Source organism: Sphingomonas jinjuensis (genome assembly GCF_014197105.1).
In the GTDB taxonomy this organism is placed as follows: Bacteria; Pseudomonadota; Alphaproteobacteria; order Sphingomonadales; family Sphingomonadaceae; genus Sphingomonas; species Sphingomonas jinjuensis.
On the sequence record NZ_JACIEV010000008.1, the window covers coordinates 110,181 to 221,431 of the forward strand.

The 111,251-nt window shown below is 68.5% G+C and carries 111 protein-coding genes (1 of these 111 only partly in view); 50 read left to right on the plus strand and 61 right to left on the minus strand.

The window, feature by feature from the left end; genetic code table 11:
• Window positions 1-1,449, minus strand: the 5' portion of a protein-coding gene (locus GGQ80_RS13800; protein ID WP_183985811.1) for a glycoside hydrolase family 15 protein. 378 nt of this gene lie to the left of the window's left edge; only the first 1,449 of its 1,827 coding nucleotides appear in the window; its start codon is at window positions 1,447-1,449; its stop codon lies beyond the left edge, outside the window.
• A 222-nt stretch (window positions 1,450-1,671) separates the two neighbouring features.
• Here GGQ80_RS13800 and GGQ80_RS13805 point away from each other — a divergent pair, with 222 nt between their 5' ends.
• Complete coding sequence (locus tag GGQ80_RS13805; RefSeq protein ID WP_183985813.1) at window positions 1,672-3,180, plus strand: FAD-dependent oxidoreductase; 1,509 nt, start codon at window positions 1,672-1,674, stop codon at window positions 3,178-3,180.
• Between the two features lie 7 nt (window positions 3,181-3,187).
• On the opposite strand, the gene GGQ80_RS13810 is transcribed toward GGQ80_RS13805, so the two are convergent.
• The 9 genes from GGQ80_RS13810 to GGQ80_RS13850 all read right to left on the minus strand — a co-directional run bounded on the left by GGQ80_RS13810 (window position 3,188) and on the right by GGQ80_RS13850 (window position 15,430).
• Window positions 3,188-4,093 (minus strand): glycosyltransferase, encoded by a 906-nt coding sequence (locus tag GGQ80_RS13810; protein WP_183985815.1) that lies wholly within the window; start codon window positions 4,091-4,093, stop codon window positions 3,188-3,190.
• Window positions 4,090-4,974, minus strand: coding sequence for a polysaccharide pyruvyl transferase family protein (locus tag GGQ80_RS13815; RefSeq protein WP_183985817.1), 885 nt, complete (start codon window positions 4,972-4,974; stop codon window positions 4,090-4,092). The genes GGQ80_RS13810 and GGQ80_RS13815 overlap by 4 nt, the downstream gene beginning before the upstream one ends.
• Window positions 4,971-6,044: a glycosyltransferase gene (locus GGQ80_RS13820; protein ID WP_183985819.1), complete on the minus strand. Its 1,074-nt coding sequence runs from the start codon at window positions 6,042-6,044 to the stop codon at window positions 4,971-4,973. The genes GGQ80_RS13815 and GGQ80_RS13820 overlap by 4 nt, the downstream gene beginning before the upstream one ends.
• Complete coding sequence (locus GGQ80_RS13825; protein WP_183985822.1) at window positions 6,041-6,970, minus strand: galactosyltransferase-related protein; 930 nt, start codon at window positions 6,968-6,970, stop codon at window positions 6,041-6,043. Before GGQ80_RS13825 ends, GGQ80_RS13820 begins: the two co-directional genes overlap by 4 nt.
• Window positions 6,967-8,112: a glycosyltransferase gene (locus tag GGQ80_RS13830; RefSeq protein ID WP_183985824.1), complete on the minus strand. Its 1,146-nt coding sequence runs from the start codon at window positions 8,110-8,112 to the stop codon at window positions 6,967-6,969. The genes GGQ80_RS13825 and GGQ80_RS13830 overlap by 4 nt, the downstream gene beginning before the upstream one ends.
• Complete coding sequence (locus tag GGQ80_RS13835) at window positions 8,109-10,124, minus strand: HAD family hydrolase (RefSeq protein ID WP_246347110.1); 2,016 nt, start codon at window positions 10,122-10,124, stop codon at window positions 8,109-8,111. The genes GGQ80_RS13830 and GGQ80_RS13835 overlap by 4 nt, the downstream gene beginning before the upstream one ends.
• Before the next feature lie 187 nt (window positions 10,125-10,311).
• Window positions 10,312-11,010 carry a VIT1/CCC1 transporter family protein gene (locus tag GGQ80_RS13840; protein ID WP_183985828.1) on the minus strand — a complete coding sequence of 233 codons (699 nt, stop codon included), beginning with the start codon at window positions 11,008-11,010 and terminating at the stop codon, window positions 10,312-10,314.
• Entirely contained in the window at window positions 11,007-14,180 is a 3,174-nt protein-coding gene (locus GGQ80_RS13845; RefSeq protein WP_183985830.1) for an efflux RND transporter permease subunit, read from the minus strand. The genes GGQ80_RS13840 and GGQ80_RS13845 overlap by 4 nt, the downstream gene beginning before the upstream one ends.
• Window positions 14,177-15,430 (minus strand): TolC family protein, encoded by a 1,254-nt coding sequence (locus GGQ80_RS13850; RefSeq protein WP_183985832.1) that lies wholly within the window; start codon window positions 15,428-15,430, stop codon window positions 14,177-14,179. The genes GGQ80_RS13845 and GGQ80_RS13850 overlap by 4 nt, the downstream gene beginning before the upstream one ends.
• A gap of 126 nt (window positions 15,431-15,556) precedes the next feature.
• Between GGQ80_RS13850 and GGQ80_RS13855 the strand changes: the two genes are divergently transcribed.
• The 3 genes from GGQ80_RS13855 (at window position 15,557) to GGQ80_RS13865 (ending at window position 18,488) form a co-directional block, all read left to right on the plus strand.
• A complete protein-coding gene (locus GGQ80_RS13855) occupies window positions 15,557-16,234 on the plus strand; it encodes a winged helix-turn-helix domain-containing protein (protein WP_183986029.1) in 678 nt (225 codons plus the stop codon).
• Window positions 16,212-17,588 (plus strand): sensor histidine kinase, encoded by a 1,377-nt coding sequence (locus GGQ80_RS13860; protein ID WP_183985834.1) that lies wholly within the window; start codon window positions 16,212-16,214, stop codon window positions 17,586-17,588. Before GGQ80_RS13855 ends, GGQ80_RS13860 begins: the two co-directional genes overlap by 23 nt.
• Window positions 17,589-17,717: 129 nt before the next feature.
• Complete coding sequence (locus tag GGQ80_RS13865) at window positions 17,718-18,488, plus strand: PEPxxWA-CTERM sorting domain-containing protein (protein WP_246347091.1); 771 nt, start codon at window positions 17,718-17,720, stop codon at window positions 18,486-18,488.
• A gap of 20 nt (window positions 18,489-18,508) precedes the next feature.
• Here GGQ80_RS13865 and queA read toward each other — a convergent pair whose 3' ends face one another.
• The 4 genes from queA to GGQ80_RS13885 form a co-directional block, all read right to left on the minus strand.
• Complete coding sequence (queA, locus tag GGQ80_RS13870; RefSeq protein ID WP_183985836.1) at window positions 18,509-19,537, minus strand: tRNA preQ1(34) S-adenosylmethionine ribosyltransferase-isomerase QueA; 1,029 nt, start codon at window positions 19,535-19,537, stop codon at window positions 18,509-18,511.
• Window positions 19,534-20,232: a peptidylprolyl isomerase gene (locus tag GGQ80_RS13875; RefSeq protein WP_183985838.1), complete on the minus strand. Its 699-nt coding sequence runs from the start codon at window positions 20,230-20,232 to the stop codon at window positions 19,534-19,536. Before GGQ80_RS13875 ends, queA begins: the two co-directional genes overlap by 4 nt.
• A 282-nt stretch (window positions 20,233-20,514) precedes the next feature.
• Window positions 20,515-21,258: a glutaminyl-peptide cyclotransferase gene (locus tag GGQ80_RS13880; protein WP_425506059.1), complete on the minus strand. Its 744-nt coding sequence runs from the start codon at window positions 21,256-21,258 to the stop codon at window positions 20,515-20,517.
• Complete coding sequence (locus tag GGQ80_RS13885) at window positions 21,255-21,818, minus strand: helix-turn-helix domain-containing protein (RefSeq protein ID WP_183985840.1); 564 nt, start codon at window positions 21,816-21,818, stop codon at window positions 21,255-21,257. Before GGQ80_RS13885 ends, GGQ80_RS13880 begins: the two co-directional genes overlap by 4 nt.
• Window positions 21,819-21,910: 92 nt before the next feature.
• Between GGQ80_RS13885 and GGQ80_RS13890 the strand changes: the two genes are divergently transcribed.
• The 3 genes from GGQ80_RS13890 (at window position 21,911) to GGQ80_RS13900 (ending at window position 23,741) form a co-directional block, all read left to right on the plus strand.
• Window positions 21,911-22,345, plus strand: a complete 435-nt coding sequence (locus GGQ80_RS13890; RefSeq protein ID WP_183985842.1) for a DUF6456 domain-containing protein — start codon at window positions 21,911-21,913, stop codon at window positions 22,343-22,345.
• A 72-nt stretch (window positions 22,346-22,417) separates the two neighbouring features.
• On the plus strand, window positions 22,418-23,365 hold the full coding sequence (gene dapF, locus GGQ80_RS13895) for a diaminopimelate epimerase (RefSeq protein ID WP_183985844.1): 948 nt from the start codon (window positions 22,418-22,420) through the stop codon (window positions 23,363-23,365).
• 94 nt (window positions 23,366-23,459) lie between these two features.
• The gene (locus GGQ80_RS13900; RefSeq protein WP_183985846.1) at window positions 23,460-23,741 is read left to right on the plus strand and encodes a hypothetical protein; all 282 of its coding nucleotides are present in this window, start codon (window positions 23,460-23,462) and stop codon (window positions 23,739-23,741) included.
• Between the two features lie 45 nt (window positions 23,742-23,786).
• Here the strand turns inward: GGQ80_RS13900 and GGQ80_RS13905 are convergent, their stop codons facing one another.
• Window positions 23,787-24,971 (minus strand): hypothetical protein, encoded by a 1,185-nt coding sequence (locus tag GGQ80_RS13905; RefSeq protein ID WP_183985848.1) that lies wholly within the window; start codon window positions 24,969-24,971, stop codon window positions 23,787-23,789.
• Between the two features lie 355 nt (window positions 24,972-25,326).
• Here GGQ80_RS13905 and GGQ80_RS13910 point away from each other — a divergent pair, with 355 nt between their 5' ends.
• From GGQ80_RS13910 to GGQ80_RS13935, 6 genes are all read left to right on the plus strand, one after another.
• A complete protein-coding gene (locus GGQ80_RS13910) occupies window positions 25,327-25,737 on the plus strand; it encodes a hypothetical protein (protein WP_183985850.1) in 411 nt (136 codons plus the stop codon).
• Window positions 25,734-27,074, plus strand: a complete 1,341-nt coding sequence (locus GGQ80_RS13915) for a terminase large subunit domain-containing protein (RefSeq protein ID WP_183985852.1) — start codon at window positions 25,734-25,736, stop codon at window positions 27,072-27,074. The genes GGQ80_RS13910 and GGQ80_RS13915 overlap by 4 nt, the downstream gene beginning before the upstream one ends.
• 153 nt (window positions 27,075-27,227) lie before the next feature.
• The gene (locus GGQ80_RS13920; protein ID WP_183985854.1) at window positions 27,228-27,524 is read left to right on the plus strand and encodes a hypothetical protein; all 297 of its coding nucleotides are present in this window, start codon (window positions 27,228-27,230) and stop codon (window positions 27,522-27,524) included.
• A gap of 20 nt (window positions 27,525-27,544) precedes the next feature.
• The gene (locus tag GGQ80_RS13925) at window positions 27,545-27,877 is read left to right on the plus strand and encodes a DUF2793 domain-containing protein (protein WP_343051060.1); all 333 of its coding nucleotides are present in this window, start codon (window positions 27,545-27,547) and stop codon (window positions 27,875-27,877) included.
• 120 nt (window positions 27,878-27,997) lie between these two features.
• Window positions 27,998-29,122 (plus strand): OmpA family protein, encoded by a 1,125-nt coding sequence (locus tag GGQ80_RS13930; RefSeq protein WP_183985856.1) that lies wholly within the window; start codon window positions 27,998-28,000, stop codon window positions 29,120-29,122.
• 505 nt (window positions 29,123-29,627) lie between these two features.
• Complete coding sequence (locus GGQ80_RS13935) at window positions 29,628-30,929, plus strand: UDP-glucose dehydrogenase family protein (protein WP_183985858.1); 1,302 nt, start codon at window positions 29,628-29,630, stop codon at window positions 30,927-30,929.
• Window positions 30,930-30,933: 4 nt separating this feature from the next.
• Here the strand turns inward: GGQ80_RS13935 and ygfZ are convergent, their stop codons facing one another.
• Complete coding sequence (ygfZ, locus tag GGQ80_RS13940) at window positions 30,934-31,653, minus strand: CAF17-like 4Fe-4S cluster assembly/insertion protein YgfZ (protein WP_183985860.1); 720 nt, start codon at window positions 31,651-31,653, stop codon at window positions 30,934-30,936.
• A 45-nt stretch (window positions 31,654-31,698) separates the two neighbouring features.
• On the opposite strand from ygfZ, the gene GGQ80_RS13945 reads away from it, so the two are divergent.
• Both GGQ80_RS13945 and GGQ80_RS13950 read left to right on the plus strand, forming a co-directional pair.
• The gene (locus tag GGQ80_RS13945; protein ID WP_183985861.1) at window positions 31,699-33,021 is read left to right on the plus strand and encodes a dihydroorotase; all 1,323 of its coding nucleotides are present in this window, start codon (window positions 31,699-31,701) and stop codon (window positions 33,019-33,021) included.
• Between the two features lie 32 nt (window positions 33,022-33,053).
• A complete protein-coding gene (locus GGQ80_RS13950; protein WP_183985863.1) occupies window positions 33,054-34,151 on the plus strand; it encodes an ATP phosphoribosyltransferase regulatory subunit in 1,098 nt (365 codons plus the stop codon).
• 62 nt (window positions 34,152-34,213) lie between these two features.
• Here the strand turns inward: GGQ80_RS13950 and GGQ80_RS13955 are convergent, their stop codons facing one another.
• Window positions 34,214-34,564, minus strand: a complete 351-nt coding sequence (locus tag GGQ80_RS13955; protein WP_183985865.1) for a hypothetical protein — start codon at window positions 34,562-34,564, stop codon at window positions 34,214-34,216.
• Between the two features lie 185 nt (window positions 34,565-34,749).
• Here GGQ80_RS13955 and GGQ80_RS13960 point away from each other — a divergent pair, with 185 nt between their 5' ends.
• Window positions 34,750-36,039 carry an adenylosuccinate synthase gene (locus tag GGQ80_RS13960; RefSeq protein ID WP_183985867.1) on the plus strand — a complete coding sequence of 430 codons (1,290 nt, stop codon included), beginning with the start codon at window positions 34,750-34,752 and terminating at the stop codon, window positions 36,037-36,039.
• A gap of 41 nt (window positions 36,040-36,080) precedes the next feature.
• Here GGQ80_RS13960 and GGQ80_RS13965 read toward each other — a convergent pair whose 3' ends face one another.
• From GGQ80_RS13965 to GGQ80_RS14005, 9 genes are all read right to left on the minus strand, one after another.
• Window positions 36,081-36,389 (minus strand): hypothetical protein, encoded by a 309-nt coding sequence (locus GGQ80_RS13965; protein ID WP_183985869.1) that lies wholly within the window; start codon window positions 36,387-36,389, stop codon window positions 36,081-36,083.
• 229 nt (window positions 36,390-36,618) lie between these two features.
• Window positions 36,619-37,098, minus strand: coding sequence for a hypothetical protein (locus GGQ80_RS13970; RefSeq protein ID WP_183985871.1), 480 nt, complete (start codon window positions 37,096-37,098; stop codon window positions 36,619-36,621).
• A 76-nt stretch (window positions 37,099-37,174) separates the two neighbouring features.
• A complete protein-coding gene (gene aroC, locus GGQ80_RS13975; RefSeq protein ID WP_183985873.1) occupies window positions 37,175-38,242 on the minus strand; it encodes a chorismate synthase in 1,068 nt (355 codons plus the stop codon).
• Entirely contained in the window at window positions 38,239-38,667 is a 429-nt protein-coding gene (locus GGQ80_RS13980) for an endonuclease domain-containing protein (protein WP_183985875.1), read from the minus strand. The genes aroC and GGQ80_RS13980 overlap by 4 nt, the downstream gene beginning before the upstream one ends.
• 66 nt (window positions 38,668-38,733) lie before the next feature.
• Complete coding sequence (fabI, locus tag GGQ80_RS13985) at window positions 38,734-39,525, minus strand: enoyl-ACP reductase FabI (protein ID WP_183986037.1); 792 nt, start codon at window positions 39,523-39,525, stop codon at window positions 38,734-38,736.
• A gap of 25 nt (window positions 39,526-39,550) precedes the next feature.
• Window positions 39,551-40,423, minus strand: coding sequence for a YihY/virulence factor BrkB family protein (locus GGQ80_RS13990; RefSeq protein WP_183986039.1), 873 nt, complete (start codon window positions 40,421-40,423; stop codon window positions 39,551-39,553).
• Between the two features lie 88 nt (window positions 40,424-40,511).
• Window positions 40,512-41,444 (minus strand): DnaJ C-terminal domain-containing protein, encoded by a 933-nt coding sequence (locus GGQ80_RS13995; protein WP_183985877.1) that lies wholly within the window; start codon window positions 41,442-41,444, stop codon window positions 40,512-40,514.
• Between the two features lie 66 nt (window positions 41,445-41,510).
• Entirely contained in the window at window positions 41,511-41,882 is a 372-nt protein-coding gene (locus tag GGQ80_RS14000; RefSeq protein WP_183985879.1) for a hypothetical protein, read from the minus strand.
• Entirely contained in the window at window positions 41,879-42,550 is a 672-nt protein-coding gene (locus GGQ80_RS14005; protein WP_183985881.1) for a GAF domain-containing protein, read from the minus strand. The genes GGQ80_RS14000 and GGQ80_RS14005 overlap by 4 nt, the downstream gene beginning before the upstream one ends.
• 176 nt (window positions 42,551-42,726) lie before the next feature.
• Here GGQ80_RS14005 and GGQ80_RS14010 point away from each other — a divergent pair, with 176 nt between their 5' ends.
• Entirely contained in the window at window positions 42,727-44,331 is a 1,605-nt protein-coding gene (locus GGQ80_RS14010) for an MFS transporter (protein WP_183985883.1), read from the plus strand.
• 90 nt (window positions 44,332-44,421) lie between these two features.
• Here GGQ80_RS14010 and ubiG read toward each other — a convergent pair whose 3' ends face one another.
• Window positions 44,422-45,186: a bifunctional 2-polyprenyl-6-hydroxyphenol methylase/3-demethylubiquinol 3-O-methyltransferase UbiG gene (ubiG, locus tag GGQ80_RS14015; RefSeq protein ID WP_183985885.1), complete on the minus strand. Its 765-nt coding sequence runs from the start codon at window positions 45,184-45,186 to the stop codon at window positions 44,422-44,424.
• Between the two features lie 58 nt (window positions 45,187-45,244).
• On the opposite strand from ubiG, the gene GGQ80_RS14020 reads away from it, so the two are divergent.
• The 4 genes from GGQ80_RS14020 to GGQ80_RS18520 all read left to right on the plus strand — a co-directional run bounded on the left by GGQ80_RS14020 (window position 45,245) and on the right by GGQ80_RS18520 (window position 51,864).
• Window positions 45,245-46,504, plus strand: coding sequence for an aspartate kinase (locus GGQ80_RS14020; RefSeq protein ID WP_183985887.1), 1,260 nt, complete (start codon window positions 45,245-45,247; stop codon window positions 46,502-46,504).
• Between the two features lie 299 nt (window positions 46,505-46,803).
• Window positions 46,804-49,881 (plus strand): TonB-dependent receptor domain-containing protein, encoded by a 3,078-nt coding sequence (locus tag GGQ80_RS14025; protein WP_183985889.1) that lies wholly within the window; start codon window positions 46,804-46,806, stop codon window positions 49,879-49,881.
• Between the two features lie 127 nt (window positions 49,882-50,008).
• The gene (locus GGQ80_RS14030) at window positions 50,009-50,995 is read left to right on the plus strand and encodes an NAD(P)H-dependent flavin oxidoreductase (RefSeq protein WP_183986041.1); all 987 of its coding nucleotides are present in this window, start codon (window positions 50,009-50,011) and stop codon (window positions 50,993-50,995) included.
• Window positions 50,996-51,165: 170 nt separating this feature from the next.
• Complete coding sequence (locus GGQ80_RS18520) at window positions 51,166-51,864, plus strand: PEPxxWA-CTERM sorting domain-containing protein (RefSeq protein ID WP_246347095.1); 699 nt, start codon at window positions 51,166-51,168, stop codon at window positions 51,862-51,864.
• A gap of 34 nt (window positions 51,865-51,898) precedes the next feature.
• Here the strand turns inward: GGQ80_RS18520 and GGQ80_RS14040 are convergent, their stop codons facing one another.
• Both GGQ80_RS14040 and GGQ80_RS14045 read right to left on the minus strand, forming a co-directional pair.
• Window positions 51,899-52,108, minus strand: a complete 210-nt coding sequence (locus tag GGQ80_RS14040) for a helix-turn-helix transcriptional regulator (protein ID WP_183985891.1) — start codon at window positions 52,106-52,108, stop codon at window positions 51,899-51,901.
• Window positions 52,105-52,524, minus strand: coding sequence for a hypothetical protein (locus GGQ80_RS14045; RefSeq protein WP_183985893.1), 420 nt, complete (start codon window positions 52,522-52,524; stop codon window positions 52,105-52,107). The genes GGQ80_RS14040 and GGQ80_RS14045 overlap by 4 nt, the downstream gene beginning before the upstream one ends.
• A 97-nt stretch (window positions 52,525-52,621) precedes the next feature.
• Between GGQ80_RS14045 and GGQ80_RS14050 the strand changes: the two genes are divergently transcribed.
• The 8 genes from GGQ80_RS14050 to GGQ80_RS14085 all read left to right on the plus strand — a co-directional run bounded on the left by GGQ80_RS14050 (window position 52,622) and on the right by GGQ80_RS14085 (window position 58,482).
• Window positions 52,622-53,083 carry a YbgC/FadM family acyl-CoA thioesterase gene (locus tag GGQ80_RS14050; RefSeq protein ID WP_183985895.1) on the plus strand — a complete coding sequence of 154 codons (462 nt, stop codon included), beginning with the start codon at window positions 52,622-52,624 and terminating at the stop codon, window positions 53,081-53,083.
• Window positions 53,080-53,772 (plus strand): protein TolQ, encoded by a 693-nt coding sequence (tolQ, locus tag GGQ80_RS14055; RefSeq protein ID WP_183985897.1) that lies wholly within the window; start codon window positions 53,080-53,082, stop codon window positions 53,770-53,772. Before GGQ80_RS14050 ends, tolQ begins: the two co-directional genes overlap by 4 nt.
• A gap of 151 nt (window positions 53,773-53,923) precedes the next feature.
• Window positions 53,924-54,361, plus strand: a complete 438-nt coding sequence (tolR, locus tag GGQ80_RS14060; RefSeq protein WP_183985899.1) for a protein TolR — start codon at window positions 53,924-53,926, stop codon at window positions 54,359-54,361.
• Window positions 54,361-55,302: a cell envelope biogenesis protein TolA gene (locus GGQ80_RS14065; protein WP_183985901.1), complete on the plus strand. Its 942-nt coding sequence runs from the start codon at window positions 54,361-54,363 to the stop codon at window positions 55,300-55,302. The genes tolR and GGQ80_RS14065 overlap by 1 nt, the downstream gene beginning before the upstream one ends.
• A gap of 23 nt (window positions 55,303-55,325) precedes the next feature.
• Window positions 55,326-56,711 (plus strand): Tol-Pal system beta propeller repeat protein TolB, encoded by a 1,386-nt coding sequence (tolB, locus tag GGQ80_RS14070; protein WP_183986046.1) that lies wholly within the window; start codon window positions 55,326-55,328, stop codon window positions 56,709-56,711.
• A 41-nt stretch (window positions 56,712-56,752) separates the two neighbouring features.
• Complete coding sequence (pal, locus tag GGQ80_RS14075; RefSeq protein ID WP_183985903.1) at window positions 56,753-57,268, plus strand: peptidoglycan-associated lipoprotein Pal; 516 nt, start codon at window positions 56,753-56,755, stop codon at window positions 57,266-57,268.
• Window positions 57,269-57,380: 112 nt separating this feature from the next.
• Entirely contained in the window at window positions 57,381-58,274 is an 894-nt protein-coding gene (locus GGQ80_RS14080; RefSeq protein WP_183985905.1) for an SPFH domain-containing protein, read from the plus strand.
• A 4-nt stretch (window positions 58,275-58,278) separates the two neighbouring features.
• On the plus strand, window positions 58,279-58,482 hold the full coding sequence (locus tag GGQ80_RS14085) for a type II toxin-antitoxin system antitoxin (RefSeq protein WP_183985907.1): 204 nt from the start codon (window positions 58,279-58,281) through the stop codon (window positions 58,480-58,482).
• A 22-nt stretch (window positions 58,483-58,504) separates the two neighbouring features.
• On the opposite strand, the gene GGQ80_RS14090 is transcribed toward GGQ80_RS14085, so the two are convergent.
• Genes GGQ80_RS14090 through GGQ80_RS14100 form a run of 3 tightly spaced genes read right to left on the minus strand, consistent with a single transcriptional unit; the run spans window position 58,505 to window position 61,450 of the window.
• A complete protein-coding gene (locus GGQ80_RS14090; protein WP_183985909.1) occupies window positions 58,505-59,362 on the minus strand; it encodes a S1/P1 nuclease in 858 nt (285 codons plus the stop codon).
• Window positions 59,363-59,402: 40 nt separating this feature from the next.
• Window positions 59,403-60,320 (minus strand): isoaspartyl peptidase/L-asparaginase family protein, encoded by a 918-nt coding sequence (locus GGQ80_RS14095; RefSeq protein WP_183985911.1) that lies wholly within the window; start codon window positions 60,318-60,320, stop codon window positions 59,403-59,405.
• Window positions 60,317-61,450 (minus strand): acyltransferase family protein, encoded by a 1,134-nt coding sequence (locus tag GGQ80_RS14100; RefSeq protein WP_183985913.1) that lies wholly within the window; start codon window positions 61,448-61,450, stop codon window positions 60,317-60,319. The genes GGQ80_RS14095 and GGQ80_RS14100 overlap by 4 nt, the downstream gene beginning before the upstream one ends.
• Window positions 61,451-61,510: 60 nt before the next feature.
• On the opposite strand from GGQ80_RS14100, the gene ispG reads away from it, so the two are divergent.
• The 8 genes from ispG (at window position 61,511) to GGQ80_RS14140 (ending at window position 68,462) form a co-directional block, all read left to right on the plus strand.
• Entirely contained in the window at window positions 61,511-62,635 is a 1,125-nt protein-coding gene (gene ispG, locus GGQ80_RS14105) for a flavodoxin-dependent (E)-4-hydroxy-3-methylbut-2-enyl-diphosphate synthase (protein ID WP_183985915.1), read from the plus strand.
• Window positions 62,636-62,829: 194 nt separating this feature from the next.
• Entirely contained in the window at window positions 62,830-63,060 is a 231-nt protein-coding gene (locus GGQ80_RS14110) for an AbrB/MazE/SpoVT family DNA-binding domain-containing protein (protein WP_183985917.1), read from the plus strand.
• A complete protein-coding gene (locus GGQ80_RS14115; protein ID WP_183985919.1) occupies window positions 63,057-63,437 on the plus strand; it encodes a type II toxin-antitoxin system VapC family toxin in 381 nt (126 codons plus the stop codon). The genes GGQ80_RS14110 and GGQ80_RS14115 overlap by 4 nt, the downstream gene beginning before the upstream one ends.
• Window positions 63,434-64,336: a DMT family transporter gene (locus tag GGQ80_RS14120; RefSeq protein ID WP_281375453.1), complete on the plus strand. Its 903-nt coding sequence runs from the start codon at window positions 63,434-63,436 to the stop codon at window positions 64,334-64,336. Before GGQ80_RS14115 ends, GGQ80_RS14120 begins: the two co-directional genes overlap by 4 nt.
• Window positions 64,333-64,806, plus strand: a complete 474-nt coding sequence (locus GGQ80_RS14125; protein ID WP_183985921.1) for a GNAT family N-acetyltransferase — start codon at window positions 64,333-64,335, stop codon at window positions 64,804-64,806. The genes GGQ80_RS14120 and GGQ80_RS14125 overlap by 4 nt, the downstream gene beginning before the upstream one ends.
• Window positions 64,807-64,865: 59 nt before the next feature.
• A complete protein-coding gene (locus GGQ80_RS14130) occupies window positions 64,866-65,279 on the plus strand; it encodes a glycine zipper 2TM domain-containing protein (protein ID WP_183985923.1) in 414 nt (137 codons plus the stop codon).
• Window positions 65,280-65,340: 61 nt separating this feature from the next.
• Entirely contained in the window at window positions 65,341-67,251 is a 1,911-nt protein-coding gene (locus tag GGQ80_RS14135) for a S9 family peptidase (protein ID WP_183985925.1), read from the plus strand.
• 158 nt (window positions 67,252-67,409) lie between these two features.
• Window positions 67,410-68,462 carry an MBL fold metallo-hydrolase gene (locus GGQ80_RS14140; protein ID WP_183985927.1) on the plus strand — a complete coding sequence of 351 codons (1,053 nt, stop codon included), beginning with the start codon at window positions 67,410-67,412 and terminating at the stop codon, window positions 68,460-68,462.
• Here the strand turns inward: GGQ80_RS14140 and GGQ80_RS14145 are convergent.
• The 8 genes from GGQ80_RS14145 to GGQ80_RS14180 all read right to left on the minus strand — a co-directional run bounded on the left by GGQ80_RS14145 (window position 68,448) and on the right by GGQ80_RS14180 (window position 75,387).
• A complete protein-coding gene (locus GGQ80_RS14145; RefSeq protein WP_183985929.1) occupies window positions 68,448-69,797 on the minus strand; it encodes a PepSY-associated TM helix domain-containing protein in 1,350 nt (449 codons plus the stop codon). The genes GGQ80_RS14140 and GGQ80_RS14145 overlap by 15 nt on opposite strands.
• A gap of 2 nt (window positions 69,798-69,799) precedes the next feature.
• Entirely contained in the window at window positions 69,800-72,109 is a 2,310-nt protein-coding gene (locus tag GGQ80_RS14150; RefSeq protein WP_183985932.1) for a TonB-dependent receptor family protein, read from the minus strand.
• A 60-nt stretch (window positions 72,110-72,169) separates the two neighbouring features.
• On the minus strand, window positions 72,170-72,559 hold the full coding sequence (locus GGQ80_RS14155) for a hypothetical protein (RefSeq protein ID WP_183985934.1): 390 nt from the start codon (window positions 72,557-72,559) through the stop codon (window positions 72,170-72,172).
• Window positions 72,560-72,590: 31 nt separating this feature from the next.
• The gene (locus tag GGQ80_RS14160) at window positions 72,591-73,073 is read right to left on the minus strand and encodes a hypothetical protein (protein ID WP_183985936.1); all 483 of its coding nucleotides are present in this window, start codon (window positions 73,071-73,073) and stop codon (window positions 72,591-72,593) included.
• Window positions 73,074-73,082: 9 nt separating this feature from the next.
• On the minus strand, window positions 73,083-73,280 hold the full coding sequence (locus GGQ80_RS14165) for a hypothetical protein (protein ID WP_183985938.1): 198 nt from the start codon (window positions 73,278-73,280) through the stop codon (window positions 73,083-73,085).
• A 1-nt stretch (window position 73,281) separates the two neighbouring features.
• Window positions 73,282-73,485 carry a helix-turn-helix transcriptional regulator gene (locus GGQ80_RS14170; protein ID WP_183985940.1) on the minus strand — a complete coding sequence of 68 codons (204 nt, stop codon included), beginning with the start codon at window positions 73,483-73,485 and terminating at the stop codon, window positions 73,282-73,284.
• A complete protein-coding gene (locus tag GGQ80_RS14175) occupies window positions 73,482-73,913 on the minus strand; it encodes a hypothetical protein (protein WP_183985942.1) in 432 nt (143 codons plus the stop codon). Before GGQ80_RS14175 ends, GGQ80_RS14170 begins: the two co-directional genes overlap by 4 nt.
• 67 nt (window positions 73,914-73,980) lie before the next feature.
• Entirely contained in the window at window positions 73,981-75,387 is a 1,407-nt protein-coding gene (locus GGQ80_RS14180) for a glutamate ligase domain-containing protein (protein ID WP_183985944.1), read from the minus strand.
• Window positions 75,388-75,441: 54 nt separating this feature from the next.
• Here GGQ80_RS14180 and GGQ80_RS14185 point away from each other — a divergent pair, with 54 nt between their 5' ends.
• Window positions 75,442-76,257 (plus strand): LD-carboxypeptidase, encoded by an 816-nt coding sequence (locus tag GGQ80_RS14185; protein WP_183985946.1) that lies wholly within the window; start codon window positions 75,442-75,444, stop codon window positions 76,255-76,257.
• A gap of 127 nt (window positions 76,258-76,384) precedes the next feature.
• Here the strand turns inward: GGQ80_RS14185 and GGQ80_RS14190 are convergent, their stop codons facing one another.
• Window positions 76,385-77,014 (minus strand): opacity protein, encoded by a 630-nt coding sequence (locus GGQ80_RS14190; RefSeq protein ID WP_183985949.1) that lies wholly within the window; start codon window positions 77,012-77,014, stop codon window positions 76,385-76,387.
• Window positions 77,015-77,269: 255 nt separating this feature from the next.
• On the opposite strand from GGQ80_RS14190, the gene thrS reads away from it, so the two are divergent.
• Both thrS and infC read left to right on the plus strand, forming a co-directional pair.
• Window positions 77,270-79,279, plus strand: coding sequence for a threonine--tRNA ligase (gene thrS / locus GGQ80_RS14195; protein WP_183985951.1), 2,010 nt, complete (start codon window positions 77,270-77,272; stop codon window positions 79,277-79,279).
• 54 nt (window positions 79,280-79,333) lie between these two features.
• Complete coding sequence (gene infC / locus GGQ80_RS14200) at window positions 79,334-79,867, plus strand: translation initiation factor IF-3 (protein WP_183985953.1); 534 nt, start codon at window positions 79,334-79,336, stop codon at window positions 79,865-79,867.
• A gap of 526 nt (window positions 79,868-80,393) precedes the next feature.
• On the opposite strand, the gene GGQ80_RS14205 is transcribed toward infC, so the two are convergent.
• From GGQ80_RS14205 to GGQ80_RS14220, 4 genes are all read right to left on the minus strand, one after another.
• Complete coding sequence (locus GGQ80_RS14205; protein WP_183985955.1) at window positions 80,394-83,138, minus strand: [protein-PII] uridylyltransferase; 2,745 nt, start codon at window positions 83,136-83,138, stop codon at window positions 80,394-80,396.
• A gap of 171 nt (window positions 83,139-83,309) precedes the next feature.
• Window positions 83,310-85,889 carry a DNA mismatch repair protein MutS gene (mutS, locus tag GGQ80_RS14210; RefSeq protein ID WP_183986050.1) on the minus strand — a complete coding sequence of 860 codons (2,580 nt, stop codon included), beginning with the start codon at window positions 85,887-85,889 and terminating at the stop codon, window positions 83,310-83,312.
• A gap of 17 nt (window positions 85,890-85,906) precedes the next feature.
• Window positions 85,907-86,191, minus strand: a complete 285-nt coding sequence (locus GGQ80_RS14215; protein WP_183985957.1) for a type II toxin-antitoxin system RelE/ParE family toxin — start codon at window positions 86,189-86,191, stop codon at window positions 85,907-85,909.
• Window positions 86,184-86,447 (minus strand): hypothetical protein, encoded by a 264-nt coding sequence (locus tag GGQ80_RS14220; RefSeq protein ID WP_246347096.1) that lies wholly within the window; start codon window positions 86,445-86,447, stop codon window positions 86,184-86,186. The genes GGQ80_RS14215 and GGQ80_RS14220 overlap by 8 nt, the downstream gene beginning before the upstream one ends.
• 93 nt (window positions 86,448-86,540) lie before the next feature.
• On the opposite strand from GGQ80_RS14220, the gene GGQ80_RS14225 reads away from it, so the two are divergent.
• Window positions 86,541-87,029, plus strand: coding sequence for a methylated-DNA--[protein]-cysteine S-methyltransferase (locus GGQ80_RS14225; protein ID WP_183985959.1), 489 nt, complete (start codon window positions 86,541-86,543; stop codon window positions 87,027-87,029).
• Between the two features lie 71 nt (window positions 87,030-87,100).
• Window positions 87,101-89,374 carry an NADP-dependent malic enzyme gene (locus tag GGQ80_RS14230; RefSeq protein ID WP_221364396.1) on the plus strand — a complete coding sequence of 758 codons (2,274 nt, stop codon included), beginning with the start codon at window positions 87,101-87,103 and terminating at the stop codon, window positions 89,372-89,374.
• A gap of 44 nt (window positions 89,375-89,418) precedes the next feature.
• Here GGQ80_RS14230 and GGQ80_RS14235 read toward each other — a convergent pair whose 3' ends face one another.
• Entirely contained in the window at window positions 89,419-89,988 is a 570-nt protein-coding gene (locus GGQ80_RS14235) for a L,D-transpeptidase family protein (protein WP_183985962.1), read from the minus strand.
• Between the two features lie 218 nt (window positions 89,989-90,206).
• Between GGQ80_RS14235 and GGQ80_RS14240 the strand changes: the two genes are divergently transcribed.
• From GGQ80_RS14240 to GGQ80_RS14260, 5 genes are all read left to right on the plus strand, one after another.
• Window positions 90,207-90,917, plus strand: a complete 711-nt coding sequence (locus tag GGQ80_RS14240) for a murein L,D-transpeptidase catalytic domain family protein (protein ID WP_183985964.1) — start codon at window positions 90,207-90,209, stop codon at window positions 90,915-90,917.
• A 209-nt stretch (window positions 90,918-91,126) separates the two neighbouring features.
• Window positions 91,127-91,597 (plus strand): MarR family winged helix-turn-helix transcriptional regulator, encoded by a 471-nt coding sequence (locus GGQ80_RS14245; RefSeq protein WP_183985966.1) that lies wholly within the window; start codon window positions 91,127-91,129, stop codon window positions 91,595-91,597.
• Window positions 91,594-92,997, plus strand: a complete 1,404-nt coding sequence (locus tag GGQ80_RS14250; RefSeq protein WP_183985968.1) for an efflux transporter outer membrane subunit — start codon at window positions 91,594-91,596, stop codon at window positions 92,995-92,997. The genes GGQ80_RS14245 and GGQ80_RS14250 overlap by 4 nt, the downstream gene beginning before the upstream one ends.
• Window positions 92,994-94,157, plus strand: a complete 1,164-nt coding sequence (locus GGQ80_RS14255) for an HlyD/EmrA/EmrK family protein (RefSeq protein WP_183985970.1) — start codon at window positions 92,994-92,996, stop codon at window positions 94,155-94,157. The genes GGQ80_RS14250 and GGQ80_RS14255 overlap by 4 nt, the downstream gene beginning before the upstream one ends.
• A 173-nt stretch (window positions 94,158-94,330) precedes the next feature.
• A complete protein-coding gene (locus GGQ80_RS14260; RefSeq protein WP_183985972.1) occupies window positions 94,331-95,875 on the plus strand; it encodes a DHA2 family efflux MFS transporter permease subunit in 1,545 nt (514 codons plus the stop codon).
• A gap of 153 nt (window positions 95,876-96,028) precedes the next feature.
• On the opposite strand, the gene GGQ80_RS14265 is transcribed toward GGQ80_RS14260, so the two are convergent.
• Genes GGQ80_RS14265 through GGQ80_RS14275 form a run of 3 tightly spaced genes read right to left on the minus strand, consistent with a single transcriptional unit; the run spans window position 96,029 to window position 99,454 of the window.
• A complete protein-coding gene (locus GGQ80_RS14265; protein WP_183985974.1) occupies window positions 96,029-97,267 on the minus strand; it encodes a cytochrome P450 in 1,239 nt (412 codons plus the stop codon).
• A 49-nt stretch (window positions 97,268-97,316) separates the two neighbouring features.
• On the minus strand, window positions 97,317-98,540 hold the full coding sequence (locus GGQ80_RS14270) for an ABC transporter permease (protein ID WP_183985976.1): 1,224 nt from the start codon (window positions 98,538-98,540) through the stop codon (window positions 97,317-97,319).
• A complete protein-coding gene (locus tag GGQ80_RS14275; RefSeq protein ID WP_425506062.1) occupies window positions 98,537-99,454 on the minus strand; it encodes an ABC transporter ATP-binding protein in 918 nt (305 codons plus the stop codon). The genes GGQ80_RS14270 and GGQ80_RS14275 overlap by 4 nt, the downstream gene beginning before the upstream one ends.
• Window positions 99,455-99,522: 68 nt before the next feature.
• On the opposite strand from GGQ80_RS14275, the gene queG reads away from it, so the two are divergent.
• Window positions 99,523-100,566, plus strand: coding sequence for a tRNA epoxyqueuosine(34) reductase QueG (gene queG, locus GGQ80_RS14280; protein WP_183985978.1), 1,044 nt, complete (start codon window positions 99,523-99,525; stop codon window positions 100,564-100,566).
• Between the two features lie 4 nt (window positions 100,567-100,570).
• On the opposite strand, the gene GGQ80_RS14285 is transcribed toward queG, so the two are convergent.
• Both GGQ80_RS14285 and GGQ80_RS14290 read right to left on the minus strand, forming a co-directional pair.
• Window positions 100,571-100,945 (minus strand): hypothetical protein, encoded by a 375-nt coding sequence (locus GGQ80_RS14285; protein WP_183985980.1) that lies wholly within the window; start codon window positions 100,943-100,945, stop codon window positions 100,571-100,573.
• Complete coding sequence (locus GGQ80_RS14290) at window positions 100,942-101,595, minus strand: EI24 domain-containing protein (RefSeq protein ID WP_183985982.1); 654 nt, start codon at window positions 101,593-101,595, stop codon at window positions 100,942-100,944. The genes GGQ80_RS14285 and GGQ80_RS14290 overlap by 4 nt, the downstream gene beginning before the upstream one ends.
• A 130-nt stretch (window positions 101,596-101,725) precedes the next feature.
• On the opposite strand from GGQ80_RS14290, the gene GGQ80_RS14295 reads away from it, so the two are divergent.
• Window positions 101,726-102,724 carry an adenosine kinase gene (locus GGQ80_RS14295; protein WP_183985984.1) on the plus strand — a complete coding sequence of 333 codons (999 nt, stop codon included), beginning with the start codon at window positions 101,726-101,728 and terminating at the stop codon, window positions 102,722-102,724.
• Between the two features lie 94 nt (window positions 102,725-102,818).
• Here GGQ80_RS14295 and GGQ80_RS14300 read toward each other — a convergent pair whose 3' ends face one another.
• The 8 genes from GGQ80_RS14300 to hisB all read right to left on the minus strand — a co-directional run bounded on the left by GGQ80_RS14300 (window position 102,819) and on the right by hisB (window position 108,467).
• A complete protein-coding gene (locus GGQ80_RS14300) occupies window positions 102,819-104,387 on the minus strand; it encodes an amino acid permease (RefSeq protein ID WP_183985986.1) in 1,569 nt (522 codons plus the stop codon).
• Window positions 104,388-104,475: 88 nt separating this feature from the next.
• Window positions 104,476-104,853 (minus strand): histidine triad nucleotide-binding protein, encoded by a 378-nt coding sequence (locus tag GGQ80_RS14305; RefSeq protein ID WP_183985988.1) that lies wholly within the window; start codon window positions 104,851-104,853, stop codon window positions 104,476-104,478.
• On the minus strand, window positions 104,853-105,167 hold the full coding sequence (locus GGQ80_RS14310; protein ID WP_183985990.1) for a phosphoribosyl-ATP diphosphatase: 315 nt from the start codon (window positions 105,165-105,167) through the stop codon (window positions 104,853-104,855). The genes GGQ80_RS14305 and GGQ80_RS14310 overlap by 1 nt, the downstream gene beginning before the upstream one ends.
• A gap of 167 nt (window positions 105,168-105,334) precedes the next feature.
• Window positions 105,335-106,099 (minus strand): imidazole glycerol phosphate synthase subunit HisF, encoded by a 765-nt coding sequence (gene hisF / locus GGQ80_RS14315; RefSeq protein ID WP_183985992.1) that lies wholly within the window; start codon window positions 106,097-106,099, stop codon window positions 105,335-105,337.
• Window positions 106,096-106,830, minus strand: coding sequence for a 1-(5-phosphoribosyl)-5-[(5-phosphoribosylamino)methylideneamino]imidazole-4-carboxamide isomerase (gene hisA, locus GGQ80_RS14320; RefSeq protein WP_183985994.1), 735 nt, complete (start codon window positions 106,828-106,830; stop codon window positions 106,096-106,098). Before hisA ends, hisF begins: the two co-directional genes overlap by 4 nt.
• A 148-nt stretch (window positions 106,831-106,978) precedes the next feature.
• A complete protein-coding gene (gene hisH, locus GGQ80_RS14325; RefSeq protein WP_183985996.1) occupies window positions 106,979-107,578 on the minus strand; it encodes an imidazole glycerol phosphate synthase subunit HisH in 600 nt (199 codons plus the stop codon).
• Window positions 107,575-107,880 carry a YciI family protein gene (locus GGQ80_RS14330; protein ID WP_183985998.1) on the minus strand — a complete coding sequence of 102 codons (306 nt, stop codon included), beginning with the start codon at window positions 107,878-107,880 and terminating at the stop codon, window positions 107,575-107,577. The genes hisH and GGQ80_RS14330 overlap by 4 nt, the downstream gene beginning before the upstream one ends.
• The gene (gene hisB, locus GGQ80_RS14335) at window positions 107,880-108,467 is read right to left on the minus strand and encodes an imidazoleglycerol-phosphate dehydratase HisB (protein WP_183986000.1); all 588 of its coding nucleotides are present in this window, start codon (window positions 108,465-108,467) and stop codon (window positions 107,880-107,882) included. Before hisB ends, GGQ80_RS14330 begins: the two co-directional genes overlap by 1 nt.
• Before the next feature lie 71 nt (window positions 108,468-108,538).
• Between hisB and GGQ80_RS14340 the strand changes: the two genes are divergently transcribed.
• On the plus strand, window positions 108,539-109,030 hold the full coding sequence (locus tag GGQ80_RS14340) for an SspB family protein (RefSeq protein ID WP_183986002.1): 492 nt from the start codon (window positions 108,539-108,541) through the stop codon (window positions 109,028-109,030).
• A 431-nt stretch (window positions 109,031-109,461) separates the two neighbouring features.
• On the opposite strand, the gene GGQ80_RS14345 is transcribed toward GGQ80_RS14340, so the two are convergent.
• Both GGQ80_RS14345 and GGQ80_RS14350 read right to left on the minus strand, forming a co-directional pair.
• Window positions 109,462-110,307: a DUF4394 domain-containing protein gene (locus tag GGQ80_RS14345; protein ID WP_183986004.1), complete on the minus strand. Its 846-nt coding sequence runs from the start codon at window positions 110,305-110,307 to the stop codon at window positions 109,462-109,464.
• A gap of 301 nt (window positions 110,308-110,608) precedes the next feature.
• Window positions 110,609-111,007 carry a VOC family protein gene (locus tag GGQ80_RS14350; protein WP_183986005.1) on the minus strand — a complete coding sequence of 133 codons (399 nt, stop codon included), beginning with the start codon at window positions 111,005-111,007 and terminating at the stop codon, window positions 110,609-110,611.
• Window positions 111,008-111,251 lie beyond the last annotated feature (244 nt).

Consider the following 111,251-nt stretch of genomic DNA (forward strand, 5'->3'; position numbering starts at 1 on the left):
CTTGTCGCTGCCGGGGTACATGACGAACGACTGCTGGCTGTTCGACCAGCATTCGCGTTCGATCCACGCCTTGATCCGGTCGCGCTCGCGCTGCCAGCGTTCGCGGCAGGTGGTCGGCAACTGGCCCCCGTCGGCCAGTTCGACGGCACGGGCCAGCGCCTGCCAGCAGCTGACCTTCGACATGGTATAGTGTTGCTGTTCCTGAAGCTCCCACATGCCGGCGTCGGGCAGGCGCCAGCGGTCGGCGCATTGATCGGCCAGATGCGACAGCAGTTCGGCGCTGGCGCTGTCGAGGATGTTGCCGCTGGCGACGAAGCAGGATGCGGTTTCGAAGATATCGCCATAGACGCCGTGCTGGCTCTGGTCGGTGGCGAGGTTGCCGGTCACGACGGGGCGGCTGCCGCGATAGCCAGGCATCGCCCATTCGGCGACGTCAGGCACCACGCCGCCGTCAAGCGTGTAGCAGACGCGCGTGCCGGTCTCCCGCAACTGGTTGAGCAGCCACGTGAATGCGGCCTTCGCCTCGGCCTGGGCGCCGGCGGTCAGGAACGCCTTGATCGTGTAGCCCGCGTCGCGGATCCAGGCGTAGCGATAGTCGAAGTTCTTGGCTCCGCCGATCCCTTCGGGCAGCGAGGTGGTCGCCGCCGCGGCGATCGCGCCCGACGGCGAGTACAGCAGCAGCTTCAGCGCGAGGGCGCTGCGGACGAAGGCGGGGCGATCGTCACCGTCATAGGTGAGGCGGGCGGCCCAGTCGCGCCATTCGGTGTCGGACAGGTCGATGCGCGCGTCGATCTCCTCGATTCCCGGTGCGACCAGCGGCTCGTCGCGCCCCGCCACGATCGCGACGGTGCGACGCTCGCCGGCGTTCACGATCACCTCGCCGGTGATGCCCTCGTCCGACCAGCGACAGGTGATCGCCGGATGATGGACGAAGAGGCCAAGCACGCGCTCGACATGGAAGACGGTGTGCTTGCCGATCGTCGAATGATAGGGATTGACGGTGTCGCCGCGGCGCCCCGGGCGCATCGTCAGCGCGAAACGGACGCTGCCCTCCAGCCCCTCGATCCGGCGGGCGAGCTCGGCCCAGGGCAGGCGGCCGGCGGTGCCGCTGTTGAGCGATTCGGTCAGCCGTGCGCGCCCGGTGTCGGTGGTGAAGACCGTCTCGAGCACATTGCTGTCGTCGCGATAGCGGCGCTCGATCGTGAAGGGTGCGTCGGGCGTCAGGCTGAACCGGCCGCCTTCCTCCGCGTCGAGCAGGCGATCGAACAGCGGCGGCGAATCGAGATTGGGGACGCACCACCAGTCGATCGAACCGTCGGTGCCCGACAGCACCACCGACCGGCCGTCGCCGAGTGCGCCATAGCGGGCGAGCGGCAGATAGCCGTCGATCCGAGCATCGGGACGGGCTGCTGCGTCGCCGAAGAGGCGGTCGACCAGCGCGGTCAGCATCGGCGTCGGTCGTTGTGATCCAGCGCCATGCGGTGCGGCCTTGAGTGGTTGGAGAGCCTTACAATGTTTCTGGTGGCCGTTGGTTCGCCGACCCGGTGACGAAATGTGCGAGAGCGGACGGGCTGGACTGTCGCAGGGAACCGCGCCCCACCGGGTGCGCTTCGCTCACTGAACCGGATCTGTCGCGCCCGCGACGGTCGATCCCCACGAGGACAGGCACCGATGACGGAACGTGATTTGGCAGCAGGCATCGACGCGAGCGAGATCGGCGAAGACTGCGTCGTGGCGGGCGAAGTCGACGGCGAGCCCGTCGTCCTGCTGCGCAGCGGTGGCAAGCTGTGCGCGCTGGCGGGCCTCTGCACCCATGCCAAGGCGCCGTTGGCGGACGGCATCGTTGCGGACGGGACGCTGCGCTGTCCCTGGCATCACGCTCGCTTCGACGTCGCTACCGGCGAGGCGGTCGACGCGCCCGCCTTCGCGCCGCTGCAACGGTTCGAGGTGGTAGAAGAGAATGGAACGGTCCGCGTCGGCGAGCCCGTCGCCGCTGCCGAGGCAACCGCCGCGCCGGCGCGCGATATCGGGCGCGTGGTCATCGTCGGCGGCGGCGCCGCGGGCCATGCCTGCGCCGAGATGCTCGCACGGCACGGCGCAGGGTCGGCGGTGACGATGCTGAGCGACGAGGCGGAGGCGCCCTATGACCGCACCGCCTGTTCCAAGGCCTATCTGGCGGGCGAGGCCGAGCGTGGCGACTTGCCGCTGCCCGCCCCGGATGGGGCGGAGATCCGCCTCGGCATATCGGTCGAGCGGATCGATCGGGAGGCGCGGCTGGTGCATCCGGCGGTGGGCGAGGCGGTTCCCTACGACACGCTGATCCTTGCTACCGGTGCGGAACCGATCGTCCCCGAGTTTGAAGGGGCGGATCGCGACGACGTCCACGTCGTCCGCACGCTGGCCGACGCCGATGCGCTGATCGCGGCGGCGCAGGAGGGACGGCGCGCGATCGTCATCGGGTCGAGCTATATCGGGCTGGAGGTCGCCGCCTCGCTGATCGCGCGCGGGATGGCGGTGACGATCGTGTCCGACGCTGCGATCCCGCTGGAGAAGACGGCAGGCGCAGAGGTCGGCGCGATGATCCGCCGGTTGCACGAGGAGAAGGGCGTCACCTTCCTGGCCGAGCGGTCGGTCACGGCCTGGGACGGGACGGCCGCCACGCTCGATGACGGCAGCCGGGTCGAGGGCGATCTGCTGGTCGCCGGAACGGGCGTGAAGCCGCGCGTGGCGCTGGCCGAGGCGGCGGGGCTGACGCTGGCTGACGAGGACGAGGGCGGTGGCGTCAGCGTCGATGCGATGCTGCGGACGTCGGATCCCGCCATCCATGCGATCGGCGACATCGCCAACGCACCCGACCCGCGGCTAGGCCATCCGATCCGCGTCGAGCATTGGGCGGTCGCGCAGCATATGGGCCAGTGGCTGGCGCGGCACCTGCTGGGCCTGGTCGACGGCGGCTACGACAAGGTGCCGTTCTTCTGGTCGGGGCATTACGACGTCAATCTTCGCTATGTTGGCCATGTCGAGACGCCGGACGATGCCTGCGTCGACGGCGATATCGATGCGCGCGACTTTGCGCTGCATCTGAAAGAGGACGGCCGCGAGCAAGCGCTGCTGACCTGCAACCGCGACCGCGCGGCGCTGGAATTCGAGCGCGACCTGGAGCGGGGCAGCGCCGGTTGATAGCGGGTCACCGCCGTTGGCGTGCCGCGGCATAGGCGACCATGCCGCGCCAGGTGTGGCGGAGGCGGAAGCGGTAGAAATGGCGGATGCCGCGGTGGATCGTCACGGGCGCGCGGCGATCCTTGGCAAGGCTGGCGAGGTCGCGCAGCAGGATCGGCAGTACGCGGCGGTCGCGGAACAGGTGCTTGGCGTAGAGCGCGCCGTCGCCGAAGCCATAGCCTGCGAGCAGCGCGGTCTCCTCGGTCACGGCGCGGCGGCCGTGATGATGCGCGACGGTAAAGCGCGGGTCGTAGAGGACGGGAATGCCGGCGCCGAGCGCGCGGAAGAGGAAGTCGGTATCCTCGGCAGCGACGAAGGGGGCGCCGGCGCCGAACCGCTCGTCGAAGTCGCCGACCCGCGTGAGCACATCCGCGGTAAAGGCGAGGTTGGCGCCCATCACGAAACCGCCCGGGAAGCCGCGCGCCGGCGCGACCATCGGATGGTCTTCGGTCTTTACCGTGATCGGAAGGTCGGCGGGGTCGCCCGGCAGGATGCGGCCACCGATGACGACGGGCTCACGAAGGCCTGCGAAACAGGCGGCGAGCGCGGTGAAATAGTCGCGATGGAGGCGGCAGTCGTCGTCGGTCATCGCGATGATCGCGCCGCCGGCCGCCGCCAGCGCCCGGTTGCGCGCACGGGCGAGGCCGGCGCGAGGCTCGTGGAGGAGGGTGACGTTCGTTGCCTGCTTCGCGCGCCATTGCTCGACGATGCTCGCGGTGTCGTCGGTCGAGCCGTTGTCGACGATGACGATGTCGATGGTCAGGCTTGGGGCCGCGCTCAACGCGTCGGTGATCGATGCCAGCAGCAGCGAAAGCGACGCACTGCGGTTGCGGGTGCAGACGAGGAGGCTGATGTCGATCGCGGATTGGGTCACGCTGGCAACGGCTCGCGAAGCAAGAGCGGCGAGCCGCTGGTCCAGGCGTCGATATAGGCGCCGACCTTGCCGTAGCGATTGTCGAGCACCCGGTGCGGGATATCGAGCAGCAGCGCCAGGATATGGCCGTGGAGCCGGTCGGTGACGATCATGCGCCCGCGCGACAGCAGGGCGAGGCCGCGTTGCAGCCTCGCGTCCGCCTGACGCTGGCGCGAGGCGAAATCGGTGCCGCCGATCGCAGCGTCGTCGTGAAGCCAATCGACGACCTCGGCATCCGCCGGCACGATCGACACATGATCGCGACGCTCGCTGTCGCTGCGCATCAACGCCAGAGTCTCGACGGTCGGCGCTCGGCGAGGCTGCGTGCCGAGCGCGAAAGCGGAGTCGGGGGCGAGCAGCGTGCGGTCGCCGAGCCAGGTGGTGGCGATGGCGAGGCTGGGGCGGTCGCGGACGTAGAGCGTCAGGTCCGGGTGAACGTCGGCGAGATCGGCGAAGCGGTAGGCCGCGACGGGATCGTCGAAGTGGATCGATTGCGGCAGCTGGACGAGGCGATAGTCATGCAGCGCGCGGACGACGCCTTCGCGGAAACGCTGGTGATGCGGCCAGATGTCGCCGAGGTTGCCGCCGCCGTGGAGGAAGACGATGCCGTCGGGACAGGCGGCGCGGAAGGCGGCTTCGTCGAAGTCGTGCCAGCACGAGATATAGCAGGGATCGCGCCCGGTGATCCGCCGCAGCATCGCCATTTCGCCAAGCCAGATCGCGCTGTCGCCGACATTCGCATGGTCGGGAAAATCAAGCAGCGCATAACGGTCGCCGGCGCCGACATGCGTCCGGTACAGCCGATCGAGCGCGGCCTGCTGGACGGCGACGACGTCGGTCATGCCGCGAGCGTTGCGGTGGCGGCGGCGACGCTGCGATACAGCGCCTCGCAGCGATCGAGCCAGCGGTCGTGGGTGAACAGGCGAAGCACGCGGTTGCGCGCGATACGGCGGGGGATGGCGAGCGCCTCGACCATCGCGTCGGCGAGCGCGGCGACGTCGCAGGGCGGCGCGAACACGCCGGCCTCGCCGATCACCTCGCGCGCGGCGCCCATGTCGAAGGCGGCGACTGGCAGGCCGCAGGCCATCGCCTCCGCCGCGACGAGCCCGAACGGCTCGTCCCAGCACGGCGTGAAAACGAACAGCGAGGCGCGGCCCAGTTCCCCGGCCAGCGCGTCGCCAGCGAGATGACCGCCATAGGCGACGCCGTCGCCGAGCAGCGGCGCGACCTCTGCCTGCCAGTAATCGGGATCCTCGATCGCGCCGAACAAGGTCAGCGGGATGCCGGCGCGCCGTGCCGCCGCCGCCGCCAGATGCGGGCCCTTGTTGGGGGTGATGCGACCGCACCACGCGGCGGTGCCGTCGCCATGTTCGCCGAACGGCCAGCGTGCGGGATCGATGCCGTTGTGGAGCACCGAGGCTTCGGCGGGCGCGCCCTTGGGCCACCAGGCGGCGAGCTGGCGCGTCGAGGTGACGGTGAGGTGGTGGCGCGGCGACGGGCTGGCGGCGACGAACCAGTGGAGCGCGTCATAGGGCGGGACGTGGAGCGAGGTGACCGTCGGCGTCACCGCCGTCCGGCACTGTTCGAGCGGGAAGCGATGGAGGCTGTTGTTGTGGACGACATCGAAGCCGCCCGCCGCGATCCGGTCGCAGGCGGCGGCATAGCCCGCGTCGAGGTGCGCGATCAGCGGCTGGGTGCCGCGATGCTCGGCCCAGGGGAAGGTCCGCTCATAATGTTCGGCGACGACGGGATCGATAGCGAAGCGCGGGTCGCTGTCGCCCGAGGCGAACAGGACGACGTCGTGGCCGCGCCGCTGCAGCCCGTCGGCGAGATGCCAGCAGTGCGACTCCATCCCGCCGGCGAACGGCTGGGCGATCCGCTGGCGGACATGGGCGAGGATCGCGATCCTCATGCGGCGGCGACGACATCCCGGTGACCCTGCGCCACCATCGCCTCCAGCTGGCGGATGACGCTGGCGGTGTTGGCATAGGGCTGGTGGCTCTGCTGCCCGGTCAGCGCGAGATCGTCGGCATCGGGGCGGCGCAGGATGCGGATCGACTGGCCGGCGGTGTCGTCGATCAGCCCCATCAGGCGGAAGGCGTGCAGCCAATGGCCCATGGTGCGATACCCCCATTTCGCCTCGAACAGCTCGGCGTTGCGCACCACGCTGTCGAGATGGTGGACCGGCGGCATGTGGTGGGGATGATATTGGTGATAGGCGAGGCCGCCCTTGATCCAGGCGATCGCTATGCCGTGCTGGTCGAGCGTCTTCCCGAAGTCGGTATCCTCGCCGCCATAGCCGCTGTAGCGCTCGTCGAACCCGCCGACCGCCAGGAAGGTCGCGCGACGCATCGCGAAGTTGAGCGACCAGAAGCAGCGATAGTCGGCGCAGATCTCGATGCCGCGCGGCGGCGGGCCGCGGCGGTCGGAATGGCGGACGGCGACGCTGGCGAAGCGGTCATAGTCCCAGGCGTTGGTCGCGCCGCCGGGGAGGTACATGACCTCGCCCATCAGCAGCCCGTCGAAATCGGCGATGAAGCCCGCATAGTCGGCGACGAGGCTTGGGGTCGGGATACAGTCCATGTCGAGGAACACGAGCACCTCGCCCGTCGCCAGTCGCGCCGCGGCGTTGCGCGCCGCCGCCAGCGGCAGGGCGTCGTCGGTGATACGGATCTGGCGGATCGGGAACGACGCCTCGGGCAGGACATAATCCTCGTCCTGCATCACCGCGACGATCAGCTCGGTAGGCATGAGGGTCTGGCGGGTGAGGCCGTGGACGACGTTGACGAGGTGATCGGGGCGTCCCTTGGCCAGGGTGACGACGGAAACGGCGGTCATAGGGGACGAGGCTCCAGCGAGGCGGGAAGGTCGGGCGCGGCGAGAGGGGCGCCGAGGCGGGTGGCGAGCGTTTCCAGCCACAGCGCGACGCGATCGGCGGGGGCGTCGTCGATCATCGCGCGCTGGGCATCGGGGCGATGGCCGGCGAGGGCTTCGTCGAGCGCTGCGCTCCACCCTTGCGCTGACGAGGGCAGGTGGGGGCGGACGCAGGCGACGCCGGCGGCGGCGAGCGCCTCCGCCTTGCGATGCTGTTCGTCGAAATAGCGCCATTCGGGCACCGCGAGCCACGGGCGGCCGGCGGCGAGAATTTGCTGGCAGGTGGTATTGCCGGTCGAGGTGATGACGAGATCGGCGGCGGCGATATAGTCGGCGGCATCGTCGACCCAGCCGCGATACTCGATATTGGCGGGCTCGGTCGCGTGCCAATCATGCTGGACCTTGCCGATCGTGATCCAGCGCGCCGACGGGCGGGTGCGCGCGCCGACGCCGAGCGGGGCCTGGGCGAAGCCTTCGCCGCCGCCGCCCGACAGGACGAGGATCAGCTCCTCCTCGACCGCGACGCCGATCCGCTGGCGCGCGACCTCGCGCTCGGGAAGGCGGACGTCGACGCCGAGGCCGCCCGCGAAGCAGGTCTTGGCGAGGAAGGCGTCGCTCCATTCGGGCTGGGCGAGATCGGCGTGAAAGGGCGCGAGCAGCCCCGCGGCGCCGTCATAGGCGGCCTGATGGCCCGCATCGCCCCGGTCGCCGTGCTGGACGACCTTGACGTGGGGCACCGAGCAGATGCGCGCGAGCTGGGCGATTTCCGCCGAGACGTCGCAGATCAGCAGCGCCGGGTCCGCGGCGTCGAACCAGGCCGTCAGCGTCGCCATCGCGCGGCGGATGCCGGGCCAGCCGAGCGGGGCGCAGTGGAGCGTCACCGGGGTCGGCACCCAGTCGAGCGATGGCGCTTCGTCGCCGGTCGGCTCGAACAGCGAGGGCAGGCGGACGATCTCGACGTGCGGGGGCAGAGCCGGGAAGATATCGTCGCGCGCGCAGAAGATGGTCAGCGGACGCGATGGCGGCAGCGCGTTGGCGATCGCTGCGCAGCGCTCGGCATGACCGCGGCCCTGGTGATGGACGAAATAGCCGAACGGACGTGTCATGCGGCGGCTGCCACGCTTCGCGCCCCGGCGGCCGCCTTTGGAAGGTCGAGACCAAGTGCGGCCAGCCCCTCGACGACGCCGCCTGCGTGGTGGCGCCTTGCCCGGTACAGGCCGGCGCGGGACGGCAGCGAGGCCAGTTCGTCGGACGCATTGCCGACCAGGATTGCGTGGCCGCAGGCGGCGAGCATGTCATGATCGTTGCCGCTGTCGCCGGCGGCGACGGCGTCGGCCAGCGTCCAGCCGTGGCGGGCGGCGAAGGCGGCAATCGCGGATGCCTTGCCGCCGCTGGGCGCGAGGACGTCGATCAGGCGGCCATGCGAGAAGACGACGCGGGCCTGAAGCCCGGCATGGGTCAGCGCGCTGCGGATGCGGGCGGCATGGGCGGCGTCGCCGAAGAAGCTGATCTTGTGCGGACCCTCCGTCACGGGCGGTTGGGAGGCAAGGTCGAGCGTGTCGAGCACGGCGGCGACGCCATCGCGGTCCCACCCCGTGTCGAGCGAGCGGGCATAGGCTTCGTCGATGCTCCAGCCGCCCTTGCCATCGGGCAGGCTCAGGGTGGTGCCGACGTCGGTGACGAAGGCATCGGGCATCGGCAGCCGCCAGCGGTTGAGAATCAGCCGTGCCGCATCGATCCCGCGGCCGGTGGCGACGATGAAGGGTTGCGACGATCGACGGCGCCACTCGGCGAAGGCGGCCGCGCCTTCGCGACAGCCGGTGAGCGTGTTGTCGATATCGCTGGCGAGGAAGCGGGGCGTGGCCGCCGCGCCGTATAGCGCGACCGACGATCGGGCGTAGCGATCCCAGCAATACAGGCGGGCACCGCGACGCGCCGCCCGCTGGAGGCGATCATGGTGGGATGGATCGTTCAGGATGGCGAAGACCGCTGCGCCGATCGCGGGCTCGTCGCGCGGATCGACCAGCGTGCCGTGGCCGATCGTCCCGACGATGTCGGCCGCGCCGCCGTGGCGTGTGGCGACGACGGGGACGCCGGCCGCCGCGGCTTCGATCAGCGTCAGGCCGAAGGGTTCGTGGAGCGCCGGATTGACGAAGACGCCGCCTCGCGCCGCCAGCGCATAGAGCGCGGCGACGTCGCCGACGTCGTGGCTAGGCGGCAGGGCGACGCGGCCCTGCAACGCCGGTGTGGCGGCGAGGGCGGACAGTTCGGCGAGGATGGCGGCTTCGTCGGGGCTGGCATGCGCGTGCTGGCCGGCGAGGATGACGAGGTTGGCGGCGCGGCGCAGCCCGTCGTGCGCGGCGTAGCTGCGGACGAGAGCGGCCAGGTTCTTTTTCGCGACCGGCCGCGCGACCGCCAGGATGATGGGACGCTCGGGATGGTCGAGCCAGGTCGCGAGCTCGTCCACGAGCGTCGGCGCGGTCGGGACCAGATCGCGGCGCGGGACGCCGGGCGAGACGACATGGACGCGGGTGCCGAGCGGGACGGCATAGCCGCCGACCTGACGCTGCGCCTCGTCATCGGTCGACACCAGCACCGCCGCCGCGCCGACGATCGCCGCGCGTTCGGCCACGATCCGCGCGTCGAGGCTATCGCCGGCGAGCTGCTGGCTGCGTTTATCGATGCCGAGCGCGTGGGGGGTGAAGACGAAGGGAATGCCGAAGCGGCGCTGCACGGCCGCGGCGACGGCGGCGGCATCGGCGAAATGGGCGTGGACGACGTCGGGGCGCCGGGGCAGCCTCGCCAGATAGTCGCACAGGGCGTCGGTGAAGGCCGGCAGCTCGGCGGCGAGCGCTTCCTTTTCGCAATAGTCCGGGCGGGCGGTCGCGAGCCGGCGGATGTCGAGCTTTGCCGTGATCGGTTCGTGGGCGACGGCATAGGCGTCACCCAGATGCGGGGCATGGAACAGGCGGGTGACGATCGTCACCTGATCGACGTCGGGCAATGCGGCCTGATGCGCCGCGGCTTCGAGAACGTAGGAAATGTGGCCGCCGGTGTCGGCGGTAAGGCCGAACGAGATCGGCGGGCTCTTCAGACAGCCGCCCAACGCCACATGCATGATGAACAAGCGATTCCCCCTCTGTTACCAGGAGGAACGTCGATGCTGTCGTATCGCTCCCGGCGATCATCGGGCGCGGCCGGCGCAAAACCACGCGAAACCGGCATTTCGGTCAGCCATGCTAGGATTATTTCAGCTTGAGCGAGATCAACTCCCCCCAAACCGCCGCTTTTCGATGCAACCAAGGTCAAAGACCGAGTGGCATGACCCTTCCGAGCAGAGCGGTCGCAGCCATCGCCACGGCCCCCAACAGGGTGACGCGCAGCACCGCCTTGGCCATCGGGGCGCCGCCCGCTCTGGCGCCGATCGCGCCGAGGATGGCGAGCAGCAGCAGCGCGGCGACCGGGACGGCGACCACCGCCAGATCGCGCGCGGTCAGGGCGGCGACAAGGACGGGGATGATCGCCCCCGCGGTAAAGGCAGCGGCGGAGAAGACCGCGGCCTGGACCGGGCGCGAACCGCCATCGTCGGCAAGCCCCAATTCGTCGCGACGATGGGCGCTGAGCGCATCCTTGGCCATCATCTGCTCGGCGACGACGCGCGCTATCGCCGGCTCGACGCCGCGATCCACGTAGATTGCGGCGAGCTCGGCGGTTTCATTTTCCGGGTTTCGGTGCAGCTCGGCGGCCTCGCGGGCGAGGTCGGCGGCTTCGGTATCCGCCTGCGAACTGACCGAGACATATTCGCCCGCCGCCATCGACAGCGCGCCGCCGACCAGCGCGGCGCTGCCGGTGAGCAGGATGGTCGAGGTGCCGACACCCGGTGCCGCGGCAACGCCGACGACGAGGCTGGACACCGAGATGATGCCGTCGTTGGCGCCGAGCACCGCAGCACGCAGCCAGCCGGTCCGGTGAACGAGGTGGTGTTCGGTGTTGGCGGCGCTCATGCGGTCTCTCCGCGCGGCGGAACGCTCGACCAGCGGCGTTCGACCCACGCGTAGAGGCTCGGCAGCAAGAGCAGCGTCAGGATGGTCGAGGTGATGATCCCGCCAATGACGACGGTAGCGAGCGGCCGCTGCACCTCCGCCCCCGCGCCGGTCGCGATCGCCATCGGCACGAAGCCGACCGAGGCGACGAGCGCGGTCGAGAGGACGGGGCGCAGGCGATCATGGGCGCCCTGCCGCACTGCCTGGTCGACGGGCAGTGGTTCGCCCTCCCGCCCGTCGCGCAGGCTGTTGATGTGGTCGATCAGGACGAGGCCGTTGAGCATCGCGATGCCCGACAGCGCGATGAAGCCGATCGCGGCGGTGATCGAGAAGGGCATGCCGCGCAGCCACAGCGCCAAGACGCCGCCGGTGACCGCGAAGGGAATGCCGGTGTAGACGATCGCCGCCTCGCGCACGCTGCCGAGCGCGGCATAGACCAGCGCGAAGATCAGGATCAGCGCGGCCGGGACGACGATCGAGAGCCGCTTCTGCGCCGCTTCGAGCTGGTGATACTGCCCGCCGAATTCGATGCGATAGCCGGGCGGCAGTTTCACCTGACCGTCGATCGCGGCCTTCGCCTTCTGCACATAGCCTTCGAGGTCGCTGGTCGACAGGTTGACCATCAGCGCGGCGCGGCGGTTGGTGTCGTCGTGAAGGATCGGCTCGACGATCCGCGTTTCTTGTAACCGGGCGACGCGCGACAGCGGTACCATGCCATAGTCGCCGACGCGAAGCGGCAGCGCGAGGATCGCCGAGGGATCGGCGCGCAGCGATTCGGGCATGCGGATAACGATGGCGTGGCGCGCGGGGCCATGGGGGATGAAGCCGACCTCCGCCCCCGCCAGCGCGTCGCGGATCGCGTCGTTGACCGCCTGCGTGCCGAGGCCGAGCCGGAGCAGCGCGGCATGGTCGAGCTGGATGACGATGCTCTTGGGGCGGCCGGCGGTTTCGAACTCGACGCCCTCGGTGCCGGGCAGCTTTTCCAGGATCGCCTTGGCCTTCGCTGCGGCGCGTTCGAGCGTGTCGTAATCGTCGCCGAACACCTTGACCGACACGTCGGCGCGGACGCCCTCGAGCATCTCGTTGAAGCGCATCTCGATCGGCTGGGCGAATTCGAAGTTCTGGCTCCTGTAGACGCGCTGCGCCACCTTCTCGATGCCGGCGATCAGTTCCTGCTTGGTCCGCGGCATGCCGTCGCCGGTGGGCCAGTCCTTCATCGGGCCATAGAAGATATAGAGGTCGTTCTGCTCGGGCGGCATCGGATCGGTCGCGACCTCGCTGGTGCCGATGCGCGAGAAGGTGTGGGTGATTTGCGGATAGGCGCGGCGGATCGCGATCTCGGTCTGCCTCTCGATCGACAGGCTCTGTTCGAGCGACATGCCGACCGGGCGATAGACCATCGCGGTGATGGCGCCTTCGTCGAGTTGCGGCGTGAATTGCGAGCCGAGCGTCTTGAACGCGAGGAAGGTCGCGGCGAGCAGCGCCAGTGCGCCGATCACGAGCAGCGCGGGATGCGCTAGCGCGCGCTCCAATGCCGGGGTGTAGACGCGCTCGGCGACGCCGACGAAGCCCTTCGCGCGGCCCTCGTCATCGCCGTGCGTCGCGGGTGCGTGCAGCAGCCAGGCCGACAGCGCGGGGACGATGGTGAAGGTCCAGAACAGCCCGGCGACGATCGCCAGCATCACCGCCTGCGCCATCGGCTGGAACAGCTTGCCCTCGACCCCGCCGAGGCTGAGCACGGGGACGTAGACGAGCGCGATGATCGCGATGCCGAAGAAGGTCGGCCGCGCCACCATCCGGGCGGCATGGGCGACGGTGTCGCGGCGCTCCTCGGCCGTCAGGTCCTCGCCCTTCTCGCGGCGGCGGACGGCCATCAGGCGAAGGCTGTTCTCGACCACGACGATGGCGCCGTCGACGATCAGGCCGAAGTCGAGCGCGCCGAGGCTCATCAGGTTACCTGACACCCCGATCGCATGCATGCCGGTGACGGTGACGAGGAAGGCGAGCGGGATGACGAGCGCGACGATGAGCGCCGCGCGCCAATTGCCCATGACGAGCAGCAGCACCAGCGCGACGAGCAGCGCGCCTTCGCCCAGGTTCCGCTCGACGGTGGAGATGGTGCGGTCGACCAGATCGGCGCGGCTGTACTGGCGATCGATCACCATGCCCTTGGGAACCGCGGCCTGAATGCCCGGCAGCGCCTGTTCGACGGCGAGCGCCGTCTCGCGGCTGTTCTGGCCGACCAGCATCATCACGGTGCCCAGCACGGTTTCGCGCCCGTTCTGGGTCGCGGCACCCTGGCGCGGCGCCGAGCCGATGACGACATCGGCGAGATCACGGACCTGGAGCGGCAGGACGCCACCGGCGAACTTGACCGGAATGGCGCCGATCTGCGTCGCGTTCATCACCCGCGCGTCGGTGCGGACGGTGAAGCGCTCAGCGCCGCGACGGACGATGCCGCCGCCGGCATTCTCGACGTTCTTCGCGACCGCGGCGGCGAGCTCTCCGGCGGTGACGCCGTGCATCGTCAGCCGGACGGGATCGGGCTCGACGACGAACTGTTGCTCCAGCCCGCCGTTCGAATTGACGTCGGCGACGCCGGGCACGCCGCGCAGCATCGGGCGAACGGTATATTCCTGCGCCTCGTACAGCTCCATGAGCTGGCGCTGGCGATCCATGCCGGGCGGCGGGCGGCGCCATTCGAGCGTGTAGTAATAGATTTCGCCGAGCCCGGTCGTGATCGGGGCGAGTTGCGGCGTGCTGCCGGGCGGCAGCTGGTTCTGGACGGCGGTGATCCGTTCGGTGACGAGCTGGCGCGCCTTCAGCTGGTCGGTGCCGTCCTTGTAGAGCAGCGTGACCTGGCTGAGTCCGGTCTTGGTCAGCGAGCGAGTCTGGTCGAGGCCCGGCTGGCCGCCCATCGCGCGCTCGATCGGCTGGGTGACGAGGCGCTCGATCTCTTCGGGCGCGAGGGCGGGAACCTGGGTATTGATCTGCACCTGCACCCCGGTGATGTCGGGGATGGCGTCGATCTGGAGATTGGCGAACGACCACAGGCCGACCGCGGCGACCAGCGCGGTCACCAGCGCCACCGCCAGGCGATGGTGAGTGACGTAATCGAGCCAGCGGTTCATCGTGCGAGCGGCGTCCCGCCGTTGAGCGCGCGCAGCTGGAGCAGCGCCTCAAGCGCTTCGCGGCGGGTGTCGAGGACGGCGTTGACCGCGTCGATGTAGCTCTGCTGCATCTGGGTATAAGTGGTCAGCGGGATCGCGCCGAGGCGATAGTTGCGATCGGCGTCGGCGGCGGCTTCGGCGAAGCGCTTCGGGCTTTCGCCGTCCCATTTGGTCAGGGCGTCGCGCTTCGCCTCATATTGCGCGGCCTGATCGAACACGTCGCGGATGATGCGCCGCTCGGCGTTGATGAGGGTTGCGTTGGCCTGCGCCTGCTTGCCCTGCTCGATCGCGACGTCGCCCGCCTGGCGGTTCCAGAGCGGAATGCTGGTCGACAGGCGGACGCCGTAGTTGGTTTCGCGAATGTCGGAGCGGGCGCGGTCGTAATAGGGGCCGACGCTGACCGTGGGTATCCGCGCCTTCTTCGCCAGGTCGACGCGAAGCCCCTGCTGCTCGAATTGCGCGCGCAGGGCCTTCAGCTCGAAGTTGTTCTGCGCGGCATTGGCGGCGAGCGCCTGGCCGGAGGGCAGTGCGGGGAGCGACATGTCCGGGCGGATGATGCGCACCCTTGCGGCGAGGGGCGCACCGCGTAGCTGGTTCAGTTCGTAGAGGATCGAATTGGCTTCGGCGTCGGCGCTGGCAGCGGAGCGTTCGGCGCTGATCGCACCCGCAACCAGCGAGGCGGCTTCGAGCTGCGGCGCCGGGCCGGCGGGGTCGCGGCTGACGAGGACGCGGGCGAGCGTGCGCATGCGGGCCGCGACCTCTCGCGCTGCCGCCGCCTTCTCGTCGGCAGCGAACAGGCCATAGCCGAGCGACCGGGCGCGCGCGGCGAGCGTCGCGTCGAACTGCTGCAGCCCGATACGGGCGAGCGCGACCTGGCGCTCGGCGATTGCCCGACGCAGCGCAATGCGGCCGCCGAACTCGATCGGCTGGACGACGGAGACGGCATAGGTCAGCCCCTCGCCGGTCACCGCACCGCTCGTCAGGTCCTGCGCGCGGCGCTGGCCGAATTCGACCACCGCTTCGGGATCGGCCCAGCGACCCGCCGCGTCGCGCTCGACGCCCGCGGTTTCGATCTGGCGCTGATAGAATTGGCGTTCGGGATTGTGCGTGACGACGTCCTGCGCCAGCGCGTCGAGCGAGATCGCCGCCGTCTGTGCAGTGGCCGGGGCCGCCGCGATCGTTATCAGGCCGGCAACAACTGCGAACCGCATCCCAAACTCCTCGCCCGCCCACCGCCTGCTAACCGAGGGTCGGGTTGGACGTCGACTAAATCCCGGTTCAGAAACTGAAACGCTATTCAGTTGACGGTGGCGTACCAAGGCGGCGAACAGGTGGCCGTGACGCATATCCTGCTCATCGAGGACGACGACGGGACGGCGGACGAGATCCTGCTGGAACTCGCCACTGCCGGCCATGCCGCGACGCGGACGGCGACGTTGCGCGACGGTGACCCGTTGGCGCGCGGCGGCGATATCGACCTGATGATCCTCGATCGGCAACTGCCCGACGGCGAGGGGCTGGCGCTGCTCGCCGACCTGCGGCGCGACGGTGTACGGACGCCGGCGCTGGTGCTGAGCGCGCTCGGTAGCCTGGACGATCGGGTTCGCGGACTGAAGGCGGGCGGCGACGACTATCTGGCCAAGCCCTTCGCGCTGGTCGAGCTGGTGGCGCGGGTCGAGGCGCTGTTGCGGCGACCCAACGATACCCGCGACACGCGGCTGATCGCCGGGCCGATCGACCTCGACCTGCTGGCGGGGCGGGGGATGCGCGCCGGCCGGCCGCTCGAGCTGTTGCCGCGCGAGCTGAAATTGCTGGAATATCTGGTGCGGCGGCAGGGGCGGATCGTCACCCGTTCGATGCTGCTCCAGGATGTGTGGGGGTATAGCTTCGAGCCCAACAGCAACGTCGTCGATGTCCACATGGGCCGGTTGCGGCGCAAGGTCGATATCGATGGCGAGGCGCAGCTGATCCGCAACGTGCGCGGCCAGGGTTATGTCTTCGATCTTCCGGCCTGATCCTCGGCGGCGCGCGACGTTGCGCTGGGGCGGCGCGCTGGCGGCGATGCTCGTGCTCCAGTCGATCGCGCTGGCGGCGGTGTTCTGGGTGCTCGCCAACGGCAGCCATCGGCGCTCGATCGAACATGCGCTGGCCGACGACTGCACCTTCTTCGCGCTGACGCCTGGTGAGGAGCGGCCCGAGGAACTGCGCGAGAAGCTGACCCGCGACATCCACCGCGACCGGTTCCTGGGGCTGTTCGACGCGCAAGGGCGTCTGATCGCGGGCAACGTCGGGCGATTGCCGCCGAGCGTGCCGCCAGGCGCCTCGTTCGTCGCCGATGTCGCGCCGACCGAACTGCCGGGCAAGCGCAGCGACCAGGCGCGGATCACCGTTTGTGCGATGCCCGACGGCACCCGGCTACTCGCCGGTGTCGACCTCGACGATACCGAGGAGGCGTTGCGGCTGGTGTGGCGGTCGCTGCTGCTCGGTCTTGCGCCGGGGCTGGCGATGGCGCTGATCTTCGGGCTGGTCGCTGGGCGGCGGGCGGCGCGACAGGTCGATACGGTGCGGCAGCTGACCGAGCGGATCATCGCCGGCGATCTCGGCGAGCGGCTGCCGGTCGCGGCGCGGCCGGACAGTTTCGGGCTGCTCTGCGCCGATATCAACGCGATGCTCGACCGGCTGCAGCAACTGGTCGGCGAGGTGCGCGGCGTCGGCGACGATATCGCCCACCAGATCCGCACGCCGCTGACCCGGCTGCGGGCGCGGCTCGACCGCGGCTTGCGCGATGCGCGGACGCCCGGCGATTTCGCGGCGGTGTCGGACAGCGCGCTCGCCGACGTCGACGTCCTGCTCGGCATCGTCGGCGCGTTGCTGCGGCTGCGCGAACTGGGCGATCATGCCCGCCGCAGCCGGTTCGCGCCGGTCGAGCTGGCGCAGCTGATCGACGACGCCTGCGACCTGTATCGCCCGATCGCGGAGGATCGCGGGCTGACGCTGACCTGCGCGATCGCGCCGGTGCCCGTGATCGAGGGCGACGCCAGCCTGCTGATGGAGGCGGTGACCAACATGATCGACAATGCGATAAAATACGGGCCGCCGCGGGGCGTGATCCGCGTGTCGCTGGGCATGGCGGGCGAGGCGATCGGGGTCAGCGTCGCCGATGAGGGAGAGGGCGTGCCGCCCGCCGAACGGCCGCTGGTGACGCAGCGCTTCTATCGCGCGCGGTCGGACGTGGCGGGGGTGGGGCTTGGGCTCAGCCTGGTGAAGGCGGTGGCCGACCTGCACGGCGCCCAGCTTCGCTTCGCCGACCAGGGGAGTGCGGTGTCGCTGATCTGGCCGTTGCGTACCGAGGCACCGCGATCGGCTTGAAAGAGATCACAGTTTGTGGCTTTTTCAACAAGTTTCCCCGCGACATGCCCCACTACGTGGGTTAACCGCGGTTAACGGACGTGCCGCCACACCTAAAGGCGGTCGCCGATCGACGGGGAAAAGCAGATTATGCGGGGTCTTGCGCTGGCCATCATCGGCCTGATGGGTTTTCTGTGTCCGACGAGTGTATTCGCGGCCACGACGATCAATTTTACCGGCGTTTCCAGTCGCGGTGCTGCCAGTCTCGTTCGAAGCGGTGTCGATACCGTCACCTACTCCTTGGAAGATCGTTCCGTCGATCGCGTTTCCGGATCGGTCACGATCGACTTCGCATCCGTCACGCCTACGGTCATTAGCGGCATACGGCCGTTTTACTTTTACACGAGCGACAGCCCCAGCTTCATCTCCTTCAACTTTGACGGCGGCCGGGTGCAACCTATCACCAGCGGAGCAGCGATAGGTGGCGTCGTCACGATTGCCATCGAGCCGGATCTAAGGACCGTAGAGATAGTCATTAGTGCGCGCAATTTTCAGCGAGCTACAGGCGCACCTCTTGTCGAGACCACGCGGGTGATAGATAGACAGCTTTATCTCGAGTTGACGGGCACGCTGGCCGATCCGTTCGATGCCCAGCGCGGCTTCACCTTGTCCCGCGTCGATACGGCAACGTACGACGCCATCAACAGCGATCAGACCGTCGTCTATGATAATGGCGCCGTGTTGGGGCGTAGTGGTTTCGACATCTACTCGAAAGGCAACATTACGACGGTCAATGGCCTGACCGTCGGCGCCCTACCCGAGCCCGTTGCTTGGGCCATGCTCCTAATCGGCTTTGGCATGACCGGTGCGGCGCTGCGTCATCGCGGCCGGAAGGTCGCCGCGACCGTGGGGTCGCGCTGATCGTCGTCGCTCCTCCCGGCTTACGGCAGGAGCAGCGACGAGTCGCCGTAGGAGTAGAAGCGGTAGCCGTTCTTTATCGCATGGGCATAGGCGGCCTGCATGCGCTCGGTGCCCATCAGCGCCGAGACCAGCATGAACAGTGTCGAGCGGGGCAGGTGGAAGTTGGTCATCAGGCCGTCGATGCCGCGAAAGCGGTAACCCGGGGTGATGAAGATCGACGTGTCGCCGTCGAACGGGCGGACGACGCCGTCCTCGCCGGTGGCGCTTTCGATCAGGCGGAGCGAGGTCGTGCCGACGGCGATGATCCGGCCGCCGGCTGCGCGGACGGCGTTGAGACGGTCGGCGGTGGCGGCGTCGATGCGGCCCCATTCGGCGTGCATGCGATGATCGTCGGTGTCGTCGGCCTTGACCGGCAGGAAGGTGCCGGCCCCGACGTGGAGCGTCAGCGTGGTGTGCGCGATGCCCGCCTGCGCCAGCGCGGCGATCAGCGACGGGGTGAAGTGGAGCGCGGCGGTGGGCGCGGCGACGGCGCCGGGCTCGGCGGCGAACATCGTCTGGTAATCTTCGGCGTCCTGCGCGTCGGTGGGGCGCTTGCCGGCGATATAGGGGGGCAGCGGCATGTGACCGGCGCGGTCGAGGAGCAGCTCGACGGGCTCGTCGCCGGCGAAGTCGAGCGCCCAGCTGCCGTCGTCGCCGCGGGTCGACGCGGTGGCGGTGACGCCGGGGCCGAAATCGATGACGTCGCCGTCGTGCACGCGCTTGGCGTTGCGGACGAAGGCGCGCCAACGGCGCGGCCCTTCGCGCTTGTGCAGCGTCGCCCCGATCGAGGCGTCACCGCGGCGGCCCTCGAGCTGGGCAGGGATGACGCGGGTGTCGTTGAAGACGAGGATGTCGCCTTGGCGAAGCTCCCCCGGCAGCTCGCGGACGTGCGCGTCGCGCAGGTCGCCGTCACCGGGGACGACGAGCATCCGCGCCGCATCGCGCGGCACCGCGGGGCGCAGCGCGATACGGTCGGTCGGCAGGTCGAAGTCGAAGAGGTCGACCTTCACTTCGCGGGTGCGTTCGCCCGCTTCGGCACCGCCTTGCCCGCAGGCTTGCCGGTGCCGGGCAGCGTCACCGGCGCGCCGAGCGATACCGGCGCAGGCGCGGGCAGGTTGGCGTAGGCCGGGGGATTGTCGGCCGCGATATAGGCGTGGACGATCCGGGTCGGGTTCGACGGCGGCTCGCCGCGCTCGATCGCGTCGACATATTGCATGCCGTCGATGACGCGGCCGAAGACGGTGTATTTCTTGTCGAGCTGGAGACGCGGCTGGAAGACGATGAAAAATTGCGAATTGGCGCTGTCCTCGGCATCGGCGCGGGCGGCCGAGACGGCGCCGCGGACGTGGGGCAGATAGCCGAATTCGGCCTTCACATTGGGCAAGGTCGAGCCGCCGGTGCCATCGCCCTTGGGATCGCCGCCCTGCGCCATGAAGCCGTCGATCACGCGGTGGAAGGAAAGGCCGTCGTAGAAATGCTGGCGGGTCAGCGTCTTGACGCGCTCCACCATCAGCGGGGCGACATCGGGGCGAAGCCAGATCGTCACCCGGCCACCGGTCGACAGGTCGAGCAGCCAGAGATTCTCCTTGTCGGTAACCGACGGCACCGGCTTGCGGCCGGCGACATTGGCCTCGATCACCTGGGCGGTCGCCGGCAGCGCGAGGAAGCACGCGGCAAGCGCGACAAAACGGGCAAGAAAACGCATCGGAACCCCAAGCTAGACCGGAACGGCGCCGCTTAGAGCAATTCGCCGCTTGCGCCAAACTGAATGGAGGGGGGGCATCGGTTTGGCATCGCGGGCGGCGGGCACCGTGGCGAGAGATGCTGGAAACGAGTTCAGCATGACGACGAGGGTCAGGCGATCGCTGCCCAACACCCGTCATCCCGGGCTTGACCCGGGATCCAACGTGCGGCGGGCGGCTCGATCCGCGATCGGCTGAGCCGTTTGCGGCGCCGTGGATCCCGGCTCGAGGCCGGGATGACGGGGTCAGTGAGGCAAAGCGATCTGGTAGAGCGTCGGCCAGTCCTTGCCGGTGACGTAGAGCCGCTTGAGCCGGCGGTCGTAGGCGATGCCGTTGGGGACCGAGTCGCGATCGGTGGCACCGACCTCGGCGACGAGCGCCGACAGGTCGATCCAGCCCTTCACCTTGCCCGTCGCGGGATCGATGCGCGCGATGCGTGGGGTCATCCAGACATTGGCGAGGATCTCGCCGTTCACATATTCGAGTTCGTTGAGCATCGGCAGCGGCTGGCCGTCGGCGGTAACGGTGAGGCGATGCGTGACCGTCAGCTTTACCGGATCGAGGAAGCGAAGCGTCGGGGTGCCGTCGGACAGGATGATCGAGCGACCGTCCTCGGTCATCGCCCAGCCTTCGCCGGCGTAGCGCCAGCCGCCGACGCGCTTCAGATCGGGCATCGTCCAGCGGAAGCCCTGGCCGCCGTGCCAGGTGACGCTGAGCAGCTGGCCCTTCCAGGCGACGATGCCTTCGCCAAACAGATTGTTCGGTATGGGGGCGCTGGCGAGGACGCGGCCGGTCTTGAGGTCGACGCGGCGGACCGAGGAATCGCGACCGGTGCTTTCGTAGAGCGTGCCGTTGTCGATCAGCAGCCCTTCGGTGAAGGCGCTGCGATCATGCGGCAGGCGGGCGAGGACGCGACCGCGATCGGCCGGGATCTGGGCGGTTGCCGGACCGGCGAGGAGCAGCGCGGCGAGGAGGAGGCGGGCGATCACAGCGCGCGGACCAGGCGGGCGGCGCGGGCGATCCAGGCGGGATCGGCGACGACCTGCTGGCGGGCGCCGGCACCGAGCGGCAACAGCTGGAGCTTGCCGTCCTCTCGCCCGATCAGGCGCGCGAAGAGGAAACGGCCGCCGGGGCGGGGGACGAGGACGTCGCGGTTCATGGCGCGAGCATAGTCCGGCGGCGCGAGCCTGTCGCACCAGATTTCGTCACCGGCGCGGTAGTCGCCGACGCCGCCGGTGACGGTGATCGCGACCTGATCGGGATTGGGGGTCGGCGGCGTTACGGTGGCGGTGCGCGACAGGGCGTGGGCGCCCGCTGCGTCGAGGGTCGCCGCGACGGGCAGGGTGTCGCGATCGGGCAGCGTCACGAGATCGCTGGCGGTGACGCCGAGCGCGGCGGCGATTCGGTTGAGCCAGGCGACCGAGACGGTGCGGGTGCCCATCTCGAGGCGGCCGATCGTCTGCGCGGTGGTCGGCGGGACGCAGGCGCGGGCGACGTCGTCGAGCGTCATGCCCTTCGCGCGGCGCACTTCGCGGATCGCGGTAATCATTTCAACCCTCCACCAACCAGATCGGTTTTTTCGCTTTCCTACAACTATGACGCTGAGGCAAATGATTTCGCGAATCGGGGATGGGAGCGGCGATGCAGGAGTTGGTGGAGCGGACGATCGGCCAGGCGCGGCGGGTGACGGTGAACCTGCGCGAATCGCCGCTGGGCTGGCTGCGCGCGCGCGGCATGGTCGACGCGCGCCAGTTCGAGGCGGGCGAGCGGCTGCGCGGCGATTACGAGACGGCGTCGCTGGGGCCGAGCGTGACGATGCGCTGGGACCGGATGCGCGTCGACGGCGGTGGCGGTGACGGGCTGGACCCGACGACGGCGCAGATCGCGGCGAAGCGCCGGTTCGACGAGGCGGTGGGCGCGGTAGGCCGCGGGCTGAACGACGTGTTGTGGCGGGTGGTGTGCGCGAACGAGGCGCTGCCGTCGGCGGAGAAGGCGATGGGCTGGCCCGCGCGCAGCGGGCGGCTGGTGCTGACGCTGGCGCTCGATCGGTTGGGGGACCATTATCGGTTGGCCTGAGACGCGGGCGATCCTGAAACGAGTTCAGGATGACGGTGGGGTGCGATAGGGCGATCGCCCGAGGAGACGGTGATGCGGTTCGGAATCGTGAAGTGCCATGGGTCGGGAAACGATTTTCCGATGATCGACGCGCGCGAGATCGAGCTGTCGGCGGTGGAATGGGCGACGGTGGCGCGGGCGCTGGCGGATCGTCGGGGTGCGGTGGGCGGCGACGGGCTGCTGCTACTGGGTAAGTCATTGAGATCGTGCGACTTTTCGATGGCGATGTTTAATTCGGACGGGTCGGAGGCCGAGACGTGCCTGAACGGCCTGCGCTGCGTGGCGCGGATGGGGTTCGAGGCGCTGGGGATCGACCAGGCGCGGGTGGCGCTGAAGACGTCGGAGGCGCTGGTCGAACGCGTGCCCGAGCTGGCGCCGGGCGTGTACAGCGTGCTGGAGACGGCGGGGCCGGCGAGCCTGGACGTCGCCGCCTGGCCGATGGTGGGCGAGGCGGCGCCGCTGGTCGAGCGGGCGATCCCGCGACTGCCGGGCGAGCGGCGCTTTACCGCGGTGGCGATGCCCAATCCGCATCTGGTGGCGTTCGTCGAGGCGGTCGACGAGGACGAGCTGGTGCGCGTCGGCGAGGTATGCGAGGCGGCGCCCGACTGGCTGCCCAACCGCGCCAACGTGAGCTTCGTTGAGGTGCGCGGGAACGCGCTGTTCGTGCGGACGTTCGAGCGCGGCGTCGGGCTGACCGACAGCTGCGGCAGCGCGATGGCGGCGTCGACCTATGCGGCGTGCCTGACCGGCCGGATCGGCTGGGATCGCGAAACGGTGGTGCTGAACCGCGGCGGCATGGTGCGGGCGCGCGCCGGCGAGGATGCGATGGTCAGCATTGCGGGCAACGCGACCTATGAATGGACGGGCAGCGTCACGGTCGACCTGGGCAGCGGCACCGCGGGCGACCTGGTGATCGAGGCATGGCGCAACGACGAGATCGCGGCCTGGGGCGCGGTGGCGGACGAGGCGGCGTGGGGCTGAACGGCCCAAGGTTGCCTCCTGGTCGGTTCGCCGATCGATCGGGAGCCAAAGCGAGGGTCCGCCCGTTGAGTGCGCAATCCCAGAAGGTTGCGCGATGGACGAGCAGTCGAGACGCGAGGAAGACGAGTTGGCGGCACGGCAGGACGGCCGGCTGTATCCGCTCGGCCGCGCGTTGCGGGCGACCTATGACGCGGAAAACCACAACACGCTGGGGATGGACGTCACCGGATTGATGCTGGACCTGGCGCGGGTGCCGTACGAGCGAGACGAGGGGCGGCGCGGGGACGCCGTGGAGCCGACTGTCGCGCCGCAGCAAATGGCGCGTGGATCGTCGCCGGGCTGGTTCGAGCGGTTTCGGGGGTTGCTGGGGCGGTAGCTTTCAGGCGGGCGCGAGATCAGGGTTGCCCGATCGTCATGGCGGTCAGGGGGCGTCCTGGGTCGCGAAGCGGCTTTTGGTTTTTGGGACCATCAGCATCGGGGCCCACTTGCCTCCGGTGAGGAGAACCTGATCGAGCGGCACGGCATCGGCGGGCGCGTCGGCAGCGAAGGCCTGGACGAGGCGGCGGCCGGCGGTGGGGATCAGCCTGGCAGGAACGGGTGTGGGCTTGCCGCCGAGCGTGGCGAGCCAGGTGGGGCGGCCGTAGCGATAGGCGCGGCGGGGATGGATGACCTGGAGGTCGACGTCGCCGGGCTTGTAGCCGAGGACGAGCGGCTGGTTGCCGGTGAAGAAGACGGTTGGTTCGCGAATGCGGGCGGCGGCGGCGTCGTAGGCTGGGCGATTATGAGGGTAGCGATCGGTGACGGTGGTCTGCTCGATTGTCAGCGGGTCGACGCCGGTGAGGCGCTTGATCCGCGCCGCCACGGCGTCACCTCGTCCCGGCCTCGCCGATTCCTGGATGTGCCCGTGGCCGACATACAGCAGCAGCTTGGCGCCGGGATCGGTGGCGAAGATCTGGCGCATTAGATTGTCGGCGGCCGCGCGTTCGCGCTGGTCCCAGGTCGGCAGCGGCGGGTCATAGCCGACGGGGCGATAGCCCATCGCCATCGCTTCACGCAGAAATCCGGCGAACACCGGATCACGCGTGTAATAGCCGGTGCCGAGCCGCGCGAAGCCGTCGTGCCCGAGCGCTGCCGCCTGATCCATCGTGATCGCTTCGGCGGCGAGGGTAGTATAGCCGAGCGGGCGGAGGGCGCGGGCGATTTGCAGCGCGAAGGCGCGGTCGCGAGGGCTGACATGCGCCTCGTTGAGGATGACGATGCGCGTGGCGCGCGCGCGGCGGACGATTTCCGCGAGGGCGGGTCGCGGCGTGGCGCTGGCTATGGCGGTCCGCCAGCTCGTATCGGGCGCAGAATCGTCGTTGCGGTCGTAAAAGTCGAGCGGCAGCTCATTGATCATGAACGGCGTGATCTGCGCCCAATATTGGAAGGCGATGTCGTCGGTCATCTTGCCGGCCGAGTCGATGGCGGCGGCACGGAATGTGTCGGCGGCGGCGAGATACTGGCCGGCAGCAGCAAGCTTCATGCCCGTGGCTTCCCAGCCGGCGGGGGCGGTTTGTGCCGACAGCGCGCCGGCGGCGACCAGGGCGGCGGTGAGTTTTCGGTACATGCGGGGTCCCCTTGCAACATGGGTTGCATGTCGGGGGGTGGGGTTCAAGGCGGCTGTGTCGCCTGGAGACAGCCCCTCCACCAGCCTTCGGCTGGCGCCCCCCACGACGTGGGGAGGACTAATAGGAACCAAATTGGTACAAAGCCCTTGACATCGTCACGCTGTTTCGGTACATAACAGGAACGCTGAAGAATTGCGAGTCGGGCCGGGCGGTTCGGGGCCTTGAGGCTCCGGTCGCGCCGGCCCGTCGTCATGTGGGGGAGACGCGATGACGACGAGCAGGAACGGCACGATCATCGATGCGGATCGACGGTCTGCCAAAACGAGGAAGGGTTGGGTCCGTTGGACGGGACGGATGAAGAAGGAATTTCTCGATCACTTGGCGGCCACCTGCAACGTGAGGGGGGCTGCGGCGGCGATCGGGGTCGACCCGGTTTCGGTGTACGCGCTGCGCCGCCGCGACGAGGCCTTCTACCTGGCATGGGAAGATGCCGTGGTCGCCGGTTACCAGATGCTGGAAACGCAGTTGATCGGCCATTGCCTGGCCGGCGGTGGCACGACGATCGAGAATGGCGCGGACTGTTACGGCCCGATCGACAAGGACACGGCGCTGCGGCTGCTGACTTCGCATCGCGCCGGACGTGACAAGGTAATCCGAGGTGGTCCGCGCCCGCAGGTCGCGCGGCCCGACGATACCGATGCGGCGATCCTGAAGAAGCTCAAGGCGCTGGCGGCCAAGAGTGCCGCCGACGAGACCGGCTCGTGAGCGGCGCCGACGAGCGCAGCGGCGCAGAGGACCTGATCGGCGCCCTGGCCCGGCTGAGCGAGGCCGATCGTATCGACGTCATCAAAAGCCTGTCGCGCGACCAGCGGTGTGAGTTGAACGAGCGCTGGCGTGGTGGCTGGGCGCATCGCGGTCAATGGCTCGACCACGACGACTGGCGGGTGTGGGTGATCATGGCGGGGCGCGGTTTCGGCAAGACCCGAGCCGGGGCCGAATGGGTCAGCGAGCTGGCGCGTTCGAGCCCCGACGCGCAGATCGCGCTGGTCGGGGCGACCCAAGCGGATGTGCGGCAGGTGATGATCGAGGGGCCGAGTGGGCTGATCGCCGTCGCGCGGGTGGGCGAACAGGTCCGCTATTGCGCCAACACGCGAACGGTTCGCTTTTCGTCGGGAGCCAGGGCCTACGCCTACGCCGCGGAAACGCCCGAACAGTTGCGGGGGCCCGAGCATCACGCCGCCTGGTGCGATGAGCTGGCCAAATGGCGGCGGCCGGCGACGTGGGACAATCTGTTGATGGGGCTCCGCGCCGGCGATCGCCCGCGCGTCGTGGTCACGACGACACCGCGCCCGACCGCGTTGATGCGACGCGTGTTGAAGGAACCGGGCCTCGTCGTGACGCATGGGCGCACCGACGAGAACGGGCATCTGCCTGCGGCCTTCATCGATGCGATGACGGCGACCTACGGCGACACGCGGCTCGGCCGGCAGGAACTGGCGGGCGAGATGATCGAGGATGTCGAGGGTGCACTGTGGACGCGCGACATGATCGAGTCGTGCCGGGTCGCCGAGGCGCCGGTGCTGGTGCGGGTGGTGGTGGGTGTCGATCCGGCGGTCGGCGGCGGCGGAGAGGGGGGCGGCGGCGACCTGTGCGGGATCGTCGCGGTGGGGATCGACGACGAGGGCGTCGGCCATGTGCTGGAGGATGCGAGCGTCGGCGGGTCGCCCGATACGTGGGTCGGCGCGGTGACGCGCTGCGCGGCGCGGCATCGCGCGGACCGGGTGGTGGCGGAGGGCAACAACGGCGGCGCGCTGGTGACGTCGGCGCTGCTGGCGGGGGATGCGGAATTGCCGCTGACATTGGTCCACGCCTCGCGAGGGAAGGTGGCGCGGGCGGAGCCGGTGGCGCTGCTCTACGAACGTGGCCGGGTGAAGCATGTCGGCGCGTTCGCCGCGCTGGAGGACGAGCTGTGCGGGCTGGTGTCGGGCGGGCGCTATGCCGGGCCGGGGCGGTCGCCCGATCGGGCGGACGCGCTGGTGTGGGCGGTGACCGCGCTGATGCTGGGGAAGTCGATGGGGGCTTCGGTGCGGGTTTTGGGCTGAGCTTCAATCTTCCCTTGAGAGAGGGAGGGAGGCGCGTAGCGCCGGAAGGGTGAGGGCAGGTTGGGGCGGTTGCCGTCCTCACCCTTCCCACGATGCTGCGCATCGCGGGCCCCTTCCCTCTCCCAAGGGGAGAGGGAGATAAGGAGATTTATCATGAAGCTGTTTCGACGGGCTGCGCGCGAGGGCGTGCGGCCGGCTTTGGCGCGGGTGGCGGGGTCGGTCGCGCTGGGCGGATGGGCGACGAGTTACGAGGCGCAGCTGCGCGAGGCGTATCTGGGCAATGCGGTGGCGCAGCGGGCGGTGAAGCTGGTCGCGGAGAGCGTCGCGGGGGCGCCGATCGCGGCGTCGGATCCGGCGCTGCTGGCGCTGGTGACGGCGCGGAGCGGCGGGCAGGCGCTGGTCGAGACGGTGGCGGCACAGCTGCTGCTCCACGGCAGGCGCTGGCGCTGATCGACCTGGCGATCCAGCCGGTGGTCGAGGCGCTGGGCGTCGACGATCCGCCGGTCGCGCCGGTGATCGGGCAATGCTGGATCGTGGGAACGGCCCCGGTCGGTGCCTGGCTGGGACGGGCAAAGGCGATCGCCGGATGGACGGCGGGCGGCTGGCGTTTCCAGGGGCCGCGCGGTGGGATGACGGCGCTGCGGGCCGTCGACGGCGCGCTGCTCCGCTACGACGGGGCGGCATGGCGCGTTCCGCCGGTCGTGACGCCGCCGAGCGGTGGTGCCATGATCGATCTAGAAGCGCGCAACCTGTTGCAATCGCTCATAGAAATATTGCGTGGCGCTGGCCTGGCACGGAGCTGACTCTGGCTGTGCATGTGGCAGATGGGCAACACCGACCGGTTTTTGTCAGCTTGCACGGAAACCAAGCCCACTATAGTGAGTTTGCGCTGTCCGTAGTGACAACCAAGAAAGGGGATTTCTATGCGGAAGATTGCCATCATGATGGCACTCGCGTCCACCGCCCTTGCTTCGCCGGCTCTCGCCCGCGACAAGTCGTGGTACGTCGGTGTCGAAGGCGGCGCGATGATCGTCGAGGATATCGACTATGACATCGGTGCCATTGCCAACGCCGGCAGTGTCGATCACGACTATGGCTATGACGTCGACGGCGTTATCGGCTACGATTTCGGCGGTTTCCGCGTCGAGACTGAAGTTGGCTATCGCACGGCCACGATCGACGGCTATTCGTCGACCACCACCACGCCGCGCTACAACTCGGCTGGCACGCTGATCACCGGTACCCCGGCCGGCGTGTACAACAACGCTGGCGGCCGTAGCTCGGCGCTCAGCTTCATGCTGAACGGCCTGCTGGACTTCGGTCCGGACGACGGCATTCAGGGCTTCGTCGGCGGCGGTGTCGGCGTTGCACGCGTCAAGACGCGCATCGGCCTGAACGTCAACGGCAACTTCCTCGACGACTCGGACACTGTGTTCGCGTGGCAGGGCCTTGCCGGTGTTCGTGCGCCGTTGAGCGATCGCATCGACGTGTCGGTCAAGTACCGCTTCTTCAACGCCGACAAGCTGAAGTTCGTCGACGTGACGAACCGCACCTTCGACGGCCGTTTCCGTTCGCACAGCATCCTGGGCGGCATCACCTACAACTTCGCGGAGCCGGCCCCGCCGCCCCCGCCGCCGCCGCCGCCCCCGCCGCCCCCGCCGCCTCCGCCGCCGCCTCCGGTTGCCGAGCCTGCGGTCTGCTCGCCGGGTCCGTTCATCGTGTTCTTCGAGTGGGACAAGTCGGACATCACCCCGGAGGCCGCGTCGATCCTCGACAACGCCGTCACTCAGTACCAGAGCTGCGGCAACGCGCAGGTCATGGTCGCTGGCTTCACCGACACCTCGGGTACGGCGAAGTACAACGTTGGCCTGTCGCAGCGTCGCGCCGACGCCGCCAAGGCTTACCTGACGTCGAAGGCGATCCCGGACGGGTCGATTTCGACCGAAGCGTTCGGCGAAACCCGCCTGCGCGTCCAGACTGCGGACGGCGTGCGCGAGGTCCAGAACCGTCGCGTCGAGATCACCTACGGGCCGGGCTCGGGTCAGTAAGACCCAAGCTCACTCTAGGGTGGACGAAAGATCGGGAGGTCGGCGAAAGCCGGCCTCCCTTTCTTTTTGTGGCTCGCGCTTGGATGCTGGGCGGTGGCGGTTCGCGCTAAGGCGCGGAAGAGTATGGTTCACGCGAAGGCGCGAAGACGCGAAGAAGAAGGAAAAGAAGGTTGGTTCGCGCGGAGGCGCGGAGGAGAGAGGGCGCCCTTGCTCGAGCGATTTACGCGCTCACCATGTTCCCCGTTCGGTACGTTCGGTGCGTCCGGTACCTCTGGGGCGTCGCTCGGGATCGCACCGTCGCCCCAGAGCCGACGAAATCTCCGCGCCTCCGCGTGAACCAACCCTCTTCGCGCCTTCGCGTCTTCGCGCGAACCGCCCTCCTTTGCGCCATCCTGGGCGTCGCACGAGCAGCCCGAACCCGGCGATAACCGAGGCTGGCATCGTCGCGCTGATCGGCTAATGACCCTCGCAACACGGGAGCGATCCCACCGCTATTGAGGCAGCCATGCGCATTACGATGATCGGCTCGGGCTATGTCGGGCTCGTATCGGGGGCCTGTTTCTCCGACTTCGGCCACGATGTGATCTGTGTCGACAAGGATGCCGGCAAGATCGAGGCGCTCGAGGCGGGGCGGATGCCCATTTACGAGCCGGGGCTCGAGCAGCTGGTGGCGGCCAATGTCGCGGCCGGGCGACTGACCTTCTCGACCGACCTCGCCGCCTCGGTGGCGGGCACCGATGCGGTGTTCATCGCAGTCGGCACCCCGTCGCGCCGCGGCGACGGGCATGCGGACCTGAGCTATGTCTTCGCGGCGACCGAGGAGATCGCGGCGGCGGCGACCGGGCCGACCGTGGTCGTTACCAAGTCGACGGTGCCGGTGGGGACGGGCGACCGGGTCGAGGCGATCCTGCGCGAAAAGCGCCCCGACCTCGACATGCCGGTGGTCAGCAATCCCGAGTTCCTGCGCGAGGGCGCGGCGATCGGCGATTTCAAGCGGCCCGACCGGATCGTCATCGGCACCGACGACGAGCGCGCGCGCGGGGTGATGCGCGCGGTGTACCGACCCCTGTATCTCGGCGAGAGCCCGATCGTCTTCACCGGCCGGCGGACGTCGGAGCTGATCAAATATGCGGCGAACGCCTTCCTGGCGACCAAGATCACCTTCATCAACGAGATCGCCGACCTGTGCGAGGCGGTGGGCGCCGACGTGAAGGACGTCAGCCGAGGAATTGGGCTCGACAATCGCATCGGCAAGAAGTTTCTCCACGCCGGGCCCGGCTATGGTGGATCTTGCTTCCCCAAGGATACGCTGGCGCTGCTGAAGACGGCGGAAGATTTTGAGACGCCGATGCAGATCGTCGAGGCGGTCGTGAAGGTGAACGACAGCCGCAAGCGCGCGATGGGGCGCAAGGTGCTCCACGCCCTGGGCGACGACGCGAAGGGCAAGACAGTGGCGCTGCTGGGGCTGACGTTCAAGCCCAACACCGACGACATGCGCGATGCGCCCTCGATCGCGATCGCACAGGCACTGGACGATGCCGGCGTGGCGGTGCGTGCCTATGACCCCGAGGGGATGGCGGCGGCAAAGGCGCTGATGCCGGCGCTGACCTATTGCCGTGACGCCTATGAGGCGGCGACGGGGGCGGATGCGGTGGTGATCGTGACCGAGTGGGACGCGTTCCGCGCGCTCGACTTCGCCCGGCTGAAGGGCGTGATGGCAGCGCCGGTGATGGTCGACCTGCGCAATGTCTATGCGCGTGATGGGGTCGAGGGAGCGGGTTTCTCCTATACCGCGGTGGGGCGGTAACGCGCTAGAGAGCCTCCGCCAGCCAGGCGGGAATGATTGCGTCGCCTAGCGCCTCGACCCGGCGGTGTTCGACCATCAGGCCGAGATCGGGATAGGTCGCTCGGGTTCGATCGCCCGGGTCGGCGAGCGGGGCGACGACGAGGCGGCGATTGACCTTGCTGCGGTGATGCATGCGGGCGGTGTTCTCCTGGCCGACGTAGCAGCCCTTGCTGAAGTCGACGCCGCCTAGTTCGCGCGCGTTGCATTCGAGCCACAGGGTCTCGCCATTGCCGAGTTCGCCGATGCCCTCGGTCACCCCGAGCGACAGGCGATGCGCCAGCCAGCAGGTCGCGGGGGCAGCGGCGTCGGCAAGCCAGCGATGGCCCAGGCCAGGTAGGCGCGGATCGGGAACGCCGCGATCGGATGTGCGCGACCAATGGACTGCGACGTCGACCGGCTCGATCGTGATCGCCCGGCGTAGGCGGTACATGGCGAGGCGGCGGGCGAGCGCCTCGGCCTGTGACGCCTCGGCATCGATCAGAACGGCATCGTCGTCGGCCCACAGGATGAAATCGAACAGCGCCTTGCCCTGCGGGGTGAGCAGGCCGGTCCAGACCGGCGCCTCGGGCGTCAGGCGTACCGTGTCGCTGGTGACGAGGCCCTGAAGGAAGCCGCGCACGTCGTCGCCCGTCAGGCGCAGGACGGCGCGATCGGCGAGCATCGTTCCCGGGGTGGTATCGGTCATGCCGGGGAGATAGGAGGCGACAGCGCAGCGCGAAAGGACAGATGCATGGCGATCGACCTCAAGCTCACCGGCGGGACGGTGCATTTGCCGAGCGGTCCGGTCGCGACCGACGTCGGGATCAGCGGCGGCAGGATCGTCGCGATCGGCGATGTCGGCGATGCGGGGCGGACGATCGACTGTACCGGTCTCGACGTGCTGCCCGGCGTGATCGACACCCAGGTCCACTTCCGCGAGCCCGGCATGGTCCACAAGGAGGACCTGGAGAGCGGCAGCCGCGCGGCGGTGATGGGCGGCGTCACCGCGGTGTTCGAGATGCCGAACACCAAGCCCAATACCGACAGCGCCGAAGCGATAGAGGACAAGCTGACCCGCGCGCGTCACCGGATGTGGTGCGACCACGCCTTCTACGTCGGCGCGACGACGCACAATGCGGCAAGCCTCGCCGAGCTGGAGAAGTTGCCGGGTACGGCTGGCGTCAAGATCTTCATGGGCGCGTCGACGGGCGACCTGCTGGTGAGCGACGACGCGGTGCTGGCGCAGGTGCTGGCATCGGGGCATCGCCGTGTCGCCATCCATGCCGAGGACGAGCCGCGGATGCAGGCGCGCCAGGGCGAGCGAGTCCCCGGCGATGCGTCGTCGCATCCGGTGTGGCGCGACGATGAGAGCGCGATCCTGGCGACGCGGCGCATCCTGGCGCTGGCGCGCGCGGCGCGGCGGCGGATCCATGTGCTCCACGTCACGACGCCGGCGGAGCTGGAACTGCTCGGCCAGAACAAGGACATCGCGACGTGCGAGGTGACACCGCAGCATCTGACGCTGGCGGGTGAGGAGGCCTATCCGCGGCTGGGCACGCTAGCGCAGATGAACCCGCCGATCCGGTCGGGCGCGCATCGCGATGGGCTGTGGCACTGGCTGCGGCAGGGCGTGCCTGACGTGATCGGGTCGGATCACGCGCCGCACACGCTGGAGGAAAAGGCCAAGCCCTATCCCGACAGCCCGAGCGGGATGCCGGGCGTGCAGACGCTGCTGCCGCTGTTGCTCGACCATGTCGCGAACGGACGGCTGACGATGCCGCGGCTGATCGACCTGACGAGTGCGGGGGCGCAGCGCATCTTCGGCATCGTCGGCAAGGGGCGGATCGCGGTCGGCTATGATGCCGATTTCAGCATCGTCGACCTGAAGGCGCGGTGGACGGTGGATGACAGCTGGATGCAGTCGCGGTCGAACTGGTCGCCCTTCACGGGCATGACGCTGACCGGCCAGCCGGTGGGCACGATCGTGCGCGGATCGGTGGCGATGTGGGACGGCGAGCTGGGCGAGGCGGCGACGGGCGAGCCGGTACGGTTCGAGAGCGTGCTGTACGGGTGACGACGGGGGCGGCACGCGCTAACGACGCCGCCATGACCGCTCTGCTGCCCGAAGGCTTTCACGATCGCCTGCCGCCGTTCGCCGATGCCGCCGCCGCCGTCGAGGCGCGCGTGCTCGAGGCGGCGCGGCGGCACGGCTATGAACGGGCGGACCCGCCGCTGGTCGAGTTCGCCGCGGCGCTGGGATCGCGGCTGAAAGACGGCGCGCTGACCGATGCGGTGCGCTTCATCGATCCGATCAGCCAGGCGACGCTGGCGATCCGGCCCGACCTGACCGCGCAGATCGCGCGGATCGCGGCGACACGGATGGGGCACCATCCCCGCCCGGTGCGCCTGTCGTATGCCGGATCGGTGCTTCGGCTGCGCGGGTCGCAACTGGCGCCGGCGCGCGAGTGGCGGCAGATCGGCTGCGAGTTGATCGGGCTCGATACCGTGGCAGCGGCACGTGAGCTGGTCGGGGTCGCGGTCGAGGCAATCGGCGCGGCGGGCGCGAGCGGCGTGTCGGTCGACTTCACACTGCCCGACGTCGTCGACCAGCTGTCGACGGTGCTGCCGGTCGAGCCGGAGCGGGTGGAGACGTTGCGCGACCGGCTCGACGCCAAGGATGCGAGCGCGGTGGCGGAGATCGCGCCGGCCTATCTGCCGCTGATCGAGGCGGCGGGGCCGTTCGTGCCGGCGCTGGCGCGGCTGCGGGCGTTCGACACGCGAGGCGCGCTGACCGGCCGGCTCGATGGGCTGGCGGCGATCGCCGAGACGCTGGACGGCGTGACGCTGACGCTCGATCCGACCGAGCGGCATGGCTTCGAATATCAGTCGTGGCTGGGCTTCTCGCTGTTCGTCGCGGGCGCGCCGCGCGAAGCCGGGCGGGGCGGCACCTATACCGTCGTTCATGAGGATGGTCGCGAAGAGGCGGCGGTCGGCTTCTCACTGTTCGCCGACGCGCTGATCGCGGGTGCGCCGCGGCCCGAGCGGACGCGGCTGTTCCTGCCGATCGGAACGCCGGCCGCAGACGGGCTACGGCTACGCGCCGAGGGCTGGGTGACGGTCGCGGCGCTAGAGGCGGACGATACGCCCGAAGCGCAGCTGTGTACGCACCGCTGGACGGGGCAGGCGGTGGAGGCGGTCGCCTGAACGATAGCCGGCACCGCCGTTGGACGCGGCGCCGGCTATCGGTCGCTCAAGCTGCGGAGCAGTTAGCGCTGCGCTTCGCGTTCGCGGATCAGTTCCCACCGAACCTTGCGCTCGAGCGAGGCGATCGTCGCGGCGGCCGCGCCATCGGGCATCTGCGCCAGCTGGGCGCGTAATTCCGGATAGCGGTTCAGCACCATCTCGGCGCGTTGCGCGCGCTGGCGGATCGTCGTTGGCGTGTCGTCGGACCGAAGCAAAGGAAAGGCGAACGGCGAGATCGCAGGCTCATTGCGATACTGGCCCCCATTGAACGGCGCGGCGAGGCCGAACGCCGTTTCGACCGAGCGAGGCGTTACCTGGGTCTGCGCCGATGCGCCTGTCGCCAGCGCCGCCAGTCCGAGCACCATCCATTTCATCGCCAGTCTCCTTTCCATCGTAAACTGCGCGCAATGGCGTCTGGTTGCAACCTGCATCAAAGGACGCGGTTGACCCAGCCGCCGCCCGCCGCTACCCGCGCCACCGCATCTAGGGCACCGCCTGCGCACCGAGTCCCGTCGAAGGGCGCGTGGGTCGATTTCGGCGGGGGAAGGTGCATATCCAAATGGCCAATGTCGCAGTGATCGGCGCTCAATGGGGCGACGAGGGCAAGGGCAAGATCGTCGACTGGCTGGCCGAGCGCGCCGATATGGTCGTGCGGTTCCAGGGCGGTCACAACGCCGGCCATACGCTGGTGGTCGGCGACCAGACCTACAAGCTGTCGCTGCTGCCGTCGGGTATCGTACGGGGCACGCCATCGGTGATCGGCAATGGCGTCGTCCTCGATCCTTGGGCGCTGAAGGCGGAGATCGAACGGCTGGCGGCGCAAGGCGTGGTGGCGACCCCCGACACGTTGCGGATCGCCGACACCTGCCCGCTGATACTGCCGTTCCACCGCGATCTCGACGGCCTGCGCGAAGATGCCTCGGGCGCGGGCAAGATCGGAACGACGCGGCGCGGCATTGGCCCCGCCTATGAGGACAAGGTCGGTCGGCGGGCGATCCGCGTCTGCGACCTGGCGCACCTCGGCGATCTGGAGCCGCAGCTCGACCGGCTCCTGGCGCACCATGACGCGCTGCGGGCGGGCTTCGGCCAGCCGCCGGTGGATCGCGCGGCGCTGGTCGCCGAGCTGGAAGAGATCGCGGGTTTCGTCCTGCCGTTCGCCAAGCCGGTGTGGCGCGACCTGGCGGAGGCACGGTCACACGGACGGCGCATCCTGTTCGAAGGCGCGCAGGGCGTGCTGCTCGATATCGATCATGGCACCTATCCGTTCGTGACCTCGTCGAACACCGTCGCTGGTCAGGCGGCGGCGGGATCGGGGATCGGGCCGGCCGGCGTCGGCTTCGTGCTGGGTATCGCGAAGGCCTATACGACACGGGTCGGGTCGGGACCGTTTCCGACCGAGCTGCACGACGAGGTCGGCGAGCGGCTGGGCCAGCGGGGGCATGAGTTCGGCACGGTGACCGGGCGCAAGCGGCGCTGCGGCTGGTTCGATTCGGTACTGGTGCGCCAGTCGGCGGCGGTGGGTGGCATCACCGGCATCGCGCTAACCAAGATCGACGTGCTCGACGGCTTCGACGAGGTTGCGATCTGTACCGGATATCGGTTGCGCGGCGAGGAGATCGATTATTTCCCGGCCCATGCGGCGGACCAGGCGGCGGTCGAGCCGATCTACGAGACGATGCCGGGTTGGGACCAGTCGACCGCGGGCGCGCGCAGCTGGGCCGACCTGCCGGCGCAGGCGATCAAATATATCCGCCGGATCGAGGAGCTGATCCACTGTCCGGTGGCGCTGGTGTCGACCAGCCCCGAGCGCGCGGACACGATCCTGGTGCGCGACCCCTTCGCCGACTGAGCCGCAACGAAAAGGGGCGGCCGCAGGCCGCCCCTTTTCGTTCAGCGCTTCTTCTTGCGCTTGCCCTGTTCGGGCGGTGTCGCCTGATCGGCGCTCGTGTCGGTCGGCGTCGCCGTCGTGGCGTCGGGTGACGTCATCGGCGTGGTCGCCGTACCGGCCGGGGGTGCCGACATCGGATCGGCGGTCGTCGAAGACGGCGGCGTCGGTGCGGTCGTCGTCGAATCAGGATAGGCGGGCTGAGTGGTCGACCCCGGCGGCGTGGTCTGTTGGGTGGACTGCGGCGCGGTCTGTGCGGATGCCGCGCCGGACAGGCCGATGATGGCCGCACTAGCGAGAATGATCGTCTTCATTGTATTTCTCCCAAAGGAACAGGGAGGCAATGCTCGGGTCCACTAAAGTGATCCAATGATGAACTTCGTCGTATCGGCTCTCTCGACCGTATCACCGGCAAATGAGCCAAAATGTCGATGAGCCGATCCGCCCGTCATGATGGCGGAATTCTATGCCGGTCGGGCGTGGTCATGAAAAGGCCCGACGCTGGTGAGGCGCCGGGCCATTTCGTCAGGCTGATCTATGCGTTCAGCGCGGCGACATCGAGCCGGTCGACGTCGTGCTGCCGGTCATGCCGCTGGTCGTCGTCGTGCTGGTCGTCGGCGGCAGCGTGCTGGTGGTGCCGGCACCCATCGTGCCGGTTCCCATCGTACCGGCACCCATCGTACCGGCGCCGATCGTGCCCGCGCTGCCGTTCATGCCGCTGCCCATCGTACCCATGCTGCCCGAGCCCATCGTGCTCGTGCTGCCTGTGCCCGTCACCGTGCCGCGGCGACGCTGTGCCTCACGCGTGGAGGCGTTGCCCCGGCGCGTCGAGCTGCTCGCGCCGCTCAGCGTCGACGAGCGGGTCTGGGTGCTCAGCGTCGAGTCCATCGTCGACGAACCGGTGCCCATCGTGCCGGTGGTACCCATCGTTCCCATCGAACCGGCGGTGCCGCCGGTCGTCTGGGCGAAGGCGGCTGCGGGCAACAGCAGGGCGCCCGCGGCGATCATCATGATTCCACGCATCTATTCTCTCCTATCGCAGTATCGACAGGACGCTTCGCGCGTGGGGAAGGTTCCTTTTGGCGTCAGCCCCGTACGGTCAGCCGCATTGCGCGCGGTGGAGCATCATCTGGTCGGCGAGGACCAGCGCCATCATCGCTTCGACGACGGGGACACCGCGGATGCCGACGCAGGGATCGTGACGCCCCTTCGTCGCGATGTCGGTGGCGGCGCCATCGCGATCGATCGTTGCGACCGGCGTCAGGATCGAGCTGGTCGGCTTGAAGGCGACGCGCAGGCGGATCGGCTGGCCGGTCGATATGCCACCGGCGATGCCGCCGGCATGGTTGGCGAGGAAGGTCGGGCCGCCATCACCCGGGCGCATCGGATCGGCATTCGCCTCGCCGCTCAACGCCGCCGCCGCAAAGCCGTCGCCGATCTCGATGCCCTTCACCGCGTTGATCGACATCATCGCCGCGGCCAGATCGCTGTCGAGCTTGGCATAGAGCGGCGCACCCCAGCCGGCCGGCACGCCCGTCGCCTCGCACGCGACGACGGCGCCCAGCGACGAGCCTGCCTTGCGCGCGGCATCGACCGCGCCTTCCCATCGCCGGGCGGCCTCAGCGTCCGGGCAGAAGAACGCGTTGTCGTCGATCGCGGCATCGTCGAAGCGGGCTGCATCGATCGCATCGCCGCCGATCGCCTCGACCCAGCCGCGGATGCGTACCCCCGGTATCACGAGCCGTGCCACGGCACCGGCGGCGACCCGCGACGCCGTCTCGCGCGCGGATGAACGCCCGCCGCCGCGATAGTCGCGAAAGCCGTATTTGGCGTCATAGGCATAGTCGGCATGGCCGGGGCGATAGGCCTTGGCGACCTCGGAATAATCCTTCGACCGCTGGTCGACGTTCTCGATCATCAGGCTGATCGGCGTGCCCGTGGTCCGACCGTCGAACACGCCGGACAGGATGCGCACCGCATCGGGTTCGCGCCGCTGCGTCGTGAAGCGCGAGGTGCCGGGCCGGCGCTTGTCGAGCCAGGGCTGGATATCCTCCTCGGCCAGAGCGATCCCCGGTGGGCACCCGTCGACGACCGCGCCGATCGCCGGCCCATGGCTCTCACCCCAGGTGGAAAAGCGCAGCACGCGCCCGAAACTATTGTAGCTCATGCTTCCTCTCCCCGGCGGGGGAGAGGAAGGGGCCCGCTCGGCGCAGTCGAGTGGGAAGGTGAGGGGGCTAGTGCTGCTGCCAATGCTGACGCAACGCCATCCAAATTCCCAATAACCTCGGCGTTGGTGAAGCGCATGACTCGGTAGCCTTCCTGAATGATGTAAGCGGTTCGCCTGGCATCATGCGCCTCGCCATCGGGCAGACTGTGCGTGTCGCCGTCTATCTCGACGATCAGTTTGGCATGATGGCAGGCGAAATCGGCGACATAGGGACCGAAGCGTTGCTGGCGTCGGAACTTACAGCCGGCTATTCCCCGGTTGCGGACGATGGACCAGAAATGCGCTTCCGCGGGCGTCGACTCTCGACGCAATCGCCGGGCTCTCTCGATCGATCCGTCGTCTTGCCGGAACCTTTTTTCCGTCATCGCCCCTCACCTTCCCACCGCCTGCGGCGGCGGGCCCCTTCCCCTCCCCCAAGGGGAGAGGAGCCATCACGCCAGCGCGATGTCGGGGGCGTCCTCTCCCTTCATGCCGATGACGTTGTAGCCGGCGTCGACATGGTGGATCTCGCCGGTCACGCCCGATGCCAGGTTGCTGAGCAGGTAGAGCCCGGCGCCGCCGACCTCGTCGATCGTCACGGTGCGGCGGAGCGGGCTGTTCAGCTCGTTCCACTTCAGGATGTAGTTGAAGTCGCCGATCCCGCGCGCCGCCAGCGTCTGGATGGGGCCGGCGGAGATCGCGTTGACGCGGATATTCTCGGGACCCAGGTCGACCGCGAGATACTTCACGCTCGTCTCCAACGCCGCCTTGGCGACGCCCATGACGTTGTAATGCGGGATGACCTTTTCCGCGCCGTAATAGGTCAGCGTCAGGATCGAGCCGCCGTCGGGCATCATCCTGCGCGCGCGCTGCGTCACCGCGACCAGGCTGTAGGCCGAGATGTTCATCGTCATCAGGAAATTGTCGAGCGTCGTGTCGTAATAGCGACCGCGCAACTGCGACTTGTCGGAAAAGCCGATCGCGTGGACGACGAAGTCGATCGTCGGCCATTCTTCGGCTAGGGCGGCGAACGTCGCATCGAGTGCGTCCATGTCGCCGACGTCGCAGTCGAACAGCCGCGCCACGCCAAGCTGTTCGGCAAGCGGGCGTACCCGCTTCTCCATCGCCGCACCCTGGTACGAGAAGGCGAGTTCGGCCCCGGCCTCGCTCAGCTGCTTCGCAATCCCCCAGGCAAGCGACTTGTCATTGGCGAGCCCCATGATCAGCCCGCGTTTTCCCGCCATCAACCCGTTCACGCCGCCTTACCCTTTACGCGGTTGCCGTATCGGCTGCGTGTAGCTCGTGTTCGGGCGGTTCCGCCAGCCCCGCGTTGAGATGAGCGCCGAAGACCAGGCCGAGACCGATCAGATAGAAGAACAACAGCATGACGACGACACCGGCCAGGCTGCCATACGTCATGTCATAGCCGCCGAGCTGGCCAAGCACCCAGGGTAGGCCGGCGGTCATGCTGATCCACCACAGCGCGGTGAACAGCGCGCCTGGCCAGATCCGCGATGCGCTACGGCGGTACTTCAGCGGCGTGACGGTGTAGAAGAGGGCGTATAGCGCGCCGAACATCACGACGCCGGGGATCAACCGTGACAGCCCGATCCAGCCGGCAACGTTCTGCGCGAACGGCAGTAGCCGATACACGAATTCCTGGGCGGCCACGAGCAGGCCCTGGACCAGGAACGACACCAGCGCGAGCACGACCGACGCGACGATGGCGAGGCTGAGGCCCAGCCGCGCGCGCCAGATCGGTGCCGTCGCGCGGGTGCCATAGGCGCGGCGGAAGATCTCGCGGATCGTCTCTACGAAGCTGCCGACGGTCCACAGCCCGACGAGCGCGCCAAGCCACAGCAGCGCCCCCGTCCGCGCCGCTAGCACGTCGCTGATCGGCTTGCGCAGCAGCGATCCGACGTCCGGCGGCAGGACGTGGAGGAAGCTTTCCACGGTGCGCTGCATTTCGTCGCTTTGGCCCAGGATCGACAGCACCGCCGCGGCGACGATGAAGAAGGGGAACACCGTCATCAGCGCGAGATAAGCGAGGTTTCCCGCGTAGATGAAGCCTTCGTTGTAGACGCCGATACTTGCCCGCTTCAGCACCTCGAAGGCATAGGAGCCGGGGCGCACCTTCGCCATCTGGCGGTCGAGACGCGCACGCGCGGCACCATGATGCTTTCCCCGGTCCTCGGGGGTCAGGCTGATGATTCCCTCGCTCACTGAGGCTTCAGACGCCCAGCGCGGCGCGCGGGTTCCCCGGTTGCTGCCAATCCTCGACGAAGCGGCGCAGCGCCTCGTCGTCCTTGGGCAGTTCGATCATCACCGTGACGAGCTGGTCGCCGCGACCGCCGCCCTTCTTGTGAAAGCCCTTGCCCTTCAGCCGCAACGTCTTGCCCGAACTGGTGCCGGGCGAAATCGTCAGCATGACGGGGTTCTCGACGGTCGGCGTGCGCACCTTGCCGCCCAGCACCGCCTCGTTCAGCGTGATCGGCAGGTCAAGGCGGACGTCGTCGCCGTCGCGGGTGAAGAAGCGGTGCGGCTCGACCTCGATCTCGACGGTGGCGTCGCCGGGGCCGCCGGGGCCCTGTTCGCCCTTGCCGGCGAGGCGCATCTGCGTTCCCGTCTCGACGCCCGCGGGCAGCTTCAGGTCGACCGCCTTGCCCTCGGGCAGGGTGATGCGCTGGGGCGCCAGCGTCGCCGCATCGACGAAGGGCACGCGGAGCCGATAGTTGACGTTGGCGCCGCGCGGCGGCGGCGAACGCCGGCCAAAACCGCTGGAAAAGCCGCCGCCGCCGCGCGCGCCGCCGAACAGGCCTTCGAAGATATCGGACATGTCGGCGCCTTCGCCGCCGAACTCGAACCCCTGCGAGCGGAAGCCGCCGCCCGGCGCGCCGCCGCCGCGAGGACCGCCCCCACCATAGCCGAACGGCGAGGCCGGGTTGCCGTCGCCATCGATCTCGCCGCGGTCGAACCGCGCGCGCTTGTCCTTGTCGGTCAGCAGGTCATAGGCGGACGTCACCTGGCTGAACCGTTCGGCAGCCTTGGGATTGTCCTTGTTGCGGTCGGGATGCAGCTCCTTGGCGAGCTTGCGATACGCCTTCTTGATGTCGGCCTCGGACGCGCCGCGCGCGACGCCCAGAGTCTGATATGGATCGGCCATCGATTCCCCGTCGGTGCATTATCGCGCTATGTGGGGCGGATCGGCGCGACGTGCAATCGGTTGGGTTCAGCCGAACGTCGCGACCGTATCGATGGCGTTGCGAATACGCTCCAAACCGCGGTCGGTTATATCGAGCGTGCCGCTGCGCCCGTCCTTGCCGAGCATCACCAGCCCGTCGTCCTCCAGCGCCATGATCCACCGCCAGGTGACGTTGGGCGACGGCCCCAGCCGGGCGATCGCATCGCCGGCGCCCAGCGCGGTGCCGGTTTCGTGGGCGATGAAAAGTTCCAGCAGCAGCTCGAGCGACGTGTTGGCCATGAAATGATTGCCGAGCGCTCGCGCCAGGCTTTGCTGTGCGGCAAGCAGGCCGCGCGCGACCGCCAGCCGGTCGGTCGACGGTAGCGAGGACGAGGTGCTGGTAAAGAGGTGGGGGGTCATTTCTCGTGCTCCCGATCACGCAGGTCGGCAACGAGGGCGACCACCGTTTCGAGCTGCGCGAGCGCGGATGAGGCGCCGACCTGGGTCAGGGCAGCAGCCGCCTGGTCGAGCAGCATCGCCGATCGATCGATCCATTGCTGGTTCGTGGGGGCGGCGTCGGCACCATGCTCCTCCATCAGGTCGCGCCGCATTTCGAGTGCCGCGACCGCGCGTCGGGCAAGCGCGTCGAGCGCCTCGATCTCTTCGCTGCTCATCTGCTCGCGCGCCTCGATGTCGAGGACGCACAAGGTGCCGAGGCGTGAGCCGTCGCGCACTGTTAAGGGAACACCGGCATAGAAACGGATGCCGCCTTCGCACTTGACGTTGGTGAAGTCGGCGAAGCGTTCATCGCGGCTCGCATCGGGCAAGACGAGAGGATCGTCGTCGCGGATCGCGACCGCGCAAATCGATCGCTCGATCGGATCGCCGTCGTGATCGATACCGATCCGCGCCTTGAACCATTGTCGATCGCCCGCGACCATGGTCAGCGTTGACATTGGGGAGCCGGTCAACAGTGCGGCTTCGCGCACCAATTGATCGAATACGGTCTCCGGCGGCGTGTCGAGCACCCGATATTCGTCGAGCGCCTTCAGTCGCGTGGTCTCGTCATCGCCAATGCGATCGCTCATCCCCGACCGTCCTTCATGTCCGCTCCTGATTCAGCGTCGATAATCTACGCAATAAATCATAGACTTGTCCGATAATTGCAACCGCTAACCATCAAAATTCGCGACAAGCCTTTCAGTCCGCCCGCTATGCCTTGGATCGGCTTTGTCCTACATCGGCGAAAATCGGGGAGGGATGGATGACTGACGGCACGGCAGCGATCGAGCAGCATCAGCCGACGCGTGGCGAAATCCGCCTCGTGATCGGGGCGTCGGCGCTTGGCACCGTGTTCGAATGGTATGATTTCTTTATCTACGGCACCCTGGCGGCGAGCGGAATCATCGGCCGCACCTTCTTCCCCGCGGGCAACGAGGTCGTCCAGACGCTGCTCGCCTGGGCCGGTTTCGCGGTCGGGTTCGGCTTCCGCCCGCTTGGTGCGGTGCTGTTCGGCTATCTCGGCGATCGGCTGGGGCGCAAATACACCTTCCTCGTCACCATCACGCTGATGGGCATCGCGACCGCCGGCGTCGGTCTGATCCCGTCGGCGGCAACGATCGGCTGGCTGGCGCCCATGCTCGTCCTGCTGCTGCGGATCGCGCAGGGGCTGGCGCTGGGCGGCGAATATGGCGGTGCGGCGGTCTATGTCGCCGAGCATTCGCCGCCGGGGAAGGCGGGCTTCTACACCAGCTTCATCCAGGCGGGCGTCGTCGGCGGCTTCATCCTCAGCCTGGCGGTGGTGCTCGCGACGAAGGGCGTGCTGTCGGCGGAGACATGGACCGCCGGCGGCTGGCGCTTCCCCTTCCTGTTCTCGGTCGCGCTGCTCGCGGTGTCGCTGTGGATGCGGCTGAAGCTGTCGGAAAGCCCCGTCTTCATTCGCATGCGCGAAGAAGGCGAGCGCGCGCGCAACCCGCTGGTGGAAAGCTTCACTTATCCCGGCAACATCCGGCGCATGCTGGTCGCGCTGTTCGGCATCGCCGCGGGGCTGACGGTGATCTGGTACACCGCGATGTTCACGGTGCTGTCGTTCCTCCAGACGACGATGCGTGTCGAGGAGACAGCTGCGCAGCTGCTGACCGGGGCGGGGGCGCTGATGGGTGTCTTCTGGTTCGTGTTCTTCGGCAAACTGTCCGACCGGGTCGGCCGCAAGAAGCCGATCGTGATCGGCTATATCCTGACGCTGATCTTCCTGTTCCCGATCTTCTGGCTGATGGGTGCCGCCGCCAATCCGGAGCTGAGCCGCGCCGCGCGGGCAGCGCCCGTCGTCGTCTCGGGACCCGACTGTCGCTACGACCCGTTCGCGGCGAAGCAGGGCGAGCGTTGCGGCCAGCTGCTCGACTATTTCTCGAAGAAGGGCGTCGCCTACACCAAGCACAAGACCCCGGCCGTCGCGGTATCGATCGCCGGCGATCCGGTGACGGACGTGTCGCCGGCCGGGCTCGACGCCGCCCTGACGAAGGCTGGCTACAACCTCGACAAGGTGCGGCCGAGCTTGGGCAACGTGCTGCTGATTCTGTTCGCGATCCTGTGCATCGGCGCGTTGTCGGGCATTACCTACGGCCCCGTCGCGGCGTTGCTGAGCGAGCTGTTCCCGCCCGCGATCCGCTATTCGTCGCTGTCGATCCCCTATCATCTGGGTACCGGCTATTTCGGCGGCTTCCTGCCGTTCATCAGCCAGTATATCGTCGCGAAGACGGGCGATCCCTATTCGGGGCTGTGGTACACGATGGCGGTGACGCTGCTGGCGCTGGTCGTGACCGTGGTCGGCCTCAACGAGCGCGAGCTTAACCGGGCGGATCGGGCGTAGTCTTCGACGCCCCGCCCCACGTCCGTCATGCTGAACTCGTTTCAGCATCTCGGGCCGAGGGCGCATGCGGCGCGAGATCCTGAAACAAGTTCAGGATGACGGTTGGCCCCGAACCGCCGTCACGAAATAATCCAGCGCCGTCGACTGGCTCAGCGCGAACCCACGCGCCGGCGAAAAGCCCAGCCCCGACACGTCGGTCACCGTCAGCCCCGCCTCCTTCAGCAATGCGGTCAGCTCGTCGGGGGTCAGGAACCTGTGCCAGTCGTGCGTGCCGCGCGGAATCAGGCCGAAGCCTTCCGCGACGCCGATCATCGCCAGCCGCGACAGCGGCGTGCGGTTGGGGGTCGACATCACCAGTAGCCCGCCCGGCGCCAGCCGCGCCGCCAGCCCGGCGACGAAGCGCGTCGGGGCTGCGACATGCTCGATCACCTCCAGGCAGGTGACGAGGTCGAATTCCCCGTCGACCGCCTCGGCGCTGCCGGCGCGATAGTCGATATCCAGGCTCGCCTGCGCGGCATGGGCGGCGGCGACCGCGACATTCTCGGCCGCGGCGTCGACGCCGGTCACGTTCGCTCCCAGCCGCGCCAGCGGTTCCGCCAGCAGCCCGGCGCCGCAGCCGACATCGAGCGCGCGCTTGCCGGCGAGCGGCGTGAAGCTGGTGTCGTCGCCGTCCCAATGCCGGTCGATCGCCGCGCGGATATAGGCGAGCCGCGGCGGATTGAGCTTGTGCAGCATCGCCGACGATCCTTTCGGATCCCACCATTCCGCGGCCATCTTACCGAAATGATTGGCTTCCTTGGCGTCGATGCTGGCGTCGGGCGAATGGGGGGCGGGCAGGGTGCTTGTCAGGACCATGACCGCTTTCTATCAGGGCCGCCCTTTTCCCCCAAGCGAGGTCGACGCGGAAAAACGCATGGCGCGCATCGTGATGAAGTTCGGCGGCACGTCGATGGCCGGGATCGAGCGCATTCGCGCCGTCGCCGCTCGCGTGAAGCGCGAAGCGGATGCCGGCAACGAGGTGGCGGTCGTCGTCTCGGCGATGGCGGGCGAGACCGACCGGCTGGTCGGCTTCTGCCGCGAAGCGTCGGCGCTGTACGATCCGCGCGAATATGACGTGGTCGTCTCCGCCGGCGAGCAGATCACCAGCGGGCTGCTCGCGATCGCGCTCCAGGCGATCGGCGTGAACGCCCGCTCGTGGATGGGATGGCAGCTGCCGATCCACACCGACACCGCCTATGCCAAGGCGCGGATCGGCACGATCGATACCGTCGCGCTCGACCGCAGCCTGGCGGCGGGCGAGGTGGCGGTGATCCCCGGCTTCCAGGGGCTGTCGGGCGACGGCCGGGTGACGACGCTGGGCCGTGGCGGCTCGGACACCTCGGCGGTGGCGGTGGCGGCGGCGATGAAGGCCGATCGCTGCGACATCTACACCGACGTCGACGGCGTCTACACCACCGACCCGCGCATCGTGCCCAGGGCGCGGAAGCTCGCCAAGGTGACCTATGAAGAGATGCTGGAACTCGCCAGCGTCGGCGCCAAGGTGCTCCAGACCCGATCGGTCGGGCTGGCGATGAAGGAAAAGGTCCGCGTCCAGGTGCTGTCGTCCTTCACGGGCGAGGACGCGCCGATGGCGGACACGCTGCCCGGTACGATGATCGTGGGCGAAGAGGAGATCGACGACGTGGAACGCCAGCTCATCACCGGCATCGCGCACGACAAGAACGAAGCGAAGATCACGCTGACCGGGGTGTCGGACCGGCCGGGTTCGGTCGCCGCGATCTTCGAGCCGCTGGCGACCGCGAACATCAACGTCGACATGATCATCCAGAACATCGCGCATGGTTCGGGATCGACCGACGTCACCTTCACCGTGCCCGCCGCGGATCTGGCGCGGTCGATCGAGACGCTCAACCAGGCGCGTGACGCGATCGGTTTCGGCGAGCTGATCCACGATACCCGCGTCGCCAAGGTCAGCGTCGTCGGCGTCGGCATGCGCAGCCACGCGGGCGTGGCCTCGGCGATGTTCACGACGCTCGGCCAGCGCGGGATCAATATCCAGGCCATCTCGACCAGCGAGATCAAGGTCAGCGTCCTCATTCACGAGGACGAGACCGAACTGGCGGTTCGCGTGCTCCACACCGCCTACGGCCTGGACGCCTCGGAAGCGGCTTAAGCTATCAATCCTCCCCGTTCGCGGGGAGGGGACCGCCAGTCGTAGGCTGGTGGTGGAGGGGGCTCTCCTCCCGCCCCACCGCCTGCCGCAACCCCCCTCCACCACCCGGCTTTGCCGGGCGGTCCCTCTCCCCGTGCCGGGGAGGACTTGCAGTCGCCTGCCAAACTTCCTCACCGTGTCGTTTCTGCAACACGACCGGAAAATGCGTCACTATTCGGTCAGCCATGTTGACCATGAACGCCACCCATCCCTAACCGCCGCGTTCTTGATTTCGGACTTTTCGGTTCAGGGACAATAACATGATCTACATCAGCCGTCGCCCGCGGGCGCTGACGAGCGTCAGCGCCCTTGCCCTTTCGTTGGTCGCGATCCCCGCCGCCGCGCAGACCGCCGAACAGGCTGCCAATCCGCCCGGCCAGACCGTTCAGACCAGCGGCGAACCGCAGACCTCGTCGGCCGAGGCGCAGGGCCCCGACCAGGCGACCGGCACCGACATCGTCGTCACCGGTTCGCGCATCGCGCGTCCCGAATTCGAGACGCTGCAGCCCACCCAGGTGATCGGCGCGACCCAGATCGCGAACCGCGGCTACACCAACGTCGGCCAGGCGCTGCAGGAAATCCCCGCCTTCGGTCCTCCGGGCAACAGCGGCGTCGGCGGCCAGTCGTCGTTCGGCCCGTCGCAGACGTTCGTCGACTTCTTCGGCCTGGGCAGCCAGCGCACGCTGGTGCTGGTCAACGGTCGCCGCTTCGTGTCGTCGAACACCGCGAGCATCTTCGGCCCCGTCGCCGCCGGTACGCAGGTCGACCTCAACAACATCCCGACCACGCTGATCGACCGGGTCGAAACCGTCGCGATCGGCGGCGCGCCGATCTATGGTTCGGATGCGATCGCGGGCACCGTCAACATCATCCTGAAGCGCAACTACGAAGGGCTTCAGATCCAGGGCCAGACCGGCGTTTCGGAGCAGGGTGATGCGCCCGACTATCGGATCAGCATCCTTGCCGGCAAGAACTTCGCTGGCGGCCGCGGCAACATCACCATCTCGGGCGAATACAACAAGGTCACCGGCCTGACCGCCGGCGACCGCGAGATCACGCGCCAAGGCAACTTCTTCGGCACCCCGCCGGCGGCGGCCAATTCGCAGTTCCAGCGCCTGCTCTACCCGGCGCAGCGCTACAGCGCGTTCACGATCGGCGGCGTGCCGTTCAACGACGACGACTTCTCGGTCCAGCGCGCCGGCATCAAGAACCCGAACGCGCCTGGCCAGTATCTCCAGTTCGGCCCGAACGGCACGCTCGTGCCGCTCGACCTCGGCACCGTGCTGCGCCAGGGCTATATCTCGAGCGGCGGCAATGGCTTCGATCTGCCGGCGCAGTCGAACTTGCTGACCAATTCCGAGCGCTATCTCGCGAGCGTCCAGGCAAGCTTCCAGCTGACCGACAACATCCGCGTGTTCGGTGAGGGCTGGTACGTCCACAGCAAGGGCGTCAACCTGATCGACCAGCCCAACTACAACACCGGGCTGTTCGATGCGGCGGGCACCGCCGACGGCAACATCATCGTCAGCCTGAACAACCCGTATCTGTCGGCCGCCGACCGGGCGACGATCGCGGCGCAGCTGCCGGCCGGGCAGAACCAGTTCTACCTGGGTCGTGCGCTCGCCGATCTGACGACGGGCCGCGCCGAGGCGACGGTCGAGACGTATCGCTTCGTCGGCGGTTTCGACGGCTCGTTCGGCGCGCTGGGTCGTGAGTTCAAGTGGGAGGCGACCGCCGTCTACGGTCGTTCGCAGACCGATGGCCGCAACTTCGAGCTGGTCCAGCAGAACTTCCAGAATGCGATCAACCCGGTCCGCGACGCGTCGGGCAACATCACCTGCGCGCCGGGCGCCGTCAGCGCGTCGATCCCGACGATCAACCCGACCTGCGCCCCGCTCAACATCCTGGGCAGCAACCAGGCGAGCCAGGCCGCGCGCGATTATATCTTTGCGATCGCGACCCCGCGCTCGGTCAACGAGCAGCTCGTGTTCAACGCCAACGTCAACGGACCGGTCTTCACGCTGTTCGGCAACGACGTCAGCGTCTCGGCGGGCTATGAGCATCGCGAAGAGAAGACGCGCTTCGATCCGGGCGCCTATTACTTTGGCGAGCCGCAGGCGGATGGCACGCGCCAGCAGTATGGCCGCTCGATCCCGATCGATCCGGTCCGCGGCAAGTTCCACACCAACGAGGTGTTCGGCGAGCTCGTCATCCCGTTCGTGTCGGACAAGAACGGCCTCAGCTGGCTGCACACGGTCGAGTTCGACGGCGCCGCGCGCTACGTCGACAACTCGCTGTCGGGCGGCGCGCTGACGTGGACCGCGGGCGGTCGCATCGGCTTCATCCCCGACATCACCTTCCGCGGCAACTTCACCCGCTCGATCCGCTCGCCTGCGATCACCGAGGTGTTCAACCCGACCTCGCGTGCGTTCGACGTCGGCAGCGATCCCTGCGACACCCGCTATGTCGGCAACGGCCCGAATCCAGCCACCCGCGCGGCGAACTGCCGTGCCGCCGGCATCAACACCGCCGACTTCACGTCGAACTTCAGCGACTTCACCATCCCCGTCACGATCGCCGGCAACTCGGCGCTGCGTAACGAGGTGGCGGACAGCTGGACGGTCGGTGCGATCATCCAGCCGCGCTTCGCGCGCAGCTTCTCGCTGGCGGTGGACTGGGTGAACATCAAGCTGAAGGACGCGATCACCTCGCTCGACGGCACCTCGATCCTCAACGCCTGCTATGACTCGCCGGGTTATCCGAACCAGTTCTGCAGCTCGTTCGATCGCGGCGCCGATGGCCAGATCACGACCATCCGCGAAGGCTATTTCAACGCGGCGAGCTATGAGGTTCGCGGCCTGACCGTCACCGCCGCCTATCGCCTGCCGCTGTCGCGGATCGGCCTCGGCGACAATGCCGGCGCGCTCGGCCTGTCGGGTAACTATTTCTACCGCGATCGCCTGCAGACCCAGGTCGGCACCGGCGACATCAACTATGATGCGGGCGAAATCGGCTATCCGCGCCATTCGGGCACCGCAAACCTGACCTACGACAGCCAGGTCTTCAACCTGCTGTTCCAGGGCCGCTACATCGGCAAGAGCCGCTACGACCTGAACGAAGCGCCCAACGCGCGCAACATTCCGGGCGTCGGCGACTGGTGGGTGTTCAACACGACGCTGGGGATCAAGGCGGCCGACAACTTCGACCTGCGCTTCATCGTCGACAACGTGTTCAATGCCAAGCCGCCGTACCCGGTCCCCGCCGGCGGCGGCACGACGACCTACTTCTCGGGTATCCTGGGTCGTTACTTCCGCGTGTCGGCGACGGCCCGCTTCTGATGAACGCTTCGGGGACCAGCGCTTGCGCGGCGCTGGTTCCTCGCGATAGGCGGTGGGGATGACAGACAGCATCGCCACCGCCACGCCGCCCTCCACCGACATCGGCCATGACCGCCTTCGCCGCGCGATGGCCCGCGGCGCCGCGTTCCTGGGCAGCGACCATGCGATCATGGCCGGCGCGATGTCGTGGGTGTCGGAACGCAACCTCGTCGCCGCCATGTCGAATGCGGGCGGCTTCGGCGTCATCGCCTGCGGGGCGATGACCCCCGAGCTGCTCGATAGCGAGATCGCCGCGACCAAGGCGCTCACCGACAAGCCGTTCGGCGTCAACCTCATCACCATGCACCCCGCGCTCGACGCGCTGATCGAGGTATGCGGCCGCCACGGCGTCGGCCATGTCGTGCTCGCCGGCGGCCTGCCGCCCAAGGGCTCGCTCGAGGCGATCAAGGCGGGCGGGGCGAAGGTCATCTGCTTTGCGCCGACGCTCGCGCTCGCCAAGAAGCTGATCCGCTCGGGCGTCGACGCGCTCGTCATCGAGGGCATGGAGGCGGGCGGCCACATCGGTCCGGTGTCGACGAGCGTGCTGGCGCAGGAAATGCTGCCGACGATCGCGGCCGACGTGCCGGTGTTCGTCGCCGGCGGCATCGGCCGCGGCGAGGCGGTCGCGGGCTATCTCGAAATGGGCGCGGCCGGCGTCCAGCTCGGCACCCGCTTCGTCTGTGCGACCGAATCGATCGCGCATCCCAACTTCAAGAAGGCGTTCATCCGCGCGTCGGCGCGCGACGCCGTCGCCTCGGTTCAGATCGATCCGCGACTGCCGGTCATCCCCGTCCGCGCGCTTAAGAACGCCGGTCAGGACGCTTTCGCCACCAAGCAGCGCGAGGTGGCGCAGAAGCTCGACGACACCGCGCTGGCGCTGGCCGAGGCGCAGTTGGAGATCGAGCACTACTGGGCCGGCGCGCTGCGCCGCGCGGTGATCGACGGCGACGTCGAGCATGGCAGCGTCATGGCCGGCCAGTCGGTCGGCATGGTCACGCGCGAGGAGCCGGTGGCGACGATCATCGAGTCGCTGATGGACGAGGCGGCGTCGGCACTGGAGCGCCGGGCAGGCTGATCGTCTCGCTTTCGGACGACCTTGAACATGGATTAACGGGCTGGTGCAACGGTGTTTCGTGAAGGGACACCGACACCGAACCCGGCCGTACGCCGGCGATGCCCCATCGGCTACTAACTCCCTCAGCAGACGGCGAAAACACAGGCGCCGTCAATCAAAGGGGGAACCTAATGAAGACCTTCACGACGGCAGTCGCCGCCGCCGCCATGTTCGCCGCCGTCGCGCCGGCATCGGCCGCGACGATCAACTTCACCACCGGCAGCCTGCCGACCTGGACCGGAGGCGGCGTGACCGTGACGGTTGCGGGTCGCACGATCCTGAGCACCGGCACCACCACCGTGACGGCGGCTAATTCGACCGTCTACGATTCGACGGTCCAGAAGTGGGATCAGGGCCTCGGCGTCAGCAATGGTTGGTTCGATGCCGCCGGCACGACCGAGCACACCACCGACAATCGTTCGGGCTACGACTATATCCGCCTCGACTTCGACAAGGCGGTGTCGCTGACCGGCATGACGCTCAATGCGTTCGCGCTGCCTGGCAATAACGGCGCACTCGACAAGGATGCCTGGGTGAGCTTCAGCAACACCGGCAGCTTCGCCGACGCGCTGGCCAACCAAAAGGCCTACACGTCGAATGCCGGCGCCGACGGGGTGTTTCCGTCGTTCGCCAACACCTTCTCGAAGACCTGGGTGATCGGCGCGGCGCTGACCCCGCAGGAGCGCAACGACGCGTTCAAGCTGGCGGGCATCAGCTTCAACGTCGCCGCCGTGCCAGAGCCCGCGACGTGGGCGATGATGCTGGTTGGCTTCGGCCTGGTCGGCGGCGCGCTGCGTCGTCGCGGCATCGGCAAGCTCGCTTCGGCGTAACCACCTGGATCCTCCCCCTGTCGTGGGGGGAGGATCAGTTCGTTTCGATCGCGAACAGCGCCTCGACCGGGCGCTCCAGCGCCGCCGCCAGTTTCAGCGCGAGCAGCGTCGATGGCACGAATACGCCGTTCTCGACGGTATTGATCGTCTTGCGGCTGACGCCGACCCGCTCCGCCAACGCCGCCTGGGTCAGCCCCAGCCGCTCGCGTTCCTCCTTCAGCCTGTTGGTCAACGTCTCGCTCATCGCGCGGCGCGCAGCTCGAGCGTGGCGAAGGTGACCATCGCGGAAAACAGCGCTGCCGTCGCGACCAGCCGGGCGATGTCGTAGGCGCTCAGGCCGCCGTCATGTGCCAGCGGTGCCAGCGCCAGGGCGACGACCAGGCTGCACCAGAAGCCCGCGACGCAGCTCGTCCGGCGATGGTCGCGCACCACTTCGTCGTCGAGCAGCCGGTGCAGCGGCCCCTTCAACCGCAACAGTCGCCGCCACGGCACCAGCGTGCAGGCGCACACCAGTGCGACCCCCAGCCAGAATCCGTCGACGAAGTCGGTGCGCAAGGCCACGCCTGCGAGTTCCGCCGCCAGCACCGCTCCCGCCAGCACGAACAGCATCATCGCCCACTTCCGGCTGAACGCTTCGGCTTGGTCTATCGTGTTCTGCATCATGCCCTCCATGTAACCCTTAGGTGACATGTAACCCATAGGTGACGTGTGTCAACGGGTTCCGTAACGGCGCGGATTGGGTTAACGGCCCCCCGTGATGACCGACGCCGGCATCGATGAGCCCACCGCAGGCCGGATCGAGGGACGCGAGCACCTGTTGCCGGTGCGCGTGTATTTCGAGGACACCGACCTGTCGGGTATCGTCTACCACGCCAATTATCTGCGCTTCATGGAGCGTGGGCGCTCGGCGATGCTTCGCCTGGCGGGTGTTGACCAGCGTGCCGCGCACGACGCGGGCGAGGGCGCCTATGCGGTGTCGGAAATTGCGATCAGGTACCGCGCGCCCGCGCGGCTCGACGATGCGCTGGTCGTCGCGACCCGGCTGATTCAGGTCAGGGCGGCCAGCGTCGTCATTCATCAAACAGTCAGGCGCGGCACGGTTGTGCTGGCACAAGCGGATGTGGTCGCGGCATGGCTCGCGCCCGACGGCCGTCCACGCCGCCAGCCACGCGCCTGGCTCGGTATCTACCAACGCCTCGTCTGGCAGGGGGACGAATGAATCCGGTGTTCAATATGGATGCGGCGACGCTGTCGCCGGTCGCGCTGTTCCTCCAGGCCGACATCGTCGTGAAGATCGTGATGGGCGGCCTGCTGCTCGCCAGCGTGTGGACCTGGGCGCTGATCTTCGCCTTCTGGCGGCGGCTGGGGAAGACGCGGCGCGAGATGCGCCGCTTCGAAAACGACTTCTGGAAGGCTGAGGATATCGACGCCTTCTACAAGCGCGAGGGCGATGCCGCACTGCCGTCTGCCCGCGTGTTCGCGGCGGGGGTGCGCGAGTGGCGCCGCTCGACCGCCGGCGGCACGATCGACAAGGACGGCACGCGCGAGCGGCTGGCGACGACGATGGCGGCGGCCAGTGCGGAAGAAGTCGACACGCTGTCCGACAAGCTCAACATCCTGGCGACGGTCGGCTCGGTCGCGCCGTTCGTCGGGCTGTTCGGTACCGTCTGGGGAATCATGCGCAGCTTCACCGGCATCGCCGCGGCGCAGAATTCGAGCCTCGCGGTCGTGGCGCCGGGCATCGCCGAGGCGCTGTTCGCGACCGCGATCGGCCTGTTCGCCGCGATCCCCGCGGTGATCGCGTACAACCGCTTCAGCCACGGCGTGAACCGGATCGAGGCGGCACTGAACCGCTTCGCCGACGGCTTCCATACCACACTCAGCCGCCAGCTGGATTCATCGCGGTGAGCTGGACCGTCTCAAACCTCCCCGGAACGGGGAGGGGGACCAGCCGCAGGCTGGTGGAGGGGCAGCCAAGCAGTGCTGTCCCCCGTATCTGCCCCTCCACCACCGGCTGCGCCGGCGGTCCCCCTCCCCGTGCCGGGGAGGTATAAGGGCCATGGCCATGAACCTCCCCTCGCAGCGCGGGCGGGGCCGCAAGGCGCCGATGGCGGACATCAACGTCACGCCCCTGGTCGACGTCATGCTGGTGCTGCTGATCATCTTCATGGTCACCGCGCCGCTGCTGACCGCCGGCGTGCCGGTGAACCTGCCCGACAGCCGCGCGAAGGCGCTCGACCAGGAGCAGAAGCCGGTGCAGCTCTCGCTCGACGGCGAGGGCCGGATCTTCCTCGACGATGACGAGATCGCCGAGGCGAACCTCGCCGCGAAGCTCGAGCAGATCGCCGCGGTGCAGGCGGGCGGCCAGCCGCCGCAGGTGTTCCTGCGCGCCGACCGCGGTCTGGATTACGGCCGGGTGATGCGCGTGATGGGCGAGCTCAACCGCGCGGGGCTGAACCGCGTCGCGCTGGTGACGGTGGAGGGTGGCAACCGGTGATGGACCGGGCAGAGAAGACCGGGCTTGGACTGGCGGTCGCGGGGCACGTCGTGCTCTTCGGCCTGCTGTCGGTCGGCTTTCTCGCGACCCCCAATCCCGTGAAGCTCAAGCAGCAGCCGATGGACGTCAGCCTGGTCAAGGACGTCGGGCTGGAGGCGACCGCGCCGCAGTCGGTCACCCCACCGGCCCAGTCGATCGCGCCGGAGCAAGGCGAGCCGGAGGATGCCGCGCCGCCCGCCGCCGAGCCGCTGCCCCGGGTCGAGCCCGAGCCGCGCCCGGCACCGCCCCCGCCCGAACCCACGCCGCCACAGCCGGCTGTCCGGCAGAAGCCTGCGCCCGCCCCCAAGCCGGCGCCGGTCCCGCCCAAGCCGCAGCCCAAGCCGCCCGCCGCCGCCAAGCCGTCGCCGCCCAAGCCTGAGGCGCAGCCGCGCCAGACCGCCGCCGCGGCCGCCGCTCGCTCGCGTGCGCTCGATGCGGCGATGAAGGGGATCGGCGAGAGTGCGGAGGCGAAGACGGCAAAGCCGCGCGGATCGCGGCTCGGCAACGATTTCCTGAAGGGCCTGTCGAGCGAGCCGAGCAAGAGCACCTCGACCGTCGCGCGCGCTGCCAAGATCGACGGCAAGGCGATGGCGTCGATCATCCAGGCGATCGCCCGCCAGATCCAGCCGTGCGCCGATCGCCAGGTCAATCCGGGACCCGGCGCGAACCAGATCGTGACCACGCTGAACCTGCGGCTCAACGAGGACGGCACGCTGGCCGCGACGCCGCGGATGGTGCGCCAGACCGGGGTCGACGACGACAACGGCCGCTACGCGCAGCGCGTCGTCGACCTGGGCGTGGCGGCGTTCAAGGGCTGCTCGCCGCTGAAGCTGCCGGCCGAATATTATTCGACGCCGTCGGGTGGGTGGAACAACATCAATTTCCAGTGGAAGCTGAAGTGACGTGCAGGTCCACGCCGACGGCCATGATTGCGAGACGGAGAGCTAGCGTGAGATATTTCGGTCGACTTCTTGCCGCCGCCGCGACGCTGGTCGCGATCCCGGCGCTCGCCCAGCAGCAGCCCGCGCCCGCCCCGGGGCAGCAGCCGGCACCGCTCGAGGTGTCGGTCACGGGCGGCGTCTCGGAACCGATGCCGATCGCGATCCCGCCGATGCCGACGGCGGCGGTCGTCCAGACCCCGGCGGGCTCGACCGATGCGCTCGGCCGCCAGCTGTCGGACATCGTCGCCAACGACCTCAAGGGATCGGGCCTGTTCACCCCCTTGTCGCCCGGCCGGTTGCGGGCGGTGGCCTTCCCCGAGGTGCAGGCGCCCGCCTTCGACTTTTGGGGCGGCACCGGCGCGCAGGCGCTGGTCCAGGGCTTCGTCCGCGCCAACGGCGACGGCACGCTGACGGTCGGCTGCTATCTGTTCGACGTCTCGTCGCGCATCGAACTGACGCGGCAGGGCTTCGTCGTGCCGCCGTCCGACTGGCGCCGCGCGGGGCACAAGTGCGCCGACATGGTCTATACCCGGCTGACCGGCGAGGGGCCGTATTTCGACAGCCGTATCGTCTACGTCAGCGAGACGGGGCCGAAGGCGAAGCGGATCAAGCGGCTCGCGATCATGGACCAGGACGGCGCCAACCACCGCTTCCTGACCAACGGCCAATCGATCGTGCTGACCCCGCGCTTCGCCCCCAACCAGCAGTCGATCGTGTACATGAGCTATGTCGGCAAGGTGCCGGCGATCTATGTCTACGACATCGGCTCGGGCCGGCAGCGGCTGGTGGCGCAGAACGTCGCGACCACCTTCGCGCCGCGCTTCTCGCCCGATGGCCGCTATATCCTGTTCTCGATGGCGACGGGCGGCAACACCGACATCTATCGCGTGTCGAGCCAGGGCGGCGCGCCGCAGCGACTGACGACATCACCCGGGATCGACACCGGCGGCAGCTATTCGCCCGACGGGTCGAAGATCGTGTTCGAAAGCGACCGCTCGGGCGGGCAGCAGCTCTATGTCATGAACGCCGATGGTTCGAACCAGCAGCGGATCAGCTTCGGCGGCGGGCGCTATGCGACGCCGGTGTGGAGTCCGCGCGGCGACCTGATCGCCTTCACCAAGCTCGGCGGCCAGTTCCGCATCGGCGTGATGAACGCCGGCGGCGGGGGGGAGAAGATCCTGACCAACGGCTGGCAGGACGAGGGGCCGAGCTGGTCGCCCAACGGCCGCGTCATCACCTTCTTCCGCTCCGGCCAGGGCGGCAGCGGCAAGGCCGATCTGTGGATGGTCGACCTGACCGGGCAGGTGGAAAACCGGATCAAGACGCCGCTCGATGGGTCCGACCCCGCTTGGGGGCCGTTGCGTCCGTAGGACTTTTCGACACGTCACGCATTACGATGGGAGATACGATGATGACGAAGTTCACCACGCTGCTCGCAGCGACCGCGCTGGTTGCGATCGCCGGTTGCGCCAAGAAGCCGCCGGCGCAGCTGCCGCCCGCACCGTCGCAGACCGGTGACACCGGCGCGGGCACGCAGACAGGCCAGGCCAACGATCAGATGACGCCCGGCTCCGACGCCGACTTCCGCCGCTCGGTGACGTCGAACACGGTCAACTTCGGCGTCGACCAGTTCGACATCGATCCGACCGCGCGCGCGATCCTCGACAGCCAGGCGGCGTGGCTAGCCCGCTATCCCAACGTCCGCGCGACGATCGAGGGGCATTGCGACGAGCGCGGCACGCGCGAGTACAACCTGGCGCTCGGCGACAAGCGCGCCAATTCGGCCAAGAACTATCTGGTGGCCAAGGGCATCAGCCCGGCGCGGCTGACGACGATCAGCTACGGCAAGGAGCGCCCCGTCGCGCTCGGCAGCGATGAGTCGAGCTATGCGCAGAACCGCCGCGCAGTGACCGTCGTCCTCAACTGATCCGGTCGGGCCCCGCCGTTCCCATGAAGCGGCGGGGCCGATCCAGCGGATTTCGCTTGGCGTCCCAAGAATCCCGATATAAATGTGATATCACATTAAAGGGGGACTCGGGATGGAACAGGGTAATCTCACTCGCTCGGCGGAGCGTCGCGCGGCGACGTTCAGTGGCTATCCGGTACTGTTGATCGGGCTGGCGCTGCTGCTCGTCGGCGGATTTTGCGTGTTCAGCCTGGCCAGCGAGGCGTGGCCGCCGATCCTGGCGATCCTCCCCATCCTCTGCGCGGTGGGCGTCGTGTTCTGCGCCGCCGGTTTCTACATGCTCCAGCCGAACCAGGCCGCGGCGATCACGCTGTTCGGCAGCTACAGCGGCACCGATCGTGCGTCGGGCCTGCGCTGGGTGGTGCCGTGGATGATGCGAACCAAGGTGTCGGTCCGCGCCAACAACGTCATTTCGGAGCGGATCAAGGTCAACGACCTGCGCGGCAACCCGATCGAGATGGCGGCGCAGGTGGTGTGGCGCGTCGTCGATACCGCCCAGGCGTTGTTCGACGTCGACGATTACAAGGCGTTCGTGAACGTCCAAATCGAGGCGGCGGTGCGGACGATCGGCTCGCGCTATCCCTATGACGACTACGAGCATCAGGAGGTGACGCTGCGCGGCAATCACGACCAGGTCGGCAGCGAACTGCGCGGCGAGCTGATCGCGCGGCTGGTGGTCGCCGGGATCAGCGTCGACGAATGCGGCTTCACTCACCTCGCTTATGCGCAGGAGATCGCCGGGGCGATGCTGCGCCGCCAGCAGGCGCAGGCGGTCGTCGCCGCGCGCACGACGCTGGTCGAGGGTGCGGTCGGCATGGTCGAGCTGGCGCTCGACCAGCTGTCGGCGAAGAACGTCGTCGAGCTGGACGACGAGCGGCGCGCGGCGATGGTGTCTAACCTGATGGTCGTGCTCTGCGGCGAGCGCGACACCCAGCCCGTCGTCAACGCCGGCTCGCTCTACCAGTAAGCGCATGGCCGACGCTCCGACCAAGAAGGCGTTCGCGCTGCGCCTCGATCCTGCGCTCTACGCGGCGATCGAGCGCGCCGCGGCGGGCGACCTCAGGAGCATCAATGCCGAGGTCGAGTGCCTGCTGCGCGAGGCGCTGGCCCGGCGGGGCGTAAAGCTGCAGGAGCCGACCCCGCCGCGGCGGGGCAGACCGCCGAAGGAAGGCTGAGCTCGCCGACGGTATGAGGGGGTTAGCCCAGTGCCGAGTCCAGCAACTTCGCCAACCGCAGCCCGCCCTCGGTCACCTCGCGTCGCAGCACCGGCACCATCTTCTCGACCGCGGCATCGCTCATCGTCACCCGCGCCGGTTTCGTCGCGCAGGGGTCGCCGCCATAGGCCGCTGCATACGCCTGGTGTGCCGCCTGCCAGCTCTCGCGGCTCCAGTCGGTCACGGTGCCGGCCGCCAGCCGGCGCCGCTCGGCGGCGGGATAGCGGCGGACGAGCGGCGGCGGGGTCGAGATCGCGCGCTCCGCCAGCAGGCCGTCCCAGATCGAGTGCAGGTTCATCTTCGCGGGCGCATAGATGCCGTAATCCGCCTTCGCATCGTTACCGCCGCGATCGCTCTTGTCGCCGGCATGGAGCGGCTGGTGCAGGTCGCCGACGAAATGGACGAGGAAGGCGAGCGCCATCACCCGCTCCTTCGCAGGCGCGCGCCTGTCGGCCAGGATGCCGCGCTGGCGGTCGATCTGCGCCGAGACGCAGTTGCCGTCCTTGCACGCCGACGTCAGGTCGAAGGGCTGGCAGATGCTGACGTTCTGATAGTGCCAGCTGTACGCATAGCCGAAGCGCGACTTGCCCTCGGCGTCCTTCAGCGGCTTGACGCAGTCGGGCCAGACGCTCGCCTCCTCGATCGTTTTCGCCGGGCATTCGGGCGTGTCGAGCAGTGCCTGTTGCGCCAGCAGCCGGCGGATCGCGGTGCGCGTCGCCGGCTTGACGTTGGCCATCGCAATGCTGGCGACCGTCTCGTGGCCATATTCCCAATAGGCGTTGGCGGGGGCGGCGATGGCCAGCGCGATCAGCGCGGCGAGGAACAGGCGCAAGCGACTCATGCGCTCGCGCCTACTCTCGCCGGCGCGGACTTCCAATGGGTTAGGCGGGCTCGGCGAACAGTTCGACCTCGCACAGCCCGTCGCTGGTGGCGCGGGCGCGATGCATGCCGGGGGTGGAGAAGCGCCACTGCGGCGTGCCGTCGGCGCCGACCGCGATGATCCCGCCGGTGCCGCCGAGGGCGGTGACCTCGCCTAGGACGGCGGCGACGGCGCCCTCGAGCGGCTCACCGAGATGGCGGATGCGCGCGGCGATGGCGTGGCCGACGCCGACGCGAACGAAGAACTCCCCCGCACCGGTGCAAGACACCGCGCAGGCGCCGTCCTGCGCCCAGGTGCCCGCGCCGATCAGCGGCGAATCGCCGATCCGCCCCCAGCGCTTGCCGGTGACGCCGCCGGTCGATGTGGCGGCAGCGAGATGGCCCGCAGTATCGAGCGCAACGGCGCCGACGGTGCCGTATTTCATGTCGACGTCGAATGCGTCGCCGCCCGCGGCGCGCAGTTCGGCAAGTTGCGAAATGCGCTCGGGGGTGGCGAACCAGCCGTTGTCGATCGTCTCGACCCCGTTCGCCTCGGCAAACGCATCGGCGCCCTCGCCGGCGAGCATGACGTGCGGGCTCCGCTCCATCACCGCGCGCGCCAGTGCGATCGGATGGCGCGCACGGGTGGTGCCGGCGACCGCCCCCGCGTCGCGCGTCGCGCCGTCCATGATCGCGGCGTCGAGCTCGGCCACGCCGTCATAGCTGAGCGCGGCACCGCGGCCGGCATTGAAGTGCGGATCGTCCTCCAGCACCTCGATCGCCGCCTGGACCGCGTCGATCGCCGCGCCGCCGTTCGCCAGGATCGCAGTGCCGGCATCGAGCGCGCGTGCGAGCGCCTCGCGGATCGCCTGCTCCTTGCCGCCGACGACCTTGGGCGTGATCCGTCCGGCGCCGCCGTGAATGACGAGGGTCCAGGTCATGCGATCTTCCTTGATGATGGTCGGCGCAGCCCGATCAGCGGGCGCAGCGGGCCGATGCGACGGCCGATGAGGTAGAAGGCGAGGCAGCCGGCGACGGTCGCGGCGACGAGGATCAGCGACTCCACCAGGATCGACAGGCCGAGCCCCATCAGCGCGAAGGCGGTGACGACGATGATCGTCTGGTGGATCAGGTAGAAGGGGAACACCGCCTCGGTCAGCATCGGGCGGATCGCCGCGTCGCGATTCCAGTGGACCTCGGCGACGCCGATCAGCGCGATGATCGCACCCCACTGCTCCATCGCATGGGCGATGCCGTACGCCGGCGTCCAGTCGCCGATATAGGGGACCCAGCCGAGCTGAACCGTCGCCACCCAGCCGTAGCCGAAGCCGGCGAGCACGGCGGCGAGCCGGTGCCAGCGCACGATCGCCGCCATGATCGCCTCCGACCGGGCGAGGCCGAAGCCGAACAGGAAGGCGGGCAGATATTCGAGATGCGCCATCGGATCGTCGACCAGCGAATGCGTCTCCGCCGCCATCGGATACCACCAGCTGTGGATCGCGCCGTACCACAGGAAGGGGACGAGCAGCACCAGCGGTCCGGCGAAGGCGTGGTTGAAGACGTGCTGCCAGCGCAACGGCCGCAGCAGCACCACCGACAGCGCCAGCACCGCGGTGTACAGCCACAGGTAACCGACGAACCACAGGTGATTCCAGCCAGGCAGGCTAACTCCGGCAAGCGTGCGAAACGAGAACCAGTCGCGCAGCCAGAAACCGACATAGCCGCCGCGATAGCCGTGCTGCGTCACCAGCTCGACCCACGCCTGCGGCGGCACGATCACCGCAATGCCGAAGGCGAGGGGGATCAGCAGCCGCCGCGTCCGATCGGCAATGAACGCGCCCAGCCCGTGCGCCCGGCCGAGCAAGGCGCGCGTGGCGTAGCCCGACACGACGAACAGCAGCGTCAGGCGCCACGCATTCGCGGCCAGCATCGGCAGCATCGCGGTGTTGCTGGCGACGTGCTGGGACTTGGCGTGATAGCTCCAGGGGGCGAACACCATGGCGACATGATAGAGGATCAGGATCGCGAAAGCGCCGATCCGCAACCAATCCATGCCATAATGTCGCTGCATCTCGATCAGCCTTGGCGGTCCTGTCTTTGAACCGCAACCGCCAAGCTGTATATGGGGGCCATGTCCATCAGACCGTGGCGCGATATCGTGCGCCGTCCGAGCCGCCAGATCATGGTCGGCAACGTTCCCGTCGGCGGCGATGCCCCCGTCACCGTGCAGACGATGACGAACACGCCGACCAGCGATCCGCGCGCGACGATCGACCAGATCCGCCGCTGTGAGGAGGCGGGCGCCGACATCATCCGCGTATCCTGCCCCGACGTCGAATCGACGGCGGCGCTGAAGCAGATCGTCCGTGCGTCGCGCGTGCCGATCGTCGCGGACATCCATTTCCACTACAAGCGCGCGCTCGAGGCGGCGGATGCGGGCGCGGCGTGCCTGCGCATCAATCCCGGCAACATCGGCTCGGCCGAACGCGTGAACGAGGTCGTCAACGCCGCCAAGGCGAACGGATGCGCGATCCGCATCGGCGTCAACGCGGGTAGCCTGGAGAAGGACCTGCTCGAAAAATATGGCGAGCCCTGCCCCGAGGCGCTGGTCGAAAGCGCGCTCGATCACATCAAGCTGCTGCAGGATCGCGACTTCCACGAATTCAAGGTCGCGGTGAAGGCGTCCGACGTCTTCCTGGCGGTCGCGGCGTATCAGCAGCTCGCCGAAGCGGTCGACTGCCCGCTCCATCTCGGCATTACCGAGGCGGGCGGTTTCGTCGGCGGCACCGTGAAGTCGGCGATCGGCATCGGCAACCTCCTGTGGTTCGGCATCGGCGACACGCTGCGCGTCTCGCTGTCGGCCGAGCCCGAGGAGGAAGTGCGCGTCGGCTTCGAGATCCTGAAGGCGCTCGGCATCCGCAACCGCGGCGTTCGCGTCGTATCGTGCCCGTCGTGCGCGCGCCAGGGCTTCGACGTGATCCGCACCGTCCAGGCGCTGGAAGAGCGGCTGACCCACATCCGCACGCCGATGAGCCTGTCGGTGCTCGGCTGCGTCGTCAACGGCCCCGGCGAAGCGCGCGAGACCGACATCGGCATCACCGGCGGCGGCAACGGCAAGCACATGGTCTATCTGTCGGGCGTGACCGACCACCACGTCCAGGACGCGGACATGATCGACCACATCATCCGCCTGGTCGAGGCCAAGGCCGCCGAGATCGAAGCGGCGAACGAACAGCCGGCCGTCGCGGCGGAGTAGCGGTGTTCAATCCTCCCCCGACAGGGGGAGGTGTCAGCGAAGCTGACGGAGAGGGCGGTAAGCGACCAGGTCCAGACGGGCTTCCGCCCCCTCCGTCGCCTGCGGCGCCACCTCCCCCTGGCGGGGGAGGATCGGTAGGACCTGTTGGCACCTGTCAGGTACCGTGGTAGGACCCGGGTAGTGGAGGTGGCCTCATGACCTATCATGCCAAGGTGATCGCCGGCGGCAAGATCGTTATCCCCGCCGACTTGCGCCGCGAATTCGGGATAAAGGACGGCGACTCGGTCGTGCTGGAAGGCGGCAAGGACGGTATCCGCCTTCGTCGTGAAGATGCCGATGCCGCGTTGCAGCGGGTACGCGACGCGTTCGACGGGTACAGCGTCGACCAGTTTCTGCGCGAACGGCGCGCGGATTGGGGGGAATGAGGCAGGTCATCGACGCATCGGTCGTGCTTGCGTGGCTACTTGCCGAACGCGGCGGCGAGGCGATCGAGGCCGATGGTGGACCCTATTGCTTGTCCAGCGTCAACCTGGCCGAAGTTCTGACGAAGAGCGTCGATCGCGGCCTTGCCGTCGGCGAGGTGATGCGGCTGATGAAGCGCCTGCCGATCGAGCATCACGACTATGCCCGCGACGACGCAGCCTTATCGGCCGAGCTTCGGACGGCAACGCGCGTGCATGGCCTGTCGCTCGGTGATCGTGCGTGTCTGGCGCTCGGCGAGAGGCTGCAACTGCGCGTGCTGACGGCCGATGCTGCCTGGGCGGCCTTCGACCTCGGCATCGACGTTCACCTGATCCGTTGACCCGTTCCGCCCCCGTCAGCTCGCTTCGCGCCTTTCTCGTCGCCTGCACGGGGATTGCGATCTTCTGCTGCATGGACGCGATCATGAAGGGGCTGGGGCTCGCGATCGGTGCCTATTCGGCACTGTTGTGGCGTAGCGTCGCGGGCGTCGGCTTTACTGGCGCGGCGTGGGCACTCACCCGCCCGCACTGGCCGTCGGCGGCGCTGCTGCGCCTGCATCTGGGGCGCGGGGTCGTGGTGGCAGGCATGGCGAGCCTGTGGTTCTATGCCATCACCGTCGTGCCGCTGGCGGAGGCGATCGCGATCTCGTTCGTTGCGCCGCTCGCCGCGATGTTCCTCGCCGGCCTGTTTCTCGGCGAACGCGTCGGCGCGCCTGCGGTGGCCGGGGCAGTGCTCGCCCTCGCCGGGGTCGGGGTGATCATCGTTCGCAAGCTCGGCCAGCCGCATGGCCCCGACGCGGTGATCGGCATCGCCGCGGTGCTCGGCTCGGCGATACTCTATGCGGCCAATCTCGTTCTCCAGCGCCATCAGGCGCAGCGCGCCGGGCCGCAGGAGATCGCGTTCTTCCAGACGCTGACGGTGCTCGCCTGCCTCGCGCTGTTCGCGCCCTGGTCGGCGCGGATGCCGGAGCCCGGGCATTGGCCGCTGATCGTTGCGGCGGCGCTGTTCGCGACCGTATCGCTGCTGCTTCTGTCCTGGGCCTATGCCCGGGCCGAGGCGCAGGTACTGGTCCCCACCGAATACACCGGCTTCATCTGGCTTTCGATCCTCGGCTGGCTGTTCTTCGGTGAAGCGCTGAGCTGGGCGACGCTGGCGGGCGCGGTGCTGATCGTCGGCGGTTGCCTGATCGCGCTGCGTCCGGCACGCCGCCCGCCCACCCCGCAGGAGGCCATGCTGTGACGATCCGCCCCGCCACCCGAGACGACGTCGCGACGATCCTGCGCTTCGTGCGCGAGCTCGCAGCGTATGAGCGCGAGCCAGATGCGGTCGAGGCTACCGAAGACATGCTGGCGGCCGCATTGTTCGGCGATCGTCCGGCGGCGGAGGCGGCGATCGCCGAGATCGACGGCGAGGCGGCGGGCTTCGCGCTCTTCTTTCACAATTTCTCGACCTGGACGGGCAAGCCCGGGCTTTACCTCGAGGACCTGTACGTCACGCCGGCCGCACGGGGCAGCGGCGTGGGGCGCGCCCTGCTCGCCTATCTTGCCCGACTGGCGATCGATCGCGACTGCGCACGGTTCGAATGGTCGGTGCTCGACTGGAACGCGCCCGCGATCGGCTTCTATCGCAAGCTCGGCGCTGTCGGGATGGAGGAATGGACGGTCCAGCGGCTGACGGGCGACGCACTCGTCAAGCTTGCGGAAAGTTGACGCAACTCAACGGGCTGCTCGCGCATTGCAGGGTTGATCGTAATCAACAGGAGGATGCGATGCGTACGATGGTTCTCGGCCTAGTGGCCGCTTCGACGATGCTCGCCGGATGCATGGGCAGTGGCTCGGACAGCGACCCACGTTATCGCACCTACGCCAACTACGACTATGATCGTGTCGACCCGGCCTACAACGGCTATTATGCCGATCGCTACTACGTCGACAATCGCCGCTACCGCGAGCGTCGCCTGGCGGCGAACGAGCGTGTCTATCGCGGCGAGAACGGCCGTTATTATTGTCGCCGCCCCGATGGCACCACTGGCCTGATCGTCGGCGGCGCGGCCGGTGGTCTGCTCGGCAATGCCATCGCGCCGGGTGGTTCGGGCCTGCTCGGTACCCTGCTTGGTGCCGCCGGTGGCGCGCTGGCCGGTCGCGAGATCGACCGCAGCAACAGCAGCGTGCGCTGCCGCTAAACCGCGGATTGCGTAGCGGCGACGGGTGGTTACACACAGGGTCTTCGATACGGAGACCCCGATGCGCCACTTGCTCGCCGCCACGTTCCTGCTCACCGCCAGCCCTGCCGCAGCTCAGGCGATCCACGGCTATGGCTCGCTGGCGATCGCGCCGAAGGGAGACCGGGTCGCCGCGGTCGAGACGAGCGGCCAGCCGCATGGCGTGATTACCGTTCGGCGCGTGGCGGATGGCAAGGTGATCGAGACGATCGATCCGTGCGCCGCGTGCGGCTATTCCGGCTTGACCTTCGCCCCCGACGGTGGCCTCGCCTTCCTGTCGCGCGAGCCGGGCAAGCCGGGCGTCACGTTGTCGTTCGCGAAGGCCGGGCAGACACGCACCGTCGCCAGCATCGCCGGTATCGCGCAGACCCCACGCGTCTCGCCCGACGGCAAGCGCATCGCGCTGCTCGTCACGCTGGGCGCGACGAAGGAATCGGGCGCGGTGCAGGCCGGCGCGCGCCAGATCGGCGAGATCGGCGAGAAGAGCGACGAGCAGAGGCTGGGGATCTTCGACCTGGCCGGCACCGTCACCGCCGATGCGGTCAAGCCGCTGTCGCCAGAGGGGCGCTACATCTACGAATATGACTGGGCACCCGATGGTCGCACGCTGGTGGCGACGACGGCGCTGGGCAACGGCGACAACAATTGGTGGGTGGCGACGCTCGACGCGATCGATGCTGAGAGCGGCGCGGTGCGCCAGATCGCGAAGCCCGCGACCCAGCTCAACCATCCGCGCGTCTCGCCCGATGGCGCGACGGTCGCCTATATCGGCGGGCTGATGAGCGATTTCGGCGCGATCGGCGGCGACGTCTTCACCGTGCCGCTGGCGGGCGGCAGCCCGCGCAACCTGACCGCGGGCGACAAGCGCACGATCACCTCGCTCGCCTGGACGCGCGGCGGCCTGCGCACCGTGGCACTGGCCGGCGACAAGAGCGAAATCGCGCGGATGATGCAGGGCGGCCGCCAGGCGGTGACGTTCAGCCGCCCGGTGTCGACCTCGGCAGGCGACGGTCGCGCGGTCTACAGCGCCGATGGCGAGACGGCGGCGATGGTGGTTCAGGACTTCGAGCATGCCCCGGCCATCTATGCGGGCAAGCTGGGCAAGCTGCGGGCGATCACGCATGACAACGACCGCGTCGCGCCGATCGTCGCGGCGCGCAGCATCACGTGGAAGAGTGACGGCTACGACGTCCAGGGCTGGCTACTCGCCCCCCGCGGGGCGGCGGGTGGCAAGGCGCCCATGATCGTCAACGTCCATGGTGGCCCGTCGTCGGCCTCCGTCCCCGGCTTCCTGACCGCCGGAAACTTCATCGGCGATCTGCTGAACGCGGGCTATTACGTCTTCTATCCCAACCCGCGCGGCAGCTTTGGCCAGGGCGAGGCGTTCACCGCCGCCAACAAGCGCGACTTCGGCGGCGGCGACCTGCGCGATATCCTAGCGGGCGTCGATGCGGTGGTGAAGACGGCGCCGGTCGACAACGACCGGCTTGGCCTGATGGGCGGCAGCTATGGCGGGTTCATGGCGATGTGGACCAACACCCAGACCAACCGGTTCAAGGGCATCATCGCCGGCGCCGGCCTGTCGAATTGGATCAGCTATTACGGCACCAACGGCATCGACCAGTGGATGCTGCCGTTCTTCGGCAAGACGATGTACGACGATCCCAAGGCGTATGAGGACGTCTCGGCGATCTATCGAATCAAGTCGGCGAAGACCCCGACCTTCATCTACGTCGGCGAGCGCGACATCGAGGTGCCGCCGACCCAGTCGATCGAATATTGGCACGCGCTGAAGGACCTGGGCGTGCCGGTCAGCCTGGTGATCTATCCCGACGAGGGCCACGGCATCCGCGATCCCGACCATATGGCAGACCTGCGCAAGCGGAGCCTGGCCTGGTTCGACCGCTATGTGAAGGGCGGGGCGGCGCAATAGCGTTCTGCCCCAAATCCGTCATGCCGAACTCGTTTCGGCATTTCCCTGGGGCGCGGACTGCGCGTTTAACCGGGAGATGCTGAGACAAGCTCAGCATGAAGTGTGGGGGTGGGCGCCGCCGCTGGTCAGCCCGTCGCCCGCTTGCTACCGCGAAGAGCATGGCCACTGCCCCGATCCCGTCGCCGCTCGCCTATCCCTTCGGTGACGCCTTTCCTGCCACCGGCGCGCGGATGCGGGTGGCCGAGGGGATCGAGTGGGTGCGGATGCCGGTGCCGGGGCCGCTGCGCCATGTGAACTGCTGGCTGCTCGCCGACGAGGGCGGCGTCGCGGTGGTGGATACCGGGTTCAACACCGACGCGACGCGCGCGGCCTGGGGCCTGGCGCTGCCCGATGACAGCGCGGTGACCGGGGTCATCGGCACCCACATGCACCCCGATCACGTCGGCCTTGCCGGCTGGCTGTGCGAGCGCCACGGCTGCGGGCTGACGATGACGCGGGGCGAGTGGCTGACGCTCCGCATGCTCGTCGCCGATGCGAGCGAGGCGGTGCCCGAGGCGATGATCGCCTTATGGCACGGCGCCGGATGGAGCGAGGCGGAGATCGAGGTGCCGCGGTCTCGCGGCTGGGCGCGGTTCCGCAGCATGGTGGCGCCGGTGCCGATGAGCTATCGCCGGATCGTCGACGGCGACCGGCTGACGGTGGGACGGACGACGTGGCGGATCGTCGTCGGGTCGGGGCACAGCCCCGAACACGCCTGCCTGCTCGACGAGGCGAACGGCGTGCTGATCGCGGGCGATCAGGTGCTGCCGCGGATCAGCCCCAACGTCTCGCTGGGCGTGACCGAGCCCGAAGCGGATCCGCTGGGCGAATGGTTCGCCTCGATCGACAAGCTGCGTGGCCTGCCCGATGGGCTGCTGGTGCTGCCGGGGCACGGCGAGCCGTTCACCGGCCTCCACGCGCGCCTCGATGCGATGGAGGCGGAGCATCGCGCGCGGCTCGACGGCCTGGAAGCGCTGCTACGCATGGCGCCACGGCGCGCGGTCGACGCCTTCGCCACGTTGTTCAGCCGGCCAATCGGTGACGACATGCGCGGCATGGCAACGGGTGAGGCATTGGCACATCTGCGCCGGCTGGAAGTCGAAGGCCGGGCGCAGCGTGCGATGCAGGATGGCGTGTGGTGGTGGCAGGTTTCCGGCTCACCTCTGGGGTGACGGGCGGGCCAGGCGCAATCCCAGCCAGCGGCTCGCGGGCGGAATTCGCCTGATCACCAGTCGCTCGACCAGCAGCACCGCGATCAGGCTCGCGCCGAACAGCGGCAGTGCCAGGCCGAGGGCGATGATGGCCACCCACAGCAGCCCGACTCGCCGTCGGCCGACGGGCGGCGCGCCGAGGACGCCCTGCGGTCGGCGCCGCCACCACAGCACGATGCTGCTGACCGACAGCATGACAAGACCGATCGCGGTCAGCAGGTTCACCAGCTGGTTGACCCAGCCGAACAGCTGCCCCTCGTGCGCCGCGACACCATAGCCGACGATCCGGTCGACGAGTTTGCGCTCGCCGAAATCGCGGCGCGTCAGCACCCGGCCGGTGGCGGCGTCGAGCGTCAGGTCGGTGCGGAGCGGCCGGTCGGCGGCGTCCGACTTGGCGGTCCAGGCGCCGCCCGGCGCGGTCGGAGGCGCAATCAGGACCGGGCCCGCGAGGCGTAGCGGCCTCACCGCCGCGACGATGCGGTCGAGCGCGGCGTAGGAGCCCTGCTGGTGCGCCATCGTCATGCCGCCGTGTTCGGCATGGTCGCCCATCATCGCCCGGGTCCCCGCATCGGCGGCGGCGCGGGTGCGCAGCTCGTCGGCGCGGCCGGTCGACCAGTCCTGGCGCGGGGCCTGCCCCTCGGCGACCGCGCGGATCGCCTTCAGGTAACTTCCCCAGCTCACCGCCCAAGGCAGGCCCGACAGCAGCAGCGCGAGCGCCGCGAACGACACCCACAGCCCCGTCACGGCATGCAGATCGCGCCAGAAGACGCGGGGCTGGCCGAGGCGCGGGTAAAGCGTGCCCGCCAACCCCCGCCCGCGCGGCCACCACAGGAACAGCCCGGTCAGGATCATGAGGATCGTCCACGACGCCGCCAGCTCGACAAGATACGACCCCAGCGGCCCCGCCAGCAGCTCGCCATGCAGCCGGAAGACGATCCGCATCAGCCGCTGGTCCTCGGCGACCGTCTTCACCACGGTCAGCCGCTGCGGATCGACATAGACGCGCATCTCGCCCGCGCCGCGGCCCACCAGGATCTGCACCGCCTGCTCGCGCGTCGCGGGCAGCTGATAGCGGTGGAGCACCGAACCCGGCACCGCACGGACCGCGGTGGCCACCTGAGCGGACGGGGCCCCGTGCGGCGCGTCGGGTGCGGCGACATGCGCATAGGGTGCATCGATCATCGCCTCCACCTGCGGGCGGAAGAGATAGAAGGCACCGGTCAGCGACAGCCAGACGACGAAGGGCAGGCAGAACAGGCCAGCGTAAAAGTGCCAGCGGCGGATGTTCGCGTACATCGTCAGAACCTCGACTTCACGCCGGCGAATACGGTGCGGGGCTGGCCCGCATAGACCGAGCCGGTGACGTTCGTCAGCGCGGCGCGATCGCCGCCCAGACTGTTCGCGATGATCGAGGCGGAGCCGACATAGGTCCGGTCGGTCAGGTTCTGGACGCTCGCGAACAGGCTCATGCGCCGCCACCATCCCGGCCCCGGTGGCGGATCGTAATGGAGGTTGACGTTCACCAGCGTGTAGGCGGGAACCGACAGCAGGTTGGCGTTGTCGATCGCATAGGCGGCGCGATGCGTCAGCTCGACGAAGCCGCCGATCCCCTGCGCGCTACCCGACGGCTGGTCGTAGCCGAGGCGGACGTTGGCGAAGCTCGGCGCGACGCCGGGGATGGCGTTGCCGGCACGGTCGAACACGGCAGACCGGCCACCCGCGGTCAGCCGCTCGGCGAAGTCGGTGTAGTGGTGGTCGTTATAGCCATAGCTGAGCGCCAGCGACGTGCCCGACAGCGGTCGCCAGTTCAGCCCGGCCTCGACACCCCGATGCAGCGATCGCGGCGCGTTGGCGGTGTAGGCGAGCAGGTTGACCCCAGCCGACTGAGTGACCAGCTCGTCGCGGAACCACTCCTGATAGCCGGTCAGCTCGGCGGTCAGCGTCCGCCCGATCGTTACCTGCGCCCCCACGTCGACCCCGGTATTGCGCTGCGGGCGCAGCGCGGTGTTGTTGCCGGGCACGCCGGCGGAGGTGACGAACAGGCTGCCTGCCTGCGGGATGCCATAGCCGGTGCCGACACGCGCATGCAGGCGGATAGCGTCGATCGCCTGCCATTGCAGCGACGCCTCGGGCGCGACGTTCCAGAAGCTGCGGTTCGCCGGGATCAGAGTGAGCGTCGCCGCGGCATTGGCGGGATAGGCATAGGCGGTCTGGCGGACGTCGATCAGCGATCGTTCCGCGCCGATCCCGGCGACCAGCATCAGTCGCCGGGTCAGCGCCAACTCCTCGCGCGCCCGCAGCCCAAGGTTGCGGACGTCGCCGAACACCGTCTGCGTCGGTGCGCCGATGCCGTTGCGGCCGGCAGGTGTCTTGTTGAAGCTGTAGCTCTGGTTGTCGAGATAGCCGTAGAACACGCCCGCAAAGCCAGTCGCCGCCATGCCCGCGACCGTGCCGCGCCACGTCACGTCGCTCGACAGCTGATAACTGTCCAGCGTGCCCTTGAACGGCGTGCTGCCGGTCGGCTGGTTGACGACGCGACTGTCGAACGTCGCCTGCGTCCGCCAGGTCAGATTATCCGCCAGATCATGTTCCCAGCGCGCGCCCGCGATCGTCCGGCGGTCGTTGCGGGCAAGGTCGCCCTCCGCCGCGGTCTGCGCGATGCGCGCGCCGCTGACGCCGTTGACGAAGACCGAGATGGTGCCGCAGTCGGGCGCAGCGGTGGCGGCGCGCTCGCACCCCTGCTGATAGGGGTTGCGCAGATATTGCGCATAGGACAGCCGCGTCGACAGGCGGAACTCGCCTTCGTTGTAGATCAGCTTGGCGGTCAGCCGGTCGCGGCTGCCGATCGCCACCGTCGCCAGCGCGTTGATCGTGCCGGTCTGGTAGCCGGTGTGCCCGGTCGCGCCGTCGGCGCCGACCAGGCTGCCGAACAGGCTGTACTCATAGCCCGCGCCGGCATGGCCGATCGTCGCATAGACGTTGGCATAGCCGTATCCGCCGATGTCGGTGCCGACCTCGGCCCCCTGGATGTCGCGGCCGGCGCGGGTGCGGAAGTTGACCGCGCCGCCGAGCGCATAATTGCCGTAGCGTGCCGACGACGGGCCACGGACGACGTCGACGGCGCCATAGGCGTGCGGGTCGGTCAGGTCGAAGCGGGCGAGGCCGTCGGGCTGGGTGACGGGGAAATCGTCCTCGAACACCTGGATGTTGCGCGCGCCGAAGCTTTGCCGCGCGTTCGAGCCGCGGATCGACACGCCGACGTCGCGCGGGCCGTTGCCCTGGATCACGACGACGCCGGGCGACAGCTTGACGAGATCGGCCACCGTGGTCGCGGGCGTGTTGCGCACGGCGGCGTCGGTGATCGTCGTCGTGGTCTGGCCGGTCAGCTTCGTCGTCAGCGACAGCGCGCGGGCGGTGACGACGACGTCGCCGCTGGCGGCTGCAGTCGTTGCCAGCGACGTCGGCGCCTCGATGGCCGCCAGTTCGGCGTCGATCGCCGCGCGCTGGCGCAACAGGTCGGCACGACGCGCGGCGGCGTCATGGGACTGGGCCGCCGCGGGCATGGCCGCAGCGGTGGCGAGCAGGCTCGCCAGAAGATATCTGGTCATGATGAGTCCTTGCCGGCCCGCCGTGCGGCGGCCGGTCGCGTGTCGTCTGAGGGCGAAGGATCAGACGAGCGCGGGCGGTGCTCTCAACGGCGGGCGCAGGCGCGCAGGCGAGCGCGGTGCCGCGATGACGACCAGCAGCAGCGCGAGAATCGCGATATAGGCCAGCGCCTCGGCAAGCAGCAGCGGATTGACGCCACCCAGTACCGGCAGCGCGAGATCGGCGAAGGCGCAGGGGCTTTGCGTCTGCGGCGCCGGCATGTGGTGGCCGCGGTGATGCATCGGCTTGGCGACGACCGGGCCATAGCCCGAGCATTGCGCCAACGTGACGCGCCCCTGCTCGACCACCGGCATGAAACCCGCCGGCACCAGCACGCGCAGCAACAGCGTCGCGGCGAGAATCATCGCGGCGAGCGAGGGATGCTGTCGGGCGAAGGCGCCTAGCCGGGTCACGGTTGCGCGGTAGAGCGGGCGAGGCGCGGTGTCACGCCTCGACGTCGGCTCCGCGATCTTCGATCAGCGCTTTCGCCGTCGTGTAGCAATCGTCGATATGGGCGTTGCCCGCGGCGCGCAGGGCGGCGAAGCCGATGCCGGCGGCAATACCCTGGCCCAGGATCGGCACGACCTTCGCCGCCGAGCCCGCCGCCAGCCGCACCCCGACCCGCTTCAGCATCGCGGCGGCGAGGCGGCGGGTGACGAAGCGGCCGATCAGCGAATTGCCGAGCCCCGCCGCCAATACCAATGCCCGTTGCGAGGCATGAGGCGGCATCGCGGCGATCGAATCGTGATCGAGGTCGAAGCGCTTGCTGATCGCGGGCAGCAGCGACGCCAGCAGCCCGACGTCGGCGGCGATGTCGACACCGGGGATCGGCACCATCGACGTTGCTGCCCCGGCCAGCGCGCGGCGGGCCACCATGCGGCGCGCATCGGCGCGGGCGCGGTCGAGGTCGGCGAGGGTGCGGATCATGGATCGGGTCTAGCCGATCGCCCGCACAGCGTCGAGCACGCGGCCACCGGTCGCGATGCCGACCTGCACCAGCCGGCCATAGTGCCGCCAGGCGACGTCGGCGTCGATCGGCGGGGCCGGCAGCGTCGTCGGCATCGATGGCGCCAGCTGGAGCGACAGGGCGAGCATGAAGGCCGTCGCATCAAAGCCTTTGTCGGTGCGGATCATGTCATTGCTCCTTCGAAGGGCTGACGAACACGTCTTCGATCGGCAAGCCGAACAGCTCGGCGATCTTGAAGGCGAGGGGCAGCGAGGGGTCGTAGCGGCCGGTCTCGATCGCATTGACGCTCTGGCGGCTGACCTCCAGCTGCTCGGCGAGATCCTGTTGCGACCAGCTTCGCTCGGCGCGCAGGACGCGGAGGCGGTTGTTCATGGCCGCGAACCCCACCGATTGATGAGCCCGCACAATCCTTGAGAAAGGCCGAGGCCGATCGCCCACAGCGGAAAGACGAACCAGGCGGGAATGTGCGCAACGACGCCGCCCTGTTCCAGAAAGCCCCATACGGTGCCAAAGGCCAGCACCAGCCCGGTGCCGCCCAGTGCGCCGATGATCGCGCGCATGCGAACATACTCGTCGGTTTCCTCGATCAGATAGAGGCCGACGGCAGCGATGGCGACGAGCAGCGGCAGTGCCGGTGCGATCGACAGGGCGATCAGCGTCACGCCGTCGACCCGATGACCGTCGATCAGGCTGCTCGATACGGGGATGACCAGCGAATAGACCACCATGGCAGGCAGAAACCGCCACATGTAGCGACGCTGCGCCCCATTCATCTTCTCCCCACGCTTGGACGTAAACATCCTGACCTCCTTCGACTCAGTGTGAAGGAGGCTTTACATGGAAAGCAGGCTTTACGTCAAGCCTCCTTTACGTTTTGTCGTGCAGCCTTTGCAGCATATCTGCTGCCAAGACGCTTAGGGTGTCGTCGCGGGCACCCATCAGGATCACACGATCGCCGGCGCGCGCCTCGGCGAGCAGCGCGTCGGCAGCAGCGGCGCGGTCGGCGATGTGGCGGGCGTCGGCGCCGCGTGCGCGCAGGTCGGCGACGATGTCGGCGCTGGTCACCTCGCGCGAGACGGTGCCGCCGAGATAGACCGGATCGGGCAGGACCAGGACGTCGCCGGTCGCCAGCCGCGCGGCGAGGCTGTCGACCAGTTCGTGGCGCATGACCTTCAGCGGGCCATAGCCGTGCGGCTGGAACAAGATCAGCAGCCGACCGGGAAAGGCGTGGAGCGTGTCGAGCGTCGCGGCGATCTTGTCGGGGTTGTGGCCAAAATCGTCGATGACGGCGACGCCGCCCGCCTCGCCGACCAGCTCGAACCGGCGCTTCAGGCCGACGAACGTCTCCACCGCCGCCGCCGCCTCGGCCAGCGGGACGCCGGCGGCGACGCACGCACCGACCGCGGCGAGCGCATTCGAGACGTTGTGGCGACCCGGCACCGACAGGCGGACGCGGCGGGTGTCGCCGTTCGCCGTCAGGTCGAACGCGATGGCGAAGGGCTCGGGCGACAGGTTGGACGCCGTCAGGTCCGCGGGCGCATCGATCGCAAAACGAGTGACGCGGGTCAGGTCGGCGAGCAGCGCCGCGGTCTCGGCGTCACCGGCGTTGGCGACGACATGGTCCGCATGGCCCGCGAAATCCGCAAACAGGCGGCGTAGCTCGGCAAGATCGAGGTGATCGAGGCTGACGTTGTTGAGCACCGCGACGCGCGGGCGGTACAGCGCGATCGACCGGTCGCTTTCGTCGACCTCGCTGACGAACGCCTCGCCGCCGCCGACCAGCGCGCTGGCGAAGGGTGCGTCGTCCGCGACGAAATTCTTCATCACCGCGCCGTTCATCACCGTCGGGTCGCGGCCGACGGCGTGGAGGATGGTGCCGATCATGCCGGTGACGGTCGACTTGCCGCTGGTGCCAGCGACGCCGATCGGCAGCGCCGCCTGGTTGAACAGCGTCGCCAGCAGCTCGGCGCGCGACAGGCGGGGGCAGCCCAGCGCCTCGGCGCGGACCATGTCGGGCACCGTCTTCTCGACCGCGGCCGAGGCGACCAGCGTCTGCTCGGCCGAGACGAGGCCGCTGCCGTCCTGCGAATGGAGGCGAATGCCAAGCGCGCGCAGCGCATCGAACTTGGCGGGAACGCGCCCCTGGTCGAGCCCGCGATCCGACCCCTCGACCACGGCGCCGCGCGCGTTGAGGATCATCGCCAGCGGCATCATGCCCGATCCGCCGATACCGACCAGGAAGAAGCGTTTGCCGCGAAGGTTGCCGTCCGTCATGGCGGCGCGCTATCGGCGCTTTCCAGAGCACGGGCAAGCGAGCGGGGTTGAGCGATGAAGATCGGCGTGGTGGCCCCCGCAAGCCTGGGCAACAAGGATGCCGAGGCGCCGTTTCTGGCCTTTGCGGCGATCGCCTATCCCGATGTCGACGTGGTGGTGCATCCGCAATGCTGGATGACCGACGGGCATTTCGCGGGATCGGACCAGGTGCGCGCCGACGCCTTCCTGGAATTCGCCAACGATGCGGCGTTCGATGCGATCTGGTTCCTGCGCGGCGGCTATGGATCGAACCGTATCCTGCCGATGGTGATGCCCAGACTGGGGCCGGCGGCGAACCACAAGATGTACGTCGGCTATTCGGACATGGGCTTCCTGCTTGGCGCGCTCTACGCACGGCGGATCGGGCGGCCGTGCCATGGACCGATGGCGACCGAGATCCGGCGCAGGAACGGCGACCAGACGATCGCCCGTTCGCTCGGCTGGATGGCGCGGGGCGATCGTCAGGGGCTGGAGCCGGGGCTCGACGGGCGGCCGGCGGCGGCGTTCAACCTGTCGATCCTGACCGCGCTGATCGGCACGCCCTATCTGCCCGACCTGACCGATCATGTGCTGATCGTCGAGGAAGTGTCGGAACAGCTCTATGCCGTCGACCGGATGCTGTGGACGATGAGCCACGCCACGCAGCTGAAGGGCATCGCCGGGGTGCGGCTGGGCGCGGTGTCGGACGTGCCCGATAACGTGCCCGCCTGGGGCGAGACGCTGGAATATATGATGCAGCGCTGGTGCGGCGAGATGGGGGTGCCGTATCTGGGGCGGGCCGAGATCGGCCATACCCAGTCGAACCGCGTGGTGCCGTTCGGGCTGGTGTGAGCTATTGAAAAGCCCCTCCCCTTCAGGGGAGGGGTTGGGGTGGGGCAGCCGCAGGCGATGTGCTCTGCGAAACATCCCCCACCCCTTGCCCCTCCCCTGAAGGGGAGGGGTTCGGAAGGCGTATCGCTTAGAAGTGCGAGATCACGCCGAGCATCGGGCGGAAGCTGCGCGCGCTGCCGAAGGTCGACACTTCGCCGCGCAGGCGGAAGCCAGCGTTGCCGGTGATGCCCTTCAGGCCGATGTCCTTCGGCCCGGCCTCGAAGCCGATGCCGTAGCTCATCGCGTGATAGTCGCGGCTGTTGTCGCCGAAGCGGGCGAAGTTCACCCACTGGTAGCCGACCTTGCCGTAGAACAGCCCGCTGTCGCCGGCGCGGAAGCCGAAGCGGCCAGCGGCGCCATATTCCCAGTCGATCGCACCATCGACGCCCTTGGCGACGTTACCCTCGGCGCCGACGAACACCGGGCCGAGCGGTACGTTGGCACCGACGACGCCCTGCACCAGCGCGCCCTGCAGCTTGCGACCGTTGGGGCCGACGCTGGGGATGCCGTGGCCGGGGCGGCGATCGAAGCTCTCCCAGCCGCCCATCACGCCGACATACGGCTTGAAGCCGAACGCCTTGGAACCGTCGGGCGCGGCAGCCTCGCCGGGGGCGGCGTCGGCGGTCGGCGTGTCCGTCGACTGGCTCATGTCCTGCGCGAACGCAGGCGCAGCAACGACGGCGGCGGCAAGCGCCGCAGCGGAGAGGATCTTACGCATGTCGATGTACCTTATGTTATTCTTCACTGACCCGGTCGGCGCCTTCAAGGCGTTCGCGGGACCGGAGCCGACACAAACCCCGGGGCGTGGCTTGGTTGCGGTGCAATACAACAAATGTGTGTCTTGAGCGGCGACTGTTGCATTGCGGTCACGGTTTCTGTCGCCTGCATGAACGGTCTCGCGAGTCGTTCGCGGGTTGCCCTCTTTCCTGGTGCGGCATAGGTGCAGTCAGCTTTCCACGAAGGTTTCGACGAGATGACTGCCATGTTCCGCATCACGCTGCCCGACGGTTCCGTCCGTGAGGTAGCCGAGGGGACTACCCCCGCGGACGTGGCCGCCGCGATCGGTCCCGGCCTCGCCAAGGCGGCGATCGCCGCGCGCGTCGATGGCGAGGTGCGCGACCTGTCGCGGCCGTTCGCCGGCGACGCGCAGTTGGCGCTGGTGACGATGAAGGACGAGGCCGACGCGCTGGAGCTGACGCGCCACGACCTGGCGCACGTCATGGCCGAAGCGGTGCAGCACCTGTTCCCCGGCACGCAGATCACCTTCGGGCCCGCGACCGACGACGGCTTCTACTACGACTTCGCGCCCGCGCCCGATCGCGGGCCGTTCACCGACGAGGAACTGCCGCTGATCGAGGCGGAGATGCGCCGCATCATCGCGAAGAACGAGCCCTTCACCCGCGAGGTATGGAGCCGCGAGCAGCTGATCGACACCTGGCAGCGCCAGGGCGAGACGTTCAAGGCCGAATGGGCGAAGGAGCTGCCCGAGGGCGAGGAGCTGACGATCTATCGCCAGGGCCAGTGGCTCGACATGTGCCGTGGGCCGCACATGCCGACGACCGGGCGGCTCGATCCCAACGCCTTCAAGCTGATGCGCGTCAGCGGCGCCTATTGGCGCGGCGACCAGAACAACGCGATGCTCAGCCGCATCTACGGCACCGGCTGGCTCAACAAAAAGCAGCTCGATGCGTATCTGTTCCGCCTGGAGGAGGCGGCGAAGCGCGACCATCGCAAGATCGGCGCGGAGATGGACCTGTTCCACCTCCAGTCCGAGGCGCAGGGCAGCGTATTCTGGCACCCCAAGGGCTTCATCCTGTGGCGGCAGATGGAGGCGTACATGCGCCGCCGCCTCGACGCCGCCGACTATGCCGAGGTGAAGACGCCGCAGCTGATGGACGCCCGCCAGTGGGAGCAGTCCGGCCACTGGGGTAAGTATCGCGAGAATATGTTCGTCGTCCCCGACGAGATCCCCAATACCGAGGACGAGGGCGCGATCATCTCCGGCGAGGCCGACATGATGGCGCTGAAGCCGATGAATTGCCCGGCCCACGTCCTGATCTTCAAGCAGGGGATCAAATCGTACCGCGACCTGCCGATCCGCATGGCGGAATTCGGCTGCTGCCACCGCAACGAGCCGCATGGCGCGCTCCACGGCATCATGCGCGTGCGCCAGTTCACCCAGGACGACGCGCATATCTTCGTGCGCGAGGACCAGCTGGTCGAGGAGGTGCGCAAGTTCTGCGAGCTGCTCGACAGCGTCTACCGCGACCTGGGGTTCGAGGATTATGCGGTGAAGCTGGCGCTTCGCCCCGACAAGCGCTTCGGCAGCGACGAGATGTGGGACAAGTCGGAGCAGGAGCTGCGCGAGGCGGTCCAGGCGTCGAACCTGTCCGACGCGATCAAGGCGAAGTTCGAGGAATTGCCGGGCGAAGGTGCCTTCTATGCGCCGAAGCTCGAATTCCACCTGACCGACGCGATCGGGCGGACGTGGCAGGTCGGCACCATCCAGTCGGATCGCGTCCTGCCCGAGCGGCTCGATGCAAGCTATGTCGGCGAGGACGGCAACCGTCACCGCCCGGTGATGCTCCACCGCGCGATCCTCGGCACGTTCGAGCGCTTCATCGGCATCCTGATCGAGCATCACGCGGGTCGCTTCCCGCTGTGGCTGGCGCCGGTGCAGGCGGTGGTGGCGACGATCGTCAGCGACGCCGACGATTATGCGACGACGGCCGCGGCCGAACTGGCGAAGGCCGGGATCCGCGTCGAAACCGACCTCCGGAACGAAAAGATCAACTACAAGGTGCGCGAGCACAGCCTCGCCAAGGTCCCGTACCTGCTGGTCGTCGGCAAGCGCGAAGCCGAGGAGGGCAAGGTCGCGATCCGTCGCCTGGGCAGCCAGGCGCAGGAAATCGTGACGCTGGAAGAGGCGATCGCGATGCTGACGCGCGAAGCGACGCCGCCGGACCTTTCAAGAGCGTCGTGATTTCCCTATATAGCCCGTTAGAGTGACCCAGGAGACCTACCCATACGACCCCCGATGATTCGCCGGCCAATGCAGGCGCCGCCCATGAATGGCCCTCGTTTCAACGAGTGGATCCAGAGCCAGAAGGTTCGCGTGATCGATCACGAGGGCGAGAACCTTGGGGTGATGTACACGCGCGAGGCGATGGCGCAGGCGAAGGAGCTGGGTCTGGACCTGGTCGAGGTGTCGCCCAACGCCGACCCGCCCGTCGCCAAGTTCCTCGATGTCGGCAAGTTCAAGTACGAGGCGCAGAAGAAGGCGAACCTCGCACGCAAGTCGCAAAAGACGCAGGAGATCAAAGAGATCAAGATGCGTCCGAACATCGACGACCATGATTACGACACCAAGATGAAGAAGGTGGCGGAATTCATCGGCGAAGGCGACAAGGTGAAGGTCACCATGCGCTTCCGCGGTCGCGAGCTCAGCCACGGCCAGCTCGGCATGGCGGTGCTCCAGCGGGTCGCCGAACAGGTCGCCGACGTCGCCAAGGTCGAGGCCTATCCCAGGATGGAAGGCCGACAGATGCTGATGGTGCTCGCACCGAAGTGAGACGCCGACGCTAGATTGGGGCCCCCGCGGGGGCCCTTTTCTTTTGGGGTCCGTCCCGCCGCCTTTGTCATTCCCGCGAAGGCAGGAGTCCAAATTCCAGTGACGTCGTTGGGACTCACGCCGGTCAGCCAGTCTGGATTCCCGCCTTCGCGGGAATGACGGTGGGTGGTTGGCGAGGGCCGCCCTCGTCACACCGTCATCTCGGCCTCTATCTGGGATTCCGCTTCTTCGTCCGCGCCGGAGGCAGCAGGACCCCGGCTCAAGGCCGGGGTGACGGCACACAGGCCACTAGTCCGATTGTCCCGTGCACCTCGTCATTCCCGCGTAGGCGGGAATCCATATTCCAGTGGCGTCGTTGATACTCACGCCGGTCAGCCAGTCTGGATTCCCGCCTGCGCAAGAATGACGACGGATGGTTGGCTAGGGCTTCCCCAATCACACCCGTCATCCCGGCCTCGATCCGGCATCCCGCTTATATTCCCGCGCCAAAGACAGCGGCCCCCGCTCACAGCCGGGGCGACGGCAATCAGGCCGCCAGCCCGATCGCCTCGCCGCTCGCCGCCGCGAGCAGGCGCTTCTCCAGCGTCTTCAGCCGCCCGCTGTTGTCCAGCTTGTCGCCGGTCAGATCGGTCACGTAGAACACGTCGACCGCACGCTCGCCATAGGTCGCGACATGCGCGGAATGCAGCGTCAGCTTCGATTGGAACAGCGCATTGGCCAGCTGGTTGAGCAGCGCCGGCCGATCGCGGGCGTTGACCTCGATCACGGTGAAGCGGTTCGACGCCCGGTTGTCGATCAGCACGTTGGGCTGGATGTCGAACGCGTCCGCGCGCGATCGGGGGGCGGGTTTCGCCACCAGCCGGTCGGTCAGCTTGCCGCGGTTGGCGAGCGCGTCCTCGATCGCGCGCTTCAGCCGGCCGAGCTGGCCTTCATCGTCGAACGGACGGCCGAGCGGGTCCTGGACCAGAAAATTGTCGATCGCCATGCCGTCGCGCGTCGTGTGGATCCGCGCATCGATGATGTTGCCGCCGGCGACGTGGATCGCGCCGGCGATGCGATAGAACAGCCCCGGGTGGTCGGCGGCGTAGATCGTGACCAGCGTCGCGCCGCGGCCGGGATAGACCTGCGCGTCGATCGCCAGCGCCTCGTCGCCGACGTCGCCGATGAAGCGCGCGTTGTACGCCAGCACGTCCTCGGGCTCGGCGATCCAATAGGCTTCGGGAAAGCGGCGGACATAGGCGGCGAACCGTTCGTCGTCCCAGCCCATCGCGGCCTGCACTTGCTGCTGCTTGGCGACGATCCGCTCGCCGCGCCCGCGCTGCTTGTGGCCCAGGCGAAGCACTTCCTCGCCCGCATCGAACAGGTCGGTGAGCAGCTGGCGCTTCCACCCGTTCCAGGTGCCCGGCCCCACCGCGCGGATATCGACGATGGTCAGCAGCAGCAGCAGGCGAAGCCGCTCGGGGCTCTGCACGACCTGCGTGAAATCGAGGATCGTCTTGAAGTCCGACAGGTCGCGCTTGAACGCGGTGGCCGACATCAGCAGGTGCCAGCGCACCAGCCACGCGACCGTTTCCGTCTCCGCCGGGGTCAGGCCGAGCCGCGGGCACAGCCGCTCCGCCACCGCGGCGCCCAGGATCGAGTGATCGCCGCCGCGCCCCTTGGCGATGTCGTGCAGCAGCACCGCGACATAGAGCGCCCGGCGCGACAGGATCTGGTGAACCAGTGACGTGCCGAGCGGATGGTCGTCACGCAGCGCGCCATGCTCGATCCGGCTGAGCAGGCCGATCGCGCGGATGGTGTGCTCGTCGACGGTATAGTGGTGGTACATGTCGAACTGCATCTGCGCGACGACACGGCCGAAGTCGGGCACGAAGCGCCCGAACACCCCCGCCTCGTTCATCCAGCGCAGCACCAGCTCGGGATCGCGTGGCGACGTCAGCACGTCGAGGAACAGCGCGTTGGCGCGCGGATCGGCGCGATATTCGTCGATCAGCTTGGCGTCGCGGGTGGCGGCACGCATCGCCAGCGGGTGGATCTCGAGGATGTGGAGGTCGGCGAGCTGGAAGATCTCGACCAGCCGCACCGGGTCCTCGCGGAAGAAGTCGTCGCCAGGCAGCGCGAGCCGGCCGCGATCGAGGACGAAACCGTTGAGCTTGCCCGGCCGTCGCTTGAGCGTCGGCAGGCCGAAACGCCGCCCGCGCGCCGCGAACCGCTCGTCGAGGTGCGCCAGGAAGACGCCGGTCAGCGTGCCGACGGTGCGCGCCTGCAGGAAGTAATATTGCATGAAGCGCTCGACCGCCGACTTGCCGGGGCGGTCGCTGAAGCGCATCCGCGTCGCGATCTCGCGCTGGACGTCGAAGGTCAGGCGATCCTCGGCGCGGCGCGTGACGGTATGGAGGTGGCATCTCACCGCCCACAGGAAATTGTCCGCGCGGTGGAACTGGCGATATTCTTGCCTGGTGAACAGCCCGGCGTCGACCAGCTGAGCGGCGCGGTCGACGTCGAACACGTCCTTGCCGATCCAGAACAGCGCGTGGAGATCGCGCAGGCCGCCCTTGCCCTCCTTCACATTGGGTTCGACGACGTAGCGGGTGTCGCCCATCTTGGCGTGACGGGCATCGCGCTCGGCCAGCTTGTCGGCGATGAACTGGCGCTCGGTGCCGTGCTGCACCTCGTCGCGGAAGCGGCGGCGCGCCTCGTCGTACAGCGCCTCGTCGCCACACAGATAGCGGCTCTCGACCAGCGCGGTGCGGATCGTGACGTCGCCCTTCGCCTGGCGGACCATCTCGTCGAGGCTGCGGCTGCTGTGGCCGATCTTCAGCCCCAGGTCCCACAGCGCATAGAGCATCGTCTCGATGACGCGCTCGCCCCAGCCGGTCTGCTTCCAGGGAAAGACGAAGGCGAGGTCGACGTCGGAATAGGGCGCCATCTCGCCGCGGCCATAGCCGCCGACGGCGACGACGCTCAGCCGCTCGGCATCGGTCGGGTTATGGTTGGGATGGACGCGCTCGACGATGAAGGTGAACAGCGCGCAGAGCAGCTTGTCGACGAGATAGGCCTGCGCCGCCGCGGCCTGCAGCCCGCGCGAGGGATGTTCGAGCAGGCGACGCTCGATCTCGGCGCGGCCAGCGGCCAATGCATCGCGCAGCAGCCGCGTAACCTCGGCGCGCACCGCCGCCTCGGGTCCGTCGAGCGCGGCGATCGCCTCGGCGAGGGCGCGGCGATCGATGATCGTGCTGCGGTTGGGGAGGGAGTCGAAGCGGCCGGCCATGGGGGCGACATAGGCGCACTTTGGTTAACCGTCAGCCCTCTGCGCTGCCCTCACCCTTCCGGCGCGTTCCGCGCCTCCCTCCATCATAGGGTAAACCGCACAGGGTGCTGTTTACCCGATGATCCCGACGGGAGAGGGAACAGCCGCCGCAGGCGGCAAGGGTGAGGACAGTCAGGCCTCCCGCGCCAAACTCTTCAACCGATACAGCGTCTCCAACGCCTCGCGCGGGGTCAGCGCGTCGACGTCGAGTGCCTCCACCTCGGCGCGGATTGCGTCGCACGTCTCCTCCTCGGCCTGCGCCGCGGCGGCGAAGAGGGGCAGGTCGTCGAGCCCGGCCGCCAGTCCGCCGGTCTTGGCGCGGCCCGCCTCCAGCTTGGCCAGCACCGCCTTCGCCCGCGCGACCGTTGCCGGCGGCATCCCCGCTAGCCGCGCGACGGCCAGGCCATAGCTGCGATCGGCGGGCCCGTCGGCCAATTCGTGCAGCAGCACCAGCTCGCCCTTCCACTCGCGCGCTCGGACGTGGTGGAGCGACAGCGCGTCGCAGCGTTCGGCAAGCCGCGTCAGCTCGTGATAATGCGTCGCGAACAGGCAGCGGCAGCGATTGTCCTCATGAATCGCCTCCACCACCGCCCAGGCGATGGCGAGCCCGTCGTAGGTCGAGGTGCCGCGCCCGACCTCGTCGAGGATAACGAAGCTGCGCGGTGTCGCCTGCGCCAGGATCGCGGCGGTTTCGACCATCTCGACCATGAACGTCGATCGACCGCGGGCGAGGTTGTCCGACGCGCCGACCCGGCTGAACAGGCGGTCGACCAGCCCCAGCGTCGCGCTCGTCGCAGGCACGTAGCAGCCCGCCTGCGCGAGCACCGCAATCAGCGCGTTCTGGCGCAGGAAGGTCGACTTGCCGCCCATGTTCGGACCGGTGACGAGCCACAGTCGCGACGTTTCCGACAGGCGACAGTCGTTGGCGACGAACCGCCCGCCGGACTTGGCGACGGCGGCCTCGACCACCGGATGGCGCCCGCCCTCGACCGCGAAACAGGCCTCGTCGACCAGCGCCGGGCGACACCAGCCGCCCTCCGCCGCGCGTTCGGCATTGGCGGCGGCGACATCGAGCCGGGCGAGCGCATCGGCGGTGGCAGCGATGGCGAGGCGGCGGTCGAGCGCAGCGGCGGTCAGCTCCTCGAGATGCGCGGCCTCGGCGGCAAGCGCATGGGCGCCCGCCTGGGTCACACGGCTCGCCAGGTCGTGGAGCGCCGGCGTGTTGAAACGGACGACGCCGGCCAGCGTCTGGCGATGGGTGAAGCCGCTGTCGGGCCGCATCAGCGCATCGGCCGAGCGGGCGGGCACCTCGACATGATAGCCGAGCACGTTGTTGTGACGCACCTTGATCGCGGCGATGCCCGTCTGGGTGCGCATCTCCGCCTCGAGCTGGGCGATGGCACGGCGGCCGCCGGCGCCGGTATCGCGCAGCTCGTCGAGCGCGGCGTCGTAACCCGGCGCGATATAGCCGCCGTCACCCGCATCGATCGGCGGCATCGGCACGAGTGCCCGCTTGAGCAGGTCGATCAGCTCGCCGTGCCCGCGCAACTGCGGTGCGAGATCGGCGAGGAGGGGCGGGGCGTCGCCAAGCGCGGACAAACGCTCGCCGAGCTGCCACGCACCATCCAGCCCAGCGCGCAGCTGCCCCAGATCGCGCGGGCTGCCACGCCCGGCGGCCAGGCGTCCGATCGCGCGACCGATGTCGGGCAGCGCGCGCAGCGAGGCGCGGAGCCCGTCGCGAAGGCCCGCGTCATCGTGGAGGAACCCGACGAGGGCCAGCCGCGCGCCGATCGCCTCGGCATCCATCAGCGGTGCGCCGAGGTCGCTCGCCAGCAACCGCGCACCAGCGCCGGTCACCGTCCGGTCGACAGCGTCGAGCAGCGAGCCCTTGCGCTGGCCAGCAGCGGTGCAGGTGATCTCCAGGCTCTCGCGCGTCGCGGCGTCGATCGCCATCGTCTCGGCGGCGCGGGCCAAGCGCGGCGGGCGCAGGAACGGCACATCGCCCTTCGCAGCGTGGTCGAGATAGGCGACGAGGCCGCCCGCCGCCGCCACCGCGGCGCGGCTGAGTTCGCCGAAGCCGTCGAGCGTCGCGACGCCGTAGAGCCGCTTCAGCCGCGCCTCGGCCGCAGTGCTGTCGAAATCGGCGCGGGGACGCAGCGTCGTCGCGGCATCGGCATGCTCCGACGTCTCAGCGGCGACCACCTCGGCGGCGGCGAGGCGCGCGAGTTCGGCACCGAGCGCGTGGCGCGGCAGCTCGACGATCTCGAACCGACCGGTCGACACGTCGGCGGCGGCGAGCGCGACGCCCCCTGCCGCCTCGCCGATCGCGACGCACCAATTGTCGGCGCGCGAATCGAGCAGCGCTTCCTCGGTCAGCGTACCGGCGGTGACGACGCGAACGATGGCGCGGTTGACCAGCGCCTTGCTGCCCCGCGCCTTGCGCGCCGCCTCGGGGCTTTCGGTCTGTTCGGCGATGGCGACGCGATGGCCCGCCTTGATGAGGCGCTGGAGATAGGCGGTGGCGGCGTGGACGGGGACGCCGCACATCGCAACCTTCTCGCCGCCATGCTCGCCGCGCGCGGTCAGCGCGATGTCGAGCACCGCGCTGGCGATTTTGGCGTCGTCGAAGAACAGCTCGAAGAAATCGCCCATGCGATAGAACAGCAGGCAATCCGCCGCCTCCGCCTTCAGCGCGAGATACTGCACCATCATCGGGGTGGGTGTGGTGGTCATGTCGAGCGCCGATACGGCAGTCGCCGGCCATGCCGCACGTCAAGGATTGTCACTCGATCGCCAATGACTTCGTAAGTGAGAACATAGGGCGGAACGTTGGTCAGCTGGCGCAGGCCATCATGAGCAGGTCTGCCCCGATGCGGAAAGTGTTCGAGACTCTCGCCAAGAGCGAACAATCGTGCCGGGAGATGCCGTGCCGCCGCCTGATCGAATTGCCTGATGTACGCCGCGATCGCGTTCAACTGGCGGACGGTGGCGATCGGCCAATGTACCTCAGCCATCCCGGCTGGCTAGCCAATCCTCGAACGGGAGAAAGTCGTCGTCGCCCCATGTGCTGAGCCATTCGCCGACGATCGCGTGAGGATAAACGCGACCCGCCGCCACGTCGGCGCGCGCTCGCGCGATGCTCCGGTTGAAGTCCTCTTCGTCATCGATGCTCGGGATGCCGGGGGCTGGCGGCAACGAGCTGATCCACGCGTCGAACTCCTCATCGGACATTTCCGAGATTGGCTTGGCCATGTTCGCTTCGTGTTTCACCATGCGACTATATCGGACCCGGGCTATCGATCGCAAGGCGCGGGATGCGAGCAGGGGCAGCGCCCGCTACGAACGACGAGCAAGGAGGTTGGCATGACACTCGCGACCATAATGATGCCGTCCCCCGTCGGCGAGCTGACGCTGGTGGCGAGCGACGCGGGGCTTGTCGCGGTGCTGTGGCCCGGCGACGATCCGGCGCGCGTGCCGCTGGCCGCCCTGCACGACGACGCCGCGCACCCCGTGTTGGGTGAGGCGACGCGGCAGTTGCGCGGCTATTTCGCCGGCACGCGCACCCGCTTCGACCTGCCGCTCGATCTGCGCGGCACGGATTTCCAACGCGCGGTGTGGACCGCGCTGTGTGTCATCCCGTTCGGCGAGACGCGCAGCTACGCCGATATCGCCCGCGCGATCGGGCGGCCGAGTGCGGTGCGCGCGGTGGGGGCGGCGAACGGGCGCAATCCGCTGTCGATCGTCGCGCCCTGCCACCGCGTGGTGGGATCGAACGGCGCGCTGACCGGCTTTGCCGGCGGCCTCGCGGCGAAGCGCTGGCTGCTCGATCACGAGAGCCTGCGGCTGTTGTAGAACGTATCCAGCCACGGTTCGGCAACAACCCCGGCGTTTTCATTCGCGGCTGGCATGCTTAAGGAAGGCGCATGACCGACCAGCGCATCCCCGACGAGCCCAGCGTCCAGTTCTCCGAGCGCGAGGCGCTGCTGTTCCATTCGGAAGGGCGCCCCGGCAAGATCGAGATCATCGCCTCGAAGCCGATGGCGACGCAGCGCGATCTGGCGCTGGCCTATTCGCCGGGCGTCGCGGTGCCGGTCGAAGCGATCGCGCGCGATCCGGCAACGGCTTATGATTACACGGCAAAGGGCAACCTGGTCGCCGTCATCTCCAACGGCACCGCGATCCTCGGCCTCGGCAATCTCGGCGCGCTGGCGTCGAAGCCGGTGATGGAAGGCAAGGCGGTGCTGTTCAAGCGCTTCGCCGACGTCGATTCGATCGACATCGAGCTGAAGACCGAGGACGTGAACCGCTTCATCGACGCGGTGGAGCTGATGGAGCCGAGCTTCGGCGGTATCAACCTTGAGGATATCAAGGCGCCCGAATGCTTCATCATCGAACAGACGCTGCGCGAGCGGATGAACATCCCCGTCTTCCACGACGACCAGCACGGCACCGCGATCATCGTCGCCGCCGGGCTGATCAACGCGCTGCTGCTGACCGGGCGGACGATCGATCAGGTCAAGGTGGTGGTGAACGGCGCCGGCGCCGCGGCGATCGCCTGCACCGAGCTGATCAAGGCGCTGGGCGTCCGTCACGACAATGTCGTGATGTGCGACCGCGACGGCGTGATCTATCAGGGACGCGAGGACATCAACCAGTGGCAGTCGGCGCATGCGACCGCGTCCGGCGTTCGCTCGCTGAAGGAGGCGCTGGTCGGCGCCGACGTGTTCCTGGGTCTGTCGGCGGCGGGCGCGCTGAAGGGCGACATGGTGATCGACATGGCGCCGGCGCCGATCATCTTCGCGATGGCCAATCCGACGCCGGAAATCCTGCCCGAGGAAGCCAAGACGGTGCGCCCGGACGCGATCGTCGCGACCGGTCGGTCGGATTATCCCAACCAGGTCAACAACGTCCTCGGCTTCCCCTTCATTTTCCGCGGCGCGCTCGACGTGCGCGCGCGCGCGATCAACGACGAGATGAAGATCGCCGCCGCCAATGCCATCGCCGAGTTGGCGCGCGAGCGCGTGCCGGAGGAAGTCGCGGTCGCCTATGGCGTGCGGCACCACTTCGGCCCGGAATATATCATCCCGGCGCCGTTCGATCCGCGCCTGATGGAGGTGGTGTCGACCGCGGTCGCCAAGGCGGCGATGGATTCAGGCGTCGCCACCAAGCCGATCGTCGACATGGACGCGTATCGCGCGACGCTGCGCGCGCGGCTCAACCCGACCACCGCGGTGCTGACGCTGGCCTACGAAGGCGCCCGCGCGCATCCCAAGCGCGTGATCTTCGCGGAGGGCGAGGAGGAAGTGGTGCTGCGCGCCGCGATCCAGTTCAAGGAGGGCGGCTACGGCACGCCGGTCCTGATCGGCCGCGACGACGTGTACGACCGGCTGCGCGCGCTCGGCGTCGACAATCCCGAGGAATATGAGGTCCACAACAGCCGCCACTCGCCGCTGGTGCCGCGGATGGTCGATTTCCTCTACGAACGGCTTCAGCGCCGCGGCTTCCTGCGCCGCGACATGGAGCGGCTGATCAACCAGGACCGCAACACCTTCGGCGCGGTGCTGCTCCAGCTCGGCGTCGGCGATGCGATGATCACCGGCATCACCCGCACCTGGGCGCATTCGATGCGCGAGGTGAAGCGCGTCGTCGATCCGGCGCCGGGTCGCACGCCGTTCGGCATGCACATCCTGGTCGGGCAGAGCCACACCGTCTTCATCGCCGACACCACCGTCAACGAGCGTCCCTCGCCCGAGGAGCTGGCCGACATAGCGATCCACTCGGCCGAAGTCGCGCGGCGGATGGGTCACGACCCGCGCGTCGCATTCCTCAGCTATTCGACGTTCGGCAACCCCGAGGGGCGCTTCCTCGAGAACGTCCGCAACGCGGTTCACGTCCTCGACGAGCGCGGGGTTAACTTCGAATATGAAGGCGAGATGGCGCCCGACGTGGCGCTCAACCCCAAGCAGCTGAAGAACTATCCCTTCGCTCGCCTGTCGGGGCCGGCGAACGTGCTGATCATGCCGGGGCTCCAGTCGGCGAACATCTCGGCCAAGCTGCTGCGCGAGCTGGGCGGCGACGACATGATCGGGCCGATCCTGGTCGGCATGGAAAAGCCGGTGCAGATCGCGCCGATGACCTCGACTGCTAGCGAACTGGTGACGCTGGCGGTGCTGGCCGCCGGCGGGATCACGCGGTGAACCCTGGCGAATAAGATGCTGTCCTCACCGGCGTAGCCCGTGCCTCACGGATAGGCCGCGATCTGCTGATTTGCGGTCGCCGTCTCCGTCGCGTCGGCCGGATCGGGCAGCGTCCAGCCTTCGTCCGCGGTCGCCTCGGTCACTAGCACGGGGGTGCCGACGTTCGTGATCGCGAACAGCTTCTTGGCGAAGGCGGCGGGCACGCGGATGCAGCCGTGCGAGGCGGGGAAGCCGGGATTGCGCCCGGCGTGGATAGCGACGCCGTCCCACGTCAGCCGCTGCATGAACGGCATCGGCGCGGCGTCGTACAGGTTGGACTTATGGTCCTCTTTCTTCTGCAGGATGGTGAACACGCCGACCGGAGTCTCCTTGCCATCCTTGCCGGTCGAGACGCTCGACGCCGCAATCAGCTGGTCGCCGCGATAGACATAGGCGCGCTGGTCGGGAATCGAGATCACGACGCTGACGGGCTGCATCGAGGCGTCGTCGGCCCACACGAACTTGTTGGGCGTCAACGACTGGGCGGCCGTGGCGATTTCGGTGGCGCCGGCAGCAGCGGGACTGGCCGACATCACGGCCAGGGCAGTGACGATCATGGCGACAAGCCGGAACATGGCAGGTTTCCCTTTCCTCCTGTCCCCTTCTTCTTTTCTTCCCTGAGCCGCTTCAACGCGCTGCGTACGAAAACGTGCCGCCTGCGTAACACGACGAAGTGCACAAATTGCGGGGCGGCTGGAGGGCTGCAAGCGCCGAATGGCGGGAACGTTACGGGAAATTGACCACGTCCGCTGCTATATAGGGGCTCAGCGGAAGTTGGGGCTTACCAAAGCACATGATCGACGAGACTGAGGCGGTGCGCGATCGGCGCGTCATCGTGAAGAACGGATTGTTGCTGGCGGCGATGGCCGCGGTGCCCGGCGTCGTCGGCGCCACGCAGCGCAAGCTGACCCAGGCCGATCTGAAGCCGGTGGTGGAGCCGCCGTTGCCGCTCGCGCCACGCCGTGTGGCTGCCGCCCCAATCACCTCGCCGCGGATCGTCCGCCCCGACCTGTTTCGCAAGGCGATGGCCGCGCTCGACCGGCATGGCAGCAGCATCCCGCGCCGCGACAGGATCGCGATCGCCGACATGGCTGCGCCCTCTGCGCAGCCGCGCTTTCACCTCGTCGACCTCGAGAACGGGCGCAGCACGTCGTTCCTGGTCACCCACGGCAGCGGCTCTGACCCGTCGCACACCGGCTGGCTGAAGCGGTTCAGCAACGATCCCGGCTCGAACGCCTCGTGCGAGGGCGCGTTCGCCGCCGCCGACTATTATGTCGGCAAGCATGGCCGTTCGCAGCGGCTGATCGGCCTCGACCCGACCAACGACAATGCATTGAGCCGCGCGATCGTCGTCCACGCCGCCTGGTATGCGAACAAGGACATGATCAAGACGCACGGCATGCTCGGCCGCAGCCAGGGCTGCTTCGCTGTTGGCGAGGGCGACCTTGACACGGTGTTCGCGGCGCTCGGATCCGGCCGGATGATCTATTCCGCCAAGGTCTGACGACCTCGCGTAATCCTCCCCCGCCAGGGGGAGGTGGCGCGCCGAAGGCGTGACGGAGGGGGCGGTAAGCGACCCACGTTGGACTGTGATTCCTCCCCCTCCGTCAGCGGCGCTGACACCTCCCCCTGGCGGGGGAGGATGAGGAATTGTGCGCCCCGCCTGCGTGAAATGCATTTGACTGCCTGGGCAACAGTTGCCAGGGCAACCAAATGGCTTATTACACCGCCTCGTCCTTCGAGCCCGACACGTCGGTCGGCTATCTCGCCAAGCGGGTCTTCCAGCTGTCGGCTGCCGGGCTGGAGCCGATGTTCGCCGAAGAGGGCACAACGCTGACGCAGTGGTCGGCGCTGGTGTCGCTCCATTACGGCCGGGCCGATACCTGCGCCGAGCTTGCCCGTGACCTGGTCCACGACAAGGGCGCGACGACGCGGCTGATCGATTCGCTCGAGGCCAAGGGCTGGGTCCGGCGCGTGCGGGACAGCGACGACCGCCGGGTATCGCGGCTGACGCTGACCGAGAACGGCGAGCGCGTCGCGCAACGGTGTCGCGCGCGCGTCGTCGCGTGCTGGAACGAGTGGCTGGCGGACTGGTCGCGCGCCGATGTCGACCAACTGCTCACGCTGTTGCATCGCCTACGCGGCGACCTCGAGCAACAGGTGCTGGGCGAGGTGGCGGCATGATCCGGCGCGGCTCGATCGTCGGCGCCGTCGCGCTGCTGGCAGGATGCGCCATCCCTGCGTCGCCACCCGCGGTCGCGCCGATCGCGCCGGCGGCGCTTGGTCTGGGCGTGGCTGCTGCGCCCGCGATCGGGGAGCGGTGGTGGACCGGCTTCGGCGATCCGCAGCTCGACCGGCTGGTCGCCGACGCCACTGCGGGCAATCCGACGCTCGACGCCGCGCTGGCGCGGGTACGCCAGGCACAGGCGCTGCTGTCGACGCGCCGTGCCGAGGACGGGCCGCAGGTGACGCTCGACGCGCAGGGTCAGGTGATCCGCCTGCCCGGCCGCTACATCATTCCGCCGCCTTATGGCGGCAGCGTGCGCTTCGTCGGGCAGGGGCTCGCCAATCTCAGCTGGACGCTCGACCTGTTCGGCCGCCAGCGTGCCGCGATCGAGGGCGCGCGGGCGAGCGCCGACGCGGCGGCGCTCGATGTCGCCGCCGCCCGGCTGGCGATCGAGGGCGCGGTGACGCAGACCTATATCGATCTGGCCCGGGCCGAGGCGCAGGCGGCGCTCGCAAGGCGCACGATCGCGACGCGACAGGAATCGCTGCGGCTGGTCGGGGTGCAGCGGCGCAACGGCCTTGCCAGCAACCTCCAGACCACCGCCGCCGAGACGCTGGTGGCGCAGGCCCGCGGCGCGCTGGTCCAGGCGCAGGGCGCGCGCGCCGTCGCCGCCGATGCGCTGGCGGCGCTGGCCGGGCGGGGCACCGACTATGCCGCGACGATCGGCGCGACGCGGGTCAACTTCGACGCGGCGCTGCCGGTCCCCGCGACCGTTCCTGCCGACCTGCTCGCGCGGCGGCCCGACATTGCGGCGGCGCAGGCGCGGATCGCGGCGGCGGCGGCCGGGCGGCAGGTCGCGCGGCGTGCCTTCTATCCCAACGTCAACCTGGCGGCGCTGGCGGGCGTGCAGGCGATCGGCATCGGCAACCTGCTGGCGCCCGACAGCCTGACCGGCGGCGGCGGGCCGGCGATTCATCTGCCGCTGTTCGACAACGGCCGGCTCAAGGCCGACCTGGCCGGCGCCACCGCCGCGCTCGACGTCGCCACCGCCGATTACAACGACAAGGTGGTCGGCGCGGTGCGCGACGCGGCGGACGGCATCGCGCTCTCGGCCAATCTGGTCGAGCGCCGGCGCCAGAATGCGGCGGTGGTACGCGGCTTCGCCGAAACCAACCGCCTCAACGCGGTGCGCGTGTCGAGCGGCCTCGATAGCAAGCTCGACCTCGTCGACAACGACGTCCGCCTGCTCGACGCGCAGATCGCCGACGTCACCATCGCCGCCGATGCGGCCCGCGCCCGCGTTGCGCTGGTGCTGGCGCTGGGTGGCGGATTCTCCTCGCAGGGTGTGAACCAATGACCGACAGCAACACCGCCGCAGCCTCGGCGGACGACGACCCCAAGCCGCGCAACCGCCGCCGCGCCTTCGCGATCTTGGGCGTCGTCGTGATCGTCGGGCTGGTGATCTGGGCGATCGCGCACTTCCTGCTCGCCAAGCCCGAGGAGGAGACTGACGACGCTTATGTCGCCGGCGACGTCGTCGCGATCACCGCGCGCGATCCCGGCACGGTGCTGTCGATCCATGCCGATAATACCCAGTCGGTGAAGGCCGGGCAGCCGCTGATCGAGCTCGATCCCGCGACCGTCGACGTGCAGCTCGCCGCCGCCGCCGCCGATCTGGCGCGCGCGGTGCGCGCGACGCGCGCCGACTTCTCGAAGGTCGACGAAAGCAGTGCCGCGATCGTCCAGGCCCGGGCGGAGCTGAACCGCGCGGTCGACGACTACCGCCGCCGTCGTGGCGCCGCCGCCGAGGGCGCGGTGTCGACGGAGGAGGTCAGCCATGCCGGCGACGCGGTGAAGGTGGCGCGCGCCAACCTGAACCTCGCGCTCAGCCAGCGCGCGCAGGCGAGGAGCACGGTGCAGGGCACCGACATCGGCACCAATCCCGCGGTGATGGCCGCGATCGCCGCCTATCGTCGCGCTGCGATCATGCGCGGTCACATGCATATCATCGCGCCGATCGACGGCGTCGTCGCGCAGCGCACGGTGCAGCTTGGCCAGCAGGTCGCGGCGGGGGCGCCGTTGATGGCGGTGGTGCCGCTCAACCGCGTCTGGATCGACGCCAATTTCCGCGAAACCCAGCTGAAGGACCTGCGCATCGGCCAACCGGCGACGATCACCGCCGACATGTACGGCGACGACGTCGTGTTCCACGGCCGCGTCGTCGGCGTCGGCGCAGGCTCGGGCAACGCCTTCGCGCTGCTGCCGCCGCAGAACGCCAGCGGCAACTGGATCAAGATCGTCCAGCGGGTGCCCGTCCGCATCGCGCTCGACCCGAAGGAGTTGACCAGCCACCCGTTGCGCGTCGGCCTGTCGGTGAAGACGGTGGTCGATACCGCGGACCAGTCGGGCGGCATGCTCGGCCAGCCGGCGACGCAGGCCTATGCCGGGCGCGAAACCGACGCGGCCGATCCTGAGGTCGAGGCGAAGATTCGCCAGATCATTGCGGCCAATCGCTGAATGGAAAGGCTGCCCTCACCCTTCGCCGCCTTCGGCGGCTCTTCCCTCTCCCAGCAAGATCATCGGGTGAACAGCACCCCGTGCTGTTCAGGTCATGCCGGGGGCATGACCGACCCAATGATGGAGGGAGGCGCGCAGCGCCGGAAGGGTGAGGGCAGGAAGGGACGTTCGTGATGGCATCGCAACCCTCCCAACCCGCCCCCCTAAAAGGCGGAAAGCTCGCGCTGGTGGCGTTCGCGCTGGCGCTCGGCACCTTCATGATGGTGCTCGACACCACCATCGCCAACGTCTCGCTGCCGACGATCGCGGGCAACCTCGGCGTGTCGAGCGACAATTCGACCTGGGTCGTCACCGCCTTCGCGGTCGCCAACGGCATCGGCGTGCCGCTGACCGGCTTCCTGATGGGGCGGTTCGGGGTGGTGCGGACCTTCTGCGTGTCGGTGGTCCTGTTCACCATCGCCTCGTTCCTGTGCGGCATCGCGTGGAGCCTGCCGTCGCTGATCGCCTTTCGCGTGCTGCAAGGCGCGGTGTCGGGGCCGATGATGCCGGGCAGCCAAGCGCTGCTGATCTCGATCTTTCCGTCCGACAAGCGCTCAACCGCGCTCGGCATCTGGTCGATGACGACGCTGGTCGCGCCGATCATGGGGCCGATCCTGGGCGGCTATATCAGCGATAATTATCACTGGAGCTGGATCTTCCTCATCAACGTGCCCTTCGGCATTTTCGTCGCCATCGCCTGCTGGACGGGATTGAAAAGCCGCGAGACGCCGACGCGCAAGCTGCCGATCGATACGGTGGGGCTGTGCCTGCTGGTGCTGTGGGTCGGCTCGCTGCAGATCATGCTCGATCTCGGCAAGAATGCCGACTGGTTCAACGATCCGACCATCGTCGTGCTGTCGGTGATCGCCGCGATCGGCTTCGTGTCGTGGGTGATCTGGGAGATGACCGACGCTCATCCCACCGTCGATCTTCGCCTGTTCGCGTTCCGCAACTTCTCGATCGGCAACATCGCCTTCGCGCTCGGCTATGCGGTGTTCTTCGCCAACACGCTGATCCTGCCGCTCTGGCTCCAGACCCAGCTCGGCTATACCGCGACCTGGGCGGGGCTGGTGGCGGCGCCATCGGGGCTGGTGGCGGTGATCCTGACGCCCTTCGTCGCGCGGCTGTCGGGCAAGATCGACGCGCGCATCCTCGCGACCGTCGCCTTCGTGTCCTTCGCCGCCTCCTATTACCTGCGCTCGGGCTATACGACGGGGGCGAGCTTCTGGGACTTCACCCTGCCGCTCATGGTGCAGGGCGTGGCGATGAGCACCTTCTTCCTGGCGATGCTGACGATCTCGCTCGACGGCATCCCGCCCGAACGTCTGCCCTCGGCGACCGGCATCTCCAACTTCGCGCGGATCGTCGCGGGCAGCTTTGCCGCGTCGATCATCACCACCGCCTGGGACCGGCGCGAGGCGCTCCACCAGAGCCGCCTCGCCGAGACGATCGGGTCGGGCACGCCGCTGCAGATGGCGATGGCGCAGCTGCAGAAGATGGGGCTGAACCAGGCACAGGCAGCCGCCGCGGTGACTCGGCAAATGGTGGGGCAGGCGTATCTCCTCGCCTCGACCGACCTGTTCAGGCTGTCCGCGTGGCTGTCGGCCGGACTGATCGTGCTGGTCTGGCTGGCGCGGCGCCCCTCGGGCGGCGGCGCGGCGCATGCGGCGGCGGATTGAGTTCCGAATTCGTCGCTTACCGCCCCCTCCGTCAGCCTGCGGCTGCCACCTCCCCCTGGCGGGGCAGGATCACGCGAGGTCGATCCTCCCCCGCTAGGGGGAGGTGGCGCGCGTCCGCGCGACGGAGGGGGCGGCAAGCTACGTCCCTCGTGATCAATACCGGCTGATCTCAACCGGCAACGACCGATAGCCATGCACAAAGCACGCCGCGACCCGCTCCGGCTCGGCGACGACGTTCACCCGCATCCGCCGCTTGGCCATCTCCTCCAGCAGCACGCCGACCTGCAACTCCGCCAGCCGCGCGCCGACGCAGCGATGGATGCCGTGGCCGAACGCCAGGTGGCGGCGCGCATTGGGGCGGTCGACGCGGATCGCGTCGGCGTCCTCGCCGAACACGCTGCGGTCGCGGTTCGCCGACAGATACCATAGCGCCAGCTTGTCGCCGGCGCGGATCAACTGCCCCATCACTTCGGTATCGACCAGCGCCGTTCGCCGCATGTGCGCAAGCGGCGTCTGCCAGCGGATGATCTCGCTGACGGCATTGCCGATCAGCGACGGGTCGTCCTCCAGCTGAACGCGCGCATCGGGGAACAGGTCGAGGCCATAGGCTGCCGCAGACATCGAGTTCCTCGTCGTGTCGTTGCCGCCAACGATCAGCAGGATCAGGTTGCCAATGAATTCGTGCGGATCCATGTGGCTCATCGCGTCCGAATGGATCATCATCGAAATCAGGTCGGGCGTCTGCGGCTGGTTCAGCTTGGCGTTCCACAGCCCCTGGAAATAGGCGCCGCACTCGAACATGTGCTCCAGCCGCTGGCGGCGCAGCTCGGGCGTCTTGATCAGCTCGATGTCGCCCGCCCAATCGGACCAGAAGGTCAGCTTGCGCCGCTCCGCCCACGGAAAGTCGAACAGGATCGCAAGCATCCCCGTCGTCAGCTCGATCGACACGCGATCGACCCAGTCGAACGTCTCGCCCCACGGCAACTCGTCGAGCACCTCAGCGGTGCGCGCGCGAATGTCGGCGGTCATCCGCGTCATCTCGCTGGGGGTGAAGGCGGGCGCGACGGTGCGACGTTGGCCGGTGTGGACCGGCCGGTCGCGGGCGATGAACATCGGCATCCGCACGTCCGATTCGATGAAGTCGGCGAGCGTGATGCCCCCGGCTTCCGACGAGAAGACGTCGGGCAGCGACTCGATCTCGACGATCGGTTTGTAGGTCGAAACCGACCAATAGGGGCCGTAGTCCGAATGCTCGCAGCGATAGACCGGCGCCGTTTCGCGCAATGTCGCAAAGGGTTGCTGCCAGCGGTCCTCCGCATAGAGTTCGGCGCGGCTCACATCCAGCGGATCGACCGGATGCGCCGCCGCCACGTCCTGCACCATCGTCGCCATGGGCTCTCTCCTATGCGGGAAAGAAAGCCGTTGCTGACACGCTTGTCAATTAGCTCTTGCCACGCTTCCAGAACGGCCGGACGCTGCCCGACTGCAACACGCCGCGCCGGAACAGCCGCGCGCCGACGGCGATGAAGATCGCGACCCACACCAATTGCCACGCGATCGCCAGCAGGTGCGGCCACAGTACCGGCGAGTTGGCCGCGCGCCCCGCCATCGCGAAGGGCGACGACAGCGGGAAGATCTCCGCTGCCAACGCGATCCCGCTGCCGGGGCGCGACGCAGCGGCGCTCGCCAGCGCGAAACAGCCGACCTGGACCAGCGTGATCGGCAGCGACAGCATCTGGATCTCGCGCGGGGTAGACGCCTGCGCACCGATGCCGAGGAACACGGAGCCGAGCAGCAGATAGGCGGTCGCGAAATAGGCGGCGAACAGGATCGCGAAGGTCGGGCCGCCGATCGCCGGTGCCAGTTCGGCGAGCGCCGGCGCCGCGCCCGCGGGCAGCAGAGAACCGAGCTTGCCGACCACCGTCCCCCAGAAACCGACGAACAGCAGCGCGACGCCGAACATGCCGATCAGCTTGCCCAGAAACACCGATTCGAGCGGCACCGCAGCGGCGAGCACCTCGATCACCTTGTTGTTGCGCTCCTCCGCCATCGTGCCGACGACCTGCCCCGCCAGGAACAGCGTCAGGAAGAAAATGCCGAAGACGGCGAAGAACGCCGACTGGTTGCGGCCGCTGGTCGACGCCCGCTCGCGCGTCATCGCCACCTTGGTCAGCGTGACGCTCGGCACCGCGCCGCCGAGCTTCTCTGCCGCGAGCGCCTGGCCGGCGAGCAGGCCAAGATAATTGGCCGCGGTCTTGCCGAGCGGGCCGTAGAGGACGGTCGGCTTGTCGAGCGGGCCGTACATTACCGCCACGGCGTCGTAATCGCGCGACCGGAAGGCGGCGCGTGCCTGGCCTTGCGGATAGGTGCGCTCGGTGATCGTGGTCAGTTCGGGCGGCGTCTCGTCGCGGCGATAGCCGGCGCGCAGCCTGGTGTCCGCCTCTGCCAGCGGGCGGGCGTAGCGATCGGGCGTGACGATGACGATCCGCGCCTTGTCGCTCGGCCCCGCGACGCTAGCCGCGCCCATCCCGCCGATCGCGCTGAACGACCCGATGATCAGCGGCGCGAACAGGAACAGCAGGAACACCGGCGTGAACACCGTCGCGGTGAAGTCGCGGCGGGCGATCGTCAGCGTCTGGCGAAGCGAGCGGCGAAACCGGGTCATGCCGCGGTCTCCCCGGCGGCGGCACGCCCGACGATGTTGACGAACGCCTCGTGCAGTCCGGGCCGTTCGATCGACAGCGCGGCAATGCCGTGGCCGCGCTCGATCAACTGTGCGAGCAGCGGCTCGATCCCTTCCGCGGGCAGGGGGAAGCGCCAGTCGTCGCCGTGGCGCACCGCATCGGCGGGCAGCGCGGCGGCGACGCCTTCATCCCGACGCGCGCGGTAATGGACGCGGCTGGGCAGGGTGGCGCGCGCATCGTCGACCGTCCCTTCGAATCGCCGCTTGCCGCCGGCGATGATCGCGAGGCGATCGCAGACCCGCTCGGCATGTGCCATGATGTGGGTCGAGAACAGCACCGTCGCGCCGCGGTCGCGCTCGGCAAGGATCAGCGCCTCCAGCTTCTCCTGGTTGACCGGATCGAGCCCCGAGAACGGCTCGTCGAGCACCAGCAGCCGCGGCCGGTGGACGACGGAGCCCAGCAGCTGGACCAGCTGCGCCATGCCCTTCGACAGCTTGCGGATCTTCTCGTCGGCGGCATGGCCGAGGCCGATCGTCTCCATCAGGTCGGCCGCACGCGCACGCCCGGTGCGCCAGTCTAGCCCGCGCAGCGCGCCCATGAATGCGATCGCCTCCTTCGCCTTCATCGACGGATACAGCCCGCGCTCTTCGGGCAGATAGCCGACCCAGTCGCTCGCATCGCGCGGATGATCGGTGCCGAGCAGCGTGCGATGCCCCTCGTCGGGTTCGATGATCCCCAGCAGCATGCGCAGCGTCGTCGTCTTGCCCGCGCCATTGGGCCCAAGCACGCCGTAGATGCTGCCCGTCGGCACGGTCAGGTCGACCCCGTCGACGACGCGGCGGTCGCCGAAGCGCTTCACCAGTCCCTCGGCCGTGATGGCGTAATCAGCGTTCACCCGAATTCCGTTCGCTAGACCGGGGATTTGCTTGCCGCCCCATTGCCCATCCGTGGTAGCGGGGCGTCGTGGCGGAAGACAAGAGCCTGGAAGATCGGATCAAGTCGAAGGCGGTAGAGCTCGGCTTCGCGGCCTGCGGCATCGCGCTCGCCGACGCCGCGCCGCTCGCCGCCGATCGCCTGCGCCAATGGCTGGCCGACGGCTGTCACGGCGACATGATCTGGATGGAGACGCGCGCCCACCATCGTGCCTCGCCCGCCGGGCTGTGGCCCGCGGTGAAGAGCGTCATCTCGCTCGGCATGAGCTACGCCCCCGCCACCGATCCGCTCGCGCTGGCGGACGAAGGCGGAGTCGGGCGAATCTCGGTCTATGCGCAAGGAGCCGATTACCACGACGTCGTGAAGCGCCAGCTGAAGGCGCTCGGCCGATGGCTGGCGGCGGAGGGCGGCGGTGACCTCAAGGTTTTCGTCGACACCGCGCCGGTGATGGAAAAGCCCCTGGCGGAAGCGGCGGGGCTGGGGTGGCAGGGCAAGCACACCAATCTCGTCAGCCGGGATCACGGCAGCTGGCTGTTTCTGGGCGCGATCTACACGACGCTCGAGCTTGTGCCCGACGGCCGGGGGCGCGGCGGCTGTGGGTCGTGCGACGCCTGCCAGACGGCCTGCCCGACCGATGCCTTCCCTGCGCCCTATCGGCTCGATGCCCGGCGCTGCATCTCGTATCTGACGATCGAGGCGGCGGGCCCGATCCCGCACGAGTTCCGCCGCGCGATCGGCAATCGCATCTACGGCTGCGACGATTGCCTGGCGGTGTGCCCGTGGAACAAGTTCGCCGCCGCCGCGCGCGACAACATCGCCTTTCATCCCCGTGCCGAGCTGGTCGCGCCCGATCTCGCCGACCTGCTGGCGCTCGACGACGCAGGCTTCCGCCAGGTGTTCGCGGGTTCGCCGATCAAGCGCATCGGCCGCGACCGCATGGTCCGCAATGCCGCGATCGCCGCCGGAAACAGTGGTGACGGTGACTTGGTGCGGGTGTTGCGGCCGCTGGTGAACGATTCCAATCCGGTGGTCGCCGAGGCGGCCGAATGGGCGCTTGGCGAACTTCAGCCCTGACGGGTTACTTCCCCCCATTTCGCCGCGCCAGCGCCGCGACGCAGCTTGCCCGGTCGATCGCGCTGCCGTCGGGCTCGCGCGCATCGAGATAGGTCACCGTCGCCTCGCCGCCGCCGCTGCCCTGCGGATAGAGATACGCGTCCAGCACGCAGATCGGGCCGACGAATTGCAGCTTGCGCGCGGTCCCTTCGCGCACGTCGGCGTCCGGCTGCCCGAACAGCGTCGACAGCCCCGCGGCATCCTGGCCGATCACGCGTTCCAGCCCCAGATTGGTATAGCTCGGCGCGGGGCGCGCGGTAACGCTCGGCGGCGGCGCGCCGGTCGAGGCGCAGGCGGCTAGCGTGGCGGCGAGCGCCAGGGCGGTCAGGCTGCGGATCATCGCCGGCTCCCGTGAAACAGATGCGTTGCCATCGCCGCGCCCAGGATCGGCGCGAACAGGTTGGCGAGGGGAACCATGAACAGCCCCGTCACCGCAAGCCCGAGGACGAAGCGCTCGCCCTTCGTCGCCGCGCGCCAGCCCCGCATCGCCGCATCGTCGAGGTGGCGGCTGCCGACGGTGTCGCCGAGATCGCGACCGAGCAGCCAGCCGTTGACCAGGAAGAACGCGATCGCCGGCCCGATCGCGGTGAACAGCAGCGCCAGATAGACCGGCAGCATGACCAGGTTCGCCGCCAGCGCCCGCGCCGCCGAGCCCAGTCCCATGCGCAGGCTCCGCCCCAGGCCGACACCGCGCGCCGCGCCATGCGCCGCCGGATAGGTCCGCTGCTCGACCGCCGCGACCACCTCGTCGCCGAACAGCTGGAGCACCGCGATGGCGACGACGCGGAACAACAGCCACCCGCCCAGCACCATCGCGACCGTCGCCGCGACCGCCGACAGCGAATGCCCCGCCCAGCGGTCGAGCGAGGCGAACACCCCGACCCCGACCGCCGCGAAGACGATCAGCGTCACGATCATCGACTTGACGAACACGCGGATCACCGCCGGGTCGGTCAAGTCGCGAAGGGCGAGGAAGAAGGCGCGGAACATAGACGCTTGAAGTGGGAGGTGGCGGACGCCCCGTCAAACCCTCCGTCACCCGGGGTGACGAAGGCGCCACCATTCCCATCGCCCCCAATCCCCTCTACAGGCCGCGCTTTCATCATCGGAGCCCGCCATCTTGTCCCAGCCCCGCTACGACGTCGTCGCCATCGGCAATGCGATCGTCGACATTCTCGCCAAGGCCGACGACGCCTTCATCGCCGCCAACGGCATGACCAAGGGTGCGATGCAGCTCGTCTTTTCGCCCGAAGAGGCCGACGCGCTCTATGCGAAGATGGGGCCGGGGACGGAAGTATCGGGCGGCTCGGCGGCGAACACCATCGCCGGCATGGCGGCGCTGGGCTCGTCCTGCGGCTTCATCGGCCAGGTCGCCGACGACCAGCTGGGTGCGGTCTTCGCGCATGACATCCGCGCGGCGGGCATCCGCTTCGACACGCCGGCGCGCGCCGGCCAGCCGACCACCGGCCGCTGCCTGATCTTCGTGTCGCCCGATGGCCAGCGGACGATGAACACCTTCCTCGGCGCCTCGCACTTCCTGCCGGCCGAGGCGCTCGATCGCGACCTGATCGCCGACAGCAGCTATCTGTACCTCGAAGGCTATCTCTGGGATCCCGAAGAGCCGCGCGCTGCGATGCGCGCCGCGATCGACGTCGCACGCGCGGCGGGGCGCAAGGTCGCCTTCACCCTCTCGGCCGAATTCGTCATCGACCGCCACCGCGCCGCCTTCCACGAGCTGATCGACGGCGGGCTGATCGACGTGCTGTTCGCCAACGATGCCGAGATCATGTCGCTGACCGAAAACAGCGACCGGGAGGCGGCGATCGCATCGCTGCAGGACAAGGTGCCGCTGCTCGTCGTCACGCTCGGCCCCGATGGCGCGATGGCGATCGCCGGCGGCGAGCGCACGACCTGCGCGGCTGAGGCGGTGACCGAGGTGATCGACACCACCGGCGCCGGCGACCTGTTCGCGGCGGGCTTCCTCCACGGCCAGGTGACCGGCAAGAGCCTTGCCGACTCGCTCCGCCTCGGCGCGATCTGCGCGGCGGAATGCATCGGCCACATCGGCCCGCGCCCGCTGGCCGACCTGAAGGCGCTGGCGGCAGACAAGCTGGGCTGACGCCTCAATCCTCCCCCTGGCGGGGGAGGATTACACGGCAAAAGGGGCCGGGAGATCGTTCTCCCGGCCCCTTTTCGCAGAACCCTCGAACCGATCAGTGAACGCCAGGCACCGGCGGATCCAGCGGATCGTTCTCTGGCACTTCGACGATGCCGCGACCCTGGTGCGATGCGCCGCGGCTGTAGGCGAAGTAGATCACCAGCCCGACGACGCCCCAGATCGGTAGCACCAGCATCGCGTCGAGCGGCAGGTTGAAGAACAGGAAGATGCAGCCGATGATCGTCGCCGGCCCCAGCAGGCCGAGCGCCGGCGTACGGAAGCTGCGCTTGCGGTCGGGTGCCGTCCGACGCAGGATCATCACCGCGATCGCGACCATCATGAAGGCGTAGAGCGTCCCCGCGTTGGCGATGTCCGCCAGCCGCCCGACGGGCAGGAACGCCGCCGCGATCGCCACCGCGATGCCAGTGGCGGCGGTGACGATGTACGGCGTCTTCCACTTGGGATGCACCTTCGACAGCACGTCGGGCAGCAGGCCATCGCGGCTCATGACGAAGAAGATGCGGGTCTGGCCGAACATCAGGATCAGCATCACCGACGGCAGCGCGAGCATTGCCGCCAGGCCGACCGCATTGCCGACGCCCGACCAGCCGATCTGGCGAAGGACATGCGCCAGCGCCTCGTTCGAGCAGACCAGCGGCAGCTTGTCGGCGGCATAGGTGGCGCACTGGCGCGCCAGCTCCTCGGACCCGGCAGGGAAGGGGACGCCGTTGGGCCCCATGATCGGCTGGCCGCCGACCGTCCCGATCGCGCCGGCGGCGACGACGATGTAGAAGACGGTGCAGAACAATAGCGACCCGATCAGCCCGATCGGCACGTTACGCTGCGGATCCTTGGTCTCCTCCGCCGCGGTCGAGACAGCGTCGAAGCCGACATAAGCGAAGAAGATCGTCGCCGCCGCGCCGACCGCACCGACGCCGGTGCCGAAGCCGCCGAATACGCCGGCGGGCAGGAAGGGGTTGAACCGATCGGGATCGAAATAGGCCGAGGTCAGCGTGATCGCGATGAACGCGACCAGCGCCGTGACCTTGATCGTCACCAGCACCGCGTTGACGCGCGCGCTCTCTGTGGTGCCGATCATCAGCAGCCAGGTGATGAGCAGCGAGATGATCACCGCGGGCAGGTTGATGAACCCGCCGGCGACGCCGCCCAGCGCCAGCGGCGCACCCGATAGCGCAGGCGGCAGTTGGACGCCCAGGAATTCGGTCAGGATCGTGCCCGAGAAGAAGCCCGACCAGCCGACCGCGACGGCGCTCGCGGCGACCGCATATTCCAGGATCAGCGCCCAGCCGACCGTCCAGGCGAGCAATTCGCCCATCGTCGCATAGGTATAGGTGTAGGCGGAGCCCGCCACCGGGACCATCGCCGCGATCTCGGCATAGCAGAGCGCGGCGACGATGCAGATGGCGCCGGCAATGGCGAACGCCAGCATCAGACCGGGGCCGGCCTTTTGCGCGCCCGCCGCGGTCAGCACGAAGATGCCCGTGCCGATGACGCAGCCGATGCCGAACAGCGTCAGCTGGAACCAGCCGAGCGTGCGATGCAGCGACTTCTTTTCGGCCGTCGCGAGAATGGCGTCGAGAGGTTTGACGCGTCCGAAGATCATGTACTCACATCCCCCCCAAGGGAGGCGGCTTTGACCGCCGTGTTACGAAAGCGTGAAGCCTAGTCGAAAGCGGGGATCAGGCAATCCCTTATCGGGCGAGCATCGGCCCCAGCGGCTGGCCGGCGAACAGGTGGACGTGAAGGTGCGGCACTTCCTGCCCGCCATGGCCGCCGGTGTTGGCGAGCAGGCGATAGCCCGGCGCGACCAGCCCCATGTCGCGCGCCACCGTGCCGACGGCGCGAACGAAGCCCGCGATCGTCTCGCCCGACGCGTTGGCCGAGAAATCGTCCCACGACACATAGGGTCCACGCGGGATCACCAGGATGTGCGTCGGCGCCTGCGGGTTGATGTCGTGGAAGGCGATCGCCCACTGGTCCTCGTACACCCGCTTCGCCGGGATCTCGTCGCGCAGGATCTTCGCGAAGATATTTTGGTCGTCATAGGCTTGGGTGGCGTCGATCGGCATCAGCGGCTCCTCTTCTCGTCATGCCCCGACGTGCCCTCGCGGCGTTCCAGCTCGGCACGGACGTCGGCGAGCGACAGGCCGGCGTCGGCGAGCAGCACCATCAGGTGATAGAGCACGTCCGCCGCCTCGGGCACGATCGCCTTGGGATCGGGGCTGCAGGCGGCGATGACCGTCTCCACCGCCTCCTCGCCCAATTTCTGCGCGATCCGGCCACGGCCGCGGGCGAACAGGCTGGCGGTGTAGGAACTGGCCGGATCGTCACCGCGGCGGGCGATGATCGTCGACTGCAGGCGATCGAGGACGTCGTCGGTCATGGCAGCGGGGTGGCGTGAGCCGCGTCGTCCGTCAATCCTCCCCCGCCAGGGGGAGGTGGCGCCGTAGGCGTCGGAGGGGGAGGTAGGCGACGCACTATCGAGAGCGCAGGGCGTCCGCCCCCTCCGTCAGCGCTGGCGCGCTGCCACCTCCCCCTGGCGGGGAAGGATCACGAGTGACTCCGCACCGCCACCCCGGCCTTCGCCAGCGCCGCATGCGCGTCCGCCACGCTCGCCTCGCCGAAATGGAAGATCGACGCCGCCAGCACCGCGCTGGCATGACCCTCGACGATGCCCGCCACCAGATCGCCCAGCCCGCCGACGCCGCCCGACGCCACCACCGGCACATCGGTGCGGTCGGCGATCGTGCGGATCAGTTCCAGGTCGTAGCCCGACCGCGTGCCGTCGCGGTCCATCGAGGTGACGAGCAGCTCGCCCGCCCCCAGCTCCGCCAGCCGCAGCGCATGCGTCACCGCATCGATCCCGGTCGCGCGCCGGCCGCCATGGGTGAAGACTTCCCAGCCTTGCGGAGTCCGCCGCGCGTCGATGCTGGCGACGCAGCACTGGCTGCCGAAGCGCGAGGCGATGTCGGCCACCACCTCGGGCCGCGCCACCGCGGCGGAATTGACCGCGACCTTGTCCGCCCCCGCCAGCAGCAGCGCGCGCGCGTCATCCGCGGTCCGCACCCCGCCGCCGACCGTCAACGGCATGAAGCACACCGCCGCGGTCCGCGCGACGACATCGAGGATCGTGCCCCGATCCTGGTGGCTGGCGGTGATGTCGAGGAAGCACAGCTCGTCCGCCCCCGCCGCGTCATAGGCGCGCGCCTGCTCGACCGGGTCGCCGGCATCGATCAGGTCGACGAAGTTGACCCCCTTCACCACCCGCCCGTCGGCGACGTCGAGGCAGGGGATGACGCGTGCGCGAACGGTCATGCGGCGGCGGCTACGCTCAGCGCGGCGGCCAGGTCGAGCCGTCCGTCGTAGAGGGCACGGCCGGTGATGACGCCCTCCACCCCGTCGCGGGTGTGAAGCGCCAGCACATGGATGTCGGCGATCCCCGCCACGCCGCCGCTGGCGATCACCGGGATCGACACCGCGCGGGCGAGGTCGACCGTCGCCTCGACGTTGCACCCTTTCAGCAAGCCGTCGCGCCCGACGTCGGTGAACAGCAGCGCCGCGACGCCCGCATCCTCGAACCGGCGGGCGAGATCGACGACGGTCACGTCGGACACATCGGCCCAGCCCTTGGTCGCGACCATCCCGTCCCTCGCATCGACCGCGACGACGATGCCGCCGGGAAAGTCGCGTGCCGCAGCCCGCACGAAGTCGGGATCCTCCAGCGCCGCAGTGCCGATCACCACGCGGCTGACGCCGAGGTCGAACCAGCGCTCGACGCTCGCCCGGTTGCGAATGCCGCCGCCGAGCTGGACATGGCCGGGGAAGGCCTTGACGATCCCCGCCACCGCGTCGCCGTTGCGGCTCTCGCCAGCGAACGCGCCGTCGAGGTCGACGACGTGAAGATGCCCGGCGCCGGCCTGCGCGAACAACGTCGCCTGATGCGCAGGGTCGTCGCCATAGACGGTGGCGCGGTCCATATCGCCCTCGGCCAGGCGGACGACCTGGCCGCCCTTCAGGTCGATCGCGGGAAAGACGATAAGGGTCATGACGGGCGCTTTCTCCCCTCCTTGCAAGGGAGGGGTCGGGGGTGGGTGGGGGCTTGGCGATATGGATGCCGCGTCGCGTCGGGGTGACGTATCGCCCGGCGCGGACCCACCCCCAACCCCTCCCTTGCAGGGAGGGGAGCGGCCAGCGTCACGGCATCCACGACAAAAACCTCTCCAGCAACGCCAGGCCGTAGCGCTGGCTCTTCTCGGGATGGAACTGGACGCCCACCATGTTGTCGCGCCCGATCGCCGCGGTCACCGCGCCGCCATGCTCCGTTGTCGCCAGCACGTCGGCGCCGGTGAAGGCATAGCTGTGGAGGAAATAGGCCTCGCCCGGCACCAGCAGCGGATGCGTGGCCACGGGATGCACGTCGTTCCAGCCCATGTGCGGCACCTTGATGCCCGTCGCCGCCGGCAGCCGCGCAACGCGGCCCTCGATCCAACCGAGCCCGCGATGCTCGCCCATCTCCTCGCCGATCTCAGCCATCAGCTGCATGCCGACGCAGATGCCCAGGAAGGGCCGCGCGCGCTGCATCACCGCCTCGCCCAGTGCGTCCTCCAGCCCCGCCACCTTGCGAAGGTTCGCCGCCACCGCGCCGAACGCACCGACACCGGGCAGGACGATGCGATCGGCGCCGCGCACGACATCGGGATCGGCGGTGACGATCAGGTCGCTCGCCCCCGCCGCCGCCAGCGCGTTGGCGACCGAGCGCAGATTGCCCGATTCGACGTCGATCAGCGCGATCAAAACAGGTTGCCGATGGCGTCCAGCGCCAGGCTGGCGGTGAAGCCGATCACCTCCGCCGTCGCGACGCCGTTCATGACATAGGGATCGGTCTGCGCGAACGCCTCGACCGCATCGGCCTGGCCGCGGAACAGCAGCACGCCGCCGTCGGCGCTCGTCTTGCGCCCGGCCAGCACCATCACGCCCTCGTCGATCGCCGCCTCGATCCAGCCGACGTGCGCGGCGCGATGCGCGTTCACCTCGTCGATCGGCTTGACATAGGTCAGCAGCACCAGCGCCATCGGTGCCATGGGTCGCGCGGCCATCACAACGTCCCCTTGGTCGACGGGATCGCATCGGCCTTGCGCGGGTCGATTTCGACCGCGATGCGCAGCGCACGGGCGACGCCCTTGAAGCAACTCTCGGCGATATGGTGATTATTCTCGCCGTACAGCGTCTTGATGTGAAGCGTCAGCCCGGCGGTCTGCGCGAAGCTGTGAAAGAAATGCTGGAACATCTCGGTGTCCATCTCGCCCAGCTTCACCTGGCTGAACTGCGTCTTCCACACCAGCCAGGGCCGTCCGGAGATGTCGAGCGCGACGCGGGTCAGCGTCTCGTCCATCGGGCTCAGCGCATCGCCATAGCGGCGGATGCCGCGCTTGTCGGCCAGCGCCTGGGCAATCGCCTGGCCGATGGCGAGGCCGGTATCCTCGACGGTGTGGTGCTGGTCGATATGCAGGTCGCCGACCGTCGTCACGTCGAGGTCGATCAGCGAATGGCGCGACAATTGCTCGAGCATATGGTCGAAGAAACCGACCCCGGTCGACACCCGGTAGGTGCCGGTGCCGTCTAGGTTGACGGTGACGTCGATCCGCGTTTCGGCGGTCGCGCGATGGACGGTGGCGGTACGCATGCGCGTTCCATAGCGACCGCGACGCCCCGCGCAATCTTGACCCGCCACCAAAGCCCGCTACCCAAGGGCCGATGAGCGACGCGATGCCCGACAGCCTGATTCCGTACGACGAGATCGTGCAGGAGGCGCTTCGTGCCGTGGTCGGGCGCGTGCTCGGCTCGGTGGCCGAGTCGGGCGGTCTGCCCGGCGAGCATCATTTCTACATCACCTTCAAGACGCAGGCGCCCGGCGTCGACATCCCGCAGCGGCTGATCGAGCGGTTCCCGGACGAGATGACGATCGTCCTCCAGAACCGCTACTGGGACCTGACCGTCGACGACCGCCGCTTTTCGGTGGGCCTGAGCTTCAACCAGGTGCCGTCGAAGCTGGTGATCCCCTATTCGGCGGTGACCGGCTTCCACGATCCGGCGGTCAACTTCGAGCTGCGCTTCCAGGCGACCGAAGACCCCGGCAGCGGCCCCGAGCCGCATGACGAGGCGGAAAACGACGCCGTCGTCGCGACCCCGGTCGAGGAAGGGTCGAACGTGGTGGCGGTGGATTTCAAGCGAAAGCGAGGCGATTAGCGAAGGCTAATCGCCGTGCGCGATGCAGCGAGCGACGCGAACGCCGGCCGGGCTCGGCGCAGCCGAGCTTCGACGTCACGGGATTCACTCTCGTGACGGCGTGCCCCACGCGACACAGCCGAATTCGCCATACCGTCACGCCGACCGTGCCTCAGCCTGACGGTGGGGTTGCGCGCCAAAATCCGTGCTAGACTTGGGCGCCGCGGTTTCGCCGGCGGGGCGCGCCCCCGCTCGCCGTCCTCATCTTCGCGATGGACCATCGAACGGAATGCACCGACCGGCTACCGTATCGGCACATGGGTAACAGCGGAACGACCGCTTTCGGGCGACCCCGCGGGCCGTTCGGATGGCGGATCTTGGTTGGATGCGGACGTAAGAAAGCCGCCAGCCTTTCGACCGACGGCTTCCTGCGCTCTACAACGAGCTTATAGCTAGGCGAAGGTCGCCGTTGTCCCACGGCGGCGATACCGCGACGCTGCGCCGACCATGGCGAAGCCGACGATCATCATCGCCCAAGTCGCAGGCTCGGGCACCGCCGGAACTGAGATGGCGAGCCCGAACAACTCGTCCTGAGTCTGACCGATCCGGGTCAGCGCACCCGTTTGGAGGTTGGCTGAATAGAGATTGCGCCCACTCTGCACGAATGCGTCCGACCCAGCAATATCGAAGCTCGTTCGTCCACCGACCGTTACGCCGAGCGAACCGATGGTCGTGAGGTCGCCAGCGTTGTTGTTTTGCCGGACCAAGGTGGAAGCAGCGGAGTCGATGGCGTATTGCGTCGTCCCGCCGCTAACATAGGCATTGGCGATCACGTCCGGGTCCTGCCCCGTGTTGTTGGGATAAAAGACGTTCGTGTCCTGCGCGATGAGGGCGCCGGTGTTCGGATTGACGCGATAATTCTGGTTGGTGTTACTGACGATCCGGATTGCGTCGGCGACGGGATTGAAGTCGAAGCCGAACAGCGTTCCTTCGATGGCCAGCGGACCGGCGCCCAGCGAGGTCGCCACGCCCGTTGCGGTATTGATCGTGTAGATAGTGCGATTGCCAGCGAGGGCATACAGCGCGCCGTTGGCCGGCCGAAAGTCGAGCGCCTGTACGCTATCTGAAAAACCGGTGATCCTGACGGACGACAAATAGGTGCCAGGTGCAGCGCTGTTGAATGAGACGAGGTTGTTGAGACCATCGACGGCGAAGATCGTGGCGGCGTTGGCGGTCCCTGCGGCGGCCATCATGCTGACGCTCAGCGCGAGAGCAACTTTCCTCAAACCAGAAATCATCCCTGTTCTCCCGTAATTGAGGTGAGTGGTTCACCCCGCAAGAGCTACGCGCGATAGGAGCCCCGGATGCAGTGAGGCTGGATGAATCTCATTCTGGGACAACGCGCTCAGTCGATGAACGGCATCTCATTTCGCTGTGTTGCTGGAAAATTGCAAAGCATTGATTGGGGCGATAGCGGAACGCCCGCTTTCGAGAAACGACCTGGCCCAGCCGGACTGCCGATCGTGGTGGAGAGCGGTCATTCGTAGAATCGCACGATCGGGGACCGCTAACACCCGAAGCGCACCCGTGTCGGGCTGATCAGGCGGGGAAATGAATTCCGCACAGTTTGTTGCCATCGGGATCACGGAAATAGGCCAGCTCGATGGTGCCCATCGAAGCGGTTTCACGCGGTCCGGGCGGAGCTTCGATCGACGTGCCGCCAGCAGCAACGGCGGTGTCATGAAGTAGCTTCACTTGCTCGGGCGAGTCGCAGGAAAAGGCAACGGTGCTGCCATTGGCAACGCTTGCTGGTTCGTCGTTGATCGGTTGACTGACGATGAAGTTGGTCCCGCTGCCGTTATTATAGATCAAACGTGTATGGCCGCTGTCGGCGATGTTTTGCGTCCCTTCTCCTGCACCCAAGGTGCCAAGCACCGTGTCGTAGAAGCGCTTGGAGCGTTCGATGTCGTTCGATCCAACCATGGTGTGAAAAAGCACGCGTTCTCTCCCGTAGGCTGATCAAATCCGATCGCCACTAGCGGTCTCACCTAACCCGCCCGTCACCCGCGGTCACCCCCAATCCGTCGAAATGTCCGTTGCTGGGCCGATAGCGGACCGGCCGCTTTCAGGAAGCGACCTGGCCCAGCCGGATGTCCGTGTGTGGACGCCCCGTCGGATACAAGGGGGTGTTCGGAAGATTGGATCGCGCAGGTTCAGGTGCTTCCGTGTGTCCGGCCTGTTG

Coding starts and splice junctions, on each gene's coding strand:
- GGQ80_RS13805 (WP_183985813.1), top strand. CDS start 1,672: ATGACGGAACGTGATTTGGCAGCAGGCATCGACGCGAGCGAGATCGGC.
- GGQ80_RS13815 (WP_183985817.1), bottom strand. CDS start 4,974: ATGACCGACGTCGTCGCCGTCCAGCAGGCCGCGCTCGATCGGCTGTAC.
- GGQ80_RS13820 (WP_183985819.1), bottom strand. CDS start 6,044: ATGAGGATCGCGATCCTCGCCCATGTCCGCCAGCGGATCGCCCAGCCG.
- GGQ80_RS13825 (WP_183985822.1), bottom strand. CDS start 6,970: ATGACCGCCGTTTCCGTCGTCACCCTGGCCAAGGGACGCCCCGATCAC.
- GGQ80_RS13830 (WP_183985824.1), bottom strand. CDS start 8,112: ATGACACGTCCGTTCGGCTATTTCGTCCATCACCAGGGCCGCGGTCAT.
- GGQ80_RS13835 (WP_246347110.1), bottom strand. CDS start 10,124: ATGCATGTGGCGTTGGGCGGCTGTCTGAAGAGCCCGCCGATCTCGTTC.
- GGQ80_RS13840 (WP_183985828.1), bottom strand. CDS start 11,010: ATGAGCGCCGCCAACACCGAACACCACCTCGTTCACCGGACCGGCTGG.
- GGQ80_RS13845 (WP_183985830.1), bottom strand. CDS start 14,180: ATGAACCGCTGGCTCGATTACGTCACTCACCATCGCCTGGCGGTGGCG.
- GGQ80_RS13850 (WP_183985832.1), bottom strand. CDS start 15,430: ATGCGGTTCGCAGTTGTTGCCGGCCTGATAACGATCGCGGCGGCCCCG.
- GGQ80_RS13860 (WP_183985834.1), top strand. CDS start 16,212: ATGTCTTCGATCTTCCGGCCTGATCCTCGGCGGCGCGCGACGTTGCGC.
- GGQ80_RS13865 (WP_246347091.1), top strand. CDS start 17,718: ATGCGGGGTCTTGCGCTGGCCATCATCGGCCTGATGGGTTTTCTGTGT.
- GGQ80_RS13875 (WP_183985838.1), bottom strand. CDS start 20,232: ATGCGTTTTCTTGCCCGTTTTGTCGCGCTTGCCGCGTGCTTCCTCGCG.
- GGQ80_RS13885 (WP_183985840.1), bottom strand. CDS start 21,818: ATGATTACCGCGATCCGCGAAGTGCGCCGCGCGAAGGGCATGACGCTC.
- GGQ80_RS13890 (WP_183985842.1), top strand. CDS start 21,911: ATGCAGGAGTTGGTGGAGCGGACGATCGGCCAGGCGCGGCGGGTGACG.
- dapF (WP_183985844.1), top strand. CDS start 22,418: ATGCGGTTCGGAATCGTGAAGTGCCATGGGTCGGGAAACGATTTTCCG.
- GGQ80_RS13900 (WP_183985846.1), top strand. CDS start 23,460: ATGGACGAGCAGTCGAGACGCGAGGAAGACGAGTTGGCGGCACGGCAG.
- GGQ80_RS13905 (WP_183985848.1), bottom strand. CDS start 24,971: ATGTACCGAAAACTCACCGCCGCCCTGGTCGCCGCCGGCGCGCTGTCG.
- GGQ80_RS13910 (WP_183985850.1), top strand. CDS start 25,327: ATGAAGAAGGAATTTCTCGATCACTTGGCGGCCACCTGCAACGTGAGG.
- GGQ80_RS13920 (WP_183985854.1), top strand. CDS start 27,228: ATGAAGCTGTTTCGACGGGCTGCGCGCGAGGGCGTGCGGCCGGCTTTG.
- GGQ80_RS13930 (WP_183985856.1), top strand. CDS start 27,998: ATGCGGAAGATTGCCATCATGATGGCACTCGCGTCCACCGCCCTTGCT.
- GGQ80_RS13935 (WP_183985858.1), top strand. CDS start 29,628: ATGCGCATTACGATGATCGGCTCGGGCTATGTCGGGCTCGTATCGGGG.
- ygfZ (WP_183985860.1), bottom strand. CDS start 31,653: ATGACCGATACCACCCCGGGAACGATGCTCGCCGATCGCGCCGTCCTG.
- GGQ80_RS13945 (WP_183985861.1), top strand. CDS start 31,699: ATGGCGATCGACCTCAAGCTCACCGGCGGGACGGTGCATTTGCCGAGC.
- GGQ80_RS13950 (WP_183985863.1), top strand. CDS start 33,054: ATGACCGCTCTGCTGCCCGAAGGCTTTCACGATCGCCTGCCGCCGTTC.
- GGQ80_RS13955 (WP_183985865.1), bottom strand. CDS start 34,564: ATGAAATGGATGGTGCTCGGACTGGCGGCGCTGGCGACAGGCGCATCG.
- GGQ80_RS13960 (WP_183985867.1), top strand. CDS start 34,750: ATGGCCAATGTCGCAGTGATCGGCGCTCAATGGGGCGACGAGGGCAAG.
- GGQ80_RS13965 (WP_183985869.1), bottom strand. CDS start 36,389: ATGAAGACGATCATTCTCGCTAGTGCGGCCATCATCGGCCTGTCCGGC.
- GGQ80_RS13970 (WP_183985871.1), bottom strand. CDS start 37,098: ATGCGTGGAATCATGATGATCGCCGCGGGCGCCCTGCTGTTGCCCGCA.
- aroC (WP_183985873.1), bottom strand. CDS start 38,242: ATGAGCTACAATAGTTTCGGGCGCGTGCTGCGCTTTTCCACCTGGGGT.
- GGQ80_RS13980 (WP_183985875.1), bottom strand. CDS start 38,667: ATGACGGAAAAAAGGTTCCGGCAAGACGACGGATCGATCGAGAGAGCC.
- fabI (WP_183986037.1), bottom strand. CDS start 39,525: ATGGCGGGAAAACGCGGGCTGATCATGGGGCTCGCCAATGACAAGTCG.
- GGQ80_RS13990 (WP_183986039.1), bottom strand. CDS start 40,423: ATGGCGAAGGTGCGCCCCGGCTCCTATGCCTTCGAGGTGCTGAAGCGG.
- GGQ80_RS13995 (WP_183985877.1), bottom strand. CDS start 41,444: ATGGCCGATCCATATCAGACTCTGGGCGTCGCGCGCGGCGCGTCCGAG.
- GGQ80_RS14000 (WP_183985879.1), bottom strand. CDS start 41,882: ATGACCCCCCACCTCTTTACCAGCACCTCGTCCTCGCTACCGTCGACC.
- GGQ80_RS14005 (WP_183985881.1), bottom strand. CDS start 42,550: ATGAGCGATCGCATTGGCGATGACGAGACCACGCGACTGAAGGCGCTC.
- GGQ80_RS14010 (WP_183985883.1), top strand. CDS start 42,727: ATGACTGACGGCACGGCAGCGATCGAGCAGCATCAGCCGACGCGTGGC.
- ubiG (WP_183985885.1), bottom strand. CDS start 45,186: ATGGTCCTGACAAGCACCCTGCCCGCCCCCCATTCGCCCGACGCCAGC.
- GGQ80_RS14020 (WP_183985887.1), top strand. CDS start 45,245: ATGGCGCGCATCGTGATGAAGTTCGGCGGCACGTCGATGGCCGGGATC.
- GGQ80_RS14025 (WP_183985889.1), top strand. CDS start 46,804: ATGATCTACATCAGCCGTCGCCCGCGGGCGCTGACGAGCGTCAGCGCC.
- GGQ80_RS14030 (WP_183986041.1), top strand. CDS start 50,009: ATGGCCCGCGGCGCCGCGTTCCTGGGCAGCGACCATGCGATCATGGCC.
- GGQ80_RS18520 (WP_246347095.1), top strand. CDS start 51,166: ATGAAGACCTTCACGACGGCAGTCGCCGCCGCCGCCATGTTCGCCGCC.
- GGQ80_RS14040 (WP_183985891.1), bottom strand. CDS start 52,108: ATGAGCGAGACGTTGACCAACAGGCTGAAGGAGGAACGCGAGCGGCTG.
- GGQ80_RS14045 (WP_183985893.1), bottom strand. CDS start 52,524: ATGCAGAACACGATAGACCAAGCCGAAGCGTTCAGCCGGAAGTGGGCG.
- GGQ80_RS14050 (WP_183985895.1), top strand. CDS start 52,622: ATGACCGACGCCGGCATCGATGAGCCCACCGCAGGCCGGATCGAGGGA.
- tolQ (WP_183985897.1), top strand. CDS start 53,080: ATGAATCCGGTGTTCAATATGGATGCGGCGACGCTGTCGCCGGTCGCG.
- tolR (WP_183985899.1), top strand. CDS start 53,924: ATGGCCATGAACCTCCCCTCGCAGCGCGGGCGGGGCCGCAAGGCGCCG.
- GGQ80_RS14065 (WP_183985901.1), top strand. CDS start 54,361: ATGGACCGGGCAGAGAAGACCGGGCTTGGACTGGCGGTCGCGGGGCAC.
- tolB (WP_183986046.1), top strand. CDS start 55,326: ATGATTGCGAGACGGAGAGCTAGCGTGAGATATTTCGGTCGACTTCTT.
- pal (WP_183985903.1), top strand. CDS start 56,753: ATGACGAAGTTCACCACGCTGCTCGCAGCGACCGCGCTGGTTGCGATC.
- GGQ80_RS14080 (WP_183985905.1), top strand. CDS start 57,381: ATGGAACAGGGTAATCTCACTCGCTCGGCGGAGCGTCGCGCGGCGACG.
- GGQ80_RS14085 (WP_183985907.1), top strand. CDS start 58,279: ATGGCCGACGCTCCGACCAAGAAGGCGTTCGCGCTGCGCCTCGATCCT.
- GGQ80_RS14090 (WP_183985909.1), bottom strand. CDS start 59,362: ATGAGTCGCTTGCGCCTGTTCCTCGCCGCGCTGATCGCGCTGGCCATC.
- GGQ80_RS14095 (WP_183985911.1), bottom strand. CDS start 60,320: ATGACCTGGACCCTCGTCATTCACGGCGGCGCCGGACGGATCACGCCC.
- GGQ80_RS14100 (WP_183985913.1), bottom strand. CDS start 61,450: ATGCAGCGACATTATGGCATGGATTGGTTGCGGATCGGCGCTTTCGCG.
- ispG (WP_183985915.1), top strand. CDS start 61,511: ATGTCCATCAGACCGTGGCGCGATATCGTGCGCCGTCCGAGCCGCCAG.
- GGQ80_RS14110 (WP_183985917.1), top strand. CDS start 62,830: ATGACCTATCATGCCAAGGTGATCGCCGGCGGCAAGATCGTTATCCCC.
- GGQ80_RS14115 (WP_183985919.1), top strand. CDS start 63,057: ATGAGGCAGGTCATCGACGCATCGGTCGTGCTTGCGTGGCTACTTGCC.
- GGQ80_RS14130 (WP_183985923.1), top strand. CDS start 64,866: ATGCGTACGATGGTTCTCGGCCTAGTGGCCGCTTCGACGATGCTCGCC.
- GGQ80_RS14135 (WP_183985925.1), top strand. CDS start 65,341: ATGCGCCACTTGCTCGCCGCCACGTTCCTGCTCACCGCCAGCCCTGCC.
- GGQ80_RS14140 (WP_183985927.1), top strand. CDS start 67,410: ATGGCCACTGCCCCGATCCCGTCGCCGCTCGCCTATCCCTTCGGTGAC.
- GGQ80_RS14145 (WP_183985929.1), bottom strand. CDS start 69,797: ATGTACGCGAACATCCGCCGCTGGCACTTTTACGCTGGCCTGTTCTGC.
- GGQ80_RS14150 (WP_183985932.1), bottom strand. CDS start 72,109: ATGACCAGATATCTTCTGGCGAGCCTGCTCGCCACCGCTGCGGCCATG.
- GGQ80_RS14160 (WP_183985936.1), bottom strand. CDS start 73,073: ATGATCCGCACCCTCGCCGACCTCGACCGCGCCCGCGCCGATGCGCGC.
- GGQ80_RS14165 (WP_183985938.1), bottom strand. CDS start 73,280: ATGATCCGCACCGACAAAGGCTTTGATGCGACGGCCTTCATGCTCGCC.
- GGQ80_RS14170 (WP_183985940.1), bottom strand. CDS start 73,485: ATGAACAACCGCCTCCGCGTCCTGCGCGCCGAGCGAAGCTGGTCGCAA.
- GGQ80_RS14175 (WP_183985942.1), bottom strand. CDS start 73,913: ATGTTTACGTCCAAGCGTGGGGAGAAGATGAATGGGGCGCAGCGTCGC.
- GGQ80_RS14180 (WP_183985944.1), bottom strand. CDS start 75,387: ATGACGGACGGCAACCTTCGCGGCAAACGCTTCTTCCTGGTCGGTATC.
- GGQ80_RS14185 (WP_183985946.1), top strand. CDS start 75,442: ATGAAGATCGGCGTGGTGGCCCCCGCAAGCCTGGGCAACAAGGATGCC.
- GGQ80_RS14190 (WP_183985949.1), bottom strand. CDS start 77,014: ATGCGTAAGATCCTCTCCGCTGCGGCGCTTGCCGCCGCCGTCGTTGCT.
- thrS (WP_183985951.1), top strand. CDS start 77,270: ATGACTGCCATGTTCCGCATCACGCTGCCCGACGGTTCCGTCCGTGAG.
- infC (WP_183985953.1), top strand. CDS start 79,334: ATGATTCGCCGGCCAATGCAGGCGCCGCCCATGAATGGCCCTCGTTTC.
- GGQ80_RS14205 (WP_183985955.1), bottom strand. CDS start 83,138: ATGGCCGGCCGCTTCGACTCCCTCCCCAACCGCAGCACGATCATCGAT.
- mutS (WP_183986050.1), bottom strand. CDS start 85,889: ATGATGGTGCAGTATCTCGCGCTGAAGGCGGAGGCGGCGGATTGCCTG.
- GGQ80_RS14215 (WP_183985957.1), bottom strand. CDS start 86,191: ATGGCTGAGGTACATTGGCCGATCGCCACCGTCCGCCAGTTGAACGCG.
- GGQ80_RS14225 (WP_183985959.1), top strand. CDS start 86,541: ATGACACTCGCGACCATAATGATGCCGTCCCCCGTCGGCGAGCTGACG.
- GGQ80_RS14230 (WP_221364396.1), top strand. CDS start 87,101: ATGACCGACCAGCGCATCCCCGACGAGCCCAGCGTCCAGTTCTCCGAG.
- GGQ80_RS14235 (WP_183985962.1), bottom strand. CDS start 89,988: ATGTTCCGGCTTGTCGCCATGATCGTCACTGCCCTGGCCGTGATGTCG.
- GGQ80_RS14240 (WP_183985964.1), top strand. CDS start 90,207: ATGATCGACGAGACTGAGGCGGTGCGCGATCGGCGCGTCATCGTGAAG.
- GGQ80_RS14245 (WP_183985966.1), top strand. CDS start 91,127: ATGGCTTATTACACCGCCTCGTCCTTCGAGCCCGACACGTCGGTCGGC.
- GGQ80_RS14250 (WP_183985968.1), top strand. CDS start 91,594: ATGATCCGGCGCGGCTCGATCGTCGGCGCCGTCGCGCTGCTGGCAGGA.
- GGQ80_RS14255 (WP_183985970.1), top strand. CDS start 92,994: ATGACCGACAGCAACACCGCCGCAGCCTCGGCGGACGACGACCCCAAG.
- GGQ80_RS14260 (WP_183985972.1), top strand. CDS start 94,331: ATGGCATCGCAACCCTCCCAACCCGCCCCCCTAAAAGGCGGAAAGCTC.
- GGQ80_RS14265 (WP_183985974.1), bottom strand. CDS start 97,267: ATGGCGACGATGGTGCAGGACGTGGCGGCGGCGCATCCGGTCGATCCG.
- GGQ80_RS14270 (WP_183985976.1), bottom strand. CDS start 98,540: ATGACCCGGTTTCGCCGCTCGCTTCGCCAGACGCTGACGATCGCCCGC.
- GGQ80_RS14285 (WP_183985980.1), bottom strand. CDS start 100,945: ATGATCCGCAGCCTGACCGCCCTGGCGCTCGCCGCCACGCTAGCCGCC.
- GGQ80_RS14290 (WP_183985982.1), bottom strand. CDS start 101,595: ATGTTCCGCGCCTTCTTCCTCGCCCTTCGCGACTTGACCGACCCGGCG.
- GGQ80_RS14300 (WP_183985986.1), bottom strand. CDS start 104,387: ATGATCTTCGGACGCGTCAAACCTCTCGACGCCATTCTCGCGACGGCC.
- GGQ80_RS14305 (WP_183985988.1), bottom strand. CDS start 104,853: ATGCCGATCGACGCCACCCAAGCCTATGACGACCAAAATATCTTCGCG.
- GGQ80_RS14310 (WP_183985990.1), bottom strand. CDS start 105,167: ATGACCGACGACGTCCTCGATCGCCTGCAGTCGACGATCATCGCCCGC.
- hisF (WP_183985992.1), bottom strand. CDS start 106,099: ATGACCGTTCGCGCACGCGTCATCCCCTGCCTCGACGTCGCCGACGGG.
- hisA (WP_183985994.1), bottom strand. CDS start 106,830: ATGACCCTTATCGTCTTTCCCGCGATCGACCTGAAGGGCGGCCAGGTC.
- GGQ80_RS14330 (WP_183985998.1), bottom strand. CDS start 107,880: ATGGCCGCGCGACCCATGGCACCGATGGCGCTGGTGCTGCTGACCTAT.
- hisB (WP_183986000.1), bottom strand. CDS start 108,467: ATGCGTACCGCCACCGTCCATCGCGCGACCGCCGAAACGCGGATCGAC.
- GGQ80_RS14340 (WP_183986002.1), top strand. CDS start 108,539: ATGAGCGACGCGATGCCCGACAGCCTGATTCCGTACGACGAGATCGTG.
- GGQ80_RS14345 (WP_183986004.1), bottom strand. CDS start 110,307: ATGATTTCTGGTTTGAGGAAAGTTGCTCTCGCGCTGAGCGTCAGCATG.